This window comes from Acidovorax sp. (genome assembly GCF_047607405.1).
GTDB lineage: Bacteria > Pseudomonadota > Gammaproteobacteria > Burkholderiales > Burkholderiaceae_C > Acidovorax.
In genome coordinates this window covers 1-93,467 of sequence record NZ_JASGDA010000088.1, presented here as the reverse complement: position 1 = coordinate 93,467, position 93,467 = coordinate 1, and the positions used below count along the sequence as shown (strand labels likewise).

General features: G+C 67.5%; 88 protein-coding genes and 5 tRNA genes. 47 read left to right on the top strand and 46 right to left on the bottom strand.

Going from position 1 to position 93,467, the window contains the following annotated elements; all coding sequences use genetic code 11:
• From QM569_RS10480 to QM569_RS10445, 8 genes are all read right to left on the bottom strand, one after another.
• The coding region (locus QM569_RS10480) for a DUF4880 domain-containing protein (protein WP_414987171.1) at nucleotides 1-306 on the bottom strand (306 nt) is incomplete at its 3' end.
• Nucleotides 303-815: a sigma-70 family RNA polymerase sigma factor gene (locus QM569_RS10475; RefSeq protein WP_414987170.1), complete on the bottom strand. Its 513-nt coding sequence runs from the start codon at nucleotides 813-815 to the stop codon at nucleotides 303-305. The genes QM569_RS10480 and QM569_RS10475, both read right to left, overlap by 4 nt.
• Nucleotides 816-894: 79 nt before the next feature.
• Entirely contained in the window at nucleotides 895-1,194 is a 300-nt protein-coding gene (locus QM569_RS10470) for a copper-binding protein (RefSeq protein ID WP_414987169.1), read from the bottom strand.
• Nucleotides 1,195-1,277: 83 nt separating this feature from the next.
• Nucleotides 1,278-2,663, bottom strand: a complete 1,386-nt coding sequence (locus QM569_RS10465) for a multicopper oxidase family protein (protein WP_414987168.1) — start codon at nucleotides 2,661-2,663, stop codon at nucleotides 1,278-1,280.
• 1 nt (nucleotide 2,664) lies between these two features.
• Nucleotides 2,665-4,032, bottom strand: a complete 1,368-nt coding sequence (locus QM569_RS10460; RefSeq protein WP_414987167.1) for a TolC family protein — start codon at nucleotides 4,030-4,032, stop codon at nucleotides 2,665-2,667.
• Nucleotides 4,029-4,316, bottom strand: a complete 288-nt coding sequence (locus QM569_RS10455; RefSeq protein ID WP_414987166.1) for a hypothetical protein — start codon at nucleotides 4,314-4,316, stop codon at nucleotides 4,029-4,031. The genes QM569_RS10460 and QM569_RS10455 overlap by 4 nt, the downstream gene beginning before the upstream one ends.
• Before the next feature lie 93 nt (nucleotides 4,317-4,409).
• The gene (locus QM569_RS10450; RefSeq protein ID WP_414987165.1) at nucleotides 4,410-4,760 is read right to left on the bottom strand and encodes a hypothetical protein; all 351 of its coding nucleotides are present in this window, start codon (nucleotides 4,758-4,760) and stop codon (nucleotides 4,410-4,412) included.
• A gap of 13 nt (nucleotides 4,761-4,773) precedes the next feature.
• On the bottom strand, nucleotides 4,774-5,385 hold the full coding sequence (locus QM569_RS10445) for a YitT family protein (RefSeq protein WP_414987164.1): 612 nt from the start codon (nucleotides 5,383-5,385) through the stop codon (nucleotides 4,774-4,776).
• A 125-nt stretch (nucleotides 5,386-5,510) separates the two neighbouring features.
• On the opposite strand from QM569_RS10445, the gene QM569_RS10440 reads away from it, so the two are divergent.
• The 7 genes from QM569_RS10440 (at nucleotide 5,511) to QM569_RS10410 (ending at nucleotide 12,171) form a co-directional block, all read left to right on the top strand.
• Nucleotides 5,511-6,293 carry a DUF3348 family protein gene (locus QM569_RS10440; protein WP_414987163.1) on the top strand — a complete coding sequence of 261 codons (783 nt, stop codon included), beginning with the start codon at nucleotides 5,511-5,513 and terminating at the stop codon, nucleotides 6,291-6,293.
• The gene (locus QM569_RS10435) at nucleotides 6,290-8,395 is read left to right on the top strand and encodes a DUF802 domain-containing protein (protein WP_414987162.1); all 2,106 of its coding nucleotides are present in this window, start codon (nucleotides 6,290-6,292) and stop codon (nucleotides 8,393-8,395) included. Before QM569_RS10440 ends, QM569_RS10435 begins: the two co-directional genes overlap by 4 nt.
• The gene (locus tag QM569_RS10430) at nucleotides 8,392-9,048 is read left to right on the top strand and encodes an OmpA family protein (protein ID WP_414987161.1); all 657 of its coding nucleotides are present in this window, start codon (nucleotides 8,392-8,394) and stop codon (nucleotides 9,046-9,048) included. Before QM569_RS10435 ends, QM569_RS10430 begins: the two co-directional genes overlap by 4 nt.
• Nucleotides 9,041-9,634: a DUF2894 domain-containing protein gene (locus QM569_RS10425; protein WP_414987160.1), complete on the top strand. Its 594-nt coding sequence runs from the start codon at nucleotides 9,041-9,043 to the stop codon at nucleotides 9,632-9,634. The genes QM569_RS10430 and QM569_RS10425 overlap by 8 nt, the downstream gene beginning before the upstream one ends.
• Before the next feature lie 82 nt (nucleotides 9,635-9,716).
• Nucleotides 9,717-10,517 (top strand): MlaE family ABC transporter permease, encoded by an 801-nt coding sequence (locus QM569_RS10420; RefSeq protein ID WP_414987159.1) that lies wholly within the window; start codon nucleotides 9,717-9,719, stop codon nucleotides 10,515-10,517.
• A gap of 2 nt (nucleotides 10,518-10,519) precedes the next feature.
• The gene (locus QM569_RS10415) at nucleotides 10,520-11,500 is read left to right on the top strand and encodes an MlaD family protein (RefSeq protein ID WP_414987158.1); all 981 of its coding nucleotides are present in this window, start codon (nucleotides 10,520-10,522) and stop codon (nucleotides 11,498-11,500) included.
• Nucleotides 11,497-12,171 carry a hypothetical protein gene (locus QM569_RS10410; RefSeq protein WP_414987157.1) on the top strand — a complete coding sequence of 225 codons (675 nt, stop codon included), beginning with the start codon at nucleotides 11,497-11,499 and terminating at the stop codon, nucleotides 12,169-12,171. The genes QM569_RS10415 and QM569_RS10410 overlap by 4 nt, the downstream gene beginning before the upstream one ends.
• Here the strand turns inward: QM569_RS10410 and QM569_RS10405 are convergent.
• From QM569_RS10405 to QM569_RS10385, 5 genes are all read right to left on the bottom strand, one after another.
• Complete coding sequence (locus QM569_RS10405) at nucleotides 12,137-12,439, bottom strand: hypothetical protein (protein ID WP_414987156.1); 303 nt, start codon at nucleotides 12,437-12,439, stop codon at nucleotides 12,137-12,139. The two genes, QM569_RS10410 and QM569_RS10405, sit on opposite strands and share 35 nt — an antisense overlap.
• A gap of 169 nt (nucleotides 12,440-12,608) precedes the next feature.
• Entirely contained in the window at nucleotides 12,609-12,791 is a 183-nt protein-coding gene (locus QM569_RS10400; RefSeq protein WP_414987155.1) for a hypothetical protein, read from the bottom strand.
• A gap of 172 nt (nucleotides 12,792-12,963) precedes the next feature.
• Nucleotides 12,964-13,053 (bottom strand) — tRNA-Ser (locus QM569_RS10395).
• Nucleotides 13,054-13,099: 46 nt separating this feature from the next.
• A complete protein-coding gene (locus QM569_RS10390; RefSeq protein WP_414987154.1) occupies nucleotides 13,100-14,026 on the bottom strand; it encodes an SPFH domain-containing protein in 927 nt (308 codons plus the stop codon).
• Nucleotides 14,027-14,049: 23 nt separating this feature from the next.
• Nucleotides 14,050-14,457, bottom strand: a complete 408-nt coding sequence (locus tag QM569_RS10385) for an NfeD family protein (RefSeq protein WP_414987153.1) — start codon at nucleotides 14,455-14,457, stop codon at nucleotides 14,050-14,052.
• A gap of 145 nt (nucleotides 14,458-14,602) precedes the next feature.
• On the opposite strand from QM569_RS10385, the gene QM569_RS10380 reads away from it, so the two are divergent.
• Entirely contained in the window at nucleotides 14,603-16,885 is a 2,283-nt protein-coding gene (locus QM569_RS10380; protein WP_414987152.1) for an Orn/Lys/Arg decarboxylase N-terminal domain-containing protein, read from the top strand.
• A gap of 7 nt (nucleotides 16,886-16,892) precedes the next feature.
• Here QM569_RS10380 and QM569_RS10375 read toward each other — a convergent pair whose 3' ends face one another.
• Together QM569_RS10375 and fabI are read right to left on the bottom strand one after the other, a co-directional pair.
• A complete protein-coding gene (locus QM569_RS10375; protein WP_414987151.1) occupies nucleotides 16,893-17,864 on the bottom strand; it encodes a DNA ligase in 972 nt (323 codons plus the stop codon).
• 17 nt (nucleotides 17,865-17,881) lie between these two features.
• Complete coding sequence (gene fabI, locus QM569_RS10370) at nucleotides 17,882-18,682, bottom strand: enoyl-ACP reductase FabI (protein WP_414987150.1); 801 nt, start codon at nucleotides 18,680-18,682, stop codon at nucleotides 17,882-17,884.
• An 86-nt stretch (nucleotides 18,683-18,768) separates the two neighbouring features.
• Here fabI and QM569_RS10365 point away from each other — a divergent pair, with 86 nt between their 5' ends.
• From QM569_RS10365 to QM569_RS10340, 6 genes are read left to right on the top strand one after another with little or no spacing between them, the layout of a single operon-like run.
• Nucleotides 18,769-20,556, top strand: a complete 1,788-nt coding sequence (locus QM569_RS10365) for an extracellular solute-binding protein (protein ID WP_414987149.1) — start codon at nucleotides 18,769-18,771, stop codon at nucleotides 20,554-20,556.
• Nucleotides 20,557-20,563: 7 nt separating this feature from the next.
• A complete protein-coding gene (locus tag QM569_RS10360; protein WP_414987148.1) occupies nucleotides 20,564-21,577 on the top strand; it encodes a microcin C ABC transporter permease YejB in 1,014 nt (337 codons plus the stop codon).
• Between the two features lie 14 nt (nucleotides 21,578-21,591).
• Nucleotides 21,592-22,002 carry a type VII toxin-antitoxin system MntA family adenylyltransferase antitoxin gene (mntA, locus tag QM569_RS10355; RefSeq protein WP_414987147.1) on the top strand — a complete coding sequence of 137 codons (411 nt, stop codon included), beginning with the start codon at nucleotides 21,592-21,594 and terminating at the stop codon, nucleotides 22,000-22,002.
• Nucleotides 21,992-22,408, top strand: coding sequence for a type VII toxin-antitoxin system HepT family RNase toxin (hepT, locus tag QM569_RS10350; RefSeq protein ID WP_414987146.1), 417 nt, complete (start codon nucleotides 21,992-21,994; stop codon nucleotides 22,406-22,408). Before mntA ends, hepT begins: the two co-directional genes overlap by 11 nt.
• The gene (locus QM569_RS10345) at nucleotides 22,409-23,452 is read left to right on the top strand and encodes an ABC transporter permease (protein WP_414987145.1); all 1,044 of its coding nucleotides are present in this window, start codon (nucleotides 22,409-22,411) and stop codon (nucleotides 23,450-23,452) included. It abuts the gene before it with no gap.
• Nucleotides 23,449-25,065: an ABC transporter ATP-binding protein gene (locus QM569_RS10340; protein WP_414987144.1), complete on the top strand. Its 1,617-nt coding sequence runs from the start codon at nucleotides 23,449-23,451 to the stop codon at nucleotides 25,063-25,065. Before QM569_RS10345 ends, QM569_RS10340 begins: the two co-directional genes overlap by 4 nt.
• A 49-nt stretch (nucleotides 25,066-25,114) precedes the next feature.
• Here the strand turns inward: QM569_RS10340 and QM569_RS10335 are convergent, their stop codons facing one another.
• Entirely contained in the window at nucleotides 25,115-27,373 is a 2,259-nt protein-coding gene (locus QM569_RS10335; RefSeq protein WP_414987143.1) for a DUF1631 family protein, read from the bottom strand.
• 66 nt (nucleotides 27,374-27,439) lie between these two features.
• Nucleotides 27,440-29,506, bottom strand: a complete 2,067-nt coding sequence (locus tag QM569_RS10330) for a sodium-translocating pyrophosphatase (protein WP_414987142.1) — start codon at nucleotides 29,504-29,506, stop codon at nucleotides 27,440-27,442.
• Nucleotides 29,507-29,738: 232 nt separating this feature from the next.
• Here QM569_RS10330 and ppa point away from each other — a divergent pair, with 232 nt between their 5' ends.
• The gene (gene ppa, locus QM569_RS10325) at nucleotides 29,739-30,269 is read left to right on the top strand and encodes an inorganic diphosphatase (RefSeq protein WP_414987141.1); all 531 of its coding nucleotides are present in this window, start codon (nucleotides 29,739-29,741) and stop codon (nucleotides 30,267-30,269) included.
• Between the two features lie 63 nt (nucleotides 30,270-30,332).
• Here the strand turns inward: ppa and QM569_RS10320 are convergent, their stop codons facing one another.
• Complete coding sequence (locus QM569_RS10320; protein ID WP_414987140.1) at nucleotides 30,333-31,631, bottom strand: GNAT family N-acetyltransferase; 1,299 nt, start codon at nucleotides 31,629-31,631, stop codon at nucleotides 30,333-30,335.
• A gap of 62 nt (nucleotides 31,632-31,693) precedes the next feature.
• On the opposite strand from QM569_RS10320, the gene QM569_RS10315 reads away from it, so the two are divergent.
• Genes QM569_RS10315 through QM569_RS10300 form a run of 4 tightly spaced genes read left to right on the top strand, consistent with a single transcriptional unit; the run spans nucleotide 31,694 to nucleotide 34,402 of the window.
• On the top strand, nucleotides 31,694-31,948 hold the full coding sequence (locus tag QM569_RS10315; protein WP_414987139.1) for a hypothetical protein: 255 nt from the start codon (nucleotides 31,694-31,696) through the stop codon (nucleotides 31,946-31,948).
• Nucleotides 31,945-32,340, top strand: coding sequence for a type II toxin-antitoxin system VapC family toxin (locus tag QM569_RS10310; RefSeq protein WP_414987138.1), 396 nt, complete (start codon nucleotides 31,945-31,947; stop codon nucleotides 32,338-32,340). Before QM569_RS10315 ends, QM569_RS10310 begins: the two co-directional genes overlap by 4 nt.
• Nucleotides 32,341-32,372: 32 nt before the next feature.
• Nucleotides 32,373-34,031, top strand: coding sequence for an NAD+ synthase (locus tag QM569_RS10305; protein WP_414987137.1), 1,659 nt, complete (start codon nucleotides 32,373-32,375; stop codon nucleotides 34,029-34,031).
• Nucleotides 34,032-34,063: 32 nt separating this feature from the next.
• Nucleotides 34,064-34,402: a P-II family nitrogen regulator gene (locus tag QM569_RS10300; RefSeq protein WP_414987136.1), complete on the top strand. Its 339-nt coding sequence runs from the start codon at nucleotides 34,064-34,066 to the stop codon at nucleotides 34,400-34,402.
• A 60-nt stretch (nucleotides 34,403-34,462) separates the two neighbouring features.
• On the opposite strand, the gene QM569_RS10295 is transcribed toward QM569_RS10300, so the two are convergent.
• Genes QM569_RS10295 through QM569_RS10275 form a run of 5 tightly spaced genes read right to left on the bottom strand, consistent with a single transcriptional unit; the run spans nucleotide 34,463 to nucleotide 37,493 of the window.
• Nucleotides 34,463-35,056: a TIGR00730 family Rossman fold protein gene (locus tag QM569_RS10295; RefSeq protein ID WP_414987135.1), complete on the bottom strand. Its 594-nt coding sequence runs from the start codon at nucleotides 35,054-35,056 to the stop codon at nucleotides 34,463-34,465.
• Nucleotides 35,053-35,565, bottom strand: coding sequence for an RDD family protein (locus QM569_RS10290; protein WP_414987134.1), 513 nt, complete (start codon nucleotides 35,563-35,565; stop codon nucleotides 35,053-35,055). Before QM569_RS10290 ends, QM569_RS10295 begins: the two co-directional genes overlap by 4 nt.
• A gap of 7 nt (nucleotides 35,566-35,572) precedes the next feature.
• On the bottom strand, nucleotides 35,573-36,445 hold the full coding sequence (locus QM569_RS10285) for a DUF3106 domain-containing protein (protein WP_414987133.1): 873 nt from the start codon (nucleotides 36,443-36,445) through the stop codon (nucleotides 35,573-35,575).
• Nucleotides 36,446-36,459: 14 nt separating this feature from the next.
• Complete coding sequence (locus tag QM569_RS10280; protein ID WP_414987132.1) at nucleotides 36,460-36,933, bottom strand: DUF3619 family protein; 474 nt, start codon at nucleotides 36,931-36,933, stop codon at nucleotides 36,460-36,462.
• Nucleotides 36,930-37,493, bottom strand: a complete 564-nt coding sequence (locus QM569_RS10275; protein ID WP_414987131.1) for an RNA polymerase sigma factor — start codon at nucleotides 37,491-37,493, stop codon at nucleotides 36,930-36,932. The genes QM569_RS10280 and QM569_RS10275 overlap by 4 nt, the downstream gene beginning before the upstream one ends.
• 257 nt (nucleotides 37,494-37,750) lie before the next feature.
• On the opposite strand from QM569_RS10275, the gene QM569_RS10270 reads away from it, so the two are divergent.
• The 6 genes from QM569_RS10270 to pbpG all read left to right on the top strand — a co-directional run bounded on the left by QM569_RS10270 (nucleotide 37,751) and on the right by pbpG (nucleotide 44,991).
• Entirely contained in the window at nucleotides 37,751-39,544 is a 1,794-nt protein-coding gene (locus QM569_RS10270; RefSeq protein ID WP_414987130.1) for an acetolactate synthase 3 catalytic subunit, read from the top strand.
• Nucleotides 39,545-39,683: 139 nt separating this feature from the next.
• Complete coding sequence (gene ilvN, locus QM569_RS10265; RefSeq protein ID WP_414987129.1) at nucleotides 39,684-40,175, top strand: acetolactate synthase small subunit; 492 nt, start codon at nucleotides 39,684-39,686, stop codon at nucleotides 40,173-40,175.
• A gap of 56 nt (nucleotides 40,176-40,231) precedes the next feature.
• The gene (gene ilvC / locus QM569_RS10260; RefSeq protein WP_414987128.1) at nucleotides 40,232-41,248 is read left to right on the top strand and encodes a ketol-acid reductoisomerase; all 1,017 of its coding nucleotides are present in this window, start codon (nucleotides 40,232-40,234) and stop codon (nucleotides 41,246-41,248) included.
• A gap of 159 nt (nucleotides 41,249-41,407) precedes the next feature.
• Nucleotides 41,408-42,241, top strand: coding sequence for a CDP-diacylglycerol--serine O-phosphatidyltransferase (gene pssA / locus QM569_RS10255; protein WP_414987127.1), 834 nt, complete (start codon nucleotides 41,408-41,410; stop codon nucleotides 42,239-42,241).
• Between the two features lie 30 nt (nucleotides 42,242-42,271).
• The gene (locus QM569_RS10250) at nucleotides 42,272-43,813 is read left to right on the top strand and encodes a 2-isopropylmalate synthase (protein WP_414987126.1); all 1,542 of its coding nucleotides are present in this window, start codon (nucleotides 42,272-42,274) and stop codon (nucleotides 43,811-43,813) included.
• Nucleotides 43,814-43,929: 116 nt separating this feature from the next.
• Nucleotides 43,930-44,991 carry a D-alanyl-D-alanine endopeptidase gene (pbpG, locus tag QM569_RS10245; protein ID WP_414987125.1) on the top strand — a complete coding sequence of 354 codons (1,062 nt, stop codon included), beginning with the start codon at nucleotides 43,930-43,932 and terminating at the stop codon, nucleotides 44,989-44,991.
• A gap of 24 nt (nucleotides 44,992-45,015) precedes the next feature.
• On the opposite strand, the gene QM569_RS10240 is transcribed toward pbpG, so the two are convergent.
• The 3 genes from QM569_RS10240 to aat are packed head-to-tail and all read right to left on the bottom strand — an operon-like array spanning nucleotide 45,016 to nucleotide 47,345.
• Nucleotides 45,016-45,825, bottom strand: coding sequence for an IclR family transcriptional regulator (locus QM569_RS10240; RefSeq protein ID WP_414987124.1), 810 nt, complete (start codon nucleotides 45,823-45,825; stop codon nucleotides 45,016-45,018).
• A gap of 45 nt (nucleotides 45,826-45,870) precedes the next feature.
• Nucleotides 45,871-46,608, bottom strand: a complete 738-nt coding sequence (locus QM569_RS10235; protein ID WP_414987123.1) for an arginyltransferase — start codon at nucleotides 46,606-46,608, stop codon at nucleotides 45,871-45,873.
• Nucleotides 46,605-47,345 carry a leucyl/phenylalanyl-tRNA--protein transferase gene (aat, locus tag QM569_RS10230; RefSeq protein WP_414987122.1) on the bottom strand — a complete coding sequence of 247 codons (741 nt, stop codon included), beginning with the start codon at nucleotides 47,343-47,345 and terminating at the stop codon, nucleotides 46,605-46,607. Before aat ends, QM569_RS10235 begins: the two co-directional genes overlap by 4 nt.
• Before the next feature lie 53 nt (nucleotides 47,346-47,398).
• Between aat and QM569_RS10225 the strand changes: the two genes are divergently transcribed.
• Nucleotides 47,399-47,474: transfer RNA gene (locus QM569_RS10225), tRNA-Asn, on the top strand.
• A 57-nt stretch (nucleotides 47,475-47,531) separates the two neighbouring features.
• Nucleotides 47,532-47,607, top strand: a tRNA-Asn gene (locus tag QM569_RS10220).
• A gap of 46 nt (nucleotides 47,608-47,653) precedes the next feature.
• Here QM569_RS10220 and QM569_RS10215 read toward each other — a convergent pair.
• Complete coding sequence (locus tag QM569_RS10215) at nucleotides 47,654-48,061, bottom strand: YbaN family protein (RefSeq protein ID WP_414987121.1); 408 nt, start codon at nucleotides 48,059-48,061, stop codon at nucleotides 47,654-47,656.
• 46 nt (nucleotides 48,062-48,107) lie between these two features.
• Here QM569_RS10215 and def point away from each other — a divergent pair, with 46 nt between their 5' ends.
• Complete coding sequence (def, locus tag QM569_RS10210) at nucleotides 48,108-48,647, top strand: peptide deformylase (RefSeq protein ID WP_414987120.1); 540 nt, start codon at nucleotides 48,108-48,110, stop codon at nucleotides 48,645-48,647.
• A gap of 61 nt (nucleotides 48,648-48,708) precedes the next feature.
• Here def and QM569_RS10205 read toward each other — a convergent pair whose 3' ends face one another.
• The 4 genes from QM569_RS10205 to QM569_RS10190 are packed head-to-tail and all read right to left on the bottom strand — an operon-like array spanning nucleotide 48,709 to nucleotide 52,839.
• A complete protein-coding gene (locus tag QM569_RS10205) occupies nucleotides 48,709-51,300 on the bottom strand; it encodes a [protein-PII] uridylyltransferase (protein WP_414987119.1) in 2,592 nt (863 codons plus the stop codon).
• Nucleotides 51,301-51,346: 46 nt separating this feature from the next.
• Nucleotides 51,347-52,162: a type I methionyl aminopeptidase gene (map, locus tag QM569_RS10200; protein ID WP_414987118.1), complete on the bottom strand. Its 816-nt coding sequence runs from the start codon at nucleotides 52,160-52,162 to the stop codon at nucleotides 51,347-51,349.
• A gap of 28 nt (nucleotides 52,163-52,190) precedes the next feature.
• Nucleotides 52,191-52,625, bottom strand: a complete 435-nt coding sequence (locus QM569_RS10195) for a PIN domain-containing protein (RefSeq protein WP_414987117.1) — start codon at nucleotides 52,623-52,625, stop codon at nucleotides 52,191-52,193.
• A complete protein-coding gene (locus QM569_RS10190) occupies nucleotides 52,612-52,839 on the bottom strand; it encodes a hypothetical protein (protein WP_414987116.1) in 228 nt (75 codons plus the stop codon). The genes QM569_RS10195 and QM569_RS10190 overlap by 14 nt, the downstream gene beginning before the upstream one ends.
• 127 nt (nucleotides 52,840-52,966) lie before the next feature.
• On the opposite strand from QM569_RS10190, the gene purL reads away from it, so the two are divergent.
• The 10 genes from purL to QM569_RS10140 all read left to right on the top strand — a co-directional run bounded on the left by purL (nucleotide 52,967) and on the right by QM569_RS10140 (nucleotide 65,315).
• Nucleotides 52,967-56,986 carry a phosphoribosylformylglycinamidine synthase gene (purL, locus tag QM569_RS10185; RefSeq protein ID WP_414987115.1) on the top strand — a complete coding sequence of 1,340 codons (4,020 nt, stop codon included), beginning with the start codon at nucleotides 52,967-52,969 and terminating at the stop codon, nucleotides 56,984-56,986.
• 238 nt (nucleotides 56,987-57,224) lie between these two features.
• A complete protein-coding gene (thrS, locus tag QM569_RS10180; protein ID WP_414987114.1) occupies nucleotides 57,225-59,144 on the top strand; it encodes a threonine--tRNA ligase in 1,920 nt (639 codons plus the stop codon).
• A gap of 82 nt (nucleotides 59,145-59,226) precedes the next feature.
• Complete coding sequence (gene infC / locus QM569_RS10175; protein ID WP_414987174.1) at nucleotides 59,227-59,856, top strand: translation initiation factor IF-3; 630 nt, start codon at nucleotides 59,227-59,229, stop codon at nucleotides 59,854-59,856.
• 137 nt (nucleotides 59,857-59,993) lie between these two features.
• Entirely contained in the window at nucleotides 59,994-60,197 is a 204-nt protein-coding gene (gene rpmI, locus QM569_RS10170) for a 50S ribosomal protein L35 (protein WP_414987113.1), read from the top strand.
• A gap of 25 nt (nucleotides 60,198-60,222) precedes the next feature.
• The gene (rplT, locus tag QM569_RS10165) at nucleotides 60,223-60,585 is read left to right on the top strand and encodes a 50S ribosomal protein L20 (RefSeq protein ID WP_414987112.1); all 363 of its coding nucleotides are present in this window, start codon (nucleotides 60,223-60,225) and stop codon (nucleotides 60,583-60,585) included.
• Nucleotides 60,586-60,696: 111 nt separating this feature from the next.
• Nucleotides 60,697-61,749 (top strand): phenylalanine--tRNA ligase subunit alpha, encoded by a 1,053-nt coding sequence (gene pheS / locus QM569_RS10160; protein ID WP_414987111.1) that lies wholly within the window; start codon nucleotides 60,697-60,699, stop codon nucleotides 61,747-61,749.
• A gap of 127 nt (nucleotides 61,750-61,876) precedes the next feature.
• A complete protein-coding gene (gene pheT, locus QM569_RS10155) occupies nucleotides 61,877-64,324 on the top strand; it encodes a phenylalanine--tRNA ligase subunit beta (RefSeq protein WP_414987110.1) in 2,448 nt (815 codons plus the stop codon).
• A gap of 23 nt (nucleotides 64,325-64,347) precedes the next feature.
• Nucleotides 64,348-64,671 (top strand): integration host factor subunit alpha, encoded by a 324-nt coding sequence (locus QM569_RS10150; RefSeq protein WP_414987173.1) that lies wholly within the window; start codon nucleotides 64,348-64,350, stop codon nucleotides 64,669-64,671.
• A 105-nt stretch (nucleotides 64,672-64,776) separates the two neighbouring features.
• Nucleotides 64,777-65,208 carry a MerR family transcriptional regulator gene (locus tag QM569_RS10145; protein ID WP_414987109.1) on the top strand — a complete coding sequence of 144 codons (432 nt, stop codon included), beginning with the start codon at nucleotides 64,777-64,779 and terminating at the stop codon, nucleotides 65,206-65,208.
• 30 nt (nucleotides 65,209-65,238) lie between these two features.
• Nucleotides 65,239-65,315 (top strand) — tRNA-Pro (locus tag QM569_RS10140).
• A gap of 277 nt (nucleotides 65,316-65,592) precedes the next feature.
• Here the strand turns inward: QM569_RS10140 and QM569_RS10135 are convergent.
• The 11 genes from QM569_RS10135 to QM569_RS10085 all read right to left on the bottom strand — a co-directional run bounded on the left by QM569_RS10135 (nucleotide 65,593) and on the right by QM569_RS10085 (nucleotide 77,523).
• Nucleotides 65,593-65,666: transfer RNA gene (locus tag QM569_RS10135), tRNA-Gly, on the bottom strand.
• Nucleotides 65,657-68,299, bottom strand: a complete 2,643-nt coding sequence (locus tag QM569_RS10130; RefSeq protein WP_414987108.1) for a putative bifunctional diguanylate cyclase/phosphodiesterase — start codon at nucleotides 68,297-68,299, stop codon at nucleotides 65,657-65,659. Before QM569_RS10130 ends, QM569_RS10135 begins: the two co-directional genes overlap by 10 nt.
• Before the next feature lie 94 nt (nucleotides 68,300-68,393).
• Nucleotides 68,394-69,890, bottom strand: coding sequence for an NAD-dependent succinate-semialdehyde dehydrogenase (locus QM569_RS10125; RefSeq protein WP_414987107.1), 1,497 nt, complete (start codon nucleotides 69,888-69,890; stop codon nucleotides 68,394-68,396).
• 101 nt (nucleotides 69,891-69,991) lie between these two features.
• Nucleotides 69,992-70,657 carry a GntR family transcriptional regulator gene (locus QM569_RS10120; RefSeq protein WP_414987106.1) on the bottom strand — a complete coding sequence of 222 codons (666 nt, stop codon included), beginning with the start codon at nucleotides 70,655-70,657 and terminating at the stop codon, nucleotides 69,992-69,994.
• A 9-nt stretch (nucleotides 70,658-70,666) separates the two neighbouring features.
• On the bottom strand, nucleotides 70,667-71,944 hold the full coding sequence (locus QM569_RS10115) for an FAD-dependent oxidoreductase (RefSeq protein WP_414987105.1): 1,278 nt from the start codon (nucleotides 71,942-71,944) through the stop codon (nucleotides 70,667-70,669).
• Complete coding sequence (locus tag QM569_RS10110) at nucleotides 71,941-72,195, bottom strand: 2Fe-2S iron-sulfur cluster-binding protein (RefSeq protein ID WP_414987172.1); 255 nt, start codon at nucleotides 72,193-72,195, stop codon at nucleotides 71,941-71,943. Before QM569_RS10110 ends, QM569_RS10115 begins: the two co-directional genes overlap by 4 nt.
• An 8-nt stretch (nucleotides 72,196-72,203) precedes the next feature.
• On the bottom strand, nucleotides 72,204-73,319 hold the full coding sequence (locus tag QM569_RS10105) for an NAD(P)/FAD-dependent oxidoreductase (protein WP_414987104.1): 1,116 nt from the start codon (nucleotides 73,317-73,319) through the stop codon (nucleotides 72,204-72,206).
• Between the two features lie 17 nt (nucleotides 73,320-73,336).
• A complete protein-coding gene (locus QM569_RS10100; protein WP_414987103.1) occupies nucleotides 73,337-74,272 on the bottom strand; it encodes a 4-hydroxyproline epimerase in 936 nt (311 codons plus the stop codon).
• 113 nt (nucleotides 74,273-74,385) lie between these two features.
• Nucleotides 74,386-75,936, bottom strand: a complete 1,551-nt coding sequence (locus tag QM569_RS10095) for a methyl-accepting chemotaxis protein (RefSeq protein ID WP_414987102.1) — start codon at nucleotides 75,934-75,936, stop codon at nucleotides 74,386-74,388.
• Nucleotides 75,937-76,028: 92 nt separating this feature from the next.
• Nucleotides 76,029-76,430 (bottom strand): hypothetical protein, encoded by a 402-nt coding sequence (locus QM569_RS10090; RefSeq protein ID WP_414987101.1) that lies wholly within the window; start codon nucleotides 76,428-76,430, stop codon nucleotides 76,029-76,031.
• 13 nt (nucleotides 76,431-76,443) lie between these two features.
• Nucleotides 76,444-77,523, bottom strand: a complete 1,080-nt coding sequence (locus QM569_RS10085; protein WP_414987100.1) for a porin — start codon at nucleotides 77,521-77,523, stop codon at nucleotides 76,444-76,446.
• Between the two features lie 286 nt (nucleotides 77,524-77,809).
• On the opposite strand from QM569_RS10085, the gene alaS reads away from it, so the two are divergent.
• From alaS to QM569_RS10070, 3 genes are read left to right on the top strand one after another with little or no spacing between them, the layout of a single operon-like run.
• Nucleotides 77,810-80,434: an alanine--tRNA ligase gene (gene alaS / locus QM569_RS10080; protein ID WP_414987099.1), complete on the top strand. Its 2,625-nt coding sequence runs from the start codon at nucleotides 77,810-77,812 to the stop codon at nucleotides 80,432-80,434.
• A 46-nt stretch (nucleotides 80,435-80,480) separates the two neighbouring features.
• Nucleotides 80,481-80,909, top strand: a complete 429-nt coding sequence (locus QM569_RS10075; RefSeq protein ID WP_414987098.1) for a putative toxin-antitoxin system toxin component, PIN family — start codon at nucleotides 80,481-80,483, stop codon at nucleotides 80,907-80,909.
• Nucleotides 80,910-80,911: 2 nt separating this feature from the next.
• On the top strand, nucleotides 80,912-81,166 hold the full coding sequence (locus QM569_RS10070; protein WP_414987097.1) for a YlcI/YnfO family protein: 255 nt from the start codon (nucleotides 80,912-80,914) through the stop codon (nucleotides 81,164-81,166).
• 74 nt (nucleotides 81,167-81,240) lie between these two features.
• Here the strand turns inward: QM569_RS10070 and QM569_RS10065 are convergent, their stop codons facing one another.
• Nucleotides 81,241-81,489 (bottom strand): hypothetical protein, encoded by a 249-nt coding sequence (locus tag QM569_RS10065; protein WP_414987096.1) that lies wholly within the window; start codon nucleotides 81,487-81,489, stop codon nucleotides 81,241-81,243.
• A gap of 4 nt (nucleotides 81,490-81,493) precedes the next feature.
• Nucleotides 81,494-82,411, bottom strand: a complete 918-nt coding sequence (locus QM569_RS10060) for an AraC family transcriptional regulator (protein WP_414987095.1) — start codon at nucleotides 82,409-82,411, stop codon at nucleotides 81,494-81,496.
• A 113-nt stretch (nucleotides 82,412-82,524) separates the two neighbouring features.
• Here QM569_RS10060 and QM569_RS10055 point away from each other — a divergent pair, with 113 nt between their 5' ends.
• On the top strand, nucleotides 82,525-83,442 hold the full coding sequence (locus QM569_RS10055) for an alpha/beta hydrolase (protein ID WP_414987094.1): 918 nt from the start codon (nucleotides 82,525-82,527) through the stop codon (nucleotides 83,440-83,442).
• A 90-nt stretch (nucleotides 83,443-83,532) separates the two neighbouring features.
• Complete coding sequence (locus QM569_RS10050) at nucleotides 83,533-84,558, top strand: MBL fold metallo-hydrolase (RefSeq protein WP_414987093.1); 1,026 nt, start codon at nucleotides 83,533-83,535, stop codon at nucleotides 84,556-84,558.
• An 87-nt stretch (nucleotides 84,559-84,645) separates the two neighbouring features.
• Here QM569_RS10050 and QM569_RS10045 read toward each other — a convergent pair whose 3' ends face one another.
• Nucleotides 84,646-85,443, bottom strand: coding sequence for an outer membrane protein assembly factor BamD (locus QM569_RS10045; protein WP_414987092.1), 798 nt, complete (start codon nucleotides 85,441-85,443; stop codon nucleotides 84,646-84,648).
• 66 nt (nucleotides 85,444-85,509) lie between these two features.
• On the opposite strand from QM569_RS10045, the gene dnaE reads away from it, so the two are divergent.
• The 4 genes from dnaE (at nucleotide 85,510) to QM569_RS10025 (ending at nucleotide 92,202) form a co-directional block, all read left to right on the top strand.
• Entirely contained in the window at nucleotides 85,510-89,043 is a 3,534-nt protein-coding gene (dnaE, locus tag QM569_RS10040) for a DNA polymerase III subunit alpha (protein ID WP_414987091.1), read from the top strand.
• Between the two features lie 31 nt (nucleotides 89,044-89,074).
• Nucleotides 89,075-89,443 (top strand): ATP-dependent Clp protease adapter ClpS, encoded by a 369-nt coding sequence (clpS, locus tag QM569_RS10035; RefSeq protein ID WP_414987090.1) that lies wholly within the window; start codon nucleotides 89,075-89,077, stop codon nucleotides 89,441-89,443.
• A gap of 59 nt (nucleotides 89,444-89,502) precedes the next feature.
• Entirely contained in the window at nucleotides 89,503-91,830 is a 2,328-nt protein-coding gene (gene clpA, locus QM569_RS10030; RefSeq protein ID WP_414987089.1) for an ATP-dependent Clp protease ATP-binding subunit ClpA, read from the top strand.
• Nucleotides 91,831-91,944: 114 nt separating this feature from the next.
• On the top strand, nucleotides 91,945-92,202 hold the full coding sequence (locus tag QM569_RS10025) for a DUF2789 domain-containing protein (RefSeq protein WP_414987088.1): 258 nt from the start codon (nucleotides 91,945-91,947) through the stop codon (nucleotides 92,200-92,202).
• 92 nt (nucleotides 92,203-92,294) lie between these two features.
• Here QM569_RS10025 and QM569_RS10020 read toward each other — a convergent pair.
• On the bottom strand, nucleotides 92,295-93,467 hold a 1,173-nt coding region (locus QM569_RS10020), incomplete at its 5' end, for a lytic murein transglycosylase (protein ID WP_414987087.1).

Genomic DNA, 93,467 nt, shown 5'->3' with positions numbered 1-93,467 from the left:
GCCGCCGGTGGCGGCCACGGCCAGCCCGCGGAGCACGCCGCGCCGTGCGGTGGCGGGGCGGCCCAGCACGGCGCTGGCGATGCGCGGGGGCACGGCATCCAGGCGCGTACCCACGGCCTGCACGGCGTGCCAGGCCTGCTCGTGGTGCGTGGCGGCGGCGAGCCAGCGCTCGAAGCCCTGGCGCACCTGGGCGGCGTCTTCGCCCAGGTCGTGCGCGCCGGGCAGCATGCGGGCGTACCAGCGGGCGGCTTCCTCGATGGCGCGGCGGCGGGCGTCGTCGTTAGCCGGGCGGGCAGGCTGTGTCATGGCGCGCGCAGGCAGCATTGCGCCATGGCCCGGGCCACGTAGCTGACCACGGTGCGCGGCGTGACGCCGAGCTGCTGCGCGATGGCGGCATAGCCCAGGCCATCAAACTGCGCGAGCAGGAAGGCGCGCTTGACCTTGGGGCCCAGGGCGCTCAGGGTGTCGTCGATCTCGGCCACGGCCTGGCGCAGCGCGAGCTGGTCTTCGGGCGAGGGCATGGCGTCCGGGGGCAGGGCGGCCAGCGCGTCGAGGTAGGCCTGCTCCAGGCTGCGGCGGCGGTGCAGGTTGAGGGCCAGGCGCTGCGCGATGGTGGCGAGATAGGCGCGCGGCGCTCGCGGCGCCTGTGGCTCGGGCTGGCGCAGCAGGCGCAGGAACACGTCTTGCGCAAGGTCGGCGGCGTCGGCGCGATTGCGCAGGCGCGCTTGCAGCCAGCCCACGAGCCAGCGGTGGTGGTGCCGGTGCATTGCGCCGATGTCCAGAGGGGGCGCGAGGGCGTCGAGGTCGGCGGACAAGGCGATATGCAAATGAGAATTGTCATCAATTCTATCTGCCGCCGGGGCCGCCTGCGAGTGTTAGAGCGTGTTCATGCTCTCAGGGCGCCGCCTCGATGTGCGTGACCACGAAGGCCCCTTGCTGCTGCTCGGCCCTGAAGCGCACTTTGCTGCCGGGTGCCAGCGGCAGAGCGGGAGGGTCCGGCACGCGAAAGACCATGGTCATGGGCGGCATGCCCAGGTTCTTGATCTCGCCGTGTCGCAGGGTGATTTTCTGCGTGTGCGGGTCCCAGCGCACCACTTCGCCTTCGGTGAGGGGCTGGTCGCTGGCGGCCAGCGTGGGCAGGGCGGCGCTGGCGGCCAGGGCCGCGAGGCATTGGCGGCGGGTGGGGTAGTGCATGGTTTCTCTCCTGAAAAAATATGAATGAAAAGTGCCTCCAGCGCTTATCCAGAAGGCGCAAGCAGCTATGAATTTGATAGTTTTCAGTGGTGGTGCCCAGGGCCGGGTTTGCGCACGCTGGGCGCGGCGGGCGCGTGGCCGGGTGCGGCCTGGCGGGGCGGCTCTGGGGCGCTCTCGCCCGTCCAATCGCCCGTCCACGCGCGGGCCACGGTGTCGCCGGGGTGGTGGTAGTCGCCGGGGTCGCGCCAGTCGCCCGCCGCCAGGTCGGCGCGCACCTTGAGGGTGGTGAACATGCCGCCCATCTCCAGCGGGCCGAAGGGGCCGGTGCCGGTCATCATGGGGTGGGTGTTGTCGGGCAGGGGCATTTCCATGGCGCCCATGTCGGCCATGCCGCGTTCGCCCATGACCATGTAGTCGGGCACGATCTTCTGGATCTTGCCGACCAGGCCCCGGTGGTCGATGCCGATCATGGTGGGCACGTCGTGCCCCATGGCGCCCATGGTGTGGTGGCTCTTGTGGCAGTGCAGGGCCCAGTCGCCGGGCTCGTCGGCGATCAGCTCGACCTGGCGCATCTGGCCCACGGCCACGTCGGTGGTCACCTCGGGCCAGCGGGCGGCCTTGGGCACCGGGCCGCCGTCGGTGCCCGTCACCTCGAACTCGTGGCCGTGCAGGTGGATGGGGTGGTTGGTCATGGTGAGGTTGCCCACGCGGATGCGCACGCGCTCGCCCTGGCGTGCCACCAGCGGGCTGATGGCGGGGAACACGCGGCTGTTGAACGTCCAGATGTTGAAGTCCGTCATCTCGTTGACGCGCGGAGTCTTCGCGCCTGGCTCCACGTCGTAGGCGGAGAGCAGGAAGGCGTAGTCGCGCTGCACGCGGGCGATGTGCGGGTGCGCGGCCTTGGGGTGGGTGATCCACAGGCCCATCATGCCCATGGCCATCTGCACCATTTCGTCGGCGTGCGGGTGGTACATGAAGGTGCCGGGGCGGCGCGCGGTGAACTCATAGACGAAGGTCTTGCCCGGCGGGATGTGCGGCTGCGTGAGGCCGCCCACGCCGTCCATGCCGTTGGGCAGGCGCTGGCCGTGCCAGTGGACGGTGGTGTGCTCGGGCAGGCGGTTGGTGACGAAGATGCGCACGCGGTCGCCCTCGACCACCTCGATGGTCGGGCCGGGGCTCTGCCCGTTGTAGCCCCACATGTTGACCAGGAAGCCGGGCGCGACTTCGCGCACCACGGGCTCGGCCACCAGGTGGAATTCCTTGACGCCCGCGTTCATGCGCCAGGGGGCCGTCCAGCCGTTGAGGGTGACCACGGGGTCGTAGGGGCGGCCGGTGGGCGGGTGCAGCGGGGGCGCGGTGTCGGCGCTGGATTGCTGGGCGGGCTCGGGCAGCGCGGCCAGGGCCGTGCGGCCCACGGATGCGGCAGCCACGGCAGTGGCCGCGCCGGAGAAAAAATTGCGGCGGTTCATGTCATTGGCCTTGGGAAGTGGTGCCGGTCAGGGCCAGTTGCAGGTCGGTTTCGGCCAGCCAGAAGTCGCGCTGGGCCTCGATGGCGCTGGCGACGGCCTGGGCGCTGTTGCGCGCCTCGGCCAGCAGCTCCCACACGCTGGCCAGCATGCCGTTGTAGCGCAGCGTGGTCTCGTCGGCGATGAGCTGGCGCAGGGGCAGCACCTCGGCCTGCTGCTGGCGCGCCAGGTCGAGCGCCGTGCGGTAGGTGCGCCAGGCGGCGCGCACCTCGGCGCGGGCGCGCACGGCGGTGTCCTGCAACTGCGCGGCGCTTTGCTCCAGCTGGGCCTGGGCGCGGGTGCGCGCGGCGCCGCCCCAGTCGAACAGGGGCAGGGGCAGGTCCAGCGCCCAGCCGCGCGTGATGTCGCGGTGGCCCGTGGCACGGTCGGTGGCGGTGTTGCGCTGCCAGGCCAGGCCCAGGTCGCCGAACACGGCGCCCGCGCGGCTCCAGCCCTGCTGGCGGGCCAGGGTGTCGAGCTGGCGGCGGGCGGCCTGCACGTCCAGGCGCTCGCGCAGGGCCGTGGCCTCGATGCCGTCGGCGGGCAGGGCGTCCGCCGGGAGCGGGGGCAGTTGCGCGGCCAAGGTGTATTGCGCCTGCGTGCCCCACAGGCCCAGGCGCTGGTTCAGCTGCTCGCGCGCGGTGGCGGCGGCCAGTTGGGCGCGGGCGCGCTGGCGGGTGGCCTCGTGCAGCACGGCCTGTTCGCGGGCTTGCTGCAGGCGGCTCCAGTGGCCCACGCTGACCATGCGGCGGGCCAGCTCGGCACCGGCCTCGGCGGCGTCGGCCATGCGCTCGTGCGTGGCGGCGACCTGCTCGGCCGCCACGGCGCGCAGCCAGGCGCGGCGGGTGTCCGCCGCCAGGGCCACCACGTCCTGCGCGGCCTGCAGGGTGGCGATCTGAATGCGCTCGGCCTGGCGCTCGGTGCGCCAGGGCAGGGTGACGAGGTCGAGCAGGCCGAAGGCCAGGCTGCGCTCGATCTCGCGTTCATGGCCGTTCTTCAGGCGCGCCAGCGACAGGTGCGGGTTGGGCAGGGTGATGGCCTGCACGCGCTCGGCATCGGCCACACCCAAAGCGGCCAGCCGGGCCTGCAGGCCAGGGTTGTTGAGCAGGGCGATGCGCACGGCGGTGTCCTGGTCCAGCGGGCGGGAAAGCCCGTCGCGGATGGATTCGTCGGCCTGGGCGCGGGCGGCGGGGTCGGCGCTGGGCAGCGCGGCGCCGCCGGTGTGCCGGGCCGCCAGTTCGGCCACGTCGCCGCGCAGGCCGTCGGGGGAGACGCTGGCGCAGCCCGCCAGCACGGCAGCGGCGGCCAGCATGCAGCCAAGGCGGGCGTTCATGGCTGGCCTTTCGCGGGGGCGGTGCGGTGATCGTGATCGTGGCCTTCGTGCGCCTGGGCCGACGCGCGCTGGCGCGCTTCCCAGGCCACGATGTCGGCATGGCCGCGCGGGAAGGCGGCCACGGCCTCGTTGGCTTCGCGCCAGGGCTGCGGCGCCAGCGGGGCGGCGGGCAGCGGGAGCGCAGGGTGGTTCAAGGGCGCCGTGGCCGCGCCGGGGTCGGCGGCAGGCTGGGCGAGCGACAGCACGGGGACGAGCAGGCAGGTCAGGGGCGAGAGGGCTCGCATGGGGGATCTCCAGGCAACGAACGAAAAGGGCATGGCGCTGCCGCCCGGCGCAGGCGGCCCGGGCTGCGGCAGACGCACTTCGGGCGTTGGAGATCAGGAAATGGGCGGTTTGATGGCGGGCGCTGGCGGGGCGCTCTCGAACCGCGCGCAGGCGTCGGGCAGGGCGCTGGCGGTGATGGCGGCGGCCTGCGCCAGCACCGTGGGGGCATCCAGCATGGCCGAATGGCAGATGCCGCAGGCCGAGCAGGCGCTGGCGGCCTGGCCGTCGTGCGCGGCGCAGTCGGCGCCGCCGCCGTGGTGGCTGTCATGCTGCGCCGCTGCTGCGGTGTGGTGGCCGTGGTGCGGCGCATCCACAGCGGGCAGCACGCCCGCAGCCATGGCGGAGCCCGCCAGTCCGCGCAGGACCAGCACCACCATCAACACGAAATAAAGGCCGCGACGCATCCCTTGATGATAGCTAGGTCGCCATATACCGCCCAGGCCGGTGGTTCATCGCCAGCACCAGGTTCAGCGCCACGGCGCCCGCCACGGACCAGGCCACGCGCAGCGGCTCCACCGTCCACAGCGCCAGCAGCACGATGGCACAGTCCACGGCCATCTGCACCTTGCCCGCGCGCCAGCCGTAGCGGTCTTGCAGGTACAGCGCTGCAATGCCTATGCCGCCCAGGCTGCAGCGGTGGCGGAACAGCACCAAAAAGCCCGTGCCCGTGATCAGCCCGCCCGCGACGGCGGCATAGAGCGGCTGCAATTGCGCGAACTGCAGGAAATGCGCCTGCAACTCGGTCAGCAGCGACAGCAGCGCCACGGCGATGAAGGTCTTGACCGTGAACGCCCGCCCCAGCTTGCGCAGGGCCAGCCAGTAGAAGGGCAGGTTGAGCACGAAGAAGATCTTGCCGAAGCCGATGCCCGTGGCGTAGTGCAGCAAAAAGGCCAGCCCCGCCGTGCCGCCCGTGAGCAGCCCCGCGCTGGTGAAGAAAGCCACGCCCACGGAGATGAGCAGCACGCCGGTGAAGATGGCGAACGCGTCTTCCATGGGCGTGTGCGGGACGGCGGCGGGCGGTTGGGGCATGGCACAAAACAGGCAAGTGGGTTGAAAGACAGCGCATTGGACCATGCAAGCCGCGTGCCGCCGTTGCCGTGGGTCAAGGGGCGCTGGGCAATCCTGCGAAAATAGCTGGTTTTTGCCCGCACGGGATGTCTCCGCCCCGCCACCACCGACTCCACAGCTCCCGACTGGTCGCCTTGCTCGCGCAATGGACGCAGGCAGGCGGCGCTGCGCCCGCGCCCGCGCCGGGGGACGTGGCCGAGCAACTGGGCCAGTGGCTGAGCACGGTGGACGCCGTCACCCTGGGCCGCTCGCTGCACGCCATCGAGGCGCTGCCCGCCGACCTTGGGCGCCTGCCGGACGTGGACGCGCTGGAATCCGCCTTCCAGCACACCCGCGCCGAGCTGATCGCCCTGGCCTCGGCCCCGCCCACGCCCCCGAAACCGCTGCGCGAGCGCGCCGACAACACCCGCGCCGCCGCCCCCGACCCGGCGGCAGAGGCCGACTTTGCCCAGCATGCCCCGCGCTACCTGGCCCTGCAAAAGCAGATGGATGCCCGGCTGCAGGCCCTGCGCGCCCAGGTGCGCCAGGCGCTGGCGCAAGGCCCGCGCGCCCTGCGGCAACTGGCGGTGCTGGACGCGGTAATGGAGCAGATGGCGGCCCCGCGCGAGCAGCGGCTGTGGGCTGCGCTGCCGGGGCATCTGGAGCGGCGCTTCGCCCAACTGCGTCAGACGCACCAGGAGCGGCTGCAGGCCCTGGGGCAAGACGACGAACCGCGCCGCTGGCGCGACGGCGGCGGCTGGCTGGCCACCTTCGAGCGCGACCTGCAGGCGCTTTTGCTGGCGGAGATGCACGTGCGCCTGGAGCCCGTCACGGGCCTGCTGGAAGCGGCCCGCAACGCAAAGAACATGACATTGGAAGCACAGGAATGAACAAGAGTGTGATGGTGGCCGCCTTCGCCGCGGGTTTGGCCGTGGTGGCCTGGGTGGGCTGGGGTTTCGTGGGCACCAGCCCGCTGGCCCTGGCGATGACGGTGCTGATCGGCGCCGTCTATGCGCTGGGCGCGCTGGAACTGTTGCGCTTTCGCCGCGCCACGCTGGCCCTGCACACAGCGCTGGCCGACGAAGCCCCGCCCGCCGACCTGGGCGCGTGGCTGGACGGCCTGCCCGCGCCGCTGCGCAACCCCGTGCGCCAGCGCATCGAGGGCGGGCGCGCCGCCTGGCCCGGCCCGGCGCTGGCGCCGTACCTGGTGGGCCTGCTGGTCATGCTGGGCATGCTGGGCACCTTTTTGGGCATGGTGGTCACCTTCAAGGGTGCCGTGTTCGCGCTGGAGACTTCCACCAGCCTGGAGTCGATTCGCGCGGCGCTGGCCGAGCCCATCAAGGGCCTGGGCCTGTCGTTCGGCACCTCGGTGGCCGGGGTGGCGGCGTCCGCCATGCTGGGCCTGCTGCTGGCCATGGCCCGGCGCGAGCGGCTGGCCGCGCTGCGCCTGCTGGACGCGCGCATTCCCACCCGTTTCAGGCCGTTCTCGGCCCGCCACCGCAGCGACGAGACCTTGCAGGCATTGCAGGCCCAGGCCCAGGCGCTGCCGCTGATCGCCGAGCGCCTGCAGGGCCTGATGGAAGGGCTGGAGCGCCGCCACGATGCGCTGAACGCAGAGCTGCTGGCCCAGCAGCAGGGCTTTCACCGCGAGGCATCGTCCGCCTACACGCAGCTCGCCAGCACCGTGGGCGCATCGCTGCAGGACAGCCTGGCCGCCAGCGCCCGGCTGGCGGGCGACGCCATCCGCCCCGTGGTGGAGCAGGCCATGGCCGCCTTGGCGCAAGAGTCGCAGCAGTCGCACGAGCGGCTGCGCGCATCCACGGAAGGGCAGATGCGCACCCTCTCGGCCCAGTGGGAAGGCACGGCCCGGCAGGTGGCCCAGACCTGGACGACCGCGCTGCACAGCCACGCGCAGGGGCAGGAACAATTGACGGCAGGGCTGGAAGGTGCGCTGCGCTCGGTCACGCAGGCGTTCGAGCAGCGCTCCAGCGCCCTGCTGACCGCACTGCAAGAGACGGTCACCGGCGCCCAGTCCGCGCAAGCGGTTGCCGACCAGCAGCGCCTGGCGCTCTGGAACGAATCCCTGGACGGCATGGCCCGCGCCTTCGCGGCCCAGCAGCAGGGCCTGGCCGAGCGCATGGGCGATCAGATTGCGCGCCTGCAGGACGGCACGGCCCGCTGGCTGGAGCAGTCCGACGCCCTGGCCCAAGCGCGCCGCGACACCGAGGCGCAATGGGCCGAGGCCCAGGCCGAGCGCATGGACGCCCTGGCGGGCGTGTGGCGTACCGAGCTGGCCGCCCTGCGCGACGACGAGGCCGCGCGCGGCCAGGCCGCCGTGCAGCGGCTGGACGCACTGCAGGCCGCGGTGGCCGGGCACCTGTCCACGCTGGGCACGGCGCTGGAAGCGCCGCTCACCCGCCTGCTGCAAACGGCGGCCAGCGTGCCCCAGGCGGCGGCCGAGGTCATCACCCAGCTGCGCCAGGAAATGGCGCGCATGGGCGAGCGCGACTACACGGCCTTGGCCGAGCGCACGGCCATGATGGAGCAGTTGGGCGCGCTGCTGCAGTCCGTCAACGCGGCCACGGGGCAGCAGCGCGAGGCCATCGAGTCGATGGTGGGCTCCGCCAATGCGGTGCTGGAGCAGGCCGCGCAGCAGTTCGCCCAGGCGCTGCAGGCGCAGACCGGCAAGGCCGACGAGGTGGCCGCGCACGTGGCCGCCAGCGGCGTGGAGCTGGCGAGCCTCGGTGAGTCTTTTGGTCACGGCGTGGAGCGCTTCACGGCGGGCAGCGACCGGCTGCTGGAGAGCCTGCAGCGCATCGAGGCCGCCATCGGCCAGTCCCTGGCCCGCAGCGACGAGCAACTGGCCTACTACGTCGCGCAGGCGCGCGAGGTGATCGACCTGAGCATTGCCTCGCAACAGGGCATCGTCGAAGACCTGCGCCAATTGCATGGTCGGCATGGCAAGGCCGCTGCGCTGGAGGCCGCCGCGTGACCCACCTGGACGACATGGACGACGCCATGGAGCAGACCGCCCCCGTCTGGGCGGTGTTCGGCGACCTCATGGCCGGGCTGCTGGGCGCCTTCGTGCTGGTGCTGGTGGGCGTGCTGGTGGTGCAGATCGACCTGGTTTCCAGCCTCCGGCAAGAGGTGGAAAAGCGCCAGATGGAAGAGCGCCGCCGCATGGCGCTGGAACAGGCCCTGGCGGGCCCCCTGGCCAGCGGGCGCGTGACGGTGAACGACGGGCGCATCGGCATCAGCGGCAGCGTGCTGTTCGCCCCCGGCTCCGACGAGCTGCGCGCCGAGGGCCGCCAACTGCTCCAGACCCTGGTGCAGCCGCTGCGCGTCTATCTGCGCGAGCGCGACGAGATGCTGATGGTGAGCGGCTTTACCGACAACACCGCGTTGCGCCAGGGCAGCCACCAGCGCTTTGCCGACAACCTGGAGCTGTCGGCCCAGCGCGCGCTGACCGTGGCGCGGGCGCTGATCGACGAGGGCATGCCCGCGCCGCAGGTGTTCGCCGCCGCGTTTGGCGCGCAGCAGCCCGTGGCATCCAACGCCGACGAAAAAGGCCGCGCGCAGAACCGCCGCGTGGAGATGGCGCCCGTGCCCCGGGCGTCCAATACCCAGCCCGCGCGCCATGAGTGAAGCTGCGCTGCAAGCCCTGCGGGCCGAGGGCCAGCACGTGTACGACCCCGTGCGCTTTCGTTACCTGGAGGCGCTGGCCGCACGCCTGGCCGCGCAGCCGCAGCCCGTGCAGCGCCTGCTGCGCGAGCGTCTGCACCAGGCCGCCACGGCCTATGCCGACGCGGCGCGGCAGGCCCCCGCGCCGCAGGCCGCGCACGTGCCGCCGTCCGCCGATTCGCCCCTGGCCCAGCTCAACCGTGAATTGCAGGCCCGCGCCCAGGCCGATGCGGACATGGCGATGGTGCAAGGCGCCGCCGCCGCGTCCGACATGAAGAGCGTGCGCCAGTTCGGCGAGGTCTGGTCGCGCATCAGCGCCGAGCGACAGGTGGTGCAGGCGCTGGACCGCGCGCCCGAGAACGCCGGGCCGCTGAACCCGCACAGGCTCATGCTGCGCTCGCTGGGGCTGATGCGCAGCCTGTCGCCGGACTACCTGCGGCGGTTCCTGGCGCAGATGGACGCGCTGCTGTGGCTGGAGCAGGCCCAGGCACGGCAGGCGGCCAGGGCGCCGCTGCGGCAGGGGCGCCGCAAGATCGCCAAAAACTCCTGATTTGATAGCTGCTTGTGCTTGCTGGATAAGCGCTGGAGGCCAAAAAGACTCATATTTTCAGTGCCCCCGCTATGATCCGCCCATGATCGCCCGCCTGCCCGGCCTGTCCCTGCCCGAACGTGTGTGGAACACCGCGCGGCGCTGGGCCGTGGCGTGGTGGCGCATCCTGTACCTGGGGGCCGTGGTGCTGGTGCTGGTGCTGTCGCCGTCCAGCTACGGCAGGGGCACGCGCCGGGCGCTGGCGCGGCATTTGTACCTGGACACGGCGCCGGTGCTGCTGGGCTTCACGGCGCTGGCGGCGCTCATCAGCCTGGTGCTCACGCGCATCGTGGTCGTCACGGCGCTGAGCTACGGCCTGTCGCGCTACGCGCTGGAGATGGTGATCCGCATGCTGGTGCTGGAGCTGATCCCGCTCACGGCGGCGCTGTTCGTCGCCATGCGCTGCACCATCCCCAACGGCACGCAGATCACCCGCCTGCGGCAGACCGGGCGCTTCGACGCGTTGCGCGCGCACGGCTTTGACCCGGTGCGCACCGAGCTGCTGCCGCGCGTCATCGCGGGCGTGTTCGCCTGCATCACGCTGGCGGCGCTGTCGTGCGTGGTGGCGCTGGTGCTGGCCTACCTGGGCGTCTATGGCTTCAGCACTGCCGGGCTGGCGGGCTATACGCGCATGTTCGGCCAGGTGTTCAGCCCCAGCGTGACCCTGGTGTTCGTGCTCAAGACCGTGCTGTTCAGCCTGGCCGTGGCGCTCATCCCCATGGCGGCGGGCCTGTACGACACGGGCGAGCGCGTCCAGCCCGATTCCGAACTGGGCGGCCTGGCGCGCATGTTCGCGGTGCTGCTGCTGATCGAGGTCGCTTCGCTCATGGGCAACTATTACTAGACATGAACCACGAAGAAACGCCCCCCGTCGAGACCCTGCGCCCCGTCGCCCACCTGGAGCTGAAGGCCGCCGCGCTGCTGCTGTTCACGCTGGCACTCATCGTGGGCTCGGGCCTGTACCTGCTGTACGCGCGCGGCGTCTTCGAGCCCACGCAGACGCTGATCCTGACCGCAGACGACTCCGAGGGCGTGGTCGTGGGCATGGACATGACGTTCTCGGGCTTCCCCATCGGCCGCGTGCGCCGCATCGAGCTGGCCGACGAGGGCAACGCCCGCATCATCGTGGACGTGCCGCGCAAGGACGCGCACTGGCTGCGCGAATCCAGCGTGTTCACACTGGTGCGCGGCATCGTGGGCGGCACCAACATCCGCGCCTACACCGGCATGCTGCAGGACAAGCCCCTGCCTGACGGCGCGGTGCGCCCCGTGCTGCGCGGCGACGCCACGGCCGAGATCCCGCAGCTCATGGCGTCCGCGCGCGAGCTGCTGTCCAACCTCAACGCCCTGACCGCGCAGGACGCGGCCCTGGGCGGCACCCTGGCGAACGTGCAGGCGCTCACCGAACGCCTGAACGGCCCCGGCGGCGCTTTAAGCGTGCTCATGGGCAATCCAGCCGATGCCCAGAAGATCGTCGCCACGCTGGAGCGCACCAACGCCCTGCTGGCCCGGCTGGACGGCATGGCGGCGCGGGCCGACAAGCAGGTGTTCGGCAGCGAAGGCAGCAAGGACGCCCTGGTGCCCGAGGTGCGCGCCACCGTCGCCCAGCTCAACGGCCTGCTGGCCGACACCCGCGCCAGCCTGCGGAAAGTGGACGCCGTGCTGGTGGAAGCCCAGGCCATCGGCGCCAACGCCCGCGAGGCCACGACCGACCTGGGCGCGCTGCGCGCTGAAGTCGAAAGCAACCTGCGCAAGGTCGAAAGCCTGGTCAACGAGATCAACCGCAAATGGCCCTTCGCGCGGGACACGGAGCTCAAGCTGCCATGAAGCGATATGTCACTCTGATGGCCAGCACGGCGCTGCTGCTGGCCGCGTGCTCCAGCAAGCCGCCCGCGCCCGACTGGCAGATGAACGCCCACGCCTCGGCGCAAAAGGCCGTGGAGGCCTACCTGTCCGGCAATGCCCGCGTGGAAAAGCTCGAATGGGATCGCGCCCGTGCCGAGGTCGCCCGCACGGGCCGCCCGGACCTGCTGGCCCGCCTGGAACTGGTGCGCTGCGCCGCGCTGGTGGCCAGCCTGGCGCCGGGGCCGTGCGAAGGGTTCGAGGCCCTGCGCGCCGACGCGGTCGAGCCCGAGCGCGCCTATGCCGACTACCTGGCGGGCCGTGCGCAGCCGCAACAGGTGCCGCTGCTGCCCGAAGCGCAGCGCAAGGTCGCGGCATCGGGCGACGCCGCAGCGCTGGCGGCGATCGAGGACCCGTTGTCGCGCCTGGTGGCGGCGGGTGTGCTGTTCCAGTCGGGGCGGGCCAGCCCGGCGGTGTTGACCGCTGCCACCGACACCGCGTCCGCCGAGGGGTGGCGCAGGCCGCTGCTGGCGTGGCTTGCGGTGCAGGCGCAGCGCGCCGAGGCGGCGGGCGACGCAGAGGCCGCCGCTGCTCTGCGTCGGCGCATGGCGGTCGTGGAACTCAGCGCAGGCGGGACTGCAACTGGGTCTCGATGATGTTGCGCTCCGCCACGAACTGCTGCTCGCTGAGTTCGCGCGCTTCGTACTTGCGCGCGGTGGACAGCAGCAGCACGGTGTTCTCCAGCCGCGTGTCCTGCTGCAGGGACGAGGGGAGGGCGGTCAGCCGGTCAAAGCTCTGTTTGTAGAACTCGCTCCAGCGCAGCAGGCCCGCCTGGGCCTGGGCCCGCGCGCTTTCTTCCCAGCGCGCGAATTCTTCCAGCGAACTGTCGCGCGGGGTGCTGCAGCCGGGCAGCAGGGCGGCCATCAAGACGCCAGCGGTTGAAAGGGAAAGCAGGGCGGCAGAGATTCGAAAACGTGGGGTCACGATCGCATCCTCCATTCTTGCGCAACCACGGAACCGTGGTGCGCAGCGCCAGATGGTACTCCGATGCTATGGTTTTTACTACAACCAACGCACCGCGAATCGTCCGCCTTCAGTCGGACAAGCGGCTGAGCAGGAGCTCATCCAGCCCGCTCGGCAGCTGCGGCACGGAATCCACCGACTGCACCGCCACTTCCGGCGTCAGCTGGGACACCGCAGCCAGCAGCGCCAATACGACCGTGCCTACAAACGCGGCCAATGCGCGTGTTTCCGCAGGAATGGGGTGGCGTTTCATGGCGAAATCCTTTTCCGTCAATCAGGCGAAGTGGCCGCAATGGCCGTTGGCGGGATTTCAGCAAGCTGGTCGTCCCCTGTCTGTCGGACAAGTCCGATACCGGGGTGCCGTTGCGTTTGGTTGCAGAAGAAAAGAAAAAAGCCCAAGTGAGGGAATCACTTGGGCCTATGTTTGGCGGAGAGGGCGGGATTCGAACCCGCGGTGGGGATTAGCCCACACACGCTTTCCAGGCGTGCGACTTAAACCGCTCATCCACCTCTCCGAAGCCCGCGATTGTAGCATCCGTTCGCGGGCGGCCTTGGCGAGGGCTAGGCGTTGCGCTGATGGGCCTGGATCATCTTCATGGCGGATGACACCAGGGCCGAGACCTCGGTCATGTTGCTGGGCACGACCAGGGTGGTGGTGGCGTCGGATGCGACCTGGCTGTAGGCTTCGACGGCTTTTTCGGCCACCTTGAGCTGCACGGCCTGCTCGCCGCCGGGCTGGCGGATGGCGGCGGCCACGCGCTCGATGGCCTGGGCGTTGGCTTCGGCCACGGCCTTGATGGATTCGGCCTCGCCCTGGGCCTTGTTGATGACGGCCTGCTTTTCGCCCTCGGACCGCGCGATGAACGCCTCGCGCTCGCCGGTGGCGATGTTGATCTGCTCCTGGCGGCGGCCTTCGGATGCGGCGATCAGCGCGCGCTTTTCGCGCTCGGCAGTGATCTGGGCCTGCATGGAGCGCAGGATCTCGGCGGGCGGGGTCAGGTCCTTGATCTCGTAGCGCAGCACCTTCACGCCCCAGTTCAGCGCGGCCTCGTCGATGGCCGAGACGACCTGGGCGTTGATCATGTCGCGCTCTTCAAAGGTCTTGTCCAGCTCCAGCTTGCCGATGACCGAGCGCAGCGAAGTCTGCGCGAGCTGCGTGACGGCCATGATGTAGTTGCTGGAGCCGTAGCTGGCGCGCATGGGGTCGGTCACCTGGAAGTACAGGATGCCGTCCACCTGCAGCTGCGTGTTGTCGCGCGTGATGCAGACCTGGCTGGGCACGTCGAGCGGGATTTCCTTGAGGCTGTGCTTGTAGGCCACCTTGTCGATGAAGGGCACCAGGAAGTTGAGCCCCGGCGACAGCGTGCCCGCGTACTTGCCCAGGCGCTCCTTGACCCAGGCGTTCTGCTGCGGCACCACCTTCACCGAGCGGACGACGAAGACGATGAAGATGACGAAAAGCACGGTGGCGATGACGGTCTTGTCCATGGAGTGATTCCTGAAACGATGGGTTAAATCGGGTCCACCAGCAGGCGGTTGCCCACGAGCTCGGCCACGCGGTGCGGGCCGGTGGCGGGGGTGCTGCCGGGGCGGTGGATGGCGGTCCATTGGGCGCCGCGGTATTTCACGGTGCTGGTGCCGTCGGGGTTCCAGGTTTCGACCAGCACGGTTTCGCCCAAGTCCAGGTGTACGCTGCGGTCGCCGGGGCGGCGTTTCTTCATCTGGTGCAGGGCCACGACCAGGCCCGCGCCCACGATGGCCGCCGCCGCGATCTGCACGGGCAGCGCGAAGCCCAGGTGCGCTGCCAGGGCGCCAGCGATGAAGCCGGTGGCCACCATCAGCAGATAGAACGTGCCGGTGACCAGCTCGGCCACGACCAGGGCCCCTGCGGCCAGCCACCAAAGGGTGGATTCCTGCATGTGCAAACCTCCTTTTGTGTTTTGTTGTCTGTATTGAGCGCACCACATTCTGGGTGAAAAGACGCAGTGCTCAAAGGCGCGCCGGGCTTATTCCTTACACTTCGCGCCTATTTGCTTGTTGAAACCCGCTGGACGGGGCCGCGCCATGAAATTCCGCTTTCCCATCATCATCATCGACGAGGACTACCGCTCCGAGAACACCTCGGGCCTGGGCATCCGCGCGCTGGCGCAGGCCATCGAATCCGAGGGCTTCGAGGTGGTCGGCGTGACCAGCTATGGGGACCTGTCGCAGTTCGCGCAGCAGCAAAGCCGGGCCAGCGCGTTCATCCTGTCGATCGACGACGAGGAGTTCACGCTGGGCGAGGGGCTGGACCCGGTGGTGCTGAGCCTGCGCAACTTCATCGGCGAAGTGCGGCGCAAGAACACCGAGGTGCCGATCTACGTACACGGCGAGACCAAGACCAGCCGCCACCTGCCCAACGACATCCTGCGCGAGCTGCACGGCTTCATCCACATGTTCGAGGACACGCCCGAGTTCGTGGCGCGCCACATCATCCGCGAGGCCAAGAGCTACCTGGAGAGCGTGCAGCCCCCGTTCTTCAAGGCCCTGCTCGATTACGCCGAGGACGGCTCCTACAGCTGGCACTGCCCCGGCCACTCGGGCGGCGTGGCGTTTTTGAAAAGTCCCGTGGGCCAGATGTACCACCAGTTCTATGGCGAGAACATGCTGCGCGCCGACGTGTGCAATGCGGTGGAAGAGCTGGGCCAGCTGCTGGACCACAACGGCGCCATCGGCGAATCGGAGCGCAACGCCGCGCGCATCTTCAACGCCGACCACTGCTTCTTCGTGACCAACGGCACCAGCACGTCCAACAAGATGGTGTGGCACCACACCGTGGCGCCCGGCGACGTGGTGGTGGTGGACCGCAACTGCCACAAGTCCATCCTGCACAGCATCATCATGACCGGGGCCATCCCCGTGTTCATGAAGCCCACGCGCAACCACTTCGGCATCATCGGCCCGATCCCGCAAAGCGAGTTCGAACCCGCGGCCATCCAGGCCAAGATCAAGGCCAACCCGCTGCTCAAGGGCGTGGATGCCAAGAAGGTCAAGCCGCGCGTGCTCACGCTCACGCAATCGACCTATGACGGTGTCCTGTACAACACCGAGACCATCAAGGGCATGCTCGACGGCTATGTGGACAACCTGCACTTCGACGAGGCCTGGCTGCCGCACGCGGCCTTCCACCCGTTCTACGGCAGCTACCACGCCATGGGCAAGAAGCGCACGCGGCCCCAGTATTCGGTGACCTACGCCACGCAGTCCATCCACAAGCTGCTGGCCGGCATCAGCCAGGCATCGCACGTGCTGGTGCAGGACTCGCAGACCGCCAAGCTCGACAGGCACCTCTTCAACGAGGCGTACCTGATGCACACGTCCACATCGCCGCAGTACAGCATCATCGCCAGCTGCGACGTGGCCGCCGCGATGATGGAGCCGCCCGGCGGCACCGCGCTGGTGGAAGAAAGCCTGCTCGAAGCCCTGGACTTTCGCCGCGCCATGCGCCAGGTGGAGGACCAGTTCGGCAAGAACGACTGGTGGTTCAAGGTGTGGGGCCCGGACAAGCTGGTGGACGAGGGCCTGGGCCGTGCCGAGGACTGGATCATCCGCAGCGACGGCAAGGGCAAGAAAAATGGGAGCAAATGGCACGGCTTCGGCCAGCTCGCCGACGGCTTCAACATGCTGGACCCGATCAAGTCCACCATCGTCACGCCGGGCCTGAACCTGGACGGCAAGTTCGACAAGACCGGCATCCCCGCCAGCATCGTGACCAAGTACCTGGCCGAGCACGGCGTGGTGGTGGAGAAGACGGGCCTGTACAGCTTCTTCATCATGTTCACCATCGGCATCACCAAGGGCCGCTGGAACACACTGCTGACCGCGCTGCAGCAGTTCAAGGACGACTACGAGAAGAACCAGCCCATGTGGCGCATCCTTCCGGAGTTCTGCCAGCAGCACAAGCGCTACGAGCGCATGGGCCTGAAGGACCTGTGCCAGCACGTCCACGAGATGTACGCCAAGTACGACATCGCGCGCCTGACGACCGAGATGTACCTGTCGGACCTCACGCCCGCCATGAAGCCGTCGGACGCCTACGCGCACATCGCCCACCGCCAGACCGAGCGCGTGGAGATCGACCACCTGGAAGGCCGCATCACCGTGGGCCTGGTCACGCCGTACCCGCCGGGCATCCCGCTGCTCATCCCGGGCGAGGTGTTCAACAGGAAGATCGTGGACTACCTCAAGTTCGCGCGCGAATTCGCCAAGCTCTGCCCGGGCTTCGAGACCGACATCCACGGCCTGGTGGAGATCGAGGACGACAACGGCGACGTGCGCTACTACGCCGACTGCGTCGCGGCGCGCTGATGCTCCTTTATTGAGAGCTGCTCGCGCTTGACAGGTAAGCGCTAGAGGCCGATTTGCCTTGTATTTCAGTTGCAGGCGGCGGCGCATCCGCCCGCACGCGCCAGAAGCGCGCGAAGCGCGGCAGGCCGCCCGGGTGCGTGCCGTTGTAGCGGTAGGTCACCACGCTGCCGATGGGCGGCGGCGAGCGGCGCAGCCCGTCGGTCAGGCCGCTGCCCAGCCGCAGGCGCTGGCCGCTGGGCAGCTCCACGATCAGCGCGCCGGTCAGGCCCGCGTACTTGCCTTTGCCGGGCACGTGGCCCACCACGCGGCCTTCCGCGTCCTCGAAGGACTTGAGCTTGAGCAGGTCGTCGCTGCGCCCGCCGCGGTAGGGCGCGTCGTCGCGGCGCAGCATCAACCCTTCGGCACCTGCCTTTTCGTGGTCGTGCAGTTGCTTCATCAGCGCGCCGTGGCTCGCCACGCGCCACTGCGGCGCGGCCTGCACCCAGGGCTGGCCCAGCGCGGCCACGGTGTGGCGCAGGGCGGGCAGGCGCTCGCCAAAGCCGCCCGGGTGGCCGGGAAGGTCGAACACCATGTAGCGCAGAGCGCGCCACTGCGCGTCCTGCGGCACGGCCTGGGCGACGGCGGACTGCGCCGCGTCGAAGCGACCGCGCCCGGCCCACAGCTCGCCGTCCAGCGGCGTGGCGGGCCAGCCCGCGGTGAACCATGCGGGCGCGGCAATGGGCAGGCCCTGGCGGCTCAGCAGCTCGCGGCCCGTCCACAGCGCGCGCACGCCGTCGTACTTCTCGCTCACCCAGTAGGCCGTCACGTCGATGCCGGGCCGGTAGCGCTGCGCGAGCGTGGGCGCGGGCGGGGCGGCCTGGGCGAGTGCCGTGCCAAAAAATATCAAAATTGATAGCGCGCAGCGCTTGATGGATAAGCGCTGGAGGCCAAAAAGACCCATATAAAAAACAAACCCCGCGATCGTGCGGGGCTGGTTCATTTCAGTGGGGGTGCGGGTCACACCTGGTCCGCCGACAGCCCCGCCGTCTGGCTGAAGCCACCGTCCACGTAGGTAATTTCTGCCGTCATGCCCGAGGCCAGGTCACTCAGCAGGAAGGCCGCCACGTTGCCCACGTCTTCAATCGTCACGTTGCGGCGCAGGGGCGACGCGTCGGCCACGCGCGAGAGCAGCTTGCCGAAGTCCTTGATGCCGCTGGCCGCCAGCGTCTTGATGGGGCCCGCGCTGATGCCGTTGGCGCGGATGCTGCGGCCGTCCGCCGTGCGGCCCACGGCCTCGGCCAGGTAGCGCACGGACGCCTCCAGGCTGGCCTTGGCCAGGCCCATGGTGTTGTAGTTGGGAATGCTGCGCAGCGCGCCCAGGTACGACAGCGTGAGCAGCGACGACTTGTCGTTCAGGTAGGGCAGGGCGGCCTTGGCCATGGCCGGGAAGCTGTAGGCGCTGATGTCGTGCGCGATGCGGAAGTTTTCGCGCGACAGGCCGTCCAGGAAGTTGCCCGCAATGGCCTCGCGCGGCGCGAAGCCGATGCTGTGAACGAAGCCGTCGAACTTCGGCCAGGCGGCGGACAGGTCGGCGAACATGCGCTCGATCTGCGCGTCGTCGGCCACGTCGCAGTCGAACACCAGCGTGGAGTCGAACTCGGCCGCGAACTCGGTGATGCGGTCCTTGAAGCGCTCGCCCACGTAGCTGAAGGCCAGCTCGGCGCCTTGGCTGTGGCAGGCCCGGGCGATGCCGTAGGCGATGGAGCGGTTGGACAGCACGCCCGTGATGAGCAGCTTCTTGCCGGTGAGGAAACCCATTGTTGTTCTCCTGTGTGTGTCGATGTGTGGTGCAGAATTGTCGCATGCGGTTTTTGCCTTCTCTGCTGACTTTTGCGCTGACGTTCATGCTGGCTGCGCCCGCCTGGGCGGTGCCTGCCATGGGCATGGGCTACGAGCCCAAGTACCCTGCCACGTTCGCGCATTTCGACTACGTGAACCCCGATGCACCCAAGGGCGGGCACCTCACGCTGTCGGCGTCGGGCAGCTTCGACAAGCTCAACCCCTTCACGCTGCGCGGGCAGATGGTGGCGGGCATGGGCTACAGCGGCAACGGCTTCGTGTTCGCGGAGTACGGGCTGGTGTTCGACTCGCTCACCGCGCCGAGCGAGGACGAGCCCTTCAGCCGCTACGGCCTGCTGGCCGAGGATTTCGCACTGGCGCCCGATGGGCTGTCGGTTACGTTCCGCCTGCGGCGCGAGGCGCGCTTTTCCAACGGCGACCCGGTGCTGGCCGAGGACGTGAAGCATTCCTTCGACACGCTGATGGGCAAGGACGCCTCGCCGACCTTCCGCTCGTACTGGGCCGACGTGAAGCGCGCCGTGGTAGTGGACGGATACACGATCCGCTTCGAGTTCCAGCGCCGCAATTCCGAGCTGCACATGATCCTGGGCCAGTTGCCGGTGTTCTCGCGCGCGTGGGGCGGCGGCAAGCCGCTGTCCGAGTTGCAGAACGAAGCGCCGCTGGCCAGCGGCCCTTACGTGGTCGAGCGCGTGAACTGGGGCAAGAACATCACCTACCAGCGCCGCGCTGACTACTGGGCCGCCAAGCTGCCGGTGCGGCGCGGCATGTTCAACTTCGACACGGTGACTTATCTCTACTTCCGCGACCGTCTCGGCGAGGAGGAGGCGCTGAAGGTGGGCGAACTGGATGCGCTGGAGGAGACCGGCATCAGCGCCTGGATGCGCAAGTACCGGGGCCGCCGCTTCGATTCCGGCGAGATCGTCAAGGCCGAGATCGATCACCACCGCACCACGGGCATGCAGGGGCTGGCGATGAACCTGCGCAGGCCGCAGTTCGCCGACGTGCGGGTGCGCCGCGCGCTCGACCTGGCGTTCGACTTCGACTGGCTCAACCAACGCGTTTTCTACCAGCGCCGTGCGCGCACCGGCAGCTATTTCACCAACACCGACGACCTGATGGCCAGGCCGCAGGTGAGCGCGGACGAGCAGGCGCTCATCGACAGTCTGCGCCACCGCGCCGAGTACGTGGCGAAGACGCAAGGGCCTTTGCCCGCGCATGCCGGTACCGGCGGGACTGCCGGGGGGCTGCGCCGCAACCTGCTGCTGGCCCAGCGCCTGCTGGCCGATGCGGGCTGGACCTTTCGGGACGGCGCTTTGCGCAATGCGCGGGGCGAGGCATTCACTATCCGCATGGACATTACCGACCGCTCGTCGGAGGTCGTGCTCGCGCCCTTCGCGCGGAACCTGGCGCGCCTGGGCATCACGCTGCAGTACCGGCTGGCCGACCCCAGCATCGTCAAGAAGCGGCTGGACGAGTTCGACTTCGACATGGCGGTCACCCTGCTCGGCGGCTCTTCCAGTCCGGGCAACGAGCTGTACGACGATTTCAGTTCCAAGTCCGCCGACGAGAAAGGCAGCCAGAACCTGCCGGGCATCAAGGACCCGGTGGTGGACGAGCTGATCGAACGCATCGTCTCCAGCCCCGACCGCCGGGCCATCGCGGCGGGGGCGCGGGCGCTGGATCGCTACCTGCTGCACCAGCACTACGTGGTGCCCATGTACTACGGCAAGCAGTTTTTCATGGCGCACAAAAGCCACCTGCGGCACCCGCCCCGATTGCCGCCCCACCTGCTGGCCGGGTCGTGGCTGCTGACGATGTGGTGGAGCGAGTGAGAGACACATGCTGGCCTACCTGCTCAAACGCATTCTGCTGATGGTGCCCACCCTGCTGGGGGTGCTGGTGCTCAACTTCGCGGTGATCCAGTTCGTGCCTGGCGGGCCGGTGGAGCAACTCATGTCGCAACTGACCAACCGCGAGGGCCAACTCGGCGGGCAGGGCGCGCGGCGCGCGCTCGAACCCCGGCAGGTGGAGGAGATCAAGAAGCTTTACGGCTTCGACAAACCCGCGCACGAGCGGTTCTTCCAGATGCTGGGGCACTACGCGCGCTTCGATCTGGGCAAGAGCTTCTTCCAGAACAAGGACGTGTGGCAGTTGGTGAAAGAGAAGCTGCCCGTCTCCATCAGCCTGGGCCTGTGGGCCTTCTTCCTCAGCTACCTCGTGGCCGTGCCGCTGGGCATCGCCAAGGCGGTGCGTGCGGGGTCTCGGTTCGACTTCGTGACCACGCTGCTGGTGCTGGTGGGCTACGCCATCCCGGGCTTCGTGCTGGGCGTGGCGCTGCTCGTCATTTTTGGCGGGCAGTTGCAGTGGTTCCCGCTGCGGGGGCTGACATCGGCCCACTGGAGCGACATGGCGTGGGGCGCGCGCATCGTGGACTACCTGTGGCACATCACGCTGCCGGTCACGGCCATGGTGCTGGGCAGTTTCGCTGTCACCACCATGCTGACCAAGAACGCGTTCCTCGAAGAAATCCGCAAGCAGTACGTGCTGACGGCCCGCGCCAAGGGGCTGTCGGATCGGCATGTGCTCTGGCGGCACATCTTGCGCAACGCGCTCATCCCTATCGTCACTGGCTTTCCTGCTGCTTTCATCGGCGCATTCTTCACCGGCTCGCTGCTGATCGAAACCCTGTTCTCGCTCGACGGCCTGGGCCTCTTGAGCTACGAGAGCGTGATGCGCCGCGACTATCCGGTCGTGCTGGGCACGCTGTACCTGTTCACGCTGATCGGGCTGGTGACCAAGCTCGTCAGCGACCTGTGCTACGTATGGGTGGACCCGCGCGTGAAGTTCGATTGACCTGCCGCGATGCCATGAACACGCAGACCCTTGCATCCGAATCCATCGCGCACCTGCTGCAAGCCCAGGTGCCGGGCCTGCTGGCCGTCTATGGTTTTGGCAGCCGCGTGCAGGGCACGGCGGGGCCCGGCAGCGACCTCGACCTGGCCGTGCTGGTGGAAGGCTATGCCGACCCGGTGCTGCTCTGGCAACTGGCGGGCGAGCTGTCCGGCGTGGCGGGCTGCGCCGTCGATCTGCTGGACCTGCGCGCTGCGTCCACGGTGATGCAGTACCAGGTCATCACCACGGGCCAGCGCTGGTGGGCGCGCGACAGCCGGGCTGCGCTGTTCGAGAGCGCGATCCTGAGCGAGAAAACGGCGCTGGACACGGCGCGGGCCGGGCTGCTGGACGACATTCAGAAAAGAGGGAGCGTGTATGGCCGATGACGTGCTGATCAACAAGGCCGCCACCATCGAGCGCTGCGTGGCGCGCGCACGCGAGGAATACTTCCGCGAACCGGCTAGCTTCGCTACCGACTTCACCCGCCAGGACGCGGCCATCCTGAACATCCAGCGCGCTTGCGAGGCCGCGCTGGACATGGGCCAGCACCTCATCCGCCGCGACAGGCTGGGCGTGCCGCAAAGCGCCCGCGACGTTTTCGCGCTGCTGGCGCAGGGCGGCCGCATTCCCGCACCGCTGGCCGCCGGGCTGCAACGCATGGTGGGCTTTCGCAACATCGCCGTGCATGACTACCAGGCCCTGCAACTGCCCATCACCATCGCCATCATCGAGAAGCACCTGGATGACTTCCTGGACTACAGCCAGACCCTGCTTCAGCGGGACGCTACCTGAATGACTGTGCAAGCCCCTGTGTCCCTCTCCCCCTCCCGCCGCGCCTGGCTGCGCTTCAAGCGCAACCGCCTGGGCTACTGGAGCCTGCTCGTCTTCAGCGCGCTGGTGCTCGTCAGCCTGTGCGCCGAGCTGATCAGCAACGACAGGCCGCTCGTCGTGTACTACGAGGGGCAGACCTACTTCCCCCTGCTGCGGGACTACCCCGAGACCACCTTCGGCGGCGACTTCGAGACGCCCACCGACTACCTGGACCCGTTCATCAAGGACCGGTTGAGCCAGGGTAGCAACTGGGCGCTCTACACCCTCAACCCCTACGGCCCGGGCACGCTCAACTACTTTGCCAAGGCGCCCAACCCGTCCGCTCCCACGCGCGACAACTGGCTGGGCACCGACGACCGGGGCCGCGACCTGCTGGCGCAGCTGCTCTACGGCTTTCGCGTGAGCGTGCTGTTCGGCCTGGCGCTCACCGTCACCGGCGTGCTGCTGGGCGTGGTCACGGGGGCCATCCAGGGCTTCTTCGGCGGCAAGACCGACCTGGCGTTCCAGCGCTTCATCGAGATATGGGGTTCCATGCCCGAGCTGTACCTGCTCATCATCTTCAGCGCCGTGTTCGCGCCCAGCGTGGCGCTGCTGCTCATTTTGTTGAGCCTGTTCGGCTGGATGGGCCTGTCGGACTACGTGCGCGCCGAGTTTTTGCGCAACCGCCAGCTCGACTACGTGAAGGCCGCGCGCGCCCTGGGCGTGCCCAACGGGCAGATCATCTGGCGGCACATACTGCCCAACAGCCTCACGCCCGTCGTCACCTTCCTGCCGTTCCGCATGAGCGCGGCCATCCTGGCGCTGACCTCGCTGGACTTCCTGGGCCTGGGCGTGCCGCCGGGCACGCCGTCGCTGGGCGAACTGCTCAGTCAGGGCAAGAACAACATCGACGCCTGGTGGATATCGCTGTCCACCTTCGCCGTGCTGGTCGTCACGCTGCTGCTGCTCACCTTCATGGGCGACGCGCTGCGCGATGCGCTCGACCCGCGAAAGGCAGATCTATGAGCGGTCTGCTGTTAGACGTACATGACCTGCACGTCCGCTTTGGCGACAAAGAGGTCGTGCGCGGCGTCAGCTTCTCCATCGCCCCGGGTGAAAAGCTCGCCCTGGTCGGCGAATCCGGCTCGGGCAAGACCATCACCGCCCTCAGCCTGCTGCGCCTGGCGGGCGATGCCAAAATCACCGGCCAGGCCATGCTGGACGGGCGCGACCTGCTGCAAATTTCAGAGCGCGAGATGCGCGGCGTGCGCGGCGGCGACATCGCCATGGTGTTCCAGGAGCCCATGACCGCGCTCAACCCGCTGATGACCATCGGTGCGCAGATCGTCGAAGTCTTGCAGCTGAAAAAGGGGCTGGCGCCCGACCAGTGTGCGCAGGCAGCTATTGATTTGCTAGCAAAGACCGGCATCCCCGACCCCGCCCGCCGCGCAGGCAGCTACCCGCACCAGTTGAGCGGCGGCCAGCGCCAGCGCGCCATGATCGCCATGGCCCTGGCCAGCGAGCCCCGCCTGCTGCTGGCCGACGAGCCCACCACGGCGCTGGACGTGACGCTGCGCGGCCAGATCCTCGACCTGCTGTCCAGCTTGCAGCGCCAGACCGGCATGGCCGTGCTGCTCATCACGCACGACCTGAACCTGGTGCGCCGCTTTGCCGACCGCGTGGCGGTGATGGAGCAGGGCGTGCTGGTGGAGCAGGGCGCCGTGGCCGATGTCTTCCACGCGCCGCAGCACCCCTATACCCAGCGCCTGATCGCCAGCCAGCCCCGCCGCAACGTGGCGGAAGGCGCGCCGCCCGAGGGCACGGCCCCGGTGGTGTACACGCAAGACCTGCGCGTGACCTACCCCACGCCGCTCCCCGGCGTGCGCGGCTGGTTCAAAAAGGGCGAGTTCGTCGCCGTGCAGGGCGCAACGCTGGCGCTGCCGCCCGGCCAGACGCTGGGTGTGGTGGGCGAATCCGGCTCGGGCAAGTCCACGCTGGCGCAGGCCATTTTGGGCCTGCTGCCGCACACGGGCGACCTGCAAGTGGGCGGCCAGGCATGGCAGCAGCCCGCCACGCGCAATACGCCTGCCAACCGGCAACTGCGCCGCCGCGTGCAGGTGGTGTTCCAGGACCCGTTCTCGTCCCTGTCGCCACGCCTGACGGTCGAAGAGATCGTGGGCGAGGGCCTGCGCGTTCACGAACCCGCCCTCAGCGCTGCCGACCGCCGCGCCCGCGTGCAGGCCGCCCTGGCCGAGGTAGGTTTGGCCGATGCCCAGTACCCGCGCCTTTTGGCGCGCTACCCGCACGAATTCTCCGGCGGCCAGCGCCAGCGCCTGGCCATCGCGCGCGCCCTCATCGTGCAGCCCCAGGTGCTGGTGCTGGACGAGCCCACCAGCGCGCTCGACGTGACCATCCAGCAGCAGGTGCTGGGCCTGCTCCAGCGCCTGCAGAAGGAAAAGGGCCTGAGCTACCTGCTCATCACGCACGACGTTCAGGTCATCCGCGCCATGGCGCACCAGGTGATCGTGATGAAGGACGGCGAGGTGCTGGAGCACGGCAGCGTGGACGCGGTGCTGGATGCGCCCCGCCACCCCTACACCCAGCGGCTGGTGGCGGCGGCGGGTGCTGAAAAAGTTTGAGACAAATTGGCGTCTAGCGCTTGTGCAGTAAGCGCTGTTAGCTATTAATTCAGGAGCAATCTCCGGGCTGGCTGTCCACGCTGTTGCGCATGGCGGCCTGGGCCACGGCGTCCAGGGCGCCGTCCACCACGTTCTGCTGCGCGAGCACCTGCATGGCCCCTTGCTGGATGAGCCGCTCGACCACCCGCAGCGTCATGGACTGTGAACGCCCAGCGGCGTTGGTGAACAGGAACATGGTGCCGTGCGGGCCGACCCAGGACAGTTGGGTGCGCTCCCACTGGTCCCGCACCCGCAGGTTGACCCAGGTGCCGACGGCCAGCGGGGGCGGGGCGGCGCTGGCAGCCTGCGCGGCAGGCGGTGCCACCGCAGGGGCGGGGATGAGCGAGGCTTCCATGAAGCCCGAGTCCTTGGCTTCGGCGGGGGCGACCCACTGCTCTTCTTCCTCGGCGGGCAGGGGGGCGGGCTGGGCCGGGGGAGCGGGCTCGGCAGGCTGGGCAGGCTGTGCGGGCGCGAGTTTGAACGCCTGCTGGTGCAGCTGCATGAGCACGTCGAAGAAGGGCTCTGTCTTGGCCGGCGGGTAGCCGATGGAATCCAGGCCCTCGCGCAGCCGGGGCACGAGCTTGGGCAGCAGGCGCGCGAGCCTGTCGGTGTTCAGGCGGGTCAGGCTGGGCTGGGCGCTCCAGATCAGGGACTCCACCAGTTCGCGGCAGCCGCCTGGGTCGGGGCTGCCGGTCTTGTCGGTCAGTTGCGCCTCGGCCATCACCTGGGCCCAGGGGCCCGTCAGAAAGCGCGTGATCTCGTCGGGCATGTCGCCCATCTGGGGCAGCTGCGCAATCTCGCGCGAGAGCTTGGCCGCCAGCAGGTGGCGCTGCTCGGCGTGTTGCAGCGCCTGGATGGCGCGCTGGCGCTCCAGCTTGCGGGCCTGCTCGTTTTCGGCCCAGGCGGCCTGCAGCTGCTGCAGCACGCGCTCGAAATCATCGGCCCCCTCGATGGTGTCGGTGGACAGCGGCCCCGCGATGGTGATCAGCCCGCGCAGAAAACGCTGAAAGCCCGGCGCCTCGGTGCTGTTGAACGCCTGGCTGCGGTCGGTGATCTCTTGCAGCAGCCGACGCGCCGGGTGTTCCTTGTTGCTGAAGAAGCGCGGGTCGGCCAGCGCCAGCTGCAGCAGCGCGGGCTCCAGCGCCCGCACGAACTGCTGCACGGGCCACAGCAGGCGCTCGTCGCGGGCGATGTTGTCCACCATCAGGGCCACCACTTCCATGCTCAGGGCCTGGGCCAGCCCGGCGGTGGGCTGGCGCTGGGCGGTTTGCGGCTGGCTGCCCAGGCGATCCATCATCTGGCCGACCTGGTTCATCTCCTGCAGCGCCTCGAAGGCGGCGGGCACGGTCATGGCGAAGTCGGTGGCGGGCGCATCGACGGGGGGAGGGGCGTCGGGGCCCTCGAACTCGCGGGCGAAGCGCTCGGCAAAGCTTTCACCGGGTGCGGGCGCGGCGGCGGGCGGCGGCGCTTCGCGGATCTCGCCCAGCAGCAGGCGGCGCAGGCGGTCCAGGGTGAGGCGCGGGTCGGCGGCCTGGGCGGGCAGCTCGCCCTCGTCGGCAAAGCCGGGGGCTGCGCCGCCCCGGGGCTGGGCGACGTACACGTATTGGCCGCCAGCCTGGCGCATGGCATAGCCTGCGGGCTGCACGCCGCCTTGCTTCAGGCGCTCGGTCAGCGTGGGGTAGAGCGTGCGCAGTTCAGCGCCCAGCGCCTGGGCCATGTGGCCCATCCAATCGCGCCGCACCTGTTCGGCCACCTGCATCTGCGACACCACCGCCTGCAGCGCCTGCAGGAACATTTCGGGGCGCAGGGGGTTTTGTTCGGGCAGCACCTTGGGGTGGCCCTGGGCGGCGCTCACCAGGGCGTCCAGGTCGGCCAGGGGGCCTTCGACGGCGGAGACCAGCATTTGCTGGGCGCGGGCGCGCTCCACGCTTTCGGTGATTTGCGTCTCGTCCATCAGTTCGAGCTCGTCGAACTGGATGGAGAACAGCGAGCGCGTGGACTTCTCGCGCTGCGCCGATTCCCTGTCCAGCGCCTTGCGCAGCGCCTCGGGGTAGCGCTCGCTCATCACGTTGGCAAGGCGCGCGATCTGCTGGCGCGCGTCGAGCATCGCCTGGTGTTCGCCCGGCGTGCGGGCCTGGCTCTCGCGCGTCTGCAGTTGCAGGCGCGCAGCCTCGATGACGCGGTCCATCAGGGGGCTTGCGCTCGCCAGCACGTCGTGGACGATGTGCTGGAGCACTGCGGGCGGCGGGGCGGTGTGTTGCGAGGCCATGGTGCGAGGGAATGCCAGAGCCCGCGATCGTAAAGGGCGAAAGGGGCCAAAACCCCTTATACCGCCTCAACCGGCATGAAATTTGACCACCAGCGGCACCACCAGCAGTGCCACGATGTTGATGATCTTGATGAGCGGGTTGATGGCCGGGCCCGCCGTGTCCTTGTAGGGGTCGCCCACGGTGTCGCCCGTCACGGCGGCCTTGTGCGCGTCGCTGCCCTTGCCGCCGTGGTGGCCGTCCTCGATGTACTTCTTGGCGTTGTCCCACGCGCCGCCGCCGGTACACATGCTGATGGCGACGAACAGCCCGGTGACGATGGTGCCCATCAGCAGCCCGCCCAGCGCCTTCGGCCCCAGCAGCAGGCCCACGATGACGGGCACGGCCACGGGCAGCAGGCTGGGCACGACCATCTCCTTGATGGCGGCGCTGGTCAGCATGTCCACCGCCTTGCCGTACTCGGGCTTGGCCGTGCCTTCCATGATGCCCTGGATGGTGCTGAACTGGCGGCGCACCTCTACCACCACCGCGCCCGCCGCGCGGCCCACGGCCTCCATCGCCATGGCGCCGAACAGGTAGGGGATGAGGCCGCCGATGATGAGGCCGATGATGACCAGCGGGTCGGACAGATCAAAGCTGATGTGCTTGCCATACGTCTCCAGCTTGTGCGTGTAGTCGGCGAACAGCACCAGCGACGCCAGCCCGGCGGAGCCGATGGCGTAGCCCTTGGTGACGGCCTTGGTGGTGTTGCCCACGGCGTCCAGCGGGTCGGTGATGTCGCGCACGCTGCTGGGCAGCTCGCTCATTTCGGCAATGCCGCCCGCGTTGTCGGTGATGGGGCCGTAGGCGTCCAGCGCGACCACGATGCCCGCCATGGACAGCATGGACATGGCCGCGACCGCGATGCCGTACAGCCCCGCCAGCGCGTAGGCGACCCAGATGGCGACGCACACGAAGATCACCGGCCAGGCCGTGGAGCGCATCGACACGCCCAGCCCCGCGATGATGTTGGTGCCGTGGCCCGTGGTGGACGCCTGCGCGATGTGCTGCACGGGCGAATACTGCGTGCCGGTGTAGAACTCGGTGATCCACACCAGCGCCGCCGTCAGCACCAGGCCCACGGCGCAGGCGCCGAACAGGCGCATCTGCGCGCCCGTGCCGCCCAGCGCGCCGTCCGGGATGATCCAGGCCGTGACGAACCAGAACGCGATGAGCGACAGCACGCCCGCGATCGCCAGCCCCTTGTACAGCGCGGGCATCACGTTCTTCATGCCCGGCGACGCCTTCACGAAGAAGCAGCCGATGATGCTGGCGACGATGGACACGGCCCCCAGCGCCAGCGGATAGACGACGGCGTTCACCGGTGCGGCAGCCACCAGCAGCGCGCCCAGCACCATGGTGGCGATCAGCGTGACGGCATAGGTCTCGAACAGGTCGGCCGCCATGCCCGCGCAGTCGCCCACGTTGTCGCCCACGTTGTCGGCGATCACGGCGGGGTTGCGCGGGTCGTCCTCGGGGATGCCCGCCTCGACCTTGCCCACCAGGTCGGCGCCCACGTCCGCGCCCTTGGTGAAGATGCCGCCGCCCAGCCGCGCGAAGATGGAGATGAGCGACGAGCCGAAGGCAAACCCGATCAGCGGGTTGAGCGCGCCCGCCGACGTGGCCGCCGTGCCGCCCAAAAACCAGTAAAAGCCCGTCACGCCCAGCAGGCCCAGCCCCACGACCAGCATGCCGGTGATGGCCCCGCCGCGAAAGGCGACTTGAAGCGCCGGGCCGATGCCTTGCGTGGCCGCCTGCGCCGTGCGCACGTTGGCGCGCACCGACACGTTCATGCCGATGAAGCCGCACGCGCCCGACAGCACCGCGCCCACCACGAAGCCGATGGCCGTCGTGGGGTCGAGAAAGATGCCGATGAGCACGGCCAGCACCACGCCGACGATGGCGATGGTCTTGTACTGCCGCGACAGGTAGGCGGCGGCCCCCGCCTGGATGGCGGCCGCGATCTCCTGCATGCGGGCGTTGCCCGCGTCCTTGGAAAGAATCCAGCCCCGGGCCCAGATGCCGTAGGCCACCGCAATCAGTCCGCAAACCAGAGCCAGTATCAGAGGGGAAGTCAGTGCCGGGTTGTCAGCCATGCGTCGCTCCTTGAAAAACAATTCGGTAGTTGCACGGAAGGAAACATCACAACGCAGTCCGGTGGTGCTTCCGCTGCGTTGCTTCCTCGTGCTCCGCTAGCGGGAGTCGATTGGCCAACGGGCGCAATTTACCGCCAAACCGCAGGGCGCAAGCGTGCAGAAACGGCCGTGTGCCTAAAATCAGGGTTAATCCCAGCGCGGATTCCTGTCCTGCATCAGCACATTACCAACCATGTCCCTCAATAACGTCACCCCCGGCAAGAACGCCCCCGAGACCTTCAACGTCGTCATCGAGATCCCGATGAACTCCGACCCCATCAAGTACGAGGTGGACAAGGAGTCGGGCGCCATCTTCGTGGACCGCTTCATGACCACGGCGATGCACTACCCCACCAACTACGGCTACGTGCCGCAGACGCTGTCGGGCGACGGCGACCCGGTGGACGTGCTCGTCATCACCCCCTACGCGCTGCACCCCGGCGTGGTCGTGCCCTGCCGCCCCCTGGGCATCCTGATGATGGAGGACGAGGCCGGTGTCGATGGCAAGGTCATCGCCGTGCCCACCAGCAAGATCCTGCCCATGTACGACCACTGGAAGAGCATCGACGACGTGAACGCCATGCGCCGCAACGCCATCGCCCACTTCTTCGAGCACTACAAGGACCTGGAGAAGGGCAAGTGGGTCAAGGTGCTGGGCTGGGAAGGCGTCGAAGCCGCCAAGAAGGAAATCACCGACGGTATCGCCAGCTACCAGAAGAAATAATGGTCCAATCGGCCTCCAGCGCTTGATGGGCAAGCGCTGGCAGCTATCAAAAACAAAGCAAACTCAGGCCACAGGCGGCTTGAACGGGCTGCGCGACCGCAGCGCCTGCAGGTAGTCCTGCACGCCCTCGCCCTCGCGCGCCAGGAAGCGCTGCACCGCGTCGGCGAACGCCGGGTGCGCCAGCCAGTGCGCGCTGGCGGCCTGCACGGGCAGCAGGGCGCGGGCCATCTTGTGCTCACCCTGCGCGCCGCCCTCGAAGCGCTGCGCGCCGTGGGTGATGCACCACTGCAAAGGCTGGTAGTAGCACGCCTCGAAGTGCAGGCAGTCCACCCGCTCCAGCGCCCCCCAGTAGCGGCCATAGGCCACCAGCGTTTCATGGTCTTTTTGGCCTTCAGCGCTTGATGGAAGGGTGCTGACAGCTATCAAACTGCTAGCAATCGGCCGTCCGCCGCGCTCGGCGATGAACAGCAGCCACGCCTCGGGCAGGTGCGCCGCCATGCGCGCGAAGAAGTCCCGCGTGAGGTAGGGCGGGTTGCCGTGCTCCAGGTAGGTGCGCTCGTAGCAGCGGTAGAAGAAGTCCCAGTCCGCCGCGCGGATGTCCGCACCCCGCGCCCAGCGGAAGCCGACGCCCGCGTCCGCCACGCGGCGGCGCTCCTGGCGGATCTTCTTGCGCTTGTCCTGCGACTGGCTGGCGAGGAAGTGCTCGAAGTCGCGGTAGCCCGAGATGCCGCCGGGCCGCCCCAAGGCAGCGAGCGCCCCCTCGGGGGGCAGCGAACCACGCGCAGCGGGGAGCGTGGGGGCCATGTTCTGCCAGTGGAATTGCACGGTGTGGCGCAGCATGAGCTGCTGGTCGGAGCAGGTCTGCACATCATCGTCGCTGGCAAAGAGCACGTGGGCGGACGACACGCCCTCTTGCCCGCACCATTGCCGCAGTGCCTGCACCAGCAGCGCCCGCGCCTGGCCGTCGCGCGCCATGAGCCGCGTGCCCGGCACGGGCGTGAAGGGCACGGCCACCACGGCCTTGGGGTAGTAGGGCACGCCGTGCTGCTCGTGGGCGCTGGCCCAGGCCCAGTCGAACACGTATTCGCCGTAGGAATGGCTCTTGAGGTACAGCGGGCAGGCGGCGATCAACTCGCTGCCCTGCCACAGCGTCATGAAGCACGGCACCCAGCCGGTGCGCGGCGTGGCGCTGCCGCTCTCGTGCAGGGCGGCCAGGTACTCGTGCCGCATGAAGGGCGTGGGCTGGCTTTGCCGCGCGAGCAGGGCGTTCCAGGCGGCGGCGTCGATGGAGGCGGGGGCATCCGCGATGCGCAGTTCGTAGGCGGGCAAGGTGTGTCGGGGCCGGAGTGCGGGGCGGGCCATCGTGCCACAGGCAGCGCTTTGCCGCACAATCGAACCACAGTCGCCACGAATGGAGCGAACGGATGACAACCATACTGCGTGAAATCTACGACCACCTGCCCGACGCCGTGCAGGTGCCTGAGCATTTGCGCCGCCAGCGTGGCGAAGTCATCATCCTGCCGCTGGCGCAGGAAGATGCGCCTGTGCGCACCGCAGCGGGCGATGCGCGCAGGCAAGCCTTGTCCAACGCCTGGAGTTGTGTGGAACCCGTGCATTCCGTGCAGGCCATCGACGCCGATCTGGCGGCCCTGCGCGGCGAATGGGTCGGGCGGCCATGAGCGTGCTGGTTGACAGCAACATCCTCATCTACTACATCAACGGGCAGTTGCCGCCCGCTGCCAGGGCTTGCTTTGAAAACGCGGTCGTCGCCGGGGCCAGCTATTCGTCCATCACCCGCATTGAAGTCATGGGCTGGGCGGGCCACACGCCCGCTTCGCGGCAACTCACCCAGAACCTGCTGTCGCACATGCAGGAAATCCCACTCGCGGAAGCGGTGATCGTGCAAACCATCCAGTTGCGCGAGCAGCACCGCATCAAGCTGCCGGACGCCATCATCGCGGCCTCGGCGCTGGCCCACGGTCGGGTGCTGATGACACGCAACGGCGGTGATTTCGCCGCGTGCGGAGTCCAACTGCTGGATCCGTGGGACGCGCGACCATCGCCCGCATAATTCACGCGAACTTTCCCCATCCCCGCTCCCGTATGTCTCTCGTCATCAGCATCGCCCAACTCAATTTCACGGTGGGCGACATGCAGGGCAATGCCCAAAAAATCATCGACGCCGCCCGCGAGGCCCACGCCCGGGGCGCCCGGCTGCTGCTGACGCCGGAGCTGGCGATCTGCGGCTACGCGGCCGAAGACCTGTTCCTGCGCCCGGCCTTCATCGCGGCCTGTGATGATGCCGTGAAAACCGTGGCCCGCGAGACGGCGGGGCTTGCGGGCCTGGCCATCGTGCTTGGCCACCCGCAGGCCGTGGCGCCCGATGCGCCCGCGTTCAGCGCCTGCATCAACGCCGCCAGCGTGCTGCGGGGCGGCCGCGTCGAGCACACCTACGCCAAGCGCGAGCTGCCCAACTACCAGGTGTTCGACGAGCGCCGCTACTTCGCGGCGGGCGGTGCGCCCTGCGTGTTCGAGGTGGATGGCGTGCGCGTGGGCCTGCTGATCTGCGAGGACGCCTGGTACGCCGCCCCCGCGCGCGATGCGGCGGCGGCGGGCGCGCAGGTGCTGGCGGTCATCAACGCATCGCCCTTCCATCTGGGCAAGGGCGCGGAGCGCGAGCAGACGATGCGCGAGCGCGTGGCCGAGACGGGGCTGCCGCTGGTCTATGCCCACCTGGTGGGCGGGCAGGACGAGGTGGTGTTCGAGGGCCGCTCTTTCGCGCTGAACGCCGACGGCACGGTGGCGATGCGCGCCCCGAGTTTTGAAGAAAAACTGGTGTTTGCGCAGATGCAGCAAGCACAAGCAGCTATCAAAATAGAAGCAGACGTGGCCCCCGAGCGCAACCCCGAGGCCGACCTGTGGGACGCCCTGGTGCTGGGCGTGCGCGACTACGTGGGCAAGAACGGCTTTCCGGGCGCGCTGCTGGGGCTGTCGGGCGGCATCGACTCGGCGCTGGTGCTGGCGATTGCCGTCGATGCGCTGGGCGCCGACAGGGTGCGCGCGGTGATGATGCCCTCGCCCTACACGGCGGACATCAGCTGGATCGACGCGCGCGACATGGCCGCGCGGCTGAGGGTGCGCTACGACGAAATCTCCATCCAGCCGCAGTTCGAGGCGTTCAAGGCCGCGCTGGCCAGCGACTTCGCAGGGCTGCCCGAGGACACGACCGAGGAGAACCTGCAGGCCCGCATTCGCGGCACGCTGCTGATGGCGCTGTCCAACAAGTTCGGCGCCGTGGTGCTGACCACCGGCAACAAGAGCGAGATGGCGACCGGCTACTGCACGCTGTACGGCGACATGGCGGGCGGCTTCGCCGTCATCAAGGACGTGGCGAAGACGCGCGTGTTCGCCCTCGCGCGCTGGCGCAATGCCAATGACCCGTACGGCACGGGCGCCAACCCCATCCCCGAGCGCATCATCACCCGCCCGCCCAGCGCCGAGCTGCGCCCCGACCAGAAGGACCAGGACAGCCTGCCGCCCTACGAGGTGCTGGACGCGATCATCGAGCGCTACATGGAGCGGGACGAGCCCATCGCGTCCATCGTCGCCAGCGGCTTCGCGCCCGCCGACGTGGAGCGCGTGACGCGGCTCATCAAGCTCAACGAGTACAAGCGCCGCCAGGCCCCCGTCGGCATCCGGGTCACGCGCCGCAGCTTCGGCAAGGACTGGCGTTACCCTATTACCAATCGCTTCCGCGCCTGATTTTGTTTTTCACATTCCCAGGAGACACCGCCATGAAAATGATCACCGCCGTCATCAAGCCCTTCAAGCTCGAAGAAGTCCGCGAGGCCCTGGCCGATTGCGGCGTGACGGGCCTCACGGTCACCGAGGTCAAGGGCTTTGGCCGCCAGAAGGGCCACACCGAGCTGTACCGGGGCGCCGAGTACGTGGTGGACTTCTTGCCCAAGGTCAAGGTCGAGGTGGTCGTGAAGACCGAGGACGTGGACCGCTGCGTGGACGCCATCGTGAACGTGGCGCGCACCGGCAAGATCGGCGACGGCAAGATCTTCATCACGCCCGTGGAGCGCGTGGTGCGCATCCGCACGGGCGATCTGGACGACGCAGCAGTTTGAGTGTTTTTGGCCGCTGGCGCTTATCCGGCGTGCGCTGTCAGCTATCAAAAATAGAGCGATCTAAATCACTTTCCGCAGCGCGGATGTTTCGGCATTCGCGCCCGCGTCCTGCACCAGGGCCGTGAGCAGGGCGGCTGCGTCGCTGCCCGCGCGCAGCAGTTCCATCTGCCATTCGCCCAGAAAGCCGCTGGCCACGCTGCCTTGCAGAAAGGACAGCAGGCCGTCGTAATAGCCCGCCACGTTGAGCAGGCCCAGCGGCTTGTCGTGGTAGCCGAGCTGGCGCCACGTCCAGACCTCGAACAGTTCCTCGAAGGTGCCGATGCCGCCCGGCAGCGCCAGGAAGGCGTCGCTGCGCTCGGCCATCAGCGCCTTGCGCTCGTGCATGGTCTGCACGATGTGCAGTTCATCGCACTGGCGGTTGGCCAGTTCCCTGTCCACCAGCGCCTGCGGGATCACGCCCACCACGCGGCCCCCGGCCTCGCGCGTGGCCTCGGCCACCAGGCCCATGAGGCCGCTGCGGCCGCCGCCATAGACCAGTTGCCCGCCGTGTACGCCAATCCATCGGCCCACGGCCCGGGCGGCGTCGGCGAACGCTGGGTCCTCGCCGGGGCGCGAGCCGCAATAGACGCAAACGGAGAAAGCGGGGCGGGTCATGGTTTCTTGAGCGGGTCGCAATGCACCAGGCGCGTTCCGGCCAGCGCGTCGTGCCAGAACTGCCGCCCGGGGTGGAAGCGGCTCAGAATGGCCCAGAGGGCGACCCAGCCGCCCAGCAGCACCAGCACTTCCACGGCGGGCACGCCGAAGGCATACGCGGCCAGCGGCGGAAGGAACCACAGCCAACTGAGCACGTAGCGCAGCAGCGCCCGCGCCTGGGTAATGGGGCGGCCTGCGGCGTCCACCACGCGGATGTGCCAGGTCTTTTGCGCCAGCGTCTGGCCCTTGGCCCAGAACCAGGTGAAGTAGATGCCGAACACCACGAACAGGAAGGCTTGCAGCGCGTGGCGGTTGTCCATGGCGTTGCGCGTCTGGCTCAGGGTGCCGAACAGGTAGCCCGCGATGAAGACCACGCCGAACATCAGCATGCCTTCGTAGAGCCAGCAGGCCATGCGGCGCCACAGGTGGGGCGCCGCGCCGGGACGGGGGGGCGCGGAAGTGACGGTCATTCCAGTGTTATTGGGGGTACAGGCCCGAGTTGTCGGGCGTGACCGGCGGGGCGCTTTCCGCAGCAGGGCCCGCGCCCAGCGGCGGCAGCGCGGCGGGCACGGCCGTCGGTACGGCCACGGGCATGCTCTCTGCCCCGGCAGACGCGGGGGCATGGGCGGGAGCGGGCGCCGACGCCGGGTTGATGTGGACCGGCGCGGCCACGCGGGCGCCGTGGTCCGCCGGGATGATCTTGGGCACGTTGGGGCTGCCGGGCATGGCCTGCGTGGCGGCGGGCACCTGGGCGAGCTTGCGCTGCGGCACGGGCCGCAGGGCGACGGCGGCGCCCTTGGGCTTGGGCGCGGCGCGGGCCGCCAGGGCGCGCTTTTCTTCCTCGGACAGCGCCAGGTAGGCTTCCCACTGGGCGCGCTTGTCGTCCGGCGCCAGGCGGTTGGTGACGGCGTAGTTCAGCCGGGCCTGGTTGCGCTGCTGCGCGCTGAGGCTCGCCCAGTCCGTCATGCGTTCGTGGAACTTGGCCTGCTCCTCTGGCGGCAGGGCGGGGAAGGTGGCCGCCAGGGCCAGCCAGCGGCGTTTTTGCGCCTCGCTGATGAAGGCCCAGCGCTCGGCCAGGGGGTACAGGGCCAGCTTCTGGGGCGTGGTCAGGGTTGCCCAGCCGGGGCCGGTTTCTGCCGACGGTGCCGCCGATGCGCCCGGAGCCGCCGGTGTGCGCGCGTTGTTGGGGCTGGCCACGGCGGCCTCTGCGCCCGCCTGCAGCACGGTGCTGGGGGCCATGCGCATCTGCCCCACCACCTGGCCGCCGACCGCCGCCAGCACGCCCAAGAGCACCAAAGCCAGCACGGTGGCTGGCAGGGCGGGGGAGGCGTCGGTGGGGCGTGGGTGCATGCAGTGGGGGCAGGTCAGTTCGACGCCGCCCTGGCGGATGATGTCTGGAGAAATTGTACGAAGCCTGGGTCGGCGTAGGCGGCGGGCGGCAGGTCGTCGGTCAGCAGGGCGGCATCCACCTCGGCCACGTCGTGCGCGCTGCTCTCGTCCTGGGCGGTGTTGATCATCACCAGCCCGACCACCAGGGCCAGCAGCGGAACGGCCGAGACCAGCGCGTTCCACCAGCCGCCGCCCTCGCTGCCGCCACGGCCCAGGGCGGCGCTGCCGCCGCCCGCATGCACGACGGCGGGTGCGGCCATGCGCACCGGTGCGGCGGCGCGCTTGCGTTTGGCAAGCGCCTGCTCGCGCGAGGCGCGCAGGCGCTCGGCGATGTCGTAGGGCAGATCCTGGGTGCCGCCGGACAGCCGGGCCGTGACGCGCTGCGCAAAGCGCTCCGCCGCAGCCTCTGCCTGGGGCGATGGGGTCTGTGCAGTGGTGATCGTGTTCATGGTTCGATTCCTTTGGCCTTCAGCGCTTTGCTGAGGGTCTGTATGGCACGAAAACAGTGCGTTTTGACGCTGCCTTCGGAGCAGCCCATGGCGACCGCCGTTTCCGCCACGTCCATTTCTTCCCAGTAACGCATCAGGAAGGCTTCGCGTTGACGCGGCGGCAGCTCGGCGATCTCGGCCTCGATCTCGTGGAAGATCTGCTTTCTGCGGGTCAGGTCTTCGGCGCTCTCGGCCTGGTGGTCGTCGCTTTCGTAGGCTTCGAGCAGATCAAAATCCATGCCATCGTCGCCCGGGCCCTCGAAGTCGCTCATGCTCGAAAACAGTGCATTGCGCGTCTTTTGGCGCCTGAACCAGTCCAGCGTGCAGTTGGACAGGATGCGCTGGTAGAGCATGGGCAATTCGGCGGCGGGCTTGTCGCCGTAGTGCTCGGCGAGCTTGAGCATGCTGTCCTGCACGATGTCCAGCGCCGCTTCCTCGTTGCGCACGTGGTAGAGCGAGCGCTTGAACGCGCGCTTTTCAACGCCTTTGAGGAAATCGGAGAGTTCTTGTTCGGTTGCCAAGTGGTGCCGTGCAAAGGAGAGCGCCGCAGAGTCCGCGATTATCGCATTGGTGCGTCTTTTTTCGGCGCTGCCCGCGTTTTGGGCGTGTTGCAGTGCGATAATCGCGGTTGCAATTCAAAAGGCAAACGGGTCACGGTCCGGCGCGGCAATCATCCCGCCCATGTCCTTGGCCTCAAGTCCCAAGCCAGCTTCACAAGGGCGCGCGCAAGGGGCACCCAAGGTTTTTCGTCAGAGAAATTCACAAAGGTTGATCGATCATGGAAATCTCCAAGGCTGAACTCACATCGGCTGCCGCTGCCATGCAGGGCAACGCCACAGGCTCCCAGGACCTCATGGGCGCCGAAATCCTCATCAAATCCCTGCAGGCCGAGAACGTCCAGTACATCTGGGGCTACCCCGGCGGCGCGGTGCTGTACATCTACGACGCGCTGTACAAGCAGGACACCATCCAGCACGTGCTGGTGCGCCACGAGCAGGCGGCAGTTCATGCGGCAGACGGCTACGCCCGCGCCACGGGCGAAGTGGGCGTGGCGCTGGTCACGTCCGGCCCGGGCCTGACGAACGCCGTCACCGGCATCGCCACGGCGTACATGGACTCGATTCCCATGGTCATCATCTCCGGCCAGGTGCCCACGCCCGCGATCGGGCTGGACGCCTTCCAGGAGTGCGACACCGTGGGCATCACGCGCCCCATCGTCAAGCACAACTTCCTCGTGAAAGACGCGCGCGACCTCGCCGCGACGATGAAGAAGGCGTTCCACATCGCCCGCACGGGCCGCCCCGGCCCCGTGGTGGTGGACATCCCCAAGGACGTGTCCTTCAAGAAGGTGGCCTACAGCGGCTACCCCGCGACGGTGGAAATGCGCTCGTACAACCCCGTGCGCAAGGGCCACGGCGGCCAGATCCGCAAGGCGCTGCAACTGCTGCTGACGGCCAAGCGCCCCTACATCTACACGGGCGGCGGCGTGCTGCTGGGCAACGCCACCAACGAGCTGCGCACGCTGGTGGACATGCTGGGCTACCCGGTCACGAACACGCTGATGGGCCTGGGCGCGTACCCGGCATCTGACCGCAAGTTCCTGGGCATGCTGGGCATGCACGGCACCATCGAGGCCAACAACGCCATGCAGAACTGCGACGTGCTGCTGGCCGTGGGCGCGCGCTTCGACGACCGCGTGATCGGCAACCCCAAGCACTTTGCGCAGAACGACCGCAAGATCATCCACATCGACATCGACCCGTCGAGCATCTCCAAGCGCGTGAAGGTGGACGTGCCCATCGTCGGCGACGTGAAGGACGTGCTGGCCGAGCTGATCTCCATGGTGCGCGAGAGCAGTGCCCGCCCCGACGCGGGCGCGCTCGCCGCGTGGTGGGACACCATCGAGGGCTGGCGCAAGCGCGACTGCCTGAAGTACGACCGGGGCAACCAGGAGGTCATCAAGCCGCAGTACGTGGTCGAGACGCTGTGGAACATGACGAAGGACGCCGACACCTACATCACGTCCGACGTGGGCCAGCACCAGATGTGGGCCGCGCAGTACTACCGCTTCGACGAGCCGCGCCGCTGGATCAACTCCGGCGGCCTGGGCACCATGGGCGTGGGCATTCCCTACGCCATGGGCATCAAGCTGGCCAAGCCCGATGCGGAAGTGTTCTGCATCACCGGCGAAGGCTCGGTGCAGATGTGCATCCAGGAGCTGGCCACCTGCCGCCAGTATGAGACGCCGATCATCATCTGCGCCCTCAACAACCGCTACCTGGGCATGGTGCGCCAGTGGCAGGAGATCGAATACTCCGGCCGCTACAGCCACAGCTACATGGATTCGCTGCCCGACTTCGTGAAGCTGGCCGAGGCCTTCGGCCACGTGGGCATGCTGATCGAGAAGCCCGAGGACGTGGAGGGTGCGCTGCGCGAGGCGCGCCGCATCGCGCGCGAAGAACGCAAGAGCGTGTTCCTCGACTTCCGCACCGACCCCACCGAGAACGTGTTCCCGATGGTGCAGGCGGGCAAGGGCATCACCGAAATGCTGCTGGGGTCGGAAGACCTGTAATCCCAATATCAGTCATCAAATTGGCCTCTGGCGCTTATCCAGAAAGCGCGAGTAGCTATCTTTTTTGAAGAATCTATTGTCTGCCAAGCCTGGCGCTTACCGGCGCCGGGGGAGGGCAGCGAAAAGAGGAATCTCACTCATGAAACACATCATCGCCGTCCTGCTCGAAAACGAAGCGGGCGCTCTTTCCCGCGTGGTGGGCCTGTTCTCGGCCCGGGGCTACAACATCGAGTCGCTGACCGTCGCGCCCACCGAGGACGCATCGCTCTCGCGCATGACCATCCAGACCACGGGTTCGGACGACGTGATCGAGCAGATCACCAAGCACCTGAACCGCCTGATCGAAGTGGTGAAAGTGGTGGACCTGACCGAAGGCGCCTACACCGAGCGCGAACTCATGATGGTCAAGGTGCGCGCTGTGGGCAAGGAGCGCGAGGAGATGAAGCGCATGGCCGACATCTTCCGTGGCCGCATCATCGACGTGACCGAAAAGAGCTACACGATCGAGCTGACCGGCGACCAGGGCAAGAACGACGCCTTCCTGCAAGCCATCGACCGCACGGCCATTCTGGAAACCGTTCGCACGGGCGCCAGCGGCATCGGGCGCGGCGAGCGCATCCTGCGCGTGTAAGACAATCCACCGTTTTTATTTCCAACCCGAACAACGCATTTCAACCGGAGCAACACATGAAAGTTTTCTACGACAAAGACTGTGACCTGAGCCTCATCAAGGGCAAGACCGTGGCCATCATCGGCTATGGCTCGCAAGGCCACGCCCATGCACAGAACCTGAACGACAGCGGCGTGAAGGTCGTGGTCGGCCTGCGCAAGGGCGGCGCAAGCTGGGACAAGGTCGGCAAGGCCGGCCTGAACGTGCTCGAAGTCAACGACGCGGTGAAGGCCGCCGACGTGGTCATGATCCTGCTGCCCGACGAGCAGATCGCCGAGGTCTATAAGAACAACGTGGAGCCGAACATCAAGCAGGGCGCGTCGCTTGCCTTCGCGCACGGCTTCAACGTCCACTACAACCAGGTCGTGCCCCGCGCCGATCTGGACGTGTGGATGGTTGCCCCCAAGGCCCCCGGCCACACCGTGCGCAGCACCTACACGCAGGGCGGCGGCGTGCCCCACCTCGTGGCCGTCCACCAGGACAAGAGCGGCAAGGCGCGTGACCTGGCCCTGTCCTACGCCATGGCCAACGGCGGCGGCAAGGCCGGCATCATCGAGACCAACTTCAAGGAAGAAACCGAGACCGACCTGTTCGGCGAGCAGGCCGTGCTGTGCGGCGGTGCGGTCGAGCTGATCAAGATGGGCTACGAGACGCTGGTCGAGGCTGGCTATGCGCCCGAGATGGCCTACTTCGAGTGCCTGCACGAGCTCAAGCTCATCGTTGACCTGATCTACGAAGGCGGCATCGCCAACATGAACTACTCGATCTCGAACAACGCCGAGTTCGGCGAATACGTGACGGGCCCCGAGGTCATCAACGAGCAGTCGCGCGCAGCCATGCGCAATGCCCTCAAGCGCATCCAGAACGGCGACTACGCCAAGATGTTCATCCAGGAAGGCCGCCTGAACTACCCCAGCATGACGGCCCGCCGCCGCAACACGGCCGACCACAGCATCGAAGTGGTGGGCGGCAAGCTGCGCGCCATGATGCCCTGGATCGCCAAGAACAAGCTGGTGGACCAGAGCCGCAACTGATCGCCCCGGGCGTATCGAGCGAAAGGCCACTCCGGTGGCCTTTTCCTTTTCTGGGGGCGGCTAAAATTGGCCCTTTGCCCCGCGCAGCGCCGGGGCCGCCAGAAACTATGAATTTGATAGCTGCTTGCGCTTGCCAGATAAGCGCTGGAGGCCGATTTGATGCATGACGGAGACGATCCCGCCGAGAACCCCGGCGTGGTGGTGCGCAAGCGCCGCAAGGGCATCTACATACTGCCCAACCTGTTCACGCTGGCGGCGCTGTTCGGCGGCTTCTACGCCATCGTGATGGCGATGAACGGGCGCTTCGACTCCGCCGCCGTGGGCGTGTTCTGCGCCATGGTGCTCGACAGCCTGGACGGGCGCGTGGCGCGCATGACCAACACGCAAAGCGCCTTCGGCGAGCAGATGGATTCGCTGTCCGACATGGTGTCCTTTGGCGCCGCGCCCGCGCTCATCGCGTACATCTGGTCGCTGCACGGCCTGGGCCGCTGGGGCTGGATAGCGGCCTTTGTCTATTGCTCGTGCGCGGCGCTGCGGCTGGCGCGCTTCAACGTGAACACGGGCGTGGTGGACAAGCGCTACTTCCAGGGCCTGCCGTCGCCCGCCGCTGCCGCGCTGGTCGCGGGCTTCATCTGGCTGATGACCGAACTGGGCGTGCGCCCCGGCGAGGATGGGTGGCTGACCTGGACGCAGATCACCTGGATCATGTTCGCCTTCACGCTCTACGCGGGCCTGACCATGGTGACGAACGTGCCGTTCTACAGCTTCAAGGACGTGCAGATGAAAAAGAGCGTGCCCTTCGCCGCCATCGTGCTCATTGCACTGGGCATCGCCGTCATCAACATCCACCCGCCCACGGTGCTGTTCGCCGTGTTCGTGGGCTACGGCCTTTCGGGCTACGGCGTCTATGCCTGGCGCAAGGCCAAGGGGCTGCACACCAGCGTCATCAGCACGTCCACCGACGAGCCGGACGAGCGCGGCCTGCACAAGTAAGAATCCCATACCAGACCCAAGGAGCACACGATGACCGACAAGCTGATCATTTTCGACACCACCTTGCGCGACGGCGAGCAGTCGCCCGGCGCCAGCATGACCCGCGACGAGAAGCTGCGCATCGCGCGCCAACTGGAGCGCCTGAAGGTGGACGTGATCGAGGCCGGCTTTGCCGCCAGCTCCAACGGCGACTTCGAGTGCATACAGGCCATCGCCAATGCCATCAAGGACTCCACCGTCTGCTCGCTGGCCCGCGCCAACGACCGCGACATCAGCCGCGCCGCCGAGGCGCTGAAGGGCGCGAACAGCGGGCGCATCCACACCTTCATCGCCACCAGCCCGCTGCACATGGAAAAGAAGCTGCGCATGACGCCCGAGCAGGTGCTGGAGCAGTCCATCCAGGCCGTGCGCTTCGCGCGCAACCTGGCGGGCGACATCGAGTACAGCGCCGAAGACGGCTACCGCAGCGAGATCGACTTCCTGGCCCGCGTGTGCGAGGCCGTCATCAAGGAAGGCGCCACCACCATCAACATCCCCGACACGGTGGGCTACGCCATCCCCGAGCTGTACGGCAACTTCATCAAGACGCTGCGCGAGAAGGTGCCCAACAGCGACAAGGCCGTGTGGAGCGTTCACTGCCACAACGACCTGGGCATGGCCGTGGCGAACTCGCTCGCAGGCGTGCAGATCGGCGGCGCGCGGCAGGTGGAATGCACCATCAACGGCCTGGGCGAGCGCGCGGGCAACTGCTCGCTGGAAGAAGTGGTCATGGCCATCAAGACGCGGCGCGACTACTTCGGCCTCGATGTGGGCATCGACGCGCAGCACATCGTGGCCGCCAGCCGCATGGTCAGCCAGACCACGGGCTTCGTCGTGCAGCCCAACAAGGCCGTGGTGGGCGCCAACGCCTTCGCGCACGCCAGCGGCATCCACCAGGACGGCGTGCTCAAGGCCCGCGACACCTACGAGATCATGCGCGCCGAGGACGTGGGCTGGACGGCCAACAAGATCGTGCTGGGCAAACTCAGTGGCCGCAACGCCTTCAAGCAGCGCCTGCAGGAACTGGGCGTGCAGATGGAAAGCGAGAGCGAGATCAACACCGCCTTCGCCAAGTTCAAGGAACTGGCCGACCGCAAGAGCGACATCTTCGACGAGGACATCCTGGCCCTGGTCAGCGACGAGAGCGTGACGGCGGAGAAGGAGCAGTATGGCTTCGTCTCGCTGTCGCAACACAGCGAAACCGGCGAGCGCCCGCAGGCCGAGGTGGTGTTCACCATCGACGGCAAGGAGTTCAAGGGCGCGTCCGACGGCAACGGGCCGGTGGACGCATCGCTCAAGGCCATCGAATCGCACGTCAAGAGCGGCGCCGAACTGCTGCTGTACTCGGTCAACGCCATCACCAGCGGCTCCACCGAGAGCCAAGGCGAAGTGACGGTGCGGCTGCAAAACAGCGGTCGCGTGGTGAACGGCGTGGGGGCCGACCCGGACATCGTGGTCGCATCCGCAAAGGCCTACCTGAGCGCGTTGAACAAGTTACAAAGTAAAGCCGACAGGGTGGCGGCACAAGGCTGAGTCGCCGACTTATAATTTCACTCACTTTCTTGGAAAGCCGTGCAAGGTCTTGATCTTGCGCGACTTTTTTCCATTCTGTACACTGCACAACACCATTTACCGTTTGGAGCACATTGATGCACCATCGTCATCGCGCCGCAGTGAGCCGTTTCACCCAATTCCTGGGCCTTGCCGTCGTGAGCGCCGCGCTGATCGCGCCCGGCGCGCACGCAGCAGAGCGCAAGAGCGCGTCGTTCAAGAAGCAGCTGGTCAGCGCATCCGCCGCCAAGCAGCGCGCCGTTTCTCCCCGCAAGGTGGCCGCCAGCAACGGCAAGGCCGTGCGCGTGTCGGCCAGGACATCCAAGGCCGCTACCCGCGTGGCCTATGTGCCCGCCAAGCCGTCCTTCGGGCAACTGGCCGGTCTGCATGAGGTGAACGACCCGCTGGACCTGAAGTCCAGCGTGGCCCTCGTCATCGACCAGGACACGCACGAGGTGCTGCTCAGCAAGAACGACCATGCCGTGCTGCCCATCGCGTCGCTGACCAAGCTCATGACGGGCATGATCATCTCGCAGGCCAAGCTGCCGATGGACGAGGCCATCACCATCACCCAGGACGACGTGGACACCGAAAAGGGCAGCCGCTCGCGCCTCGTCGTGGGCACCACGCTGACGCGCGGCGAAATGCTGCACCTGGCCCTGATGTCCAGCGAGAACCGCGCCGCGCATGCGCTGGGACGCACCTACCCGGGCGGTCTGGACGCCTTCGTGGCGCAGATGAACGCCAAGGCCCGTCTGCTGGGCATGACCGACACGCGCTACGTGGAGCCCACGGGCCTGTCCAGCCGCAACCAGTCCAGCGCCCGCGACCTGGCCACCCTGGTGAACGTGGCGCACGGCGATCCGCTGCTGCGCGAGCTGTCCACTTCCCCGGGCTACGAGGTCGAAGTGGGGCGTAGAACCCTGCAGTACAACAACACCAACGGGCTGGTGAAGAACCCCACCTGGGACATCGGCCTGCAGAAGACCGGCTATATCTCCGAGGCCGGTCGCTGCCTGGTGATGCAGGCGCAGATCGCCGGGCGCAAGCTCATCATGGTGTTCCTGGATTCGGCAGGCAAGTTCAGCCGCATCGGCGACGCGGAGCGGGTGCGCCACTGGATGGAATCGCGCCACACGGCTGCGGGCGGCAACGGCTAGAGCCGCCTTTTGTCTTTGGCCAGGTCAGCGCGCCCTGGCTTCTCCGCAGGGTTCGGTGCCGGGTGTGTAGCCCAGGGCCAGCGATATCTCATGCGCCGTGCCTTGCAGCTTGGGCAGCCAGCCCTCGTCCAGCCGGTCGGCGGGGGCAGAGATCGACAGGCCCGCCACCAGTTTGCCCTGGTCGTCGTACACACCGGCGGCCATGCAGCGCACACCCAGCTCCAGTTCCTCGTTGTCGCGCGCCATGCCGTACTGGCGCGCCTTGGCGAGTTCGCGCTCCAGCACCGGCAGTTGCGTAATGCTGTTGCGCGTGTGCCCCGCCAGCCCCGTGCGCGTGGCGTAGGCGCGCACGCGCTGTGGGTCGTCCAGCGCTAAAAAGAGCTTGCCGGTAGAGGTCAGGTGCAGGGGCGCCCGCCCGCCGATGGCGCGCACGACCTGCATGCCCGAGCGCTCGCTGTAGGCGCGCTCCACATAGACGATCTCGTCACCCTGCCGCATGCTCAGGTTGACAGGCTGCTGGATCAGCTTGTGCAGGTTGCGCATGGGTATGAGCGCTGCGTCGCGCACGCTCAGGCGCGCCTTGACGAGATTGCCCAGCTCCAGCAGGCGCATGCCCAGGCGGTAGCTGCCGGATTCGGGCCGGTCCACGAAGCGGCCAATGGTCAGGTCGTTCAGGATGCGGTGCGTGGTGGAAGGGTGCAGCCCCGTCTTCTCGCTGATCTCCTTGAGGGAGATGGCCTCCTCGCGCGAGGCCAGCACGTCGATCAGCGTGAACATGCGTTCGAGCACCTGGACGCTGGGTTTGGCAGGGACGCTGGGGTCGATCTTTTTCATGGGCGGCGATGGAATGAGGGCCGCAGAATTTTATCTTGTGAAATATCAACCCGCCGTGGCACGCTGCCAGACGCCATCGGTGCGCACCTCGTGGGGGTGAAAGCGCGCCTTGTAATTCATCTTGGAACTGGCCTCGATCCAGTAGCCCAGATAGACGTGCGGCAGGCCCAGCGAGCGCGCTTGGCCGATCTGCCACACCACGTTGTAGGTGCCGTAGCTTGCGTGCGCCTCGGGCTCGTAGAAGGTATAGACGGCGGAAAGGCCGTCGTCCAGCACGTCGAGGATGGACACCATCTTGAGCACCGCGCCTTCAGCCTCGGGCGTGCGGAACTCCACCAGCCGCGAGTTGACCCGGCTTTGCAGCAGGAACTGCGTGTACTGGTCGATGCTGTCATGGTCCATGCCGCCGCCCGCATGGCGGTCGTTCTGGTAGCGCAGGTAGAGCTGGTAGTGCTCCGGCACGAAGCACAGGCGCAGCACCCGGGCTTGCAAGTTGTCGTGCCGCGCGGCGGCGCGGCGCTGGCTGCGGTCGGGCTGGAACTCGTTCACCAGCACGCGCAGCGGCATACATGCCTGGCAGCCGTCGCAATACGGTCGGTAGGTGAACATGCCGCTGCGGCGAAAGCCCTTGGCGACGAGGTCGGAATACACGTCGCTCTGGATCAGGTGGCTGGGCGTGGCGACCTGCGACCGGGCCTGCCTGCCCGGCAGGTAGCTGCACGGGTAGGGCGCCGTCGCGTAGAACTGCAAGGTTTGCAGCGGAAGGTCGTTGAGTTGCGTCATCTGGAAAGCAGTGCGTTCCAGTATAGGGGGTCGAACTGCCATGGCGGCCCCGGCTGGTGGCGTGCCTGCTCCACGTGGGCCAGGAAGCGATCGCGTGGAATCTCGTGTGCGCCCAGCGAGGCAAGGTGGCGGGTGTTCTGCTGGCAGTCGATCAGTTCCACGCCATGCACGCGGCACAGGCATACCAGCGCCGCGAGCGCGATCTTGGAGGCATCGGTGGCGTGGGCGAACATGGATTCGCCGAAGACTGCACGGCCCAGCGCTACGCAGTACAGGCCGCCGCGCAACTCGCCGTCCACCCAGGTCTCCACGCTGTGGGCGTGGCCCGCTGCGTGCAGGGCCGTATAGGCGCGCACCATGTCGGGCACGATCCAGGTGCCAGTCTGGCCTTCGCGTTCCTTGGCGGCGCAGGCGGTGATGACGGCCTTGAAGGCGCCGTCCACGCGGATCTCGCAGCCGGGCCGGGCGCGAAACGCTTGCAGCGTCTTGCGCAGCGAGCGGTGCAGGCGGAACTGCGCCACGGGCAGCACCATGCGCGGGTCGGGCGACCACCACAGAATGGGCTGGCCGGGGCCGTACCACGGGAAGGTGGCTTGCGCGTAGGCGGCGCACAGGTTCGCCACGTCCAGCGTGCCGCCCGCGGCCAGCAGGCCGGGCGCGGGGTCGTCGGCCCCCCAGGCGTCATTAGGCTGGGGCAGTGGGTCACCCGGCGCCAGCCAGGGCAGTTGCGAAGACATGGGGCGTTATTGTCCAGAAAGCAACGGTTTTGTGTATATAATCTAAGTCTTGTTCCTCAATAGCTCAGTCGGTAGAGCGCCGGACTGTTAATCCGTAGGTCCCTGGTTCGAGCCCAGGTTGAGGAGCCAAAAATCCGAAGGCCCTGCATGTGTACGCGGGGCCTTTTTCATCCAAGTGCCGATCATTCCTCAATAGCTCAGTCGGTAGAGCGCCGGACTGTTAATCCGTAGGTCCCTGGTTCGAGCCCAGGTTGAGGAGCCACTCACCAACCCGCCATGTGTTCGCGCATGGCGGGTTTTGTTTTTCTTCAGGGCTCGGGCCTGCGCCACAGCCAGGCCAGCACGCAGGCCATGCAGGCGAGCGCCGCGCCCAGCGCCCAGTTGCGGGGGCCGAACATCAGCAGGATGGCGGTGCTGATCGCCATGACGATGGTGGCGCTCCACTTGGCGCGGCGGCTGACCTTGCCGCCTTGCGACCAGTTGCGCAGCGGGGGGCCGAACAGGCGGTGGTTCCAGAGCCAGCGGTACAGGCGCGGCGAGCTGCGCGCCGCCGCCCAGGCCGCCATGAGGATGAAGACCGTGGTGGGCATGCCCGGCACGACGATGCCGATGATGCCCAGCGCCAGGCTCAGCATGGCAAAGGCCAGCAGCAGCCAGCGCAGCGGCCATGGCAGGGGGCGCGGCGCAGGGCTTTCGTCGTCGCTGGGCGGGGTCATGGGGCTATTGTGGCGCTATGCTGATTGGCTTTTACTGAACCGCCCCATGACCGTCCACACCATCCTGAAGATGGGCGACCCGCGCCTGCTGCGCGTGGCCCAGCCCGTGACCGCGTTCGATACCGACGCGCTGCACCTGCTGGTGCGCGACATGTTCGAGACCATGCGGGCCGTCAACGGCGCGGGCCTGGCGGCGCCGCAGATTGGCGTGGACTTGCAGCTGGTGATCTTCGGCTCCGGCGACCGCAACCCGCGCTACCCCGACCGGCCCCTGGTGCCGCCCACGGTGCTGTGCAACCCCGTCATCACGCCGCTGGGCGATGAGGAAGAAGAGGACTGGGAAGGCTGCCTCTCGGTGCCCGGCCTGCGCGGCAAGGTGCCGCGCTGGTCGCGCATCCGCTACACCGGGTTCGACCCGTATGGCGATGCCATCGACCGCACGGTGGACGGCTTTCACGCCCGCGTGGTGCAGCACGAGTGCGACCACCTCATCGGCAAGCTGTACCCGATGCGGGTGCGCGACTTCACGCAGTTCGGGTTTACCGAGGTGCTGTTCCCGGGCATCAGCGCCGCCGAAGACGATTAATGGTCAAATCAGCCTCTAGCGCTTATCCAGAAAGCACTAACAGCTATCAAAACAGGAGTATTCAGGCTGAAAGCTCCCGCAGCAGCTCGGTCTCGATCTGGATCTGCCGGGCGTTGTTCTGCAGCTCCGGCCCTTGCACCAGGAAGGTGTCTTCCACCCGCTCGCCCAGGGTGCTGACCTTGGCGAGCTGCACGTTCAGCCGGTGCCGCGCCAGGATGCGCGCCACCAGGTAGAGCAGGCCCGCCCGGTCGCTGGCGGAGATGGCGAGCAGCCAGCGCTGGGCCTTTTCGTCGGGCCGCAGCGTGACGCGCGGCGCGACGGGAAAGCTCTTGACCCGGCGCGACAGGCGCTTGCGCGCTGGCTCGGGCAGCGGGCCGCCGGCCTCGATGGTCTGCACCAGGTCGCTCTCGACCATGTGCGTGAGTTCGCGGTAATGGCCGGGTTGCGACGGCGCCACGACCTGGAAGGTGTCGAGCGCGTAGCCGTTGTTGGCGGTGTGTACGCGCGCGTCCAGGATGGAAAAGCCCGCCCGGTCGAAGTAGCCGCAGATGCGGGCGAACAGGTCGGGCTGGTCGGCCGCATAGACCATGACTTGCAGCCCGTCGCCTGCCAGCGACTGGCGCGCGCGCACCACGGGCTTGGGCGTGCCGACGTGGCGCGAGAGGTGGCGCGTGTGCCAGGCGATGTCTGCCGCCTCGTGGCGCATGAAGTAGCTCACGTCCAGCGTGTCCCACAGCGCCTTGTGCGACTCGTGCGGCTGCGCGGACAGGGCGAGCTGCACCTGCGCCTCGCGCTTGCGCGCCTCGATCTCGGCGGCGGCGTCGGGCGCCCGCCCGCCCAGGGTGCGCAGCGTGGCGCGGTACAGGTCTTCGAGCAGCTTGCCCTTCCAGGCGTTCCACACCTTGGGGCTGGTGCCGCGGATGTCGGCCACGGTGAGCAGGTACAGCGCGGTCAGGTAGCGCTCGTTGCCCACGCGCCGGGCAAAGTTGCCGATCACCTCGGGGTCGGTCAGGTCCTGCTTTTGCGCCACGGTGCTCATGATGAGGTGCTCGCGCACCAGGAACTCGATGAGCTGCGCGTCCTCGCGCGGCACGCCGTGCTGGCGGCAAAAGCGCCGCACTTCGTCGGCGCCGATGACGGAGTGGTCGCCGCCGCGCCCCTTGCCGATGTCGTGGAACAGCGCGGCCACGTACAGGATGTAAGGCTTGTCCCACCCGCCCGCGAGCTGCGAGCAGAATGGGTATTCGTGCGCGTGCTCGGCCATGAAGAAGCGGCGCACGTTGCGCAGCACCATCAGGGTGTGCTGGTCCACCGTATAGACGTGGAACAGGTCGTGCTGCATCTGCCCCACGATGCGGCGGAAGGGCCACAGGTAGCGTCCCAGCACCGAGGTCTGGTTCATCAGCCGCATGGCGTGCGTGATGCCCGCGGGCTGCTGCAGGATGCGCATGAAGTTGGCGCGGTTCACCGGGTCGCGGCGGAAGGCGGCGTCCATCACGCCGCGCGCGTTGTACAGGGCGCGCAGGGTGCGGGCGGACAGGTCCTTGAGGCCCACCGTGGTCTGGTAGAGCAGAAAGGTTTCCAGGATGGCGTGCGGGTCGTGCCGGTACAGGTCGTCGCTGGCGACCTCGATGAGGCCCGCTTTCTCGAAGAAGCGCTCGTTGATGGGGCGCGGCTCGTGTGTCGAAGGATTCAGCCGCTCTTCGATGTTGAGCAGCAGGATTTGCGCGAGCTGCGACACGGCCTTGGCCGCCCAGTAGTAGCGGCGCATCAGGCTTTCGCTGGCGCGCATGGGCAGGCGCTTGCCGTCGGGCGAGAGCGAGCGGTAGCCGAAGGTTTCGGCCACTGCCGTTTGCAAATCGAACACCAGTCGGTCTTCATGCCGCCCCGCCGCCGCGTGCAGGCGGGCGCGGATGAGGAACAGCAGGGCCTCGTTGCGCTCTATCTGGCGCACCTCGAAGGCCGTCGCCATGCCGCTGGCAGCCAGTTCCTTCCAGTCGCGGCCCAGGCCCGCTGCGCGCGCCACCCACAGGATGGTCTGCAGGTCGCGCAGGCCGCCGGGGGATTCCTTGCAGTTGGGCTCCAGCGCGTAGGGCGTGTTCTCGTACTTGTTGTGGCGCTGGCGCATCTCCAGCGTCTTGGCCACCAGGAAAGCCTGCGGGTCCATCTGCGCGCGGTAGCGGTGCTGGAATTCGGCAAACAGCGCGGCGCTGCCGCACACCTGGCGCGCTTCGAGCAGCGAGGTCTGCACCGTCACGTCGGCCGCGCTCTCGGCCAGGCACTCCGCCACGGTGCGCACGCTGGAGCCGATCTCCAGCCCCGCGTCCCAGCAGCTGCCGATGAAGCCTTCGAGCTGCGTGCGCAGCGCGCTGCCTGTCTCGGGCGCGGCGTCGCCTGGCAGCAGCAGCAGCACATCGACATCGGAGTAGGGGAAAAGTTGCGCCCGCCCAAAGCCGCCCACTGCGACCAGGGCCAGGTCGGCGGGCAGCCCGGCGCGCTGCCATAAGGTACACAGCAGGCGGTCGGCCAGCGCGGACAGGCGCTTGAGCACGCCATGGATGCCGCGCGTGGATGCGCCCGTGGACTGCATCGCCGCCAGGATGGCGGCCTTGTCGGCGCGGTAGGCATCGCGCAGGGCATGGATTTCGGTCATGGTCGGCGCGGCAGGCAAAAAGCGCGCGGAATGCACGCTGGGAAGGTCAGGTCTTGGTAGAGGTCACGAAGGATGGCAGCGGCGGCGAGCCTGCCGACAGGGTCATCACCTCGTACCCGGTCTCGGTCACCAGCACCGTGTGCTCCCATTGTGCCGACAGGCTGTGGTCCTTGGTGACGATGGTCCAGCCGTCGTTGCCGAACTCCTTCACCTCGCGGCGGCCTGCGTTGATCATGGGCTCGATGGTGAACACCATGCCGGGCACCAGTTCTTCGAGCGTTCCGGGGCGGCCGTAGTGCAGCACCTGGGGCTCCTCATGGAACCTCTTGCCGATGCCGTGGCCGCAGAACTCGCGCACGACGGAAAAGCCATGCCCTTCCGCAAACTTCTGGATGGCATGCCCCACGTCGCCCAGGTGCGCGCCAGGCTTGACCTGCACGATGCCGTGCCACATGGCCTCGAAGGTCAGTGCGCACAGGCGCCTGGCGGCGATGGACCCTTCGCCAATGATGTACATGCGGCTGTTGTCGCCGTACCAGCCGTCCTTGGTGATGACGGTCACGTCCACGTTCACGATGTCGCCCTTCTTCAGCGGCTTGTCGTTGGGAATGCCGTGGCACACCACGTGGTTGACCGAGGTACACAGCGATGCGGGGTAGGGCGGGTAGCCGGGCGGCTGGTAGCCCACGGTGGCCGACACGGTGCCCTGCTGCGCCATGCACTCGGCGCCCAGGCGGTCGATGTCCTTGGTGGTGATGCCGGGCTTGATGTGGGGGGCGATGTAGTCCAGCACCTCGGATGCGAGGCGGCACGCGACGCGCATGCCCTCGATGTCTTCGGCGCTTTTGATGGTGATGCTCATGGGGCGGGATTATCCCATTCAGGGCTTTTCAGGCGCGGGTGCCGAGAAACGGGTTCTCCACCCGCAGCCCCTCGATCTGCTGCCCGTGCTGCATGTCTTCGCTGAGCAGCCGCGTGCAGCCGCCTTCCAGCGCGGCGGCGACGATCAGGCTGTCGTAGAAGCTGAAGCCGTAGCGCTCCTGGATGCCCAGCCCGCGTGCGTACAGCGCGGGGCTGGGGTGGATGCGCCAGAGCGGCACGAGGACTTGTTCCAGCGCGACCTTGCGATCCTTGGGGGTGGCGACGCGGCTGAATTTGCGGCCTATGACGTTCAGCGTTTCCTGCACGACCTGAAAGCTGATGATGGCGTTGCCCTGGCGCAAGGCGGTGTTGATGATGCCGCTGGCGATGCTGCTTTTCTCGCCGCCCGCCGCGTCAAAGGCATAGACCACGACATTGCTGTCGAGGAAATCAGCGGCGCTCATTCATTTCCTCGCGGGTCATCTTCAGGCCGCCGGAACTGGCGTAGCTGCGGATGCGCGCCAGCGTCTCCATCGCCCTGTCCGCCTGCCGCTTGCGCGCATAGCTCTCCAGCCACAGGCGGAACTGCTCGTTGAGCGTGGTGTTATCGGCACGGGCGGCTTCGCGGGCGGCTTCGATCAGGGCCTCGTCGGCGGTGAAGGTGATGTTGCGGGCCATGGCAGATCCTCTGTGTGTTTTTGGCACGCGATTTTAGAACACGGGATATTTTTCGTGTGAATGAACCACGAGATCGCCACAGGAAGCCCCCAGGTAAAATCCCGCCCTCTTTCCAAAGGCCACTCCCGTGACCCACCACATCAGCACCTTCGAGGGCGGCAATGCCCTCAGCGCCTTCCGCGCCCAGCAGCTTCAACCCGCCCTGGCAGCCATCCACCCCAAGATCGAGGGCATCGCGGCGCGCTTCGTGCATCTGGTGGTGACGGACGCGGCCCCCACGCCCGCCCAGCAGGAGCGGCTGTCCGCGCTGCTGGCCTATGGCGAACCCTACACAGGCCCGGCGGATGGCGCGGCCATCATCGTCACGCCACGCCTGGGCACGCTGTCGCCCTGGGCCAGCAAGGCCACCGATATTGCGCGCAACTGCGGCATCGCCATCCGCCGTGTGGAGCGCATTACCGAATACCGCGTCGCTCTCAAATCCGGCCTGCTGGGCAAGACGCCTGAACTGGACGACGGGCAAAAGGCCCAGGTCGCCGCGCTGCTGCACGACCGCATGACCGAATCCGTGGTGATGGAGCGCGCCGCCGCCGCTGCGCTGTTCACCGAGCTGCAACCCGCGCCCATGGAGCACGTCAACGTTCTCGGTGGTGGCCGCACGGCTTTGGAAGCCGCCAACGCCCGCTTCGGCCTGGCGCTGGCCGACGACGAAATCGACTACCTGGTCAACGCCTTCACCGCCCTGGCGCGCAACCCCACGGACGTGGAGCTGATGATGTTCGCCCAGGCCAACAGCGAGCACTGCCGCCACAAGATCTTCAACGCCCAGTTCACCATCGACGGCGTGGCGCAGGACAAATCGCTGTTCGGCATGATCCGCAACACGCACCAACTCGCGCCGCAGCACACGGTGGTGGCGTATTCGGACAACGCCTCCATCATGGAAGGCCATACGGTGGAGAGATTCATAGCCAAAATGGCCTCTAGCGCAGATGGGACGGGCGCAAGCAGCTATCAAAAGAGTAGTGCAACCCACCATGTGCTGATGAAGGTGGAAACGCACAACCACCCCACGGCCATCTCGCCCTTCCCGGGTGCGTCCACCGGCGCGGGCGGCGAGATCCGCGACGAGGGCGCGACGGGGCGCGGCTCCAAGCCCAAGGCGGGGCTGACGGGGTTCACCGTCTCCAAGCTCTGGGGCAGCACCGTGGGCAAGCCCGAGCACATCGCCAGCCCCTTGCAGATCATGGTCGAGGGGCCGCTGGGCGGCGCGGCGTTCAACAACGAATTCGGCAGGCCCAACCTCGCGGGGTACTTTCGCGAATACGAGCAGAACGTGGGCGGCATCCAGCGCGGCTACCACAAGCCCATCATGATCGCGGGCGGCGTCGGCGTGATCGACGCAGAGTTGACCAAGAAGATTGAATTCCCCGCAGGCTCGCTGCTCATCCAGCTGGGCGGCCCCGGCATGCGGATCGGCATGGGCGGCAGCGCGGCCAGTTCCATGGCGACGGGCACCAACGCGGCGGAGCTGGACTTCGACTCGGTGCAGCGCGGCAACCCCGAGATCGAGCGCCGCGCGCAAGAGGTCATCAACCACTGCTGGGCGCAGGGCGCGCAAAACCCCATCCTGGCGATCCACGACGTGGGCGCGGGCGGGCTGTCCAACGCCTTCCCTGAATTGACCAACGATGCCGGGCGCGGTGCGCGGTTCGACCTGCGCGCCGTGCCGCTCGAAGAATCGGGCATGGCCCCCAAGGAAATCTGGAGCAACGAAAGCCAGGAGCGCTACGTGCTCGCCATCGCGCCCGAATCGCTGCCTTTGTTCCAGGCGTTCTGCGAGCGCGAGCGCTGCCCCTTCGCCGTCATCGGCACGGCCACCGAGCAGCGCCAGTTGGTGCTGGCAGACACTGCCGTGGCAGCAGGCGACCAGAAGTACCCGGTCGATATGCCCATGGACGTGCTGCTGGGCAAGCCGCCCAAGATGCACCGCGACGTGACGACCGTGCAGCGCACCTTCGCGCCCATGGATCTGACCGGCGTGCCGCTGCAAAAAGCCGTCATCGACGTGCTGGCGCACCCCACCGTGGCGTCCAAGCGCTTCCTCATCACCATCGGCGACCGCACGGTGGGGGGGCTATCCCACCGCGACCAGATGGTCGGCCCCTGGCAGGTGCCCGTGGCCGACTGCGCCGTCACGCTGGCCGATTACAAGGGCTTCGCGGGCGAGGCCATGAGCATGGGCGAGCGCACGCCGCTGGCCGCCCTCAACGCGCCCGCCTCGGGCCGCATGGCCGTGGCCGAGGCCATTACCAACCTGCTGGCCGCGCCCATTGAACTGCCGCGCGTCAAACTCTCCGCCAACTGGATGGCCGCCTGCGGCGAGCCGGGCGAGGACGCCGACCTGTACGCCACCGTCAAGGCCGTGGGCATGGAGCTGTGTCCCGCTCTAGGCATCAGCATCCCCGTGGGCAAGGACTCGTTGTCGATGCGCACGCAGTGGAGCGAAGGCGCGGAGAAGAAAAAGGTCACATCCCCCGTCAGCCTGATCGTGAGCGCCTTCGCGACGCTCTCCGACGTGCGCGGCACGCTCACGCCGCAACTCGACGCGACGGAAGAGGATACGACCCTCGTCCTCATTGACTTGGGCAAAGGCCAATGCCGCATGGGCGGCAGCATCCTCGGCCAGACGCTGGAGCAAAGCGGCAGTCCTGAGAAGGATGGCGTGCCCGACCTCAACGACGCGCAAGACCTCATCCACACCGTCAACGCCGTCAACGCCCTGCGCGCTAAAGGGCACATCCTGGCCTACCACGACCGCAGCGACGGCGGCCTGCTCGCGGCGGTGGCCGAAATGGCCTTCGCAGGCCACGTGGGCGTGGCGCTCAACGTGGACATGCTCGTCACCGAAGGCGACGGCATCAGCGACAGCCGCATGGAAACGGGCGACGCCAAGAACTGGGCGCAACAAGTCAGCGCCCGCCGCGAAGAACTCACGCTCAAGGCCCTGTTCAACGAAGAACTCGGCATCGTGCTGCAAGTGCGCACCGCAGAGCGCAACGAAGTCATGCAGACCTTGCGCGAGCACGGCCTGTCCAAGTGGAGCCACTTCATCGGCAAAACCCGCCCGGCCTCATCCACCATCGACGCAGGCAAAGGCGAACTGCAAATCTGGCGCGACGCCAAGGCCGTGTTCAGCGCATCTTTGAGCGACCTGCACCAAGTCTGGGACGCTGTGAGCTGGAAGATCTGCCAGCAGCGCGACAACCCCGCCTGCGCCGATGCCGAGCACGCCGCAGCGGGCGAGCCCGCCGACCCCGGCTTGCACCTGCACCTGACCTTCGACCCCGCCGAAGACGTAGCCGCCCCCTTCCTCAACCTGGCAAAGCCCAAGGTCGCCATCCTGCGCGAGCAGGGCGTCAACTCGCACGTCGAAATGGCCTACGCCTTCACCGAAGCAGGCTTCGAGGCGTTCGACGTCCACATGACCGACCTGCAAACGGGTCGCGTCCAGTTGCAGGACTTCAAGGGCGTCGTCGCCTGTGGCGGCTTCAGCTATGGCGACACGCTGGGCGCGGGCATCGGCTGGGCGCGTTCCATCACCTTCAACCCACAGTTGGCCGACCAGTTCCAGGGCTTCTTCGGCCGCACCGACACCTTTGGTCTGGGTGTGTGCAACGGCTGCCAGATGTTCGCCGAACTGGCCGACATCATCCCCGGCGCAGAGGACTGGCCGCGCTTCACCACCAACCAGAGCGAACGCTTCGAGGCCCGCCTGTCGCTGGTCGAAGTGCTCGACTCCCCCAGCCTGTTCTTCGCAGGCATGGCCGGCAGCCGCCTGCCCATCGCCGTCGCCCACGGCGAGGGCTACGCCAACTTCAAGTACCGTGGCAACGCAGACAAGGCCATCGCCGCCATGCGCTACGTGGACCACCACGGCGCCGCCACCGAGCAGTACCCCTTCAACCCCAACGGCAGCCCCGGCGGCCTCACCAGCGTGACCACGGCAGACGGCCGCTTCACCGCCCTCATGCCCCACCCCGAGCGCGTGTTCCGCAACGTGCAGATGAGCTGGACGAGCGGCGACAAGAGCGCCCTCAGCCCCTGGATGCGCATCTGGCGCAATGCGCGCAGGTGGGTGGGGTGATGGCAATGCAGGCCGCTACTGTGCTCGCCGGTGCGGGCCCGGTAGAATGCTGGTTCTGCAACGCACAAGGGCGAGAAAGGCACTGTCGGTTATGACACCGCGAACTACGACGGAGAAGTTCACCAGCCGCTGAGGCTGGCCGTTCGCGCCTGCACGAGATTCAAGCCATTCGCCTCCCTCGACAAAAGCGCGGACATCGTTCCGCGCTTTTTGTTTTGAAGACAAGGATTCCCACACCATGATTTACATCACGCTCCCAGACGGTTCGCAGCGCGAGTACCCCGGCCCCGTCACAGTGGCCGAGGTGGCGCAGTCCATCGGCCCCGGCCTTGCCAAGAACACCGTGGCGGGCAAGGTGGATGGCAGGCTCGTCGATGCCTGCGACCGCATCGACCACGATGCGAAGCTGCAGATCATCACGCCCAAGGACCAGGACGGGCTGGACATCATCCGCCACTCCTGCGCCCACCTAGTGGGCCACGCCGTCAAGCAGCTCTACCCCACGGCCAAGATGGTGATCGGGCCGGTGATCGACGAGGGCTTCTACTACGACATCGCCTACGAGCGCCCCTTCACGCCCGAGGACATGGCCGCCATCGAGCAGCGCATGAAGGAACTCATCGCGCAGGACTACGACGTGGTCAAGAAGATGACGCCGCGCGCCGAGGTGATCGACGTGTTCAAGTCGCGCGGCGAGGACTACAAGCTGCGCCTGGTGGAGGACATGCCCGACGAGAAGGCGATGGGCCTGTACTACCACCAGGAATACGTGGACATGTGCCGCGGCCCGCACGTACCCAACACGCGCTTCCTGAAGGTGTTCAAGCTGACCAAGCTCGCGGGCGCCTACTGGCGCGGCGACGCCAAGAACGAGCAGCTCCAGCGCATCTACGGCACGGCCTGGGCCGACAAGAAGGACCTGGAAGCCTACATCCAGCGCATCGAGGAGGCCGAGAAGCGCGACCACCGCCGCCTGGGCCGCGAGCTGGACCTGTTCCACATCGACGAGCACTCGCCTGGCACGGTGTTCTGGCACCCCAAGGGCTGGACGGTGTGGCAGCAGGTGGAGCAGTACATGCGCCGCGTCTATCGCGACAACGGCTACCTGGAAGTCAAGGGCCCGCAGATCCTGGACAAGAGCCTGTGGGAGAAGACGGGCCACTGGGACAAGTACCGCGAGAACATGTTCATCACCGAGAGCGAGAAGCGCGACTACGCGCTCAAGCCGATGAACTGTCCCGGCCACATCCTCATCTACAAGCAGGGCATCAAGAGCTACCGCGACCTGCCGCTGCGCTTTGGCGAATTCGGCAACTGCCACCGCAACGAGCCCTCGGGCGGCCTGCACGGCATCATGCGCGTGCGCGGCTTCACGCAGGACGACGGCCACATCTTCTGTACCGAGGACATGATCCAGGGTGAGGTGGCGGCCTTCACCACGCTGCTGCAGAAGGTCTATAAGGACTTCGGCTTTACCGACATCCTCTATCGCCTGTCCACGCGCCCCGAAAAGCGCATCGGCAGCGAGGAGAGCTGGGACAAGGCCGAGGCGGCGCTGGCCGACGGCCTGCGCGCCTCGGGCTGCGAATTCACGTATTTGCCGGGCGAGGGCGCCTTCTACGGCCCCAAGATCGAATACACGCTGAAGGACGCGCTGGGCCGCGAATGGCAGTGCGGCACCATCCAGGTCGATCCGAACATGCCCGAGCGGCTGGACGCCGAATTCGTCGGCGAAGACGGCGCGCGCCACCGCCCCATCATGCTGCACCGCGCCATCGTGGGCAGTCTGGAGCGCTTCATCGGCATCCTGATCGAGCAGCACGCAGGCGCGCTGCCCACGTGGCTGGCGCCGGTGCAGGTCGCCGTGCTGAACATCACCGACGGGCAGGGCGACTACTGTCGCGAAATCGCCGCAAAACTGCAAAAAGCACTGCCGAATCAAGACCTTAGGGTGGTGACCGACCTGCGAAACGAGAAGATTACGTATAAAATACGTGAGCATTCGTTGCAAAAGCTGCCGTACATCCTCGTCGCGGGCGACAAGGAAAAGGCCGCAGAAGCCGTCGCAGTGCGCGCCCGGGGCAATCGTGACCTCGGCGTGATGTCTCTCGAAGCGTTCGCCGAGCTGATCGCCCAGGACATCGCCACCAAAGCCTGATTCTTTTCATGAAAACATGCTTTGGCGCATGCCAGATGCGCGGTTGTTGCTACAGAGTTTGTAGTGTTTTGATTGAAGGAAGATAGCCATCGCTACTGAATTTCGTGATCGTCGCCAGCGCGAGGAGCGCAAGCACCGCCTGAACCGTGAAATCATGGCCCCCGAGGTTCGCCTCTCGGGTCCTGACAACGAGCCCCTGGGCGTCGTCAGCCTCATGGAAGCCCTGCGCATGGCGGGCGAGCTGGATGTGGACCTGGTCGAAATCGCCGCCACGGCGAACCCGCCCGTATGCCGTCTCATGGACTACGGAAAGTTCAAGTACCAGGAGCAAAAGCGCGCCGCCGAGGCCAAGGCCAAGCAGACGGTCATCGAGATCAAGGAAGTCAAATTCCGCCCCGGCACGGACGATGGCGACTACAACATCAAGCTGCGCAACATCCGCCGCTTTTTGGCCGATGGCGACAAGTGCAAGATCACGCTGCGCTTCCGTGGCCGCGAGATCACGCACCAGGAGCTGGGTTTGGCGCTGCTCAACCGCATCCGCGACGACCTGGGTGACACCATCCTCGTCGAGCAGTTCCCGAAGCTGGAAGGCCGCCAGATGATCATGATGATCGCGCCTGGCAAGAAGAAGCCCGCTGGCAAGCCAGCGGCGGAAGCTGGTTCGGGTGCTGCGGCTGCTCCGGCTGCTCCGGCTGCTCCGGCAGCCTGAGTGAGATAGATAGCAAGGAATCCGCTGGCGGCCCGTGCTTTGGCAAGGGGCGCTGGCAGATGAAGAAGTGTCTCGGGGCCAACAAGGTTGCGCATTCAGCGCAAACGCCTCACGAGCACAAACAAAGGAGCATTCACATGCCCAAAATGAAGACCAAGAGCAGCGCGAAAAAGCGTTTCCGCGTTCGTCCCGGTGGCGCCGTCAAGCGCGGTCAAGCCTTCAAGCGTCACATCTTGACCAAGAAGACCACCAAGAACAAGCGTCACCTGCGTGGCGCAGTGGCTGTGCATGAGACCAACATGGGTCACATGGCGCAGATGCTGCCCGGTGCTGGCCTGTAATTAACGACGAACAAGGAGTACACACATGCCTCGCGTCAAACGTGGTGTAACGGCCCGCGCCCGTCACAAGAAAGTTCTCGCCCTTGCCAAGGGCTTCCGTGGTCGCCGCGGTAACGTCTTCCGCATCGCCAAGCAGGCGGTGATGAAGGCTGGGCAATACGCCTACCGTGACCGCCGCACCAAGAAGCGCGTGTTCCGCCAACTGTGGATTGCCCGTATCAACGCCGCTTCGCGCGAACTGGGCCTGACCTACAGCCAGTTCACCAACGGCCTGAAGAAGGCGTCCATCCAGATCGACCGCAAGATGCTGGCCGACCTCGCGGTACACGACAAGGCTGCCTTCGGCAGCATCGTGGAACAAGTCAAGGCCAAGCTGGCTGCTGCTTGAGTTCACGATAGCGGCTATCGTTTTGATAGCTGCTTGCGCAATAACAGCAAGGGCTAGGGCTTGAAAAGGCGCTAGCCCTTGTTTATTTTCACGAGTCGATAAAGAGTCGGTATGAACGAGTTGGATTCCCTGGTCGAGAGCGCGGCGCAACTGTTCGCGCAAAGCGCCACCCCCGCCGAGCTGGAAAACGCCAAGGCGCAGTTTCTGGGCAAGTCGGGCCGCGTGACGGAACTCATGAAGGGCATGGCCCAGCTGTCGGTGGACGAGAAGAAGTCCCGTGGCGCCGCCATCAACGTGGCCAAACAGGCCATCGAGGCCGCTCTGACCGCGCGCCGCCAGCAGCTCGCCGACGCTGAATTGCAAGCGCAGTTGAAGGCCGAGGCGCTGGACGTGAGCCTGCCGGGCCGCCAGCGCGGGCAGGGCGGGCTGCACCCCGTGTCGCTCACGCTGGAGCGCATCCAGGGCATCTTCGGCTCCATGGGTTTCGACGTGGCCGAGGGCCCCGAGATCGAGACCGACTGGTTCAACTTCACCGCGCTGAACACGCCCGAGGACCACCCCGCGCGTTCCATGCACGACACCTTCTACGTGGAGGGCGGCACCGCCACCGCCCCCAACCTGCTGCGCACGCACACCAGCCCCATGCAGATCCGCCACGCGGTGCAGCACGTCAAGACGCACCGCGCGCTGCTGGATGCCGGCCAGCCCATGCCCGAGATCCGCGTCATCGCCCCGGGCCGCACCTACCGCGTGGACAGCGACGCCACGCACTCGCCCATGTTCCACCAGTGCGAGGGTTTGTGGATTGGCGAGAACGTGAGCTTCAAGGACCTGAAGGTCGTGTTCACCGACTTCTGCCGCACGTTCTTTGAAAGCGACGACCTGGTGCTGCGCTTTCGCCCCAGCTTCTTCCCCTTCACCGAGCCGAGCGCTGAGATCGACATCCAGTTCCAGACCGGGCCGCTGGCGGGCCGCTGGCTGGAGGTGGCGGGCAGTGGGCAAGTCCACCCCAACGTCGTGCGCAACATGGGGCTCGACCCTGAAAAGTACATCGGCTTCGCCTTCGGCATGGGGCCCGACCGGCTGACCATGTTGCGCTATGGCGTGAACGACCTGCGCCTGTTCTTCGACGGCGACATCCGCTTCCTGTCGCAGTTCCAGTAATTCAAAAAAGTGAGCTGCCAGCGCCTGATTCCATTGGCTTTCAGCATGTTTTCATATTGAAACCAAGGATAGACAGGCGCTATCTGCTCACTTTTCAAGAGCAACCGTCAAGAATCCACCACACACTATGCAATTCCCCGAGTCCTGGTTGCGCGAATTCTGCAACCCGCCGCTGAGCACCCAAGAACTGGCCGACACCCTGACCATGGCGGGCCTGGAAGTCGAAGAGCTGCGCCCCGTGGCCCCGCCGTTCACGCACATCGTCGTGGGCGAAATCAAGGAAGCCGTGCAGCACCCCGACGCCGACCGCTTGCGCGTGTGCCAGGTGGACGTGGGGCAGGGGGCCTTGCTCAACATCGTGTGCGGCGCGCCCAATGCCCGCGTTGGCATCAAGGTGCCGTGCGCGCTGGTGGGGGCCGAGCTGCCGCCGGGCGACGACGGCAAGCCCTTTCGCATCAAGGTTGGCAAGCTGCGCGGCGTGGAAAGCCAGGGCATGCTGTGCTCGGCGCGTGAACTCAAGCTGTCGGAAGACCACGGCGGCCTGCTGGAGCTGGATGCTTCGGCGCCCGTGGGGCAGGACATCCGCACGCACCTGAACCTGGACGACACGCTGTTCACCCTCAAGCTCACGCCCAACCTCGCGCACTGCCTGAGCGTCTATGGCATCGCCCGCGAAGTGTCTGCGCTGACGGGTGCGCCCTTGAAGCAGCCGACGTTCCCCGCAGTGAAGTCCACGCTGGCCGACGTGCTGCCCGTCAAGGTCAGCGCCACCGACCTGTGCGGCCGCTTCTCGGGCCGCATCGTGCGCAACGTGAACACGCGCGCCCAAACGCCGCAATGGATGCTCGACCGCCTTGCGCGCTGCGGCCAGCGGGGCGTGTCGCCGCTGGTGGACATCTCCAACTACGTGATGTTCGAGTTTGGGCGCCCGTCGCACATCTTCGACCTGGACAAGATCCACGGCGGCCTGCAAGTCCGCTGGGGCAGGGCAGGTGAGCAGCTCAAGCTGCTCAACGGCAACACCATCACCGTCGATGAAAAGGTGGGCGTGATCGCCGACGCTGCCCAAGTCGAATCGCTGGCAGGCATCATGGGCGGCGACGCGACCGCCGTCTCTGACGACACCAAGCACATCTACATCGAAGCCGCCTTCTGGTGGCCCAAGGCCGTCGCGGGGCGCTCGCGCCGCTACAACTTCTCCACCGACGCGGGCCACCGCTTCGAGCGCGGCGTCGATCCCAGCCTGACGGTGGAGCACATCGAGCGCATCACGCAACTCGTCATCGACATCTGCGGCACGCCCGACACGGCCTGCGGCCCCATGGACGACCAGGTCGTCAACCTGCCCGCGCCCCAGCCCGTCACGTTGCGCGTGGCGCGCGCGGCCAAGGTCATCGGCATGCCGCTCACGCAGGCGCAGTGCGCCAACGCGCTGCGCGGCCTGGGCCTGCCGGTGCAAGAGGGCGATGGCACGGTGACCGTCGCGCCGCCCGCGTACCGCTTCGACCTCACCATCGAAGAAGATTTGATCGAGGAAGTCGCGCGCATGGTGGGCTACAACCACCTGCCCACCACGCCGCCGCTCGCGCCCATCACGCCCAAACTCGCACCCGAGGCCACGCGCAGTCCCTTCGCCGTGCGCCGTCGGCTTGCGGGCCTGGGCTACCAGGAGACGATCAACTTCAGCTTCGTCGAGGAGCGCTGGGAGCACGAACTGGCCGCCAACGCCCAGCCCATCAAGCTGCTCAACCCGATTGCAAGCCAAATGAGCGTCATGCGCTCGTCCTTGCTGGGTTCATTGCTACAAGTTTTGAAATTCAACGTGGACCGCAAGGCCCAGCGCGTGCGCGTGTTCGAGCTGGGCCGTGTGTTCCTGCGCGACGCGGGCGTGCAAAACACCGACACCACCGTCGAGGGCTTCCACCAGCCCATGCGCGTGGCGGGCCTGGCCTGCGGCCCGACCGATGCGCTGCAATGGGGCCGCAAGGACCAGCCCATCGACTTCTTCGACGTGAAGGGCGACGTGGAGGCATTGCTGGCTCCGTTGCAAGCCAGATTCGAGCCCGCCATGCACCCGGCCATGCATCCGGGCCGCTGCGCGCGCGTGCTGCTGGGCGAGCGCGCCATCGGCTTCGTGGGCGAACTGCACCCGCAGTGGCGCCAGTCCTGGGACTTGCCCCAGGCCCCCGTGATGTTCGAGCTGGAGCTGGACGCCGTGCTGCAGCGCGCCGTGCCGCAGTTCAAACCCGTCGCCAAGCACCAGGCCGTGGAGCGCGACATCGCCGTGGTCGTGTCCGAGCGCGTCACGCATGCCGACATCATGGCGGCCGTCGAACAAGCGGTACACGGCGGCATGCTGCGCTCGGCCGTGCTGTTCGACGTGTACCGTCCCAAGCCGCTGCGCGCGGGCGAAGAAGCCCCGGCGGGCAGCCTTGCGCAGGGCGAGAAAAGCCTGGCCGTGCGCCTGACCCTGGCGCGCGACGAGGCCACGCTGACCGAGGCGGAGATCGACGCCGCCGTACAGGCCGTGGTGGCGCAACTGGCCCGGCGCACCGGCGCGCGGCTGCGCATGTGATGAACCTGAAGGGAACCGATGCCATGATCGAATTCGCCGTCGAAAGCCTGGAATCCCCGGCACTCACCAAGGCGCAGCTGGCCGACCTGCTGTTCGACCAGATCGGGCTGAACAAGCGCGAGTCCAAGGACATGATCGACGCCTTCTTCGACCTCATCTCGCAGAGCCTGGTGGAAGGCAAGGACGTGAAGCTCTCTGGCTTCGGCAACTTCCAGATCCGCACCAAGGCCCCGCGCCCCGGGCGCAACCCGCGCACGGGCGAGGCCATCCCGATCAAGGCGCGGCGCGTGGTCACCTTTCACGCCAGGAGCAAGCTCAAGGAGCAAATCCAAAACACGGCTGGCTGACGCAGTCAACCATGAAATTGTGCAAATTTTGTGACTGCGCCGCTGGCGGTCTTCGCGGGTCCGCAGTACCCTTGATGGTTTTCCGGCCTGAACCTGCAGCATTTCATGGGCACCCTCCTTCCATCCATCCCTGCCAAGCGCTATTTCACCATCGGCGAGGTGGCGGAGCTGTGCGGCGTCAAGCCCCACGTGCTGCGCTATTGGGAGCAGGAGTTCACGCAGCTGCGCCCCATGAAGCGGCGCGGCAACCGGCGCTACTACCAGCACCACGAGGTGCTGATGATCCGCCGCATCCGCGACCTGCTGTACGACCAGGGCTTCACCATCAGCGGCGCGCGCAACCGGCTGCAAGAACTGGCGCACCCCGCGCGTGACGAGGCGGCGGTCGAGGCCGAGGCGCAAGCCACCGAACTGCCCAGCATCCTGCTGGACAGCGCACGCGGCGATCTGTCGATCGACGCACTGGGCTTCGCGCTCGACCCCAATGCGGTGCGCAGGGAATTATTTGAAATTCGCGCTCTGCTTTCTCCGAACTGAGCTTTTTCCCGCATATAATCTAAGGCTTGTCGGCGTGTAGCGCAGCCTGGTAGCGCACTTGCATGGGGTGCAAGGGGTCGCGAGTTCGAATCCCGCCACGCCGACCATTTATATCAAGGACTTAGCTTCGCAAGGGGCTAGGTCCTTTTTCTTTTCCGTGCCCCGTCCTGATCTGCGTTGACACATTTGCCTCCGAGAAAGGGCATGTGCGATGGATACCTTTGACAGTATCTGGTATCGCCATGGTACGAGATACCGCCAAAAGTACCGACAAATTGACGGTATGTTGCGGCAGGTAGTGGCATGGTGTGACACAAGAAAAAACCCGCATGCCTAGGAACATGCGGGTTTTGACGTGTTGTGGGATGCCGTGAAAGGCTAATCTGGAGCGGGTGAAGGGAATCGAACCCTCGTATGAAGCTTGGGAAGCTGCCGTTCTACCATTGAACTACACCCGCAAGGAGTCACTGAGTATATGCGAGCCGCCTTCCTCGCCAGGCGGTTGCATGAGCGCCGGATGCCTCTCCTGCGGCTTGTCCAGGTGGTAGCCCTGCACCATGTCCACGCCGAACGCCTGCAGCATCAGCAGCACCTCGTGGTTCTCGACGAACTCGGCCACGGTGCGCTTGCCCAGGCCGCGCGCCACGTCGATGATGGCGCGCACGAAGACCTGGTTGTCGCGCTCGCTCGGCAGGTTGCGGATGAACAGGCCGTCGATCTTGAGGATGTCCACCTTCAGGTGCTTGAGGTAGGCGAACGAGGCGAAGCCGGTGCCGAAGTCGTCCAGGCAGACGTGGCAGCCCGTGCGGTGCAGCGCGTCGATGAAGCGCTCGGCGTCGCGCAGGTCGGAGACGGCCGAGGTTTCCGTCAGCTCCACGATCAGCCGCGAAGGGGCCACGCTCGCCGACTGCAGGTGTTCGGCGATGTAGCGGGGCAGGTCGGGGTCGTCGAACGAGCGCCCCGAAATGTTGATGGCGATGGCGGGCAGGTGCGGGCATTGCGCCAACTGCGCGATGCTGCGGCGGATGACCCAGCGGTCGATGTCGAGGATCTTGCCGCTCTTTTCCGCGTAGCCAATGAACTCGCTGGGCGCGATCAGGCGGGCGGTGTCGGCATCGTCCACCATGCGGATCAGCGCTTCCAGGTGGGACAGTTCATTGCCGCCCGCCTGGTACACCCCCTGGTAGTGCAGCCGCATCCGGCCATGGTCGAGGGCGTGGCCGATGCGGTCGTTCCAGGCCAGCCGGGTGATCATTTCGTACGAGGCGTCGCTGTTCTGGCTGTAGGTGGACCAGCGGTTCTTGCCGGCGTGCTTGGCCTGGTACATGGCGGCGTCGGCGTGCGCGACCAGGTCCTCGGCGTTGTCGGCGTGCGTGGGAACGTGGGCTATGCCCAGGCTGGCAGTCAGCCGCAGGGTCTGATCGCCGATGCTGAACGGCATTTGCGCGATGGCCTGGACGATGCGCTCGGCCAGCTTGCGCGCATCGCTCTCGGTGGCGTCGGGCATGAGCACTGCGAATTCGTCGCCGCCCAGGCGCGCCAGCACCTCGGTCTCGCGCACCAGGGCGCGCACCTCGGCCGTGACGCGCACCAGCATGGCGTCGCCCGCGCGGTGGCCGAAGGTGTCGTTGATGTACTTGAATTCGTCCAGGTCGAGGAACAGCAGGGCGCCTTCGCGCGGGCGGCGTTCGCGCTCCTTGAAGAAGCGGGCCAGTTCGTCCTCGAAGCGGCGGCGGTTGTACAGACCGGTGAGCGCGTCGCGCTCGGCCAGGTAGGCCAGTTGTTCGGCGGTGTGGGCCTGCAGCGTGCGCTGCTGGTCCAGTTCGGCCACCATGCCGTCGAATGCGCGGGCAAGGCGGCCCAGTTCATCGTCGCCGTGCGCGCCGATCGGCGTGGGGGTGCGGCCCTCGCCCAGTTCGTCCACGGCCAGAGCGATGCGCTGCAGGGGGTGCTGCACCAAAGTGTCCACTTGGCGGCGCAGCAGCCACAGCACGGGCACCAGCCCGAGCAAGCCGATGGCGAACAGCGCGGCCAGGCCGCACATCAGAAAGCCGTTCACACGCGATTGCGGCAGCAATTGCACGCGGAACCAGCCCGGTCCGTGGATGCGCGACCAGGCCACCCACTGGCTGCCGTCGGGGCTCAGGCCCGCGCCGCTGTCGGTGCGGGCCTGCGTCACCATGCCGTGGATCTGGTCGAGCAGGGGGTCTTGCAGCGTGGCGATGCGCAATTGCCCGTCGGTCTGCGCGATGCGTTCGCGCAGGTGGGGGTGGGCGATGAGGTCGCCGTCCGCGCTCAGGATAAGCTGCAGGCCGTCGTCCGGGTCGGTCTCGGTCACCATGCGTATCAGTGCATCGACCGGCAGGTCGTGCCCCAGCGTGCCGACCCAGCGGCCCTGCCAGTCGAAAGGCTGGATCACCGACACCATCCACGCCTTGGCCTGCTGGTCGTAATACACGGGCGTCCAGAACACCGTGCGCTGCGGGTTGTTCCTGGGGTCGGCGCCGCGCATGGTGGGGTAGTTGGCATTGGTGGCATCGCCTGCGGCGCCAGCGCCCCAATTGATGCCCCGGGTATAGACCATCAGCCCGTCCTCGACGAAGTCCATGTACACCGAAAAGAACGGCGGCACCATGGCAGGCCCCTGCTGGCGCAGCAGGTCGAAGCTGGCGACGGCGCGGCGGCGCGTGGACTCGTCGGGGCCTGCGGGGCCGTGGTGCAGGTACAGCGTGGGTGCGTGCTGGGTGTCCACCAGGCCGGGGCGCAGGCGCCACAGGCCGTCGGCGCTGCGCTCGAACAGTGTGTCGAAGCGCCGCAGCGTGGCTGCCGTGTCGCTGTCGCCGTCCAGCCGCTGCAGCAGTTCTTCCCTCAGGCGCTGCACGCTGCGCTCTGCGTGCAGGAACAGCCCCTCGCTGGCCAGCGCCTGCAACTGCACGATCTGCTGGATGATGGCCGGGGCGACGCGGTTGGCCGCTATGCGCATCGCCGTGTAACCCAGCACCGACAGCAGCACCAGAAGGGCCAGAAACAGCCCCCATATCGACAGGGACAACTGGCGGATGACGGAAGCGCGTGGGCTAAGTGGCAGCAAGCGGTGCTTTCGGGCGGCGTGCGTTGAAACCCGACCGCAGGTGTGGCCGGACGTTACGGGATGCTACCGCAGCAACTGCGGCCAGGCGTCACTTTTATTTGGCGGCCTGGATGTCGCCCAGGCACAGGTATTTGATTTCCAGGTAGTCGTCCATGCCGTGGTGAGAGCCTTCGCGGCCCAGGCCCGACTGCTTGACGCCGCCGAAGGGCACGTGTTCGGTGGCGAGGATGCCCACGTTGATGCCCACCATGCCGTATTCGAGCGCCTCGCCCACGCGGAAGATGCGGCCCACGTCGCGGCTGTAGAAGTAGCTCGCCAGGCCGAACTCGGTGTGGTTGGCGGCGTCGATGGCCTCCTGCTCGGTCTTGAACTTGAAGACGGGCGCGAAGGGGCCGAAGGTCTCCTCGCGGGCGCACAGCATGTCGGGCGTGGCGTTGGCGACCACGGTGGGCTCGAAGAACTGGCCGCTGCCCAGGGTTTTCAGGCGCTGGCCGCCGGTGACCACCGTGCCGCCCTTGGCGATGGCGTCATCGAGGTGGCGCTGCACTTTGACCAGGGCCGCTTCCTCGATCAGCGGGCCCTGGTTCACGCCCGCCTCGAAGCCGTTGCCGACCTTGGCGGTCTTGACCCTGGCGGCGAACTTGCGCACGAACTCGTCATAGACGCCTTCCTGCACGTAGAAGCGGTTGGTACACACGCAGGTCTGGCCCGCGTTGCGGTACTTGCTGGCGAAGGCGCCTTCCACGGCGCTGTCGATGTCGGCGTCGTCGAACACGATGAAGGGCGCATTGCCGCCCAGCTCCAGCGACATCTTCTTGACCGTGGGGGCCGACTGCGCCATCAGGATGCGGCCCACCTCGGTGCTGCCGGTGAAGCTGATGTGGCGCACCACGTCGCTCGCGCACAGCACCTTGCCGATGGCGATGGAGTTGTCGCTGTCGGCGGTCAGGATGTTCAGCACCCCGGCGGGGATGCCCGCGCGGATCGCCAGCTCGGCGGCGGCCAGGGCGGTGAGGGGCGTCAGCTCGGCAGGCTTGATGACCACGGGGCAGCCCGCAGCCAGCGCGGGCGCGACCTTGCGGGTGATCATGGCGAGCGGAAAGTTCCACGGCGTGATGGCCGCGCACACGCCGATGGGCTGCTTGAGCACCAGCAGGCGCCGGTTGTTGTCGAACTGTGGCAGCGTCTCGCCGTTCACGCGCTTGGCCTCTTCGGCGAACCACTCGACGAAGCTCGCGCCGTAGGCCACCTCGCCCTTGGCTTCGGGCAGGGGCTTGCCCTGCTCGGCGGTCATGATGCGCCCCAGGTCGTCCTGGTTCGCCATCAGCAGGTCGTACCACTTGCGCAGGATGGTGCTGCGCTCCTTGGCGGTCTTGCTGCGCCAGGCGGGCCAGGCGGCATTCGCGGCGGCGATGGCGGCCTCGGCGTCTGCCGGGCCGAGGTTCGCCACGTCCGCCAGCTTGGCGCCGGTGGCCGGGTCGTGTACGTCGAAGCGGCTGGCGCCCGCCACCCACTGGCCGTTGATGAGGCCGCCGGTCTGGAGCAGGCTGGGGTCGTTGAGCTGCGCCAGGGGGGATGTCTTCATGTCCATGATGTTGCCTCCGAGAATGAAAAGAATTTAAGCCAAATTGGCTTCCAACGCTTATGCAGCAAGCACTAGTAGCTATCAAAAAAGAAGTATCACGGCGGGAGTCACTGGTCGATGATGCGCCGGGCGAAGCGTTCCAGGTAGTCCATGAGCTGGTGGGCCCCGGCCACGGCGCGGGCTTCGTCGCCGGTGGCGATGCCCTGGGCCAGGTGCATGTGGGCGCGCGCGCCCTCGGACACCTCGCCTTCGTGCTGGTAGGCGTACCAGAAGCGGCGGCACTGCACGATGAGCGGCTGCACGCACTTGACGGCAGAGTGGTTCTGGCAAGCCTGGTGCGTGACCACGTCCAGCGCGTGGTCGGCCAGCATGTAGTCGTCCAGATGGCTGCGCTCTGCGGCCTCCACCATCTGCTCGGCGCACCGCACGATGGCCTGGCGCTGCGGCGCGGTGGCGCGGCGGGCGGCGCAGGAAGCGATCAGGCATTCCAGCACGCGGCGGGTCTGGATCACGTCCAGGTGGTCGGCCAGGTCGATGTGCGACACCAGCAGCCCGCGCCGGGGCTGCTGCGCGATGAGGCCGATGGACACCATGCGCAGCAGCGCCTCGCGCACGGGGGTGCGGCCCAGGCCGGTGCGCTGCACGATGTCGGCCTCGACCACCGGCGAGCCGGGCTGCAGTTGCAGGGTGCAGATCATGGCCTCGATGGCGTCGTAGGCCACGTCGGCGGCGCGCCGCTTGGGGGCGGGGTCTCGGGCGGGTGTCGCGGGCATGGGTGAATCTTAGTCTCGGGCCAGGGTGCCTATGCGCACGGGCGCCAGCAGGTGGCGCGGCGGGGCTGGCGTCCAGCCGTACAGCACCTGGGCGGCTGCGCCGCAGACGCGGCCCTGGCAGGCGCCCATGCCGCAGCGGGTGTGGAGCTTGGCGTCGATCCAGCCCGTGCGGCCCGCGAGCGCCTGGTGCGGCACGTCCTCGCAGCGGCACACCAGCGTGTCGGGCGCGGCCAGGTGGCGCACGGCGTCGCGCAACTGGAACTGCCTGTGCAGCAGGTCGGCAAAGCCTTCCCAGCGGGCCAGTGCGGGCCACAGGGCCTGGGCGCGGGCGGTGTCGCCAGTGGCGGCGTGACCGGCGATGGCGCCTTGGAGCAGGGCGCGTTCGCTGCCGCCAAAGCCGGTGCATTCGCCCGCCGCGTGGACGCCGTGTACCGTGGTTGCCATCAGCGCATCCACCTGCAGGCCCTGGCGGGCGTTCAGCCCGCAGCCCAGCAGTTGCCCCAGTTGCGTGTTGGGTACCAGGCCGAAGCCGCAGGCGAGCCGGTCGCAGGCCAGGGTTTCCTGGTTTTCCGGGCGGGGGCCGCGCTGCAGCGTCACGCGCTCCAGCGCGCCCGCGCCCTCGGCCCGCAGCACGTGGCTGGACGCGCGCCAGCGGGGGTTGAACAGGGTGGCGGCCTGCAGGGCCTTGGCGGGCCAGCGCGGCAACTGCAGGGCGAATGCGGCCAGCGCCTGCCACGCGGCCTGCTCGGCGATGCGCAGCACCTGCGCACCGGCCTTGCGGGCGGTGTCGACCGCCGCCAGCAGCAGCGGGCCGGTGCCCGCCACCACGATGCGCTGGCCGCGCACCGGCACGCCGCCTTTGACGAGAGCTTGCAGCCCGCCCGCGCCGGTCACGCCGGGCAGCGTCCAGCCGGGGAAGGGCAGCAGCAGTTCGCGCGCGCCGTTGCACAGGATCAGGCGGCGGCTGTGCTGGGTCCAGCCGCGTTCGGCGTCTTCCAGCAGCAGGGCGGGCGCATCGCCTGGCGCGGCGGGACCGCCCAGGCCCACCACGCGGGTGCCGCACAGCAGGCGGATGTTGGGGTGGCGCGCCAGCGCGTCGCGGTGCTGGCGCGCCAGGGGCGGCAGGGCCACGCCGGGGCCGTCGCGCCAGATCTGGCCGCCGGGGTGGATGTTGTCGTCCACCAGCGTGATGGCAAGGCCCCGGGGTGCTGCCGCCAGCGCGGCGGCCATGCCTGCGGGGCCTGCGCCCACGATGAGCAGGTCGCAGTGCTGCGCGGTGCCGTTCATGGCGGGTCTCCGGCGGGGTGGGTGCGGGTGTCGATGGCCATGCCGTCGGCACACAGGGTCTGGCAGGCCAGGCGGCGGCGCCCGTCCACCAGCACGCGGCATTCGTGGCAGATGCCCATGCCGCAGAAGGGCGCGCGGCGCTCGCCCGACACCGATGTGCGGCTGCAGCCCGGGGGGCGCAGGGCCAGCGCAGCCGCTACGGTGTGCCCCGGGGCGATCTGGACGGGCATGCCGTCGATGAGGACTTGCATGGGTGTCGTCATGCCGCAAGCGGGAAGCGTTGCGCCGCGTAGGGCGCGGGGTCCAGCGGCGCCAGGCCGCCGGTCATCTGCGCGGCCAGCAGCTCGGCGGTGGCGGGCGCGGTGGTTACGCCCAGACCCTCGTGGCCCACGGCCAGCCACAGCCGGTCGTGGTGCGGGTGCTGGCCGATGATGGGCAGGCTGTCGGGCGTGGCCGCGCGAAAGCCCGTCCAGGTGCGGATGGCGTTCAGCTCCGCCAGGCCAGGCACATAGTCCAGCGCGCGGCGCAGCATGCGGGCCAGCACGTCGTCATCCACAGCGGGGTCGGTGGTGTCGAACTGGCGCGAGGAGCCCAGCAGCAGCTGCCCCGTGGGGCGCGGCTGCAGGTTGAAGGCCACGGACGTGCCCTCGGTCCGGTGCGCGTTGCTGATGTAGCCCAGCTCCACCAACTGGTGCCGCACGGTGCCAGGGTAGCGGTCGGTGATGAGCAGGTGGCCCTTCTTGGGGCGTATGGGCAGCTCGGGACAGAAGCGCGTGGCGTGGATGCCCGCGGCCAGCACCACGGCCCCGGCTGCGCGCCAGGAGCCGTCGGCCAGCTGCACCCGGCCATTGCCGTCGATGCGGGTGGCTTCTGCCTGCTCGGCGCGGATGGGCCGTGGCGCGTGCTGCAGCAGCCACTGGGCGGCGAGGGGGGCATAGACCAGGCTGTCGCCGCTCACCTTCAGCGCGCCCTGCAGGCCGGGGCGCAGCGCGGGTTCCAGGCGGCGCAGGGCGGCGGCGTCCAGCAGCTCGCAGGCCAGGCCGTGCTGCTGCAGGCGGCGGGCTTTTTCTTCGGCGCCTGCCATCTCGGCGTCGTTGGCGGCCAGCCAGAGGGTGCCGCAGCGGGTATAGGCGCAGCCGGGCTGGTCGGCCATCATGCGCGGGGCCCAGTCGCGCCACAGCGCGAGCGATGCCTGGCTCAAGGCCAGCTCGGCGGGGTTGTCGTCCATCACCACCAGGTGGCCCATGCCTGCGGCCGTGGCGCCGCCCAGGCGGGCGTCCAGCACCAGCACCTGCAGGCCGTGGCGCGCCAGCACGTGGGCGCAGGCGGCGCCGACGATACCTGCACCGATGACGATCACGTCCGCGTGCTGCATGGGTTCGCCCCTTCTTTTTAGAGCCGGATGCCCCAGCCGAAAGGGTCGCCGTCTTCGATGAGCAGCGTGGCTTCGGCGCTCATGTGGGCGCGGCCACGCAGGGTGGGGATGATCTTGCCGTCGCCTTGCAGCGCGTAGCTGGCCTCGAACTGGCTGCCGATGATGCTGGCCTGGCGCCACACCTGGCCGGGCTGCAGCTTGCCGTCTGCCGCGAGGCAGGCCACCTTGGCGCTGGTGCCGGTGCCGCAGGGCGAGCGGTCGTAGGCCCGGCCCGGGCAGAGCACGAAGTTGCGGCTGTCGGCTTCGCTGTCGTCGGCGAACAGCTCGATGTGGTCGATCTCGCCGCCGTCGTCGCCCCGGATGCCCTGGTCCTTCAGCGCCTGCTGCAAGGCGCAGGTGTAGGCCGTGAGCGCTTCCAGGTTGTCGCTGGCCACGCGCTGGCCGTGATCCGACACCAGGAAGAACCAGTTGCCGCCCCAGGCCACGTCGCCCACCACCGTGCCGTGGCCTGGCACCTGCACCGCCAGCCGGTGGTGCAGCCGGTAGGCGGGCACGTTGCGCACGCTGACCGAGCCGTCCCCGTGCAGCGTGGTGGTGACGGTGCCCACGGGCGTCTCGATGCGGTGCTCGCCCGGCGCGATGCGGCCCAGGTAGGCCAGCGACGCCACCAGGCCGATGGTGCCGTGGCCGCACATGCCCAGATACCCGGTGTTGTTGAAGAAGATCACGCCCGCCGTGTTCGCCGGGTCGGCGGGCGTGCAGAGCAGGGCGCCCACGACCACGTCGCTGCCGCGCGGCTCCAGCACCGTGGCCGCGCGCCAGGCGTCGTGCTGCGCGGCCAGCAGGGCGCGGCGCTCGGCCATGCTGCCCGTGCCCAGGTCGGGGAAGCCGCCCAGCACCAGCCGCGTGGGCTCGCCGCCGGTGTGGGAGTCGAGGATCTGGATGCGTTTCATGGGTGGTGCGTGCGGGAGCATAGAAAGATATTTCTAATATATCAGCATGGCGCACGTTGTAAACATGCTGCCCGCAGACTGCCGGTCTCCCTGAAACCCGGCGCGGCACACCTTCAGTGTGAAATCGCCTTCAGCTCCTGGTGGAAGGCGGCGCCTACGCGGAATACCGCGACGGCATCGGCCAGCTGCTGTGCCTGTTCGCGCAGGCTGCCTGCGGCCGCCGCCGACTGCTCGACCAGGGCCGAGTTCTGCTGCGTCATCTGGTCCAGCTGCGCCACCGCCTGGTTGACGTTGCCGATGCCCAAGGACTGCTCGCTGGCGGCGTCGCTGATCTCGGCAATGATGCTGGTGACGTTCTGCACTCCGGCCACGATCTCCCGCATCGCCGCGCCCGCGTCGTTGACCAGCTGCGTTCCGCTCTCGACCTTTTCGCTGGACACGCCGATCAGCGTCTTGATCTCCTTGGCCGCCTGCGCGCTGCGCTGCGCCAGGCTGCGCACCTCGCTGGCCACCACGGCGAAACCGCGCCCCTGCTCGCCCGCCCGTGCCGCCTCCACCGCAGCGTTGAGCGCCAGGATGTTGGTCTGGAAAGCAATGCCGTCGATGACGCCGATGATGTCGGTGATCTTGCGCGAGGCGGCGTTGATCTCGGTCATGTTGGTCACCACCTGCGTCACGATGTCGCCGCCGCGCTGGGCAGCCTGGGCCGCCGTGCCGACGACCGTGCGCGCCTGGACCGCCGATTCGGCGGTCTGCCCGACGGTGCTGGTGAGCTGCTCCATGGCGCTGGCGGTCTGCTGCAGGTTGGATGCCGTGCTCTCGGTGCGCGCGCTCAAGTCCTGGTTGCCGCTGGCGATTTCGCTGGAGGCGGTGTTGATCGACTCGACGGCCTGGCGGATCTGCCCGATGGTTCGGCGCAGCTGCGCCACCATGCCGCCCAGCGCCGCGCTCATCGAGCCGACGTGCGCGCCCGCTGCCGCGCTGGCCACCCCGGGCGACAGGTCGCCTTCGGCGATGCTGCGCATGGCCTGGCTCAGGCGCGTGGGCTCGTCGCCCAGGTCCTTCCAGACCGAGGCCACGATGAGCTTGGAGGCCACGCCCAGCGTCAGCAGCGCGGCCAGGCAGGTACCCAGCACCACCATCAGGCTGCGGCGCACGCCGGTGGCCAGCGCGTCCTGCGTGCTCTCGACGGTCTGGGCGGCCTGCTGCTTGCTCGCGGCGATCTGGCCGTCCAGCGCGGCCATGTGCTTTTGCATCTGCGTGAGCTGGTCGCCGACATCCTTCTTGCCCAGCATGGCGCCGATGGCGCCCAGGCCCGCGTTCTGGTACGCGTTGGCGCCCTGGCGCAGCTGCGCTGCCAGTTCGCCCTGGCCTTCGATGTTCGCCAGCGCGTCCACGCTGCCCAGGGTCGCTGCGGCCAGGGTCTGCAGGTCCTTGAGCTTGTCCTCGTCGCCTTCGGCGGCGGCCGCCTGCAGCGTGAGGCGAAAGTTCTCGACGTTGCGCTCGATCTTGGTGATGACCTCCAGCGCCGGGTAGTCCTGCTGGCGCAGGCGCTCCAGGGTCGCGGAGGTGCTGGTACCCACGGCGTAGCTGATCAGGCAGCCCACGACGAAGACGGCTGCGGCGCAGACGGGCAGCATCCAGATCTTGGTTTTGAATTTCATGCCGATTTCCCGTTCGTGGATTCGCTTGTGCGGCAAAGGCAGCGGTGAGCGCTGGGCTCGCCGCTGCGCTGGGCTGGCGCTGGCCGTCGGCGTCAGTCGATGCCGACCAGCACTTTCACACTGGCATCGACAGCCGTCTTCTCGATGTAGCCGATGGCCTTCGGATCGGCAGCGACGGCCTTCTTGACGGCTGCGGAGTCAGCCACTTCCTTGGGCGGCTGGCCCTTGCCCGAGAAGGTCAGGCGCGACCACAGCGCCTTGATCTGCGCCGGGTCCTTGCCGGTGGCCTTCTTGTAGAACTCCGCGCGTATCGCTGCCGACTCGGGCTGGTCCACTGGCGAGGCGCTCTGGCTCTTGCCGGTGTACACGTCGGCGACCTGGTCCTTGGTGAGCGCGGCGGCGCTGGGGTGGCCGACGACGACGATGTCGGCAGCATGTGCAGCACCCAGCAGGGCGGCACTCAGAGCGAACAGGGCAATCAGTTTCTTCATCATGATTCGCCCCCGTTCAGAACACGAAATCGACCGCCAGGCTCAGGACCCGCGTCTTGTCGCCAACGCCGGGCGAGAACATCGGGAAGCTGATGCCGCGACCGCCCTTGGGATCGACCTGGTCGAGCTGCAGCTTGACCGCCGCGCCCGGCACCACGTCCCAGCGCACGCCAGCGGTCAGGGTGTTTTCGTGGCCGTTCAGTACGTTGGCCGACACGTTGTCAACGCGGGTCCGGGCCGCCGCGAGGTACGGCGTGAACTGCCCCATGCGGTAGCCGCCCATGACGTACCAGCCCTTGGCGCCAAAGATGGAGTACGGACCGCTGATCGACCGCTTCACGTACTCGGCCATGACGACGAAATTGTCCACGTCCAACTGGTAGCCGACGCCTGAGAACGTGTAGGGCACGATGGCGCCGGACATCTGCACGTGTACGTCCGTCCTGACCTGGCCCAGCCTGAAGGAGCCCACCGCCGTGTCGAAAACCGCGTTGATGCCGCGCACCTTCTTGGCGTCGTTCGTCGTGCCGCCGCTGACGGCAAGTCCTTCGCCCGCCATGCCGGAGATGCTCAGGCCGCCCAGCGGGGTGTCCAGCCGGTAGGTCGCGTCCACGCCGGTGAGACGCTTGAGCGAGTTCAGCGCGTAAACGTCGTTGGGCATGCGCACCATGGTGTTCGCGTACCCGACGTTGCGGGAGTCGGACACCATGAAGACGGCGGGTGCCGTGCGGCCCACGCGGATCGACAGGTTGTCCAGCGGCTTCAGGTTCACGTAGGCCCACTCGAACTCGGCCTTCACGCCCGGTGTGTGGCGCTGTTCGGCGAGCACCTGCACCGTGGCGCTGAGCCAATCGTTCGCCTTGAAGTTGGCTTGCAGGCCGATCTTCGAGTCCACCGCCCAGCTGGCGTTGTCGCCCGCACCCTTGGGGGCACCGTCTCGAACGAAGTCAACCTTGTCGTTGTCGCTGGCAACGACGCCCGCCGTGCCGAAGCCGCTGAGCGTCACGTAGTCGCCGAACTGCGTTGCCGCAGCGGCGGGGATGGCGGCCAGCGATGCAACAGCGGCAACACCCAGCGCGGATGGTTTCAAAATCATCTTGTCTCCTTGTATCGTTGAATTCACTCGCCGTCCGGCGCTGCACGCTGCGGCCCCCGGCGGGCAACTGAGAACCTGCCCGGTTTCATCCTGCTTCGACAAAAATCAGGAGAAATTAAGGAGCCGCCACGCCTGTTGGCAAACATAGTCCCGAACGGCCCAGCGCGCAAGCCCGCGCGGGGCAGGGCTGCTGGGGGGTTGGGAAGGGGCTGCGAGGGGCTGCAAATCTATAATCGCCGGTTCCCTTTCGGGCGCCCGCAGCGGGCACCACCAGCACAGCATTCCCATGAGCACACCCACCTTCTCCGTCGCCGACATCCGCAAGTCCTTCCTGGACTTCTTCGTCTCCAAGGGCCACACCGTGGTGGCGTCCAGCCCGCTGGTGCCCGGCAACGACCCCACGCTGATGTTCACCAACTCCGGCATGGTGCAGTTCAAGGACGTGTTCCTGGGCACCGACAAGCGCCCGTACAACCGGGCCGTCTCCGTGCAGGCCTGCCTGCGCGCCGGGGGCAAGCACAACGACCTGGAGAACGTGGGCTACACCGCGCGCCACCACACCTTCTTCGAGATGCTGGGCAACTGGTCGTTCGGCGACTACTTCAAGCGCGAATCGCTCAAATGGGCGTGGGAGCTGCTGACCGAGGTCTATCAGCTGCCCAAGGAGCGCCTGCTCGCCACCGTCTACGCCGAGGACGACGAGGCGTACGACATCTGGACGAAGGAAATCGGCCTGCCGCCCGAGCGCGTGATCCGCATCGGCGACAACAAGGGCGGTCGCTACAAGAGCGACAACTTCTGGATGATGGCCGACACCGGCCCCTGCGGCCCGTGCAGCGAAATCTTCTACGACCACGGCCCCGAAATCCCCGGCGGCCCGCCCGGCAGCCCCGATGAAGACGGCGACCGCTTCATCGAGATCTGGAACAACGTGTTCATGCAGTTCGACATGGACGAAACCGGCAAGGTCACCCCGCTGCCCGCCCCCTGCGTGGACACCGGCATGGGCCTGGAGCGCCTGGCCGCCATCCTGCAGCACGTCCACAGCAACTACGAGATCGACCTGTTCGATACGCTCATCAAAGCCGCCGCGCGCGAGACGCACACGGCTGACCTGGCGAACCCGTCGCTCAAGGTCATCGCCGACCACATCCGCGCCACCGCCTTCTTAGTGAGCGACGGCGTGATCCCGTCGAACGAAGGCCGCGGCTACGTGCAGCGCCGCATCGTGCGCCGCGCCATCCGCCACGGCTACAAGCTGGGCCAGAAGACGCCGTTCTTCCACAAGCTGGTGAAAGATCTGGTGGCCCTGATGGGCGACGCCTACCCCAAGTTGCGCGAGCAGGAGCAGCGCATCACCGAGGTGCTGAAGGCCGAGGAAGAGCGCTTCTTCGAGACCCTGGCGAACGGCATGGAAATCCTGGACGCCGCCCTCGCAGGCAACGCCCAGACGCTGCCGGGCGACGTGGCCTTCAAGCTGCACGACACCTACGGCTTCCCGCTCGACCTGTCGGCCGACGTGTGCCGCGAGCGCGGCGTGAGCGTGGACGAGGCAGGCTTTCATGCCGCCATGGACAAGCAAAAGGCCCAGGCCCGCGCCGCAGGCAAGTTCAAGATGGACAAGGCGCTGGACTACACCGGCGCGGCCAACCAGTTCACCGGCTACGAGCACCTGGCAGAGACTGCAAAAATCATAGCTATCTATGTAGATGGGACAAGCGCTGCAGCCCTAAAAGAGGGCCAAAGCGGCGTCGTCGTGCTGGACACCACGCCCTTCTATGCGGAAAGCGGCGGCCAGGTGGGCGACGAAGGTGTCATCACCAGCGGCTCGGCCCGCTTCGCCGTGGGCGACACGCAAAAGATCAAGGCCGATGTGTATGGCCACCACGGCACGCTCGAAGCCGGCACTTTGAGCGTGGGCGACACCGTGCAGGCACAGGTCAACACCGCCGTGCGCGCCGCCACCGTGCGCAACCATTCGGCCACCCACCTCATGCACAAGGCCCTGCGCGAAGTGCTGGGCAGCCACGTGCAGCAAAAGGGCAGCCTGGTCAACGCCGAGCGCACGCGCTTCGACTTCGCGCACAACGCGCCCGTCACCGACGCGCAAATCCGCGAGATCGAGCGCATCGTCAACGACGAAGTGCTGGCCAACGCCCCCACCCAGGCGCGGCTGATGGACATCGAATCCGCCCAGAAAACCGGCGCGATGATGCTGTTCGGCGAGAAGTACGGCGACACCGTGCGCGTGCTCGACATCGGCACCAGCCGCGAGCTGTGCGGCGGCACGCACGTGCAGCGCACGGGCGACATCGGCCTGTTCAAGGTCGTGGCCGAAGGCGGCGTGGCCGCGGGCGTGCGCCGCATCGAGGCCGTCACCGGCACCAATGCGCTGGCCTACCTGCAGCAGTTGGAGAGCACGGTCCACCAGGTCGCAGGTACCCTCAAGGCGCCGCCTGCCGAGCTGAACACCCGCATTGCCCAGGCGCTGGACGCCGCCCGCGCGCTGGAGAAGGAAGTCGCCGCGCTCAAGGGCAGGCTCGCCTCCGCCCAGGGCGACGAGCTGACCGCCCAGGCCGTGGATGTGAAGGGCCTCAAGGTGCTGGCCGCCGTACTGCCCGGCGCCGACGCCAAGACCCTGCGCGACACGCTGGACAAGCTCAAGGACAAGCTCAAGACCGCCGCCATCGTGCTCGCCGCGGTGGATGGCGACAAGGTGCAATTGGCCGCAGGCGTCACCGCCGACAGCACGGGCCGCGTGAAGGCGGGCGAACTGGTCAACTTTGTTGCCCAGCAAGTGGGCGGCAAGGGCGGCGGCAAGCCCGACATGGCCATGGCGGGCGGCACCGATGCGGCCAAGCTGCCAGCGGCGCTGGCCTCCGTGCAAGCCTGGGTGGCAGAGCGGGCCTGACCCTCCAGCTGCAAATTCAAGAAGCCAGTGATATATTGCTGGCAATATGAATTATGTGCTGGACACGAATGTACTGGTAGCAGCCGTGCGCAGCCCGGCAGGGGCCTCTGCCGAGTTGCTGCGCCGGGCGCTTTTGCGCCAGGTGCCCGTGTTGTGCAGCGTGCCCTTGTTCATGGAATACGAGGCGGTTCTGATGCGCCCTGAGCAGTTGGCGGCAGCCGGTGCGCAGCCTGAGGATGTGCGCAACACGCTTCACGTTTTGGCCCGAGTGCTGGTGCCCGTATCCATCCAATTCTTGTGGCGGCCCCAACTGCGCGACCCCAACGACGACATGGTGCTGGAGCTGGCCGTGAACGGTCTGGGGCAGGGGCAGCCCGTCACGCTGGTGACGTTCAACCAGCGCGACTTTCTGCCGCAGGCAGCGCGCTTTGGTATCCCGGTCATCGGGCCAGCGCAATACTTTCAAGGAGCTTGATCATGGGAACCCAAAGCAACTACGCCTTGCGTCTGCCTTTGTCGCTGAAGGCTGGAGCCGAGCAGGTGGCGCGTGAAGATGGCTCCACCCTCAACCAATTCATCGTCAGTGCGGTGGCCGAAAAGCTGGCCGCGATGAAAACGGCGGATTATTTTCTGGAGCGCGGCCGCATGGGAGACCTGGACGCCGCACTGGCCTTTCTGCGCCGCGACGGCGGGCAAGCTCCGGCCGACGACGATCGGCTGCCAAGCCCCTGAGATTTCATCAAAAATCATAGCGCCTGGTGCTTTATGGATAAGCGCCAGAGGGCAAAAAGGCTTGAAACTCTGGCTCACCCGCTGCGGTACCAGCGCACCATGCGCCAGACGGCAACGCCAAGGGCGCCTGGAACCAGCACCAGGGCGAGAAGCGACCAGGCGAACAGGAAACCGCTCCACCCGCTGGCCCATCCATTGCATTGAAACCCGCCAAATCCGAAAGCACAGTGCGATTCGGATACCTGCCATACCAGCAGGCTCAGCGCCGCAACGCAGAGGAAGACGCCAACGCTCACGAGCGGGAAGCGAATTTTCTGATCCATAGGTCTAACCCCCGGCAACCTGCCTGCGGTACTGCGTGGGCGAACACGCCATCGTCCGCTTGAACGCCGCGCTGAACGAGCTTTCCGACTCGTACCCCAGCGAAAACGCGATCGACGACACCTTCTCCCCGCCCCGGCGCAGGCGGTCGGCGGCCAGCAGCATGCGCCAGCGCGTCAGGTAGTCCATCACCGTGCTACCCACCAGCGCTTTGAAGCGCTGCGCGAACACCGTGCGCGAGACGCCTGCGATGCGGGCCAGTTGCTCCAGCGTCCAGGCGCGGTCGGGCTGGGCGTGGATGGCGCCGATGGCGGGGCTGATCTGCCGGTCGGTCAGGGCCAGGAACCAGCCCCGGGGCGCGTCGCCGTGCGCGCTCAGGAACAGCCGCAGCGCCTGCACCAGCATCAGGTGCGCCAGGTGCGTGGACATGAGCGTGCCGCCCGGTTGCTGCTGGCGCAGCTCGCTGGTCAATTGCTCCAGCGCCCAGCGCAGCACCCCGGCCTGGGCCGATGCGCTGGGGATGTGGATCATGGGCGGCAGCGCGTCGAACAGCACGGCGGCATGGTGGCCCGAGAAGTCGAAGCGCCCGCTGATGAGGAGCACCTCGCCGCCGCCGTTGTGTACCGCGATGCCTTCGCGGGCGGCGGCGTCCAGGACCAGGGCCGGGTCCTGCGGCGGCAGGGCCGGGTCGGACGACAGCACGAAGCGCCGCCCGCTGTTGAGCAGGTAGCAGTCCCCGGCCTCGAAGCGCACCGGCGCGGTCAGCCCGTCGGCCATGCCCCAGCAGGTGCCGCGCACCACGGCGGTGAACTTGATGCCTTCATGCGGCGGAAAGTCGAAAGACCAGTCGCCCGCCGCGTCGAAGCCCGCGTAGTACTGGCTGCGCGGCTGCAGCAGGGAGAGAACGTCGGAAAGCGGGTCCATGGGCGATAAATCCGTACGATGGCGATGAAATAGCGTACTCTAATGTATGGATCATACGTCTTGGGCCATTTAAAGTGGCGTCCATCCCATTCATTGAGCCAAGGAAAGACAGCATGAGCCAAAAGCAATCCGTCACTTTCAAGAACCGCACCTGGGAGGTGGCCGCCGAGTTGTACCTGCCCCCGGGCTTCGACGCCGTCAAGCAGTACCCCGCCATCGTCTGCGTACACCCTGGCAGCAGCTGCAAGGGCCAGACGGCGGGCCTGTATGCGGGCAAGCTGGCCGCGCAGGGCTTCGTGGCGATCGCCTTCGACGCCTCGTTCCAGGGCGAAAGCGGCGGCGAGCCGCGCTACATCGAAGACCCCGCGACGCGCGTGGAAGACGTGCGCTGCGCGGTGGACTACCTGGTGACGCTCCCCTATGTGGACGAAGAAAAGATCGGCGTGCTGGGCGTGTGCGCGGGCGGCGGCTACGCGGTGAACGCTGCCATGACCGAGCATCGCATCAAGGCCGTCGGCTCCGTGGTCGGCGCCAACATCGGCAAGCTGTACCGCAGCTACGGCGCTGCCGCCATGCTGGAGAACGTGGGCAAGCAGCGCACCGCCGAGGCGCGCGGGGCCGAGCCGCTGGTCACCCCCTGGATCCCCAACAGCGCGCGGGAGCGCGAGCAGGCGGGCATGAACGATGTCGATCACATCCAGGCCGTGGAGTACTACCGCACCCCGCGCGGCCAGAACGCCTGCGCGCCCAACAAGCTGCGCTTCACCAGCCTGGCGAGCGTGCTGGCCTTCGATGCCTTCCACCTGGTCGAAGAGCTGCTGGTGCAGCCCATCCAGATCATCACCGGCAGCGTGCCTGGCGCGTTCGGCTCGATGAAGGACGGGCGGGAGTTGTACGAGCGCGTGAAGGGCGAGAAAGACCTCTACGTCGTCGATGGCGCCACCCACTACGACCTGTACGACCAGCCCGAGGCCACCGACAAGGCGGTGGCAAAGCTTGCGCCGTTCTACAAGAAGCACCTGGGCGCATAAGGCGCGCGGTTGAACGTGCGTTTTGCATCCGCTGCCCGCCTCGTCGGCGGGCTTTCCCTCGTTGTACTCATCGCCGGGGCCACCTACGCCATGCTGCAACCCCCTATCGGCGACTACGCCGCATCCCCCCAGTCGCACGAAGGGCGCTTTCATAACCCGCGCCCGCCCGGCCCCGGCGACATGCCCGAATCCACGCTGCGCGTGTGGTGGGACTTTTTGTTCAACAAGCCCGCAGGCACCGTGCCCCCGTCGCCCATACCCATCCAGCGCCTGACCCGCGCCGACCTGGACGCCGCGCCCGACCGCAGCCTGTACCGCCTGGGCCACTCCACGCTGCTGATGAAGCTGCGCGGCCAGTGGTGGCTGACCGACCCGGTGTTCAGCGACCGTGCCGCGCCCGTGCAGTTCATGGGCCCCAAGCGCTTCCATGCGCCGCCCATCGGCATCGACGAACTGCCGCCCATCCGCGCCGTGATCCTGTCGCACGACCACTACGACCACTACGACCACCTCGACCACGCCGCCATCCGGCAGCTGGCGGGCAAGGTGCAGCAGTTCCTCGCCCCGCTGGGCGTGGGCGACCGGCTGGTGGACTGGGGCGTGCCGCAGGGCAAGATTGCGCAGTTCGACTGGTGGCAGGGCACCGAGGTGGAGGGCCTGAAACTCACCCTCACGCCCACGCAGCACTTCTCGGGCCGCAGCCTCACCGACGGCAACCGCACGCTGTGGGGCTCGTGGGTCATCCAGGACGACGCCTTTCGCCTGTTCTTCAGCGGCGACAGCGGCTACTTCGAGGGCTTTGCCGAGATCGGCCAGCGTTTCGGCCCTTTCGACCTGACGCTGATCGAAACCGGCGCCTACAACGCGCAGTGGCCCTACGTCCACATGCACCCGCCCGAAACCGTGCAGGCGCACCAGGACCTGCGCGGGCGCTGGCTGCTGCCCATCCACAACGGCACGTTCGACCTGGCGATGCACGCCTGGGACGACCCGTTCGAGCAGGTGCTGCGCTACGCCGCCGAGCGCGGCGTGCGCGTGGCCACGCCCCTGATGGGCGAGCGCGTGGACATGAACGCGCCGCAGGAGGGCAGCCGCTGGTGGCGGCTGCAGAAATAAGAGTCAAATTGGCCTCTAGCGCTTATGGGTCGGGTGCTAGCAGCTATCATTTTTGCGGCATTGCACCGCATTGCTAACCCAGCGCGCTCACCAGAACTTCCACCACGGATCCGACTTCTCCTTGAAGCCGCTGCGCAGGTAGGCGCTCTGCGGGTACGAGGCGTCCATCACCCGGCGCGCATCGTCGCGCAACTGGGTCATGCCCAGGGCGTCGTAGGACTGGATGAGGATGTACAGCGCTTCTTCGAGCGCGGGCACGCCCTGGTAGTCGGACAGCGCCACCTGCGCGCGGTTGATGGCCGCTACGTAGGCACCGCGCTGAAAGTAGTAGCGTGCCACGTGTACCTCGTACTGCGCCAGCGAGTTGACGATGTAGGTCATGCGCTGGCGCGCGTCCGGCGTGTAGCGCGAATCGGGAAAGCGCGTGACCAGTTCGCTGAAGGACTCGAACGAGTCCTTGGCTGCTTTCTGGTCGCGCTCGGACAGGTCCTGGCGCGAGATGAACGAGAACAGGCCCAGGTTGTCGTTGAAGTTGACCAGCCCTTTCAGGTAGAGCGCGTAGTCGAGCGCGGGGCTGGCGGGGTGCAGCTTCATGAAGCGGTCGAGCGTGGCGATGGCCTGGGCCTTCTCGCCCGACTTGTACTGCGCGTAAGCCTTGTCGATCTGGGCCTGCTGGGCCAGCGGGGTGCCTGCGGCGCGGCCTTCGAGTTTCTCGTACAGCGGAATGGCCTTGTCGTAGGAGCCGCTGTTGAGTTCGTCCTGGGCTTCCGAGTGGATGCGGTTGGGGCTCCAGTTGGCCGTTTTGTCATCGCTGGTACTGGAGCAGCCCGCCAACAGGCCGATGGCCAGCAGAGCGGAAACGAGTGGCAGGGAGTAACGCGGCATCGAAAGCAGCTTTCAGCAAAACAGGATCGGGAATTGTACCGGCGCGCCCTTTCTACAATGGCCGCCATGTTTGTCCACTTGCGCCTGCACACAGAATTTTCCGTCGTTGACGGCACCAACCGCATCGACGAGGTGGCCAAGGCCGCCGCCCGCGACGGCCAGCCCGCGCTGGCCATCACCGATCTCAACAACCTGTTTGGCGCGGTCAAGTTCTACAAGGAAGCCCGTGGCAAGGGCGTCAAGCCCATCCTGGGGGCCGAGATTTTTCTGGAGGGCGATGCGGGCGCAGCGCCGTCGCGCATCGTCGTGCTGGTGCAGAGCCGCCAGGGATACCTTCATTTGTCGGAACTGCTCGCCCGCGCCTGGACGCGCAACGTGGTCAAGAACCAGCCGCTGTGTACCTGGGCCTGGCTGGAGGAACTGTCGGAAGGGCTGATCCTGCTGGCGGGCGCGCAGGCAGGGCCGGTGGGGCAGGCGCTGCTCCGGGGTGATGAACCTGGCGCCGCCAGCCTGGCATTGCGGCTGGCGGGGCTGTTTCCGCACCGCTTCTACATCGAACTGCAGCGCGCGGGCCGTGCCGATGACGAAAGCCACGTCGTGGCCGCCGTCCAGTTGGCGGCGCGGCTGAACCTGCCCGTAGTGGCCACGCACCCGGTGCAGTTCGCCACGGCGGACGACTACGAGGCGCACGAGGCCCGCATCTGCATCGCGGAGGGCGAGATTCTTGCCAACCCGCGCCGCGTGCGCAAGTTCACGCGCGACCAGTATTTCAAGTCGTCTGCGGAGATGGAAGCGCTGTTCGCCGACGTGCCCTCGGCCATCGCCAACACGGTGGAGATCGCGCAGCGCTGCAACCTCACGCTGGTGCTGGGCAAGCCGCAGTTGCCGGACTTCCCCATCCCTGGCGGGTTGTCGATGGACGATTACTTCCGCCAGGCGTCGTTCGAGGGCCTGGAGGAGCGCCTGGCGCTGCTCTACCCCGACACCGCAGAGCGCGACAGGCAGCGGCCCCGCTACGTGGAGCGGTTGGAGTTCGAGATCGGCACCATCCTCAAGATGGGCTTTCCGGGCTACTTCCTCATCGTGGGCGACTTCATCCAGTGGGCCAAGAACAACGGCTGCCCCGTGGGGCCGGGCCGGGGCTCGGGCGCGGGCTCGCTCGTGGCCTATGCGCTCAAGATCACCGACCTGGACCCGCTGCAGTACAACCTGCTGTTCGAGCGCTTCCTGAACCCGGAGCGGGTGTCGATGCCCGACTTCGACATCGACTTCTGCCAGTCCAACCGCGACCGCGTGATCGACTACGTGAAGGAGAAGTACGGCAAGGATGCCGTCAGCCAGATCGCCACCTTCGGCACCATGGCCGCCAAGGCTGCCATCCGCGACGTGGGCCGTGTGATGGACATGAGCTACACGTTCTGCGACGGCATCTCCAAGCTGGTGCCCGGCAAGCCCGGCCAGACCTACACGCTGGCCTATCCGCCCGAGCCCAAGAAGGAGGGCGACAAGAACAACTACGCGCTGGAGCTGGAGCCCCTGCTCTACGAGCGCGTGCGCAAGGAAGAGGACGTGCGCACCATCATCGAGATGGCGCAGAAGCTCGAAGGCATGACGCGCAACATCGGCATGCATGCGGGCGGCGTGCTGATCGCGCCGGGCAAGCTCACCGACTTCTGCCCGCTCTACCAGCAGCCCGGCAGCGAATCGGCCGTGAGCCAGTACGACAAGGACGACGTGGAGGCCATCGGCCTTGTCAAGTTCGACTTTCTGGGGTTGGCCACGCTCACCATCCTGGAGATCGCGCGCGAGTTCATCACCCGGCGCCACAAGGGCCAGGAGAACTTCGCGTTCGAGCACATCCCGCTGGACGATGGCCCCACCTACAAGCTGTTCTCCGACGGCAAGACCGAGGCCGTGTTCCAGTTTGAATCGCGCGGCATGCAGGGCATGCTCAAGGAGGCGCGTCCGAGCCGGTTGGAAGACCTGATCGCCCTGAACGCGCTCTACCGCCCGGGGCCCATGGACCTGATCCCCACCTTCGTGAACCGCAAGCACGGCAAGGAACCGGTGGAGTACCCGCACCCGCTCGTGGAGCCCGTGCTGGCCGAGACCTACGGCATCATGGTCTATCAGGAGCAGGTGATGCAGACCGCCCAGGTGCTGGGCGGCTACAGCCTGGGCGGCGCCGACATGCTGCGCCGGGCCATGGGCAAGAAGAAGGCCGAGGAGATGGCCGAGCACCGCGCCATCTTCCGCAAGGGCGCGGCGGAAAAGGGCATCAGCCAGGAGAAGGCCGACGAGGTGTTTGACCTGATGGAGAAGTTCGCGGGCTATGGCTTCAACAAGTCGCACGCCGCTGCCTACTCGCTGCTGGCCTACCACACGGGCTGGCTCAAGGTGCATTACACGGCCGAGTTCTACTGCGCGAACATGACCGTGGAAATGGACGACACCGACAAGCTCAAGGTGCTGTACGAAGACGCGGTCAAGCACTTCGGCATCAGCTTCGAGCCGCCGGACGTGAACCGGGGCATGTACCGTTTCGAGCCCGTCACCGACAAGATCATCCGCTACGGTCTGGGCGCCGTGAAGGGCACGGGCCAGCAGGCCATCGAGGCCATCATCGCCGCCCGCGAAGGGCGGGGCGAGGGGCCGCAGGGATCGACCACCGGGCCGTTCAAGAGCCTGTTCGACTTTTGTGTTCGGGTGGACCGCCAGCGCATCAACAAGCGCACGGTGGAGGCGCTCATCAAGGCGGGCGCATTCGATTCGCTGCACCTCAACCGCGCCGGGCTGGTCGCGTCCATCGACCGCGCCTTCGAATTCGCTGCCGCCACGCTGGCGAATGTGAACCAGGGCGGTCTGTTCGACATGATGGGTGACGACGCCCATGGCTCCAGCACGCAGGAGCCCGCGCTGGTGGACGTGCTGCCCTGGGGCATCAAGGAGCGGCTCACGCAAGAGAAAACGGCCATCGGCTTCTACCTCTCGGGCCACCTGTTCGACGAGGTCGCCACCGAGGTGCGGCGTTTCGTGCGCACTCCCATCGACGAACTGCTGGACAGCCGCGAGCCCCAGGTGCTGGCCGGCATCATCAGCGACCTGCGCGTCATCAACGGCCAGCGCGGCAAGCTGGCGCTGTTCCGGCTGGACGACAAGTCCGGCGTGATCGAGGCGTCCGCCGACGAGGCGCAGCTCAACACCTACCGCAACCAGCTCAAGGACGACGAATTCGTGGTCATCGCGGGCCGCTTGCAGCAGGACCACTTCAGCGGCGGCTTGCGTGTGAAGGTGCAGCAGCTGTGGGACCTGGCGGGTGCGCGCTGCCGCTTCGGCAAATACCTGCACGTGGCCGTGCAGGACAAAGGCCCCGACGTGCAGCGCCTGGTGCGCGAATTCCCCCCACGCCGCGAGGAGCTGCCCGAGGGCGACGTGCTGCACCACGGTTTGCGCGTGCGCATGGGCGTGCGCTGCGCGGGCGAAGGCGACACGGCGGTGGCCGAACTGCAATTGGGCGACAGCGCCCGCTTCTACCCCACCGACGCGGCCCTGGCCGCCTGGACGGCGCAGTCCGCTGCGGCCACGGTGGTTTACGAATAGCCGGAATCAGGCCACGGCAGAGGCCGCTAGAATGAATTTCATGGCAACAAAACCACCTTCCACCCCCACCGCGCCGCCCGTGGTCCGGCCTGCGCGGGACGACGGCGGTTCGGTCGTGCTGGAGCGGCGCACCCAGCGCACCCAGCCGCCCAAAATGCACCAGGTGGTCATGCTCAACGACGACTACACCCCCATGGAGTTCGTTATCGTCATGCTGCAGGAGTTCTTCGCCAAAGACCGCGAAACGGCCACGCAGATCATGCTCAAGATCCACCTGGACGGCAAAGGCGTCTGCGGCGTGTATTCGCGCGACGTGGCCGCCACCAAGGTGGAACAGGTGCTCGATGCCGCCGCCAAGGCGGGCCACCCGCTGCAATGTGTCAGTGAACCTGTTGAATAACAGGTCTTTGGCCCCGATCTACAGTCATTCTTTTCACGCAAGCACAAAGGAGTTCTCACATGATTGCCCAGGAACTGGAAGTCAGCTTGCACATGGCCTTCGTCGAGGCCCGTCAGCAGCGCCACGAGTTCATCACCGTGGAGCATCTGTTGCTTGCATTGCTCGATAACCCCAGCGCAGCGGAAGTGCTGCGCGCATGTTCGGCCAACATCGACGACCTGCGCTCGTCGCTGACGAACTTCATCAAGGACAACACGCCCCAGGTCGCCGGTACCGACGAGGTGGACACGCAGCCCACGCTGGGCTTCCAGCGCGTGATCCAGCGCGCCATCATGCACGTGCAGTCCACCGGCAACGGCAAGAAAGAGGTGACGGGCGCCAACGTGCTCGTGGCCATCTTCGGCGAGAAGGATTCGCACGCCGTCTATTACCTGCACCAGCAGGGCGTCACGCGCCTGGACGTGGTCAACTTCATCGCCCACGGCATCAAGAAGGGCGAGCCCCCCGAGCCCGCCAAGGCCGAGAACCAGGCCGAGGGCGAAGAGGGCGCGGGTGGCGGCGAGCGCAGCGAAAAGGCATCGCCCCTGGAGCAGTTCACCCAGAACCTCAACCAGGCCGCCAAGGACGGTCGCATCGACCCGCTGATCGGCCGCCACTACGAGGTCGAGCGCACCATCCAGATCCTGTGCCGCCGCCGCAAGAACAACCCGCTGCTGGTGGGCGAGGCAGGCGTGGGTAAGACGGCGATTGCCGAGGGCCTGGCCTGGCGCATCACGCAGAACGACGTGCCCGAGATCCTGGCTGAAGCCACGGTGTATTCGCTGGACATGGGCGCGCTGCTGGCGGGCACCAAGTACCGGGGCGACTTCGAGCAGCGCCTGAAGGGCGTGCTCAAGAGCCTGAAGGACAAGCCCAACGCCATCCTGTTCATCGACGAGATCCACACCCTCATCGGCGCGGGCGCTGCCTCGGGCGGCACGCTGGACGCGTCCAACCTGCTCAAGCCCGCGCTCTCCAGCGGCCAGCTCAAGTGCATCGGCGCGACCACGTTCACCGAATACCGCGGCATCTTTGAAAAAGACGCGGCCCTGTCCCGCCGCTTCCAGAAGGTGGACGTGGTCGAGCCCACGGTGCCCGAGACCATCGAGATCCTCAAGGGCCTCAAGAGCCGCTTCGAGGAGCACCACAGCGTCAAATACGCTGCAGCCGCGCTGCAGGCCGCCGCCGAGCTGTCGGCCAAGTACATCAACGACCGCCACCTGCCCGACAAGGCCATCGACGTGATCGACGAGGCGGGCGCGGCGCAGCGCATCCTGGTGGCCAGCAAGCGCAAGAAGACCATCGGCAAGGCCGAGATCGAGGAAATCGTCGCCAAGATCGCACGCATCCCGCCCGCGAACGTGAGCAACGACGACCGCGGCAAGCTGCAGACGCTGGAGCGCGACCTGAAAAGCGTGGTCTTTGGCCAGGACAAGGCGCTCGAAGTGCTGGCCTCTGCCGTCAAGATGGCGCGCTCGGGCCTGGGCAAGGGCGACAAGCCCATCGGCTCCTTCCTGTTCAGCGGCCCCACGGGCGTGGGCAAGACCGAGGCGGCCAAGCAGCTCGCGTACATCATGGGCATCGAGCTGATCCGCTTCGACATGTCCGAGTACATGGAGCGCCACGCCGTCAGCCGCCTGATCGGCGCGCCCCCCGGCTACGTGGGCTTCGACCAGGGCGGCCTGCTGACCGAGGCCATCACCAAGAAGCCGCACGCCGTGCTGCTGCTCGACGAAATCGAGAAGGCCCACCCGGACATCTTCAACGTGCTGCTGCAGGTCATGGACCACGGCACGCTGACCGACAACAACGGGCGCAAGGCCGACTTCCGCAACGTGCTCATCATCATGACCACGAACGCGGGCGCCGAGACCATGAACAAGGCGACCATCGGCTTCACCAACCCGCGCCAGGCGGGCGATGAAATGGGCGACATCAAGCGTCTGTTCACGCCCGAGTTCCGCAACCGGCTGGACGCCATCGTGAGCTTCAAGGCGCTGGACGAGCAAATCATCCTGCGCGTGGTGGACAAGTTCCTGCTGCAGCTCGAAACCCAGCTCGCCGAGAAGAAGGTCGAAGTCACCTTCACCGACACGCTGCGCAAGCACCTGGCCAAGAAGGGGTTCGACCCGCTCATGGGCGCGCGCCCCATGCAGCGCCTGATCCAGGACACCATCCGCAAGGCGCTGGCCGACGAACTGCTGTTCGGCCGCCTGACCGAAGGCGGGCGCCTGACGGTGGACCTGGACGACAAGGGGGAGGTGCTGCTCGACATCCAGGCGCTGCCCAAGAAGGACCGCGCGGCCAAGTCCGAACCGACCGAGCCCGAGGAAGCCACGGCGGACTGACCTGTCGCCACAACACTCGCGCCATTCGCTGACAAGACTCAGCGCCCGAGCCAGTCATCATTGCGGTGACTGGCTTTTTTCATTCCTTTTCACCCCATACCAGGAGCCGACGACATGATCACCACCGAGCCCACCATGACCAACCTGTTCCTGCAACTGGGGCTGGACGCTGGCGAACAGGACATCGCCCGCTTCATCAAGACCCACCAGATCGACACCGCCGTGGCGCTGGGCGATGCCCCTTTCTGGACGGACGCGCAGCGGCAGTTCCTGTCCGAGCAGCTCAAGGCCGACGCGCACTGGGCGGTGATCGTGGACCAGCTTGGCGAAGCCCTGCACTACGACGCCGTGCAGCGCGACGCGGCACGGTGAAGACAGCTCCGATTCCCCCAAATTTGAATCAAATAGGCCGCCAGCGCTTGTCGATCAAGCACTGGTAGCTATTGAAACAGTAGCATTCCCCGTCAAGGTGCCCGCAGGCGGTGCAGCAATTCCAGGGTGGGATAGCCGTCCGCCACCAGCCCCACGCTCTGCTGGAATCGACGCAGCCCTGCGCGCGTGGCAGGGCCCGCCACGCCGTCGGGTGCGCCAGTGTCGAAGCCGCGTGCGTTCAGCGCCTGCTGCAGGGCCTGCACCTCGGCGCGCGACAGCGGCTGCAGTTCGCGCGGCCAGGGCGCTTGCAGGCCCGCGCCGCCGTCGATCTGGCGCGCCAGCAGGCCCACGGCCAGCGCGTAGTTCGCCGAGTTGTTGTAGCGCAGCAGGGCGCGGAAGTTGGGGCCGACGAGCACGGCGGGCCCGCGCGCGCCTGCGGGTGTGAGGATGCTGGCGCCCTGCAGCGCAGGCAGCGGCGCGCCGTCCACGCCGCGCACGCCCTCGGCAGCCCAGGCATCGCTGGCCTGGCGCACCGACAGCTCGGCGCGGGCGTAGTCGAAGCCGGGCGGCAGCAGCACTTCCACGCCCCAGGGCTCGCCCGCCCTCCAGCCCGCATGCGCGAGGAAGTTGGCTGTGGAAGCAGCCACGTCGGCCACGCTGCCCCAGATGTCGCGGCGGCCATCGCCGTCGGCGTCCACCGCATGGGCCAGGAACACCGAGGGCATGAACTGCGTGTGGCCCATGGCCCCCGCCCACGATCCCACCATGCGGTCAGCGGCAATGTGGTCCTGGTCCACGATGCGCAGCGCGGCCAGCAACTCGCCCTCGGCCCAGGCGCGGCGGCGACCGTCATGGGCCAGCGTGGCCAGGGCGTCCACGGTGCGGAAGCTGCCGAAGTTCTGGCCGTAGTTGCTCTCCATGCCCCAGATCGCCGTGATGACCTCGGCGGGTACGCCGTATCGGCTGGCTGCCGCATCCAGCGCCGCCTGCTGCTCGGCCCGTTTGGCGCGGCCCTGGGCGATGCGCTGGGGCGAGACGGCGCTGTCCAGGTAGGCCCAGGGCGGGCGCGTGAACTCGGGCTGGGCGCGGTCCAGCTCCACCACGCGGGGCAGCCACTGGGCCTGGCCGAGCACGTCGCGCACGGTGGAGGGGCGTATGCCCGCAGCCAGGGCCTGTTGGGCGAACGCGGCGCGCCAGGCGGCGAAGTCTTCGGCGCGGGCGTCCGCCGGGGCGGCCACGGGGGCGGGCGGCGGTGGGGCCGTGTC

What these genes read in the sequence shown, in the direction of transcription:
- QM569_RS10440 (WP_414987163.1), top strand. Translation starts at nt 5,511, where the DNA reads ATGTCTCCGCCCCGCCACCACCGACTCCACAGCTCCCGACTGGTCGCC.
- QM569_RS10095 (WP_414987102.1), bottom strand. Translation starts at nt 75,936, where the DNA reads ATGAAATTCAAAACCAAGATCTGGATGCTGCCCGTCTGCGCCGCAGCC.
- QM569_RS10115 (WP_414987105.1), bottom strand. Translation starts at nt 71,944, where the DNA reads ATGAACGGCACCGCGCAGCACTGCGACCTGCTCATCGTGGGCGCAGGC.
- QM569_RS10025 (WP_414987088.1), top strand. Translation starts at nt 91,945, where the DNA reads ATGATCACCACCGAGCCCACCATGACCAACCTGTTCCTGCAACTGGGG.
- ilvC (WP_414987128.1), top strand. Translation starts at nt 40,232, where the DNA reads ATGAAAGTTTTCTACGACAAAGACTGTGACCTGAGCCTCATCAAGGGC.
- QM569_RS10045 (WP_414987092.1), bottom strand. Translation starts at nt 85,443, where the DNA reads ATGCCGCGTTACTCCCTGCCACTCGTTTCCGCTCTGCTGGCCATCGGC.
- QM569_RS10405 (WP_414987156.1), bottom strand. Translation starts at nt 12,439, where the DNA reads ATGGCCGCCCTGCTGCCCGGCTGCAGCACCCCGCGCGACAGTTCGCTG.
- QM569_RS10190 (WP_414987116.1), bottom strand. Translation starts at nt 52,839, where the DNA reads ATGGCCCGCAACATCACCTTCACCGCCGACGAGGCCCTGATCGAAGCC.
- QM569_RS10415 (WP_414987158.1), top strand. Translation starts at nt 10,520, where the DNA reads ATGAACCACGAAGAAACGCCCCCCGTCGAGACCCTGCGCCCCGTCGCC.
- QM569_RS10445 (WP_414987164.1), bottom strand. Translation starts at nt 5,385, where the DNA reads ATGCCCCAACCGCCCGCCGCCGTCCCGCACACGCCCATGGAAGACGCG.
- QM569_RS10385 (WP_414987153.1), bottom strand. Translation starts at nt 14,457, where the DNA reads ATGCAGGAATCCACCCTTTGGTGGCTGGCCGCAGGGGCCCTGGTCGTG.
- QM569_RS10310 (WP_414987138.1), top strand. Translation starts at nt 31,945, where the DNA reads ATGAGCGTGCTGGTTGACAGCAACATCCTCATCTACTACATCAACGGG.
- fabI (WP_414987150.1), bottom strand. Translation starts at nt 18,682, where the DNA reads ATGGGTTTCCTCACCGGCAAGAAGCTGCTCATCACGGGCGTGCTGTCC.
- QM569_RS10250 (WP_414987126.1), top strand. Translation starts at nt 42,272, where the DNA reads ATGACCGACAAGCTGATCATTTTCGACACCACCTTGCGCGACGGCGAG.
- alaS (WP_414987099.1), top strand. Translation starts at nt 77,810, where the DNA reads ATGAGCACACCCACCTTCTCCGTCGCCGACATCCGCAAGTCCTTCCTG.
- dnaE (WP_414987091.1), top strand. Translation starts at nt 85,510, where the DNA reads ATGTTTGTCCACTTGCGCCTGCACACAGAATTTTCCGTCGTTGACGGC.
- clpA (WP_414987089.1), top strand. Translation starts at nt 89,503, where the DNA reads ATGATTGCCCAGGAACTGGAAGTCAGCTTGCACATGGCCTTCGTCGAG.
- QM569_RS10290 (WP_414987134.1), bottom strand. Translation starts at nt 35,565, where the DNA reads ATGACCGTCACTTCCGCGCCCCCCCGTCCCGGCGCGGCGCCCCACCTG.
- QM569_RS10055 (WP_414987094.1), top strand. Translation starts at nt 82,525, where the DNA reads ATGAGCCAAAAGCAATCCGTCACTTTCAAGAACCGCACCTGGGAGGTG.
- QM569_RS10070 (WP_414987097.1), top strand. Translation starts at nt 80,912, where the DNA reads ATGGGAACCCAAAGCAACTACGCCTTGCGTCTGCCTTTGTCGCTGAAG.
- QM569_RS10285 (WP_414987133.1), bottom strand. Translation starts at nt 36,445, where the DNA reads ATGCACCCACGCCCCACCGACGCCTCCCCCGCCCTGCCAGCCACCGTG.
- QM569_RS10120 (WP_414987106.1), bottom strand. Translation starts at nt 70,657, where the DNA reads ATGCCCGCGACACCCGCCCGAGACCCCGCCCCCAAGCGGCGCGCCGCC.
- QM569_RS10425 (WP_414987160.1), top strand. Translation starts at nt 9,041, where the DNA reads ATGAGTGAAGCTGCGCTGCAAGCCCTGCGGGCCGAGGGCCAGCACGTG.
- QM569_RS10125 (WP_414987107.1), bottom strand. Translation starts at nt 69,890, where the DNA reads ATGGACATGAAGACATCCCCCCTGGCGCAGCTCAACGACCCCAGCCTG.
- QM569_RS10455 (WP_414987166.1), bottom strand. Translation starts at nt 4,316, where the DNA reads ATGCGAGCCCTCTCGCCCCTGACCTGCCTGCTCGTCCCCGTGCTGTCG.
- QM569_RS10090 (WP_414987101.1), bottom strand. Translation starts at nt 76,430, where the DNA reads ATGATGAAGAAACTGATTGCCCTGTTCGCTCTGAGTGCCGCCCTGCTG.
- QM569_RS10235 (WP_414987123.1), bottom strand. Translation starts at nt 46,608, where the DNA reads ATGACGCAACTCAACGACCTTCCGCTGCAAACCTTGCAGTTCTACGCG.
- QM569_RS10280 (WP_414987132.1), bottom strand. Translation starts at nt 36,933, where the DNA reads ATGAACACGATCACCACTGCACAGACCCCATCGCCCCAGGCAGAGGCT.
- QM569_RS10110 (WP_414987172.1), bottom strand. Translation starts at nt 72,195, where the DNA reads ATGCAAGTCCTCATCGACGGCATGCCCGTCCAGATCGCCCCGGGGCAC.
- QM569_RS10365 (WP_414987149.1), top strand. Translation starts at nt 18,769, where the DNA reads ATGCTGGCTGCGCCCGCCTGGGCGGTGCCTGCCATGGGCATGGGCTAC.
- QM569_RS10400 (WP_414987155.1), bottom strand. Translation starts at nt 12,791, where the DNA reads ATGAAACGCCACCCCATTCCTGCGGAAACACGCGCATTGGCCGCGTTT.
- QM569_RS10465 (WP_414987168.1), bottom strand. Translation starts at nt 2,663, where the DNA reads ATGAACCGCCGCAATTTTTTCTCCGGCGCGGCCACTGCCGTGGCTGCC.
- QM569_RS10360 (WP_414987148.1), top strand. Translation starts at nt 20,564, where the DNA reads ATGCTGGCCTACCTGCTCAAACGCATTCTGCTGATGGTGCCCACCCTG.
- QM569_RS10065 (WP_414987096.1), bottom strand. Translation starts at nt 81,489, where the DNA reads ATGGATCAGAAAATTCGCTTCCCGCTCGTGAGCGTTGGCGTCTTCCTC.
- QM569_RS10105 (WP_414987104.1), bottom strand. Translation starts at nt 73,319, where the DNA reads ATGCAGCACGCGGACGTGATCGTCATCGGTGCAGGTATCGTCGGCGCC.
- QM569_RS10150 (WP_414987173.1), top strand. Translation starts at nt 64,348, where the DNA reads ATGATCGAATTCGCCGTCGAAAGCCTGGAATCCCCGGCACTCACCAAG.
- rplT (WP_414987112.1), top strand. Translation starts at nt 60,223, where the DNA reads ATGCCTCGCGTCAAACGTGGTGTAACGGCCCGCGCCCGTCACAAGAAA.
- ppa (WP_414987141.1), top strand. Translation starts at nt 29,739, where the DNA reads ATGTCCCTCAATAACGTCACCCCCGGCAAGAACGCCCCCGAGACCTTC.
- QM569_RS10340 (WP_414987144.1), top strand. Translation starts at nt 23,449, where the DNA reads ATGAGCGGTCTGCTGTTAGACGTACATGACCTGCACGTCCGCTTTGGC.
- QM569_RS10270 (WP_414987130.1), top strand. Translation starts at nt 37,751, where the DNA reads ATGGAAATCTCCAAGGCTGAACTCACATCGGCTGCCGCTGCCATGCAG.
- pheT (WP_414987110.1), top strand. Translation starts at nt 61,877, where the DNA reads ATGCAATTCCCCGAGTCCTGGTTGCGCGAATTCTGCAACCCGCCGCTG.
- QM569_RS10390 (WP_414987154.1), bottom strand. Translation starts at nt 14,026, where the DNA reads ATGGACAAGACCGTCATCGCCACCGTGCTTTTCGTCATCTTCATCGTC.
- QM569_RS10300 (WP_414987136.1), top strand. Translation starts at nt 34,064, where the DNA reads ATGAAAATGATCACCGCCGTCATCAAGCCCTTCAAGCTCGAAGAAGTC.
- rpmI (WP_414987113.1), top strand. Translation starts at nt 59,994, where the DNA reads ATGCCCAAAATGAAGACCAAGAGCAGCGCGAAAAAGCGTTTCCGCGTT.
- ilvN (WP_414987129.1), top strand. Translation starts at nt 39,684, where the DNA reads ATGAAACACATCATCGCCGTCCTGCTCGAAAACGAAGCGGGCGCTCTT.
- QM569_RS10100 (WP_414987103.1), bottom strand. Translation starts at nt 74,272, where the DNA reads ATGAAACGCATCCAGATCCTCGACTCCCACACCGGCGGCGAGCCCACG.
- QM569_RS10240 (WP_414987124.1), bottom strand. Translation starts at nt 45,825, where the DNA reads ATGAAAAAGATCGACCCCAGCGTCCCTGCCAAACCCAGCGTCCAGGTG.
- pbpG (WP_414987125.1), top strand. Translation starts at nt 43,930, where the DNA reads ATGCACCATCGTCATCGCGCCGCAGTGAGCCGTTTCACCCAATTCCTG.
- QM569_RS10050 (WP_414987093.1), top strand. Translation starts at nt 83,533, where the DNA reads ATGCTGCAACCCCCTATCGGCGACTACGCCGCATCCCCCCAGTCGCAC.
- QM569_RS10380 (WP_414987152.1), top strand. Translation starts at nt 14,603, where the DNA reads ATGAAATTCCGCTTTCCCATCATCATCATCGACGAGGACTACCGCTCC.
- QM569_RS10410 (WP_414987157.1), top strand. Translation starts at nt 11,497, where the DNA reads ATGAAGCGATATGTCACTCTGATGGCCAGCACGGCGCTGCTGCTGGCC.
- map (WP_414987118.1), bottom strand. Translation starts at nt 52,162, where the DNA reads ATGAGCATCACCATCAAAAGCGCCGAAGACATCGAGGGCATGCGCGTC.
- QM569_RS10060 (WP_414987095.1), bottom strand. Translation starts at nt 82,411, where the DNA reads ATGGACCCGCTTTCCGACGTTCTCTCCCTGCTGCAGCCGCGCAGCCAG.
- QM569_RS10315 (WP_414987139.1), top strand. Translation starts at nt 31,694, where the DNA reads ATGACAACCATACTGCGTGAAATCTACGACCACCTGCCCGACGCCGTG.
- QM569_RS10335 (WP_414987143.1), bottom strand. Translation starts at nt 27,373, where the DNA reads ATGGCCTCGCAACACACCGCCCCGCCGCCCGCAGTGCTCCAGCACATC.
- QM569_RS10470 (WP_414987169.1), bottom strand. Translation starts at nt 1,194, where the DNA reads ATGCACTACCCCACCCGCCGCCAATGCCTCGCGGCCCTGGCCGCCAGC.
- QM569_RS10215 (WP_414987121.1), bottom strand. Translation starts at nt 48,061, where the DNA reads ATGACCCCGCCCAGCGACGACGAAAGCCCTGCGCCGCGCCCCCTGCCA.
- QM569_RS10085 (WP_414987100.1), bottom strand. Translation starts at nt 77,523, where the DNA reads ATGATTTTGAAACCATCCGCGCTGGGTGTTGCCGCTGTTGCATCGCTG.
- QM569_RS10295 (WP_414987135.1), bottom strand. Translation starts at nt 35,056, where the DNA reads ATGACCCGCCCCGCTTTCTCCGTTTGCGTCTATTGCGGCTCGCGCCCC.
- def (WP_414987120.1), top strand. Translation starts at nt 48,108, where the DNA reads ATGACCGTCCACACCATCCTGAAGATGGGCGACCCGCGCCTGCTGCGC.
- QM569_RS10420 (WP_414987159.1), top strand. Translation starts at nt 9,717, where the DNA reads ATGATCGCCCGCCTGCCCGGCCTGTCCCTGCCCGAACGTGTGTGGAAC.
- QM569_RS10460 (WP_414987167.1), bottom strand. Translation starts at nt 4,032, where the DNA reads ATGAACGCCCGCCTTGGCTGCATGCTGGCCGCCGCTGCCGTGCTGGCG.
- hepT (WP_414987146.1), top strand. Translation starts at nt 21,992, where the DNA reads ATGGCCGATGACGTGCTGATCAACAAGGCCGCCACCATCGAGCGCTGC.
- QM569_RS10075 (WP_414987098.1), top strand. Translation starts at nt 80,481, where the DNA reads ATGAATTATGTGCTGGACACGAATGTACTGGTAGCAGCCGTGCGCAGC.
- QM569_RS10345 (WP_414987145.1), top strand. Translation starts at nt 22,409, where the DNA reads ATGACTGTGCAAGCCCCTGTGTCCCTCTCCCCCTCCCGCCGCGCCTGG.
- mntA (WP_414987147.1), top strand. Translation starts at nt 21,592, where the DNA reads ATGAACACGCAGACCCTTGCATCCGAATCCATCGCGCACCTGCTGCAA.
- QM569_RS10145 (WP_414987109.1), top strand. Translation starts at nt 64,777, where the DNA reads ATGGGCACCCTCCTTCCATCCATCCCTGCCAAGCGCTATTTCACCATC.
- QM569_RS10330 (WP_414987142.1), bottom strand. Translation starts at nt 29,506, where the DNA reads ATGGCTGACAACCCGGCACTGACTTCCCCTCTGATACTGGCTCTGGTT.
- clpS (WP_414987090.1), top strand. Translation starts at nt 89,075, where the DNA reads ATGAATTTCATGGCAACAAAACCACCTTCCACCCCCACCGCGCCGCCC.
- aat (WP_414987122.1), bottom strand. Translation starts at nt 47,345, where the DNA reads ATGTCTTCGCAACTGCCCTGGCTGGCGCCGGGTGACCCACTGCCCCAG.
- QM569_RS10205 (WP_414987119.1), bottom strand. Translation starts at nt 51,300, where the DNA reads ATGACCGAAATCCATGCCCTGCGCGATGCCTACCGCGCCGACAAGGCC.
- QM569_RS10450 (WP_414987165.1), bottom strand. Translation starts at nt 4,760, where the DNA reads ATGCGTCGCGGCCTTTATTTCGTGTTGATGGTGGTGCTGGTCCTGCGC.
- pheS (WP_414987111.1), top strand. Translation starts at nt 60,697, where the DNA reads ATGAACGAGTTGGATTCCCTGGTCGAGAGCGCGGCGCAACTGTTCGCG.
- QM569_RS10435 (WP_414987162.1), top strand. Translation starts at nt 6,290, where the DNA reads ATGAACAAGAGTGTGATGGTGGCCGCCTTCGCCGCGGGTTTGGCCGTG.
- QM569_RS10375 (WP_414987151.1), bottom strand. Translation starts at nt 17,864, where the DNA reads ATGAACCAGCCCCGCACGATCGCGGGGTTTGTTTTTTATATGGGTCTT.
- thrS (WP_414987114.1), top strand. Translation starts at nt 57,225, where the DNA reads ATGATTTACATCACGCTCCCAGACGGTTCGCAGCGCGAGTACCCCGGC.
- pssA (WP_414987127.1), top strand. Translation starts at nt 41,408, where the DNA reads ATGCATGACGGAGACGATCCCGCCGAGAACCCCGGCGTGGTGGTGCGC.
- QM569_RS10195 (WP_414987117.1), bottom strand. Translation starts at nt 52,625, where the DNA reads ATGAGCGCCGCTGATTTCCTCGACAGCAATGTCGTGGTCTATGCCTTT.
- QM569_RS10320 (WP_414987140.1), bottom strand. Translation starts at nt 31,631, where the DNA reads ATGGCCCGCCCCGCACTCCGGCCCCGACACACCTTGCCCGCCTACGAA.
- QM569_RS10305 (WP_414987137.1), top strand. Translation starts at nt 32,373, where the DNA reads ATGTCTCTCGTCATCAGCATCGCCCAACTCAATTTCACGGTGGGCGAC.